Genomic DNA, 115,343 nt, shown 5'->3' with positions numbered 1-115,343 from the left:
CTGTTGGCATTGTCCGCTTATGGCGGGCTGTGCTGGCATAGTTGGCGACAGTACCGTAGGCATAACCCAGCGGTTAGTGTGGGTGCTGGCGAGCTGCTGGTCGCCTATGCCAGCCAGAGCGGCACCGCCCAGGCACTGGCTGAGCAGGTGTGCGGCGCATTGGCGCCGGGCGCCCGCGCCCAGCCGTTGAGTCAGCTTGCTGACGGCAGTCTGGCCGCGGCCAAGCGTGCGGTATTTGTGGTCAGCACTTACGGTGATGGCGAGGCGCCAGACAATGGTCAGCGTTTTGAACGGCGCTGGCTCAAAGGACAGCCCCCGCGGCTTGATCATCTGCAGATTGCGGTACTGGCGCTGGGGGATAGCAGTTACCCCGATTATTGCGCCTTTGGTCGTCGGCTGGAGTTGGGCTTGCAGGCGCTGGGCGCCGGCCTGTGGCAACCTCGCCTGGAACTGGATGCCGCGCTTACGGGCGGGCAGCAAGCGGTCGATTCGGCGGTCGTTCATAAATGGCTGCAAACGCTTGCCGGCGCAGGTGTCGCGATGCCGGTCCTGAGGGCCGTTGGCTCCTCCGCCCCAGAAACCCGCTGGACCTTGATTGCGCGGGAACATCTGAATTCGCAGAGCGAATCCCCGGGCCTCTTTCGACTGAGGTTTGCGCCTGATGAGTCTTCTGCGCTTGCGTGGCGGGCGGGCGATATTGCCGAGCTGTGGCCCCGCAACAGTGCGGCGCAATGTCGGCAGTTTCTGGACGCTCTGGCAGAGCGCGGTGTGCTTGACGATGAGGGTGCCCAATTGATCCCGGAATTACAGAGCCGACAGCTACCGGCAGTCGCGAGCCTCAACATTGATGTTGCTGAGTCCATTTGCCAGAACAGTGACTGTTATTCGCCTCAAGCGCCCTGCATTGAGGGTAAGCCGGTTTCGGACTGGGTTTTGTCACTACCGCGCCTTGGCAAGCGTGAGTACTCCATTGCTTCAATTCCGGAGACGGGCCATCTCGATATTGTGCTGCGTCAGCGGCAAGACAAAGATGGTCGGCTGGGGTTGGCATCGGGCTGGTTGTGCAACGCGCTCGTGCTGGGGGAGTCGGTTGAGCTGCGTGTGCGCAACAACCGCCAGTTTCATCTCGCACACGGAAAGTCGCCGCTGATTTTAATCGGTAGTGGCTCTGGCCTGGCAGGCCTCTGGAGTCATCTGCTGGACCGCCGCCGCCAGGGCCAGCGAGAGAATTGGCTGATATTCGGCGAGCGCCACCCGGAGCACGACGCGGTTTACCGCGACGACATTATGGAGCTGCAGCGAGCCGGATTTTTGCCGAAACTGGATCGGGTGTTTTCGCAGTGTCCTTCCCGGCCTGCCTACGTGCAAGCGGTGCTATCTGCCGAAGCCGAAACCCTAAAAAGCTGGGTGGCCGAGGGTGCCAGCATTCTGGTGTGCGGTAGTCGCCAGGGCATGGGGGCCGCGGTGGATGAAACCCTGCGAGCACTGCTCGGCAACGGGGTGGTGGATCTGCTCGGTATGCACGGCCGCTACTTACGAGATGTTTATTAGAGGCTGTTTTGTTCCATGCTGCTAACGAGGCTGATGGACTATTGCTTCTACTGTTGTCTCTCCACGGCAATGAGCTGGCTAGGTTTTGTGGTGCGCTCACTGGCGCAACCGCTGCAGCTATTGCAGCCACTTGAGCAGTCAGCCTGGCCACCGCTTTGCCTGTTCAGGCGAATCCCCACTGCAGCCATCCAGCCCCCACGGCGAATTAAGATGTCGGCCACTCGCTGAACCTGCGCGCCGCTCCAGTCGCCGAAAAAATGCCGGATAAAAATGGCGACGCTGGTGAGAATGACGGCTGCCAGAATCAGGTTGTGGCCGAGTGAAGTCATCGGATTTCTTCCTAGGGCCAAATCAATTGGCTGAGTTGAAATACCGCCAGGGCGCTGAAATAGGCTAGGCCAAACAGGTAGCCCGTTGCGATCCCCATCATCCGCCAGGAGTTGGTTTCTCTGCGAATGACCGCCAGGGTAGAAATGCACTGGGGCGCAAAAACGAACCAGGTGAGCAGCGATAGCGCGGTAGGCAGTGACCATTGTTGGGCGATCAGTTGGCCGAGCTGATGGCTGATCGCATCTTCGCTGCCCGACATGGCGTAGACCGTGCCGAGGGCCGACACGGCCACCTCCCGAGCGGCCATGCCGGGGATAAGCGCAATACAGATCTGCCAATTAAAGCCGATGGGCTCAAACACGGACGACAGCAAATGGCCAAGTCGCCCGGCAATGCTGTAGTCGATGGCTGCCCCGGTGTAGCCTTCAGGCGCGCCTGGGAAGGTGCAAAACAGCCACAGCAAAACGGTGAGCGAGAAAATAATGCCGCCCACCCGGCGCAGAAATATCTTTGCCCGCTGGAGCAAACCCATCGCCAGGTCTCGGGGGTGGGGCAAGCGGTAGGCGGGCAGTTCCATTAATAGCGCATGGTCTTGCTTGTCGCGCTGCAACCACTTCATAACGTAGGCCACCAGCATCGCGCTCAGAATACCGCTGAAATACAGGGCAAACAGCACTAGGCCCTGCAGGTTGAAACCGCCCAGCACCGTGGTCGCTGGAACAAAGGCAGCAATGAGCAGGGTGTAGACCGGGAGTCGTGCGGAACAGGTCATTAATGGCGCAACGAGAATCGTGGTGAGTCGATCCCGCGGGTCTTGAATACTGCGCGCCGCCATAATGCCCGGCACCGCGCAGGCGAAGCTGGACAGCAGGGGGATAAACGCACGACCGCTGAGCCCGGCCCGGAACATCAGCCGGTCAAGTAGGTAGGCGGCCCGGGGCAGGTAGCCGGACTGCTCGAGTAACAGAATAAAAAAGAACAAGATCAGAATTTGGGGCAGGAACACCAGCACGTTGCCAAGCCCGGCAAACACGCCGTCTTTCAACAAGCTGTGTAGCGCCGAGCCCTCGGGCAGCGGCGCAATGACGAGCTGTCCCAGGGCTTCTACGCCAGCGACGATGCCATCCATCAAGGGCGCTGCCCAGGCGAAAACCGCCTGAAACATGAAGAACAGCACCGCCGCCAGAGTGGCCATGCCCAGCACCGGGTGCAGTACCAGCGCGTCGAGTTTGTCATCAAAGCGGGTGCTCTGGCCGCGCAGGGTGACCGCGTGCGCAAGGATGTGGTCAATCTGCCGGTAGCGCGCCTCGATATTGCCCTCGCCTTTGTTCTCGGGCGTGCGCCATGTTTGCTGTTCAAATGCATCAAGCAGCGCATTGGCGCCGTCGCGCTTGATTGCAACGGTTTCGACCACGGGCACACCCAGTTGATCAGCCAGCGCCGCATAGTCGACTTCGATACCTTGCCGCCGGGCGGCATCCGCCATGTTCAGCGCGACGACCATGGGTCTATTCAGCGACATCAGTTCCAGCACAAAGCGCAGGTGCAAACGCAGGTTGCTGGCATCCACCACACATACCAGAACCTCGGGCGCGGCCTCGCCGGGGTGCTTGCCCTGCAGCACGTCCCGGGTGACCGCCTCATCGGGGCTGGTGGCATCCAGGCTGTAGGCGCCGGGCAAGTCGAGAATGCGATAGCGCTGGCCCGAGGGAGAAAGGCACACCCCCTCCTTGCGCTCCACCGTTACCCCGGCGTAGTTGGCGACTTTTTGTTTGCTGCCGGTGAGCAAATTGAATAGCGCCGTCTTGCCGCAGTTGGGATTTCCCACTAAAGCCAGTCTCGGTGGGGTGGCCTGGCTGCCGTTTCGCACTCGGTATTCCATCAGTATGCCGCCTGCAGTGTGACCCGAGCAGCCTCGTGTTTGCGCAGGGCAAAGCGGGTATTGCCCAGGTGCACCACCAGAGTGTGGCCGCCCCAGAAACTGCGGGTCACCACCCGCACTTGGGCGCCGGCAATAAAGCCCAGCTCCCGCATACGGTGGGCGATGGGGTCTTGAGCATGGGCGTCAACCACCGACAACACCGTGGCGTTGGTCCCTTTTTTTAGATCGGAGAGGGTCATGAGTTACGGGTATTAAAGAGATTGATTCGCATTATCCGTCTTGTCAGACCGGAATGCTATGGGAGAGGTTCAGTACAGGTTGCCGCTATTTCAGCTTCGGGCGAAAAGTAAATTAAGAGAGACCGTTGTTTTAATGTCGATATCATCGACATGTTGGCTGCACGTGTTTAGAAAACGGGGAATTTCGTACATGCGGTGGGGTGAAGCATTGATGGGGGGATCTGGTAGAGGTGCTCAATCGGGGCTTCCGATTGCCGGTGAGCCTGTCAACCAAACCCCGGTGTTGGGGGTGACGCGACCGCCCCCGCTATCAACAAAATAAAATGGAACAGACTGCCCCTTCATTCCCAGGTTTTGGTGAATCTCAAAGTGGAGGTGCGGTCCGCTGCTAAAGCCCGTGTTACCTGATCGCCCTATAACTTGCCCTCGCTTCACAGCCTGACCAGCGCCAACGGGGATGCTTTCCAGCTGCAGATGAGCGTAGATCGCGATTGTGCCGTCGCGGTGCAAAATCATGATCTGATTGGCCTTGTTGCGAAATTTATCCTGATAGCCCCCGATATCGAAGTCCTGGTTCACCGACATGACCATCCCGTCTCTGACCGCGAGAATGGGTGTGCCCACGGGCAGCGATATATCAACCGCATAGCGATTTTCTTCGCCCTTATGGCTCCGCTGTCCGTTGAAGCCTTGGGATACTCTGAATTTTCTGCCCTCGGGGAATGGCTGCCCGTAGGCGAATAGCACATCTGGCTCGGAGGTGGGGTCGCCAATGACTTTTCTGAGCAGCGTCTGGTAGTTCCAGCCATGTTCTCGCAGTGCCTTGATACCCAAAACGAAGGATTCTCCTCTGGGGGGTACCGTCATTCGCACAACGCGTCGAGGATAGATACTGACATTCTCCTGCTTGGTCACCGAGAACTCGATCTCGACGGGACCATAGTATTCATTTACCACGTAGAACCTTGGGTGCAGTTTGCTGCCTCGGTTGACCGCACGGATCAGCTTCTTTGGTTCACTAACAGTGAGTTGCTGTTGCTGTACGTTTTCTCGATTAACGGGTTTTTGGTCAGTGAAATGCCACTGGCCGTTCTCGTCTTGGTATTTGTAGAGCTGTTTGGCAGCCAGTTGACTGCTGGTGAGCACGATAAATAAAAAAATGGCGATCCTGGCCAAAATTAGGTGCTCCTCAAGGGGGGGTAATAATTAATGGCATGGCGAGCATTTATTGCGTATCGACGTCATTGGAGCTGAAACGGTTAGCCGTATTCCGCAAACAGATATCGGACTTGCTCTCGGAATTGGGTGCCGAATAGCTGATGGCTTTTGAAGTCGTGGCGCAGTCGCCCTGCAATAATGCAGGGTGAAATTTTGAGTGTATCTGCAAGGCCTTTTACCTCGTCGGCAGATGAGAATCCGTGAAGTGCAGTTTTGCTGATGGGAATCAGTGTGCTTTCTGCCAATTTGTCTGCTTCTACTTCTTGCTGATCGTCGCTGGTCGCGTCCAGATCGTCGATAAACCAGCCATTTTCGCCATCCAAATGCAAAGAGATATGAGCCAGCTCGTGGAGTAGGGTAAACCAGAAGTTATCCAGTCGGTCATAGCGAAGGGTCAGTGCGATAATGGGGTTTCCTTCGGGGCAGGTGCATACGGCGCCATCCATGTAGGTTTTCGGCAGGTGTGGCTCTACGATCAGGTAGATACCGTGTTGGGCCAGTCGCTCCCGGGCTAATGCGGGGCCATTTTCAGCGCTTGAAAGCTGGGCTATGTCTACCATCAGTTTTTCGGTGACGACGCCCTTTCTATACTCAGTCGGGAGTGTGATGGCTGAAGCCTTCTGCATTACACGAACTTGCCAGGCCCATAATGCGTAGGCATCGGTTACTTTTTTGCTGGCGCGAAGGCGCGCACTGCTGCGCAACAATGTTGGACGAAGAGACCTTCCACCGGGGATGGAGTCCAGGAAGCTAGACAGCCATTCTTCCGCATATTCCCTCAGCTCTTTGGGAGTGCCGCTGAAGTTCGGGAAATAACCGCGCTTGCGCATTTCGTTCAATGGAAAAGACCGCCAATCAATCTCCGCGCTAACAGCCGCTTTTTGCGCAGGCTCTCGAATCAACACCTCGGCGGGAATTTTTAATCCTTCATTTAATCGACGGATCATATTGAGACTGAGTTTTCGCGTTCCATTGAGGACTTCACTGACTTTTGACGCTGAGCCGATGTAGGGGATCAGGTCCTTTGCCTTTAATCCCAGCTGGTCCATGCGGAATTCAATGGCCGCAATGGGGTCGGGCAGGTCAATAGGGAAATGCTGTTCTTCATAGTGCTCGATAAGCACGGACAGCACTTCTAGCTCCTCGGCTTCAGCACTATTCTCCTGAGGGTCCGCTTCCATAAGATAGTCAAGGCGCGCCAAAGCTTGCTGGTGGGTAGCATCATCGCGGATCAATTTAATATGGTTCATGACAGTCCCTCCCTAGAATTGTCGTTTGTCGTACTCTGCATGGGTCATTACGTCTTCAATCACTACGATGCCGTTTTGGTAGCGCACTTTAACCACAAGCCGATAGTGGTTGCCTTTTATATTGAAGATCACTCTGTTGACCGATAGAAAATCAGCACTTCTGTACCGACTTTTAATATCGTGGGTGGTCTTCCAATCAGCCTTTTCGGCCTCTTGAAACCAAGACTCCAGGGCACCTTTTGCATTGGCATGTTTGTTATAGAATTTAACCAGCTTGTCTCGTCCTAAGACTCTCATGACTGTCCTTGGTTCCCAATTTGGGAATTATACTTATAATTCCCAAATTGGGAACTTTGTTGGGTGTGAAAATTTGCCTCTTTCCATTGTGGGCTGGTTAATTGTCCAGGTAGGCTTTGTCCAGCAGTGATTTCGCCTTTTCCCAATCAGAAAAATCGCGGATATTCACCTCCAGGTTGCCGGTGCCCCAATGGCCAATATGGGTGACATCGCGGCTGAAATCGTTTTCTTCCCCTAACTCTCCTGGCAGTTTCAGGTAAAGCTGCAGACGGGCATCCTTGCCGGGTTGCACCACAATTGACGCGAAGTTGCGGATACGCTTGAAGGCGGTGTAGAGCTTGAGTTCCTTGCGTTGCACCTCGTCACCCAATTGGTCGGCATAGGCACATACCGTTTCATAGAGTTCGACCAGCTCAGGCGAAGCGTCTGCCAATCTGTCCTGCTGGCTTTTATCTTTGCCGGCTGTTTTCGCCGCCTTGGTGGGTTGGCTGCTGGATTGACTTGTGGGTTTCGCTGGGATTGCGTTGGCTGTCTGGACATTCACCAGTTCCAGCAGCAATAGCTCATCGCCGAAGTAGCGGTAGCGCATCAGCTCGATATTGCGGTTAATCTGCTGCACGGCGTGTTCGTCATAGCGGTTAAAGTCGGCGGCGATGCAAATCAGCCGGGTACCGCTCCATTCAATATTGTCGGCATCCTCCTTGCCGATCTTCTCCATCACCAGCCAGCGAAACTCGGCCTGGTGGTCCAGCAGCCAATCCAGGTAGAACAGGCCCTGATTGATCACGTTTTCATTGCTGTGGCGTTTGTACTCGACAATGACCGGGCAGCCGTTTTCGTCCAGACCCAGGGAGTCGATACGGCCCTTGTGGGTTTTGCCGGTGGCATACTCCGAGGCCAGGTACCGCACCCCCAGCAGGGTGGCCATATTGGCTTCGACGTGATTTTGCAGGTGCTTTTCCAGTTGGGCGCTTTGGCCGCTTATCTCACTGGCGACATTGTCGTTTAGGCGGAACAGTTTGATATCACTCATATTTTTCCTTTAACGACTGGCTGGGCTTGTCATTTGTTTCGGTTTTTTGGGGTTGACCTTGAAAGTCTGTTTACCTATCATTCGCTGCAAATGGATTGGGGGTTCCCGGTCGGCGTCGCAGCCTCGGTGAGTATCATCGGGGCTTTTCGCTTTCTGGGCTGGGGAAAATCTTCAGCCCATAGCCCTCAAATTCTGTCCCGACACAAGCGCGTCCCCCAGCACAGTAGAATTTCCGCTTCAGCACCTCGAAGGCTCGGTTGTCCTGCTCCGGTTTTAAAACGCTCAGTCCGATTGGTCTTGCAACCAGGTCAGCCAGCTGTAGCCCAGATGACATGGCTTTTTTATCTGAAAAGCGGATATCGAAAGGGAGTTGGTGGGAAAGCCGGTTCGCGCCATCGCATATGCGGCGAAACTCCAACTCTAGCTCGTCATCTTCTTTCTTGCCGCGACACTCAACCACCACATGCGTCAGTTTTTCATGCTGTTCCTTTTCCTGGAGAAACTCAAAAAGGGTCTCCAGGCAAAAGCCCAGCGCAATATGGTAGGGGTTGGAGGTGGCATCGGCGTGGCCCTTTAGTTGACGCTTGTCGATAACGCAGCTGATTAGTATGAAATTGCTGAGTTCAATGATTTGGGTCAGCTCGTCCATGAACGCAAACTTTTCTTCCCGGCTGCGGAATATGTTGAATTCCCCCTTCTCTTTGCGAATCTCATTTTCGTGAAGTACGACCTGATCATGGCCAAAATGATTGAACTTGAATTTCTCCAAAGCTGAAACGACCTGTTCGCTGTAATGTCGCTTATGGAAAACGCACAGAGCCAAGACGAATAGTGGATAGTTGGCATCGATGGTTTGCATGCCGTGATCGCCGCTCTCATCAACATAGACGATGTATTTACTGTAGCGTGACGCTGTTTGCTGCTCCGCCTCTTCGGTCTTCCCGTCGATTACTGGGCTTGCATGCTCAATGATTCCGCTTGGCTCCAAATCAAAGAGAGGGAGCTGTTGCTCGTCTTCGTCAGTCATCGCGCTTTTTCTCGGGTTTTCTTGGCCGGTTTGGCGGCGGCGCGCTCGGCTTTGATGCGGGCCAGCAGGGCCCCGGCGGAGTTGTCGCCGCTGATCAGCTCGGGATTGTCCTTGCGCCATTGCTCGGTGAGTTCGCCCTTAAAGGCTTTGGCGAGGATGGCCTGGGTGAGTTGGTTGACCCGGGCCTGGGCGTTTTTGACTTGTTGTTCGATTTGGTCGGCGTGGGTGAAGAGGTGGTTTACGCGGTGGACTATTTCGGTTTGTTCTTCTGTCGAGGGAAGAGTGATTTCCATTTCTTTGAGGTCTTTCCCTGATATTCCCTTTTGTCCTGAAGTCGATTTTATTAAAGATAGAATGTATGTTCTTGCAAGGTGGCTAGCGGAAAATATTTCAAGATATCCAGGTAGTATTTTTTTGGGATCGGTGCGAACCCTTATCAGCTTGTCTGGGTAGAGCAGTGTCTCATGCAGTAATGTATTGATTCGTCCGCAGACGCCAACAAAATCAGCACTCCCGTTATACCTCGTAAACAACAAATCATCAGTAATAAGTGAATAACGTTTTCTGTTGTCTTCATTCACCTCCAAATGTCGTATGTCGTCCTGATCAACGATAAATGACCTTACTGAACTAATCCTAAGAATTGGGTATCCAGATCGCTTTTCATTGGGCTTAGGAGATAACCCGTTTCTCATTTCCGTGATCAGGTTGCCCAATTTCTCGACATCAAATTCGGGTGGGTTATTGCTTTGTACTCGCCACTCCTCCGTCAACTTCCCGCTCACCGCCGCAGCAAGGACGGATTGGCGGAAGCGTTTTAGAATGGCGGGGATGGCGTCGAGGCGGGCTTTCAGTGTGTCGACCTGAGCCAGCAGTTCGTCGAGTTTGTCGGCGATGATTTTCTGTTCGGCTAGAGGGGGGAGGGGGACATTAAATCCTTTTAGATCCTCTTTGTTGAAACCGTTTTGCGCTGATCTCGAGAGTAGCGCTAGCTCGTTCTGAAATATATGTGATTCGAGATAACGTCTTGTGTAACTCCGATACATTTTTTCTGGAGCTATAACTTTGGCGAGTGCTACGTTGTATGCGCCTGTCATTCCAGTGCAAATTCGGCCCAAGGAAGCACCGTATCGACCTATAAGCAAATCAGTCTTTTCGCATGTTTTGAGCTTTTTTGATAGGGGCACGTAGGTCGGAACTGGCTTTCGACCAAAATCCCTGATTTGTAAAAGTTGGATGTACCCGTCTTCAGGCTCATAAATGAACTCAGATTTTGGTGGTTGTGTCCCGCCCTGGATGTCATAAATTTCTGTGAAGGCTGAAATTGTCCAATTAACTGGCAGTTCTGGATTCCCGCTTTCGCGGGAATGACGATTGGGAATAGCTGCAGTTGCGGCATAGCTTGCATTTACCTCAGCAACGTTATCTTGGGAATTGGCGTTACTCATTAAACCGACTCACTCCCCACACCCAATACCGCTTCCAGTAATTTCTTCTGACTATCGGCTTCATCATTTGCCCCCAAGGCCCGCATCAAGCCATCAATTTCCCGCAGGGCTTCGGTGAGTTCTGACATGGCCTCGGCGGCGAGAATTTCCGGTTCCGGCAGGTTGGCGGCATCGACGCTGTCGGCGTCTTTTAGCCAGCTGATGTCGAGGGAGTCGCCTTTGGTGTCGCGTATCCAGTCGCGGGTGAAGACCCGCCAGCGGCTGTTTTCCAGTTCTTGGTTTGAGCTTGCGGCTGCTTCAGTGGTGGTGTCCTTGGCGTTGAAGTTCCAGTCGCCCTCCACTCGGCCGAAAATTGCTCCTGCATTTTCGGCACTTCCGCCATCCCTGGCGGTCGCCCTCTTGTTCTGTCCGGTGTAGCAGTCTTCGAAGGGGGCGAGGTGTTGCTCACCAAAAGGCGTGCGTTTACCGAAGCTGGGCATATTGGTGCGCAGGTCGTAGACCCAGACCTGTTCGGTGCAGTTTTCTTCCTGAAGCTTGTCCTTGGGGTGGCCCTTGGTGAAAAACAGCACATTGGTCTTCACACCTTGAGCGTAGAAGATGCCGGTGGGCAGGCGCAGGATGGTGTGGAGATTGCACTTGTGCATTAAGTCCCGGCGTACCTCGGTGCCCACACCGGCTTCAAACAGCACGTTATCGGGCAGCACCACGGCGGCGCGGCCACCGGATTTGAGGTTGCGGTAGATATGCTGCAAAAAGGCTAATTGTTTGTTGCTGGTTTTATAGGTGAGGTCGTCCCGGGTGATGCTGGCTTCACCGCCTTTGCTGGTGCCAAAGGGCGGGTTGGCCAGAATCACATCGGCTTTGCTTAAACCCTGGCCTACCATGCCCAGGGCGTTACCCAAGTGGACCACCCCTTCGTCGCCGCCTTCCATGCCGTGGAGCAGGCAGTTCATTAGCGCCAGGCGGCGGGTGCCGGGGACCAGCTCTACGCCGATAAAGGCCTTGTTGCGCTGAAAGCTTTGGGCCTTGGCATCCAGATCAAACAGCTCGTCGGTGTGCCGCTTGATATAGTCGTCAGCGGCGATCAAAAAGCCGGCCGTACCCGCTGCCGGGTCCTGAATCACTTCACCGGGCTGGGGGGCAATGCAGCGGACCATGGAGTTGATCAGCGCCCGGGGGGTGAAGTATTGCCCGGCGCCGGATTTGGTCTCACTGGCGTTTTTCTCCAGCAGGCCCTCGTACAAATCCCCCAGGCCGTCTTTTTGGGCGCTGTACCAGTCGATCTGGTCCAGGGCTCGCACCAGTTGTTCCAGGTGACGGGGTTCCCGCAGCCGGGTTTGGGCGTCGGCGTACACGGCGGAAATCAGTTTGTCGTTGTGCAGGGGCTGGCCGTTGGCATCTTTACCAGAGGACAGCGCCAGCAGAATGCGCTTGTAGTCGTCTAGCAGGGTAAGGCCGGATTTGCTGTTGAGGTCGGTCCAGCGGCAGCCCTCGGGCAGGGGGTGCTTTTTGAGAATGCCAGACTCGGTGTTCTCATGGACCATTTTCATAAACAGCAGCATCACCAGCTCGGTGACGTAGTCGCTGTAGTTAATGCCGTCGTCCCGGAGTACGTCGCAGAGGTTCCAGAGTTTTTGGACGATGTCGTTGTGGGTCATGGTTTGGGGTAGTCCTGTATGGCGTTGCTATCGTGGCTGTAGAGCGTCACTAATTTTGAGTGGATAAAGAGCTTTTCCTTGCCGACTTGGCGCTCTTCCAATACGCCGATATCGCAGAGCTGCTTGAGGTAACTGGAGGCGGTTTGGCGCTTGGCTATATTGGCATCGACCAGGTTGTTTATGCGGCAATAGGGTTGTTGAAAAATCAGCTGGACTAATTCGAAGCTGTAAATCTTTGGTAGCTGGGTTTGTACATGGTAGCTGGTTAGCTCAATAAGCTGCCGGGTTGCCGCGATTTTGGCGCTGGTCCATTTTGCGGTCTCTCGCACGGCGGCGAGCATGTAAAGAATCCAGTTCTGCCAGTCTTGTTCCCGGGTGACGCCCAGGAGTAGCCGGTAGTAGTCCGCCTTGTTCTGCACAATGTAGCGGCTCAAATACAGGATGGGTAAGCTGAGGAGGCCCTGCTGAATGAGATAAAGAATATTGAGCACTCGCCCGGTGCGACCGTTTCCATCGGTGAAGGGGTGGATTGCTTCAAATTGGTAATGGGCTATGGCCATCTTTATCAGCGGGTCGAGGCCATCGTCGGCATGGAGGAATTGCTCCCAGTTGCTCAGCAGGGTCTGCAGTTGAGCTTCTCCCTCGGGGGGCGTGTAAATGATTTCGCCGCTTGCCGGGTTCATCAATTTGGTGCCCGGTACACGGCGTACCTGCATGTTCACCGACTTGATTGTGCTGCAAATTTCGATGGCAGTATTGGTGGTTAGCGGTCGCTCACTTAACTTTCTAAAGCCGGTAGACAGTGCCCGGCGATAGCGCAGGGCTTCGCGAGTAGCAGGGTCGGCGCTGTCATCTTCGTTGGCGTACTGGAATAGCTTGTCGGTGGTGGTGACGATGTTCTCTATCTCGGAGGAGTCTTTTGCTTCTAGCAGTGGCAGCAGATTGATTAACAGGCCTTGATTGGGTAATAGCTCCCCAGCCTGTTTTAGCTCTGCCAGCGCGGCGCGAGCGGGTATACAGGCCTTGAGTACGGCAACGCTTTCTGTGTGTTCCACCGAGGGGGGGAGGGGTGGCAGGGCATTGTATGGGTGATCGGCGCGCCATGTCATGTTTATATTTCCTGATTTTTTCAACACATTGTCAGCTTATGTCGATGCCATCGACATGACAAGTGAACATGCTTAAAAAAGCCAAAAATTTATACATGAGGATGAGGTCGTGTATAAAAAATTGCGATTTCTATGCATGTGGGCATTCAAGACGCCTCCCACAGGCTGTCGTTGATCGCCTCAAGCACATTGTCCAGCTGATCCCCCAGGATTTTATCCAGCTGCCTGGCGCCACCGGTAAAGGCGGGTAGTTGGTTGATGGTGTCCTGGTCGATAACCACTTCATGGGTAAGTTGCTTGCCAAGGCGCTCAAGCCATTTGCGCTGGACGGGGCTCCAGTTGTGGCTGCTGAGAATGTTCTGTAGGGCGGTGTGTACCCGCTGCTCAAACGGAATCATCGCCTCGCCCAGGGCGGCCCGGCGGATATGGCCGAGAATGCTGGCGGCAATATCCTGGTTGGTTTGCTGGCGCCAGGCGCTGCGCAGGCTGGCCTCGGTGTAGCCGTTGTTATCCAGTAATAGGCGGATTTCTTTGAGCTGTTCCCGTGTCAGGTCTCTTGGCCGGGTGACCACGGCGCTGAGGGCGGCGGACTGGTTTAACTCCCGACGGATAAAGTCATTGAAGCTGTCCAGATAGTCTTCTGGGCGTTTGTGCTTGCCGTAGTTTTGCTCCCGCACCATAAACTCGTCTTCATGCTCGGAGATTACCGGCATGCGCTCGCTGCCCAGCAGTTGTTTGACCTGGGCGAGCTGATTCAGAAAGCCACTGTGTTGGTTGAGAAAATTGGCGGCCTGGCGCGGGCCAAGGGTGTGAAGGTGCTGGTGCAGTTTTGCGGGCTCGACGCCCCAGCTATATTGCAGCTCTTCAAGTTTGGCTTTGACCTTGGGGTTGCTGTCGGCTTTGCTACTGGCCTTGCGAAGCACCTGCATCACCCTTTGCCCCAATTGGCTCAGCGCCACATCGGCCTGGCTTTGCTCCGGGGTATCGCCGGGGGCGTTCAATCCGGCTTCTAGTTTGGTGGGGTCGGTGAGTTCCTCGCAGAGCTGCTCCAGGCTGATGTTGGGGTTTTTCACCAGGGGCTTCATGGTGGAAACGGCTTCTAGCGCGGCGTAGATATCCACTGGGTCGTAAATGCGGAAAACGGTCTTGCCGATTTCATCGCAGCGGCGGGTGGCACGGCCAATCATCTGCTCATAAAGAATCCGTGAGCGTACCCGGCGCAAGAACACCAAGTGAGCGATTTTGGGTACGTCGATGCCGGTGGTAAGCAGGTCCACGGTAATGGCGATATTGGGGTAGCGTTCATTCTTGTAGCGGGCAATCAGCTGGCTGACCTTGTCGCTCTGGCCGGTGATCTTGGCCACCGCCGATTGTTTGTATTCACCGTTGTACACATCGACAAAGGCTTCATCCAGCAAGCGCTTGACCATATCGGCGTGGAGGTCGGTGGCGCAGAAGATCATGCTCTTCTCGTCGCCAAAGGGGTCCAGCTCCTGGGCCAGCTGTTGGCAGATGACCCGATTGAAATTCTCGTTGATCACCCGCTTGTTGAAGGCTTCCACTTCAAAGCCCAGGTCGTCTTCCAGTTCTGATGATTCCACCTCGCCGGTGGCGGTGTTGATGGCCTGCACCAGCTCGCCTTTTACAAAGGTGATGCCATTTTGGGTGAGCAGGGTTTCGTAGCGAATGGGTGGTTCGTGGTCGATCAGCCAGTCATCCGCCACGGCTTCCCGGTAGGAGTAGGTGTATACCGGTTTGCCGAAAATATCGCTGGTGTGCTTGGCGGGGGTGGCGGTGAGGCCGACCTTGACCGCGTCGAAGTAGTCCAGCACCCGGCGATAGCTGGACAGGTACTGGCTGGCATCCCGCACCGCCAGCTCGCCGTCGGTCATGTCTTGGTCGAGGGTGTAACCCCGGTGGGCCTCGTCCACAATAATGCAGTCGAATTGGTCTACGGGTGGCGGGGTATCGGCGTGGAATATCCGCTTGACCATAGACTGGACGGTGGCGACCTGCACCCGGGTTTCGGCCTCGGGGGCCATGTCGCCCAGCTCGTTGACGTTGTAGATTTTGGAGAGGGGCTGGTTCTGCTCCAGTTGGGCCTCATTAAAGGCATCTTGCGCCTGGGTGCCCAGGGCGCTGCGGTCCACCAGAAACAGAATGCGTTTGAAACGCTCGGCTTTAAGGAAGCGGTACATCAGGCCGATGATAGTGCGGGTTTTGCCGGTGCCGGTGGCCATGGCCAACAGGCATTCCCGCTGGTTGTTGGCGATGGCCGCTTCCACGGCCTTGATGGCTTTTTCCTGGTAGTCCCGCAGGCCGAGGTAGTCGAAGCCCTCGGTGCTGAGTTTTTGCTCCGCCTGCTGTCGGTCGCGGGTCAGTTTGTCGAGCAGGCCGTCGGGGCTGTGGAAGCCTTGCAGGGCGCCGCTGACGTTGCTCGACGCCCGCACATCCCGAAACCAGGTGCCGGATTGTTCCTCAAGTTGTTTGATGTAGTCCCGGCCATTGCAGGCATAGACGAAGGGGATTTGGTAGTGGCCGTCGGCATCGTCGGGCCAGGCAATGGTTAGTCCCTGATACTGCCAAGCGGGCGTGTATTCGGCGGCGGGCTTGAAGCCTTTGGCGTAGCGCTCAGCTTGAGGGATCATTCCCGCTACGTTCTTGTTTTCCCGCTTGGCTTCTACCACGGCGATCGGAACGAGCCCGGCAAATAATACGTAATCGGCGGGGCCGGTAGCGGTGGGCCATTCGGCAATTGCCTTGTTTTTGCCTTTTTCGGGGCGAGTGCCGGATTTGTAGGTGAGGGCCTGAGTGTCGGCCTCCCAGCCTGCATCCTGCAGCATCTGATCAATAAATACGCGGGTCAGTTCTTCGTCCAGCACGAGTGTAGCGCTGGCCTGCTGGGTCTGAGTGGCGACGGCGCTGCGCTGCAGGTCTGGTGGTGAGTTGCCCGCCGTGATCTGGGCTTTCAGGGCGGCAATCTGGGCCTCGAATTGTTGCTTCTGTTGGGCCAGCGCACGCTCGGCATCCTTTGCCTGCTGCTCAAACTTCCGGGCTTCCTGATCCATCAGTTCGGCCAGTTGCTGGTATTCCTCTCGCTCCTGGGCAAGCAGACTATCGCGTTGTTGGGCGAGCCCTTCCTGCTCGCTGTGGCTTTGAAGCTCGGCGTTGAGCTGGTCAATCTGAGTTTGCAGGTCCCGCAGCTTCTGGCTTGGATCGGTCGGCGGAGCAAAGGGACCAGGCTTGAACGCACTGCCCTGTTTACCAAATGAGCGATGAAACCAGACCGCCAGCGCGCGGGCCGCTTTGAGGCCGAGCATGGCCTCCCGGTGTTGGGTTTGGAATTCGTGGGTGGCTTTGTTGCCCTCAATGCGCAGGGTGTGGAGCAGGTTGCGGATTTCGGCGTCCAGGCCAATCTCGCGGCTGAGGCGGCCCAGCAAGTCGGCCTGGCTGGTGGTGTTGTCAAACTCGATTCCGGCCCGCATGGCCAAATCCTGAGCCAGTGCCTCGCCAAATTGGCGCAGTTTAATCAGGGTGGTGTTGGGGTCAGAGTAGAACGCGTTCTCGGCCGAGGTGGTGAGTTGCAGCAGAATGCTTTGGTGTTCTTCTAGAAACCAGAAGTTGGACTTGTTGTTATCTTGGGCGTCGAGTGGCATCTGTCCCTCGGATTTAGCGTTATTTCGCTAGCGGTTCCTTTGCTCTTGGGACTATAGGGGAAAGGGATATCGGGTACAATCGAGTGCTTCAATGATGCAGTAGTGTTGGCACTGGCGCCAGCAAGTGAGATTGATGATGAACAGCGATTTCTTCGACAGAAAATTTAACGACAATGAGGCCGATGTTCTCGACGAGCTGGATCTGTCTACTGCTGTTCATCCCAACCGACGTTCAACTGAGGTGGTTCTCGCGCTACCCGCTGCCATGGTTGAGCGCCTCGATATCGAGGCCGAGCGGCTAGGTGTGACGCGAGAGAATCTTATCAAGCAATGGCTTGCGGAGAGGCTCGGGAGTACCTCGGGTCATAGCCGAGGCTACTAAACCGGTATGTGGGGATTGCTCGCCCTGGGGGATTTCACTCGGCACCTCCATGTGCCTCGCCCTTCGGGCGCCCTGGAGGGCGTGCAAAACGGCTGTCCTGCCGTTTTGTGAATCCGGCGTGTTTGCCTCAAAACCTGTCAATCGACCAATAAAAAACCCCAACCCTGTCGGGTTGAGGTTTTGTATTGGTGGAGCCGGCGGGATTGACTCGGGCTGCGCCCTCACCCTCTGGGTCGCCCTGCGGGCGCTGTCTCTGTTCGCTGCGCTCACTTCGGCTGAACCCGGGCGCGGGCTCTGCACCCAATCAACGCCAAAAATAAAAAAAGGCCACCACAGGGGTGACCTTTCTTTATTTGGTGGAGCCGGCGGGATTTGAACCCGCGTCCGCCAGTCCGCCACTCGGGGCTCTACATGCTTAGTTTCCGTTTATTGATTTAGCCGCAATCAGCCCAACGGTCAGGACGATATTGGCGATTCTGATTAGGAGTTTCGCGGATCTGTCTCAGACAAACTTCACCGCTAGCTTGTTCTATCTGACGGTCACTTCGCGTTTACAAGCATCCGCTAATGACCGCTAACGGGGGTTTAGGCCGCTAGAGCGTAGTTGTCGTCGTTGGCAACTATATCGTTTACAGCTTTGGATTAACGTGATTGGCTGCCATCACGGCATGCACCACAGAGCTTTGTTACCGGCGTCGAATCCAAATCGGCCCCAAAACAGCACTGTTTCGCTGGGGCTATTGTAGCGCGATGGCGGTGGTGCTGACTAGCCGCTCGCGCGGGTGGTGACGGCGTGGTCGTCGCTGACACGAATGGTCAACTTGATGTCGGTGCCTTTTTTCAGCAGCTCGACCTCTTCGTCGAGATCGGCGGCAACCAGGGGGTTGTCCTCCATCCAGCCCGCAGGGAGCGTAAGGGAGAGCTCGGTGCCGCTCTCGCAAGTGAGGGTGATGTCTTCACGCAGGGGGGCGGTTTGGCGCCGGCGGTAAAAAATGCAGGCGAGGCGCAACACACAGGCCAACAGCCAGTCGGGATTGACGCCATAGACCAGGGTGGAGGGGGGCTTCGGCTTGCGGCGGTGGTTCAATACCAGAAAGCTTAAGCGCGCCTGTTCCTGTCGTGAAAAGCCGGGCAGGTCGGCGTAGCTGAGGATGTAGCCGCCGTGTTTGTGGTAGCCGCCGTGGGCAATGGCCAAGCCGAGTTCGTGGAGCTGGGCGCTCCAGCGGAGCAGGTCGAGTGCTTCTTCTTCGGGGGTTTGGCAGTGAGGCTGGATGGTGGGGAACCAGCGCTCGCACAGGGCCGCGACCCGATCCCCTTGTTTGCCATCGATATGAAACTGGGCGATGAGTTTCTGGATGGTGTGGTCCCGGGTGTCGTTGCGGTGGTGCAGGCGCCCGGCCAGGTCATACACAATGCCTTCGCGTACGGCGAAGGTGGACACGTGCATGGCTTGAATGTCGAGTTCCTGGAACAGGGCATACAGCACCGAGAAACCGCCGGGAAAGACCTCATCCCGGTCATCGCTCAAGCCTACGATGTCGAGCTTGTTGACGTGGTCGACCTTGAGCATCTGTTCTTTGAGTGCATCCAGCCCTGCCTTGGTAATGTAGCCGGCGTCACTGAGCTTTTGCTCATCCATGATTTTGGCGATGGCGCGAATGGTGCCCGACGAGCCGACGGCTTCCTGCCATTGATCTTTGAATTGCTCGACATAGGGTGATATCAGGCGGCGACCCGCATTGACCGCCCGGCGAAAGCCCTTTTCGCTGATTTCCCCGCCGGGGAAGTAGCGCATGCTGAAGCTGACGCAGCCCATGGGCAAGCTTTCCAGCAAGCGGGGAACGTGGTTGCCGACCACAATTTCGGTTGAGCCGCCGCCGATGTCGGCAACCAGGCGACTGCGCTCGCCGGGGGCAAAATCCTTGGCAACGCCGAGGTAAACCAGGCGAGCCTCTTCAGTGCCCGAGATGATATTGATTGGCACACCCAGTATGGCCTCGGCCTGAGCCATAAAGTCGGCGGCATTGTTGGCGGCGCGCAGGGTGTTGGTGCCCACTACCCGGATGCGCTGTTTGGGAACGCCGCTGAGGCGGTTGGCCATTTTGGCCAGGCTATCCAGCGCCCGGCGCTGGGATTCTTCGCTGAGGTTGCCGTTATCGTCGAGGCCCCCGGCCAGTCTCACCATGTCCTTGTGACGATCAATCACTTTGAGATTGTCATCTTCAACGCTGGCGATCAGCAGGTGAAAGCTATTGGAGCCCAGGTCCAGGGCTGCGTACAACTCGCTGTTTTGGGCCATTTGTCGCGGCAATTCCCGTGTGGTTTTCTGTGGAGCGGTTCAGTGTAATGGCAGTGCTGCGCAAATGCGACTGCTGTAATATGTCATTAAAATGACATGGACTGCGGCTAGGCTATGCCGTTGTTTTTACAGAGCTAGGGGCTACTAATGACGGACGTCTCGACCGAGCAAACCTGGATTGCCAAGGAGCTGAGTTGGCTATCTTTTAACGAGCGGGTATTGCAGGAGGCGGCCGATCCTAAGGTGCCGGTGATTCAGCGAATTCGTTACCTGGGTATCTTCTCCAATAACCTGGACGAGTTTTTCCGCGTGCGGGTGGCCGATGTGCGCCGCCTGGCCGCCTTCTCTACCCCCTCCAAGCAGGAAGAGTACAAGCTGTTGCTGGAGGAAATTCGCCAGAACGTGCTCAAGCTGCAGCGCCGTTTTGACGGCACCTACAGTGCGCTGATGAAGGAATTGCAGCGCCGCAAAATTTATCTCGTTAACGAGAAGCAGCTCGATGATGCCCAGCGCGATTACGTAAAGCGCTATTTTTTCAGTTCTATTCAGCAGGAGCTGGAGCCGATCCTGCTGGACGATGTGCACCCCATTCCTGAAATGAGTGATGCGTCCATCTATCTGGCCATTCGCCTTGGATTTGAAGGGCAAACCCGCTTTGCCCTGCTCGAAGTGCCCACCGCTAGGCTAGATCGTTTTATCCGTATTCCCAGCCGCAAGGGTAAAAGAGGTAAGGTGCTGATCACTCTGGAGAACATCATTCGGGTGTGTTTGCAGGAAGTGTTTCGCGGCATCTTTCCGCTGGACAGCGCCGAAGCCTACACCATAAAGCTGACCCGGGACGCCGAGCTGGAATTGAGCGAAGAGCTGACCCAGACCTTTGTGGAAAAGATGGCCCAGAGTCTGAAGCGCCGAAAAAAGGGCGATCCGGTGCGCTTTGTTTACGACAGCGCCATGCCCAACGATTTGCTGGAATACCTGATCAAGCGGCTGGGCCTTGGTCGTCTCGACTCGATGATTCCCGGCGGTCGCTACCACAACTCCAAAGACTTTATGCGCTTTCCTAACCTGGGGCCGGCGTACCTGGAGCTCAAGCCGCTGCCCAATATTCCGCACCCCGATATTGCCAAGGCGGCGAATATTCTCAGCTGTATTCGGGAGCAGGATGTGCTGCTCTACTACCCCTATCACAGCTTTGATTACCTGACGGATTTTGTGAAAACAGCGGCAATCGACCCGGCGGTGAAGGACATCAAGGTGAGCTTGTACCGGGTTGCCTCTAACTCCCATGTGGTGGATGCATTGCTCAATGCGGTTGCCAATCACAAAGAAGTGACGGTGGTGGTGGAGCTGCAGGCCCGCTTTGACGAAGAGGCCAACATCGCGCTTTCCCAGCGTTTGACCGATGGTGGCGTTAACGTGATTCTTGGTGTGCCCGGCCTTAAGGTGCACGGCAAGTTGATTTGTATCACCCGCCAGGAAGGCACGGTTCAGCGGTACTACTCCCACGTGGGAACCGGCAACTTCAATGAAAAGACGGCGTCGCTCTACACCGATTTCAGCTTGCTGACCTACGATCAGGAGATTGGTGATGAGGTTGCCAAGGTCTTTGACTTTATTGAGTACACCTATAAGCGCCACCAATTTAAAAACCTGTGGGTGTCGCCGCTGAACACCCGGGAGAATCTGTTAGCCCTGGTGGATGGCGAGATCGCCAATGCCAACGAAGGCAAGCAGTGCGGTATTACCCTGAAGTGCAATAACCTGGTGGACAAAGAGTTAATTGATCGCCTTTATGCCGCTAGCGCTGCCGGTGTGCCCATCCGGATTATTGTGCGTGGCATGTGTTCGCTGGCTCCCGGTGTGCCCGGGCTGAGCGACAATATTGAGGCGATCAGTATTGTTGATCGCTACCTTGAACACCCGCGGGTATATGTTTTCCGTAATGGTGGCGAGCCGCGGTACTTTATTTCGTCGGCGGATTTGATGACGCGCAATATCGACTTCCGGGTGGAGGTCAGTTGCCCGGTCAACAGTAAGCCGCTGCAGAAGATGATTCAGAATATTCTGGATATTCAGTGGGCTGATAACGTCAAGGCGCGGATTGTGGATGCCACCATGAGCAATCACTTCCGTCCGCGGGCCAAGGGGGTGGCGATGATTCGGTCCCAGGAGCAGATTCACACGTACCTGTCGACAGGCAAATTGCCGCGTCTGCCCAAGCTGGATTACCGCTCTCGCAATGAGGCGCCGGTGAAGCGCCGCAAAAAAGCCAAGGGCGCTTAACCCGAGGCAAGTGCGCCGGGCGGGCTAGTGGTCCATGCGGCAAATAAGGTTACGCTCAGCCACAGCACAAGGGATTTTGGCAAGGCGCAGTCCGCAGGGAATGGCCCGGCCCTTTGCAAGGGCTGCAACGCAGTCCGAAATCCCTTGTGCTGCGGCCCTTCGGGAGTGTCTGTGCGGCCGCGACCCCGTGTTGTGTTCCTTGCTAAGGACCGGGCCATTAGCGGCGAAACCCGCCTTGGTTCGCACCCGCACAGACGCTCTGAGTGTGACCTTATTTGCCGCATGGACCACTAACTGTGGATGATCAGCAACTCGCCGCTGCCGGATTTGGGGTGATCGGTTGACCAGTCCAGCAACTCGGCGTTGAAGTTTTTCTGGCAGCGTTTGGCCAGTTTATGAAAGGGCGAGCGGCCCGGGTCGGCAATAATAATGGTGCCGACTTTCTGGTCTACTGCGCTTTCGATGACGCTGTACAGCGGTTTTACCAGCTTGTCCCAGAAGCAGATATCCCCGCCCAGCATCAACTTTTGCCCTTTGAGATCCTTCTTGGTGAGCTCTTGGTAAAGCGCGACCTTGGTGTTAATGCTGACCTCGTTCAGGGTGGCGTGGGCGTCCAGGTAGGGGAAGACATGCTTGTCGGCATCGACGGCGGTGACCCTGGCGCCAAACTTCTGGGCACAGAAAATACTCAAAATGCCCCAGCCACAGCCGATCTCGGTGATCTTACTGCCTTTCTTGGGCGGGTTTTTGAGCAGGTAATCCATAATCAGAAAGGACGATTCCCACACCTGGTAGCCGTGAATTTCTGGCTCCGGGAGCAGGCGCTTCATCCGGCGGATGAGTTTGTGGTTTTTCTTGAGGACCAGCAGGTCGTGGACGATGCGAATATCTTTTAGTGCCGGATGTGCGTCCATGGCGGAGACGGGGTTCCTTGCTCGGGTCGGGGGTTATCGGAAGTGTTTGGGGCGAAGCACTTCCACGAGTTTGGCGCAGTCGCCGCGCAGTTGATCCCAGTATTCTACATTGACCTGCAGTTCCAGAAAGGTGCAGGTGCCAACGTGGCCAACTTTGCCATCGCAGAGCTGGTCGGCGGCCTCAGCCAGGGCGGGGTTGTGACCAATGATTAATGCGTTTGGTTTGTCCTGGGGGAGGTCACGCAGCCAACGCAGCAGGTCGCCAGCGTCAAAGGTGTACAGGTCGTCGGCGAAGGCGACACTCGCCTGATCGAATACGTTTGATTCGGCCTGGAAGCGCGACAGGGTTTCTCTCGCTCGCACCGCCGGACTGCAATAGACCGTCGCAAATTGCCGTTGCTGTCGCTGCAGCTCAGCGGCGATCAATTGGGCATCGCGCTTGCCACGCTTCGCAAGGGGGCGCTCCTTGTCGCTGAGCGTTTCATCTTTCCAGTCGGATTTGGCGTGGCGAAGCAGGTACAGGGTTTTCATGGCGGTCGATATTGTTATTGGTTGTGTTGGCGCAAGATGCGCTGCTTCTGTCGGTCCCAGTCCCGGGATTTTTCGGTGTCCCGCTTGTCGTGATCTTTCTTGCCCTTGGCCAGCGAAATCTCGGCCTTGATCAGGTGCTTTTTCCAGTACAGCGCCGTGCACACGCAGGTGTAGCCTTTTTGCTGGGTGGCTTCTGTGAGGTTGTCCAGCTCCTTGCGATGGAGCAAGAGTTTACGTGTGCGGGTGGGGTCGGTCACAAAGTGAGTCGACGCGGTGGGCAGCGGTGTGATGGTGGCGCCAATCAGGAAGGCCTCGCCGTCCTTGAGGATCACGTAGGTATCGGTGATCTGCACTTTGCCCTCGCGCAGGCTTTTCACTTCCCAGCCGTTGAGGGACAGGCCGGCTTCAAAGCGATCGCTGATAATGTAGTCGTGCCGCGCCCGCTTGTTCAGGGCAATGGTGCTGCTGGGCGCTTTGGGTTTCTTTTTTGTCATGGCGGCGATTATACGGGGGCCGAGGGATTAACACTATTTTCATAAAGGGGTGGGTGCAAAAAAACTGGCTTGTGGGCGGGTTGAGGTGCGGTGACTGGCAAATACCCCTCAGCTCAGGTAAAAAGACGGCTGCTTAGAGGTAAGGGTTTCTAGCCGATGGCGTTGAAAAAGCGCAAGGTGCAAGGCATATGGGCCAGCCGCTGGACATTTCTCGCGGCGGCAACCGCTTTGGTGCTGGGCCTGGGCGATTTTTGGCGCACCCCCTTTGAGGCCAGTAATCGCGGCGGCGGCGCGTATCTGCTGGTGTACTGCAGCTTTTTGCTGTTGGTGATGCTGCCGGTGGCGGTGGCGGAGGTGCGCATTGCCGTGCGCGGGCGGGCTAACCCCGTTCACTCGGTGGATCAGCTGACCCACTTTGCCAAAGTCAGCCGCCACTGGGTGATAGTGCCGCAAATGGCGGCGGCGGTCGCGCTGCTGCTGGCGGCCAATTACTGCGTGGTCGCCGGTTGGCTGCTTGCCTATATTCCCAAGCTGCCCGCAGAACATATGGACGCGGCCAGCCTAGAGACAGTGGCCGACGCCTTTGACTTACTGCTGGCTTCGCCAGAAGAAATGCGCTTTTGGCAGCGCCTGTTCCTGGCGGTGGCGGTGGGCTTCTCTGCAATCAGTGTGATCAAAGGCATGGCGGTGGCGCTGCGGGTGCTGTTGCCGATCATGGTCATCGCGCTGTTGTTCGTGGTGTATTACAGCTATGAGCTGGGTGATTTTGGCGGTGGTCTGCGGTCGCTGTTTTACTTCCGCTGGGCGGAGCTGGGGTGGCAGGGCGTGTTTTCCGCCCTCCGCCAGGCCTTCTATACCCTGAGTATTGCCACCGGTGCGCTGATGGCCTACGGCGCGTACTTCCCCTCGGGGCGTTCTATCTCCCGCCAGCTGTTTTCATTGGCGGTGCTGGATACCGGCTTGATGTTGCTCGGTGGCTTGGCGCTGTTGGCTCTGGTCTTGGATCAGCACATGGTGGTGGGGCCGGGTCCGTCGGTGTTGTTTGTCGCGCTGCCTTACACCTTTGCCAATCTGGCTTTTGGTGATGTGTTTGGGGTCATGATGTATATGTTGCTGGCAATGCTGGCATTGACGACGGTGGTGGCGCTGCTGGAGCCGGTGATCGCCTACCTGGTGGAGCGGTGGCGCTTGACCCGCTGGGCTGCCGCCCTCTGTGCCGGTAGTGTGGTGCTGGTGCTGGGCGATTTGTCGATCTCGTCACTGGCGCCCGACAGTCAGCTGCGCTGGGCAGGGCGGAGTTTGATGGAGTACATCGACATTTTATCTGCCCACGTACTGCTGCCGTTGGTCGCCTTTTGTTTTGTGATGTTTGCCGCCTGGCGGGTGCCGCGACAGGTGTATGGCGTGCGCGACCGGTGGATCGACAACAGCTTTTTTTGGCTATGGCGCGCGCTGTTAAGGTATATTGCCCCGCCAGCGCTGTTGGCCGTGTTGGTCATGGGTTTGTACCAGCGCTTGCTGTGAGGAAAGAGTGATGACGGAAATTCGCCGCAGCGCGCTGCTGCCGTATTCCGCAGAGAAAATTTACGCGCTGATTAACGATGTTCAGTCCTATCCCCAATATATGGATGGCTGCGTCGCTGCTGAAGTCCTGGGCCATGATGACTCGCAGATGGAGGCGCGTCTGGACCTGGCCAAAGCCGGAATGAAGTTGAGCTTTACCACCCGCAATACCCTTGAGCCCTTTCGCCGGGTTGGCATGCAGCTGGTCGACGGCCCCTTTGAAAGTCTGGAGGGTGAGTGGTTGCTGCTGCCTCTGGCTGAGAGCGCCTGCAAGGTGTCGCTGCATTTGCGCTTCTCGTTGGCGGGCAAGCTGGTTGGCGCGGCGACCCGGCAACTGTTTAACTCAGTGGCCAACAACTTGGTGGATGCGGTAGTTAAGCGCGCCGGAGAGGTTTATGGAAAGTAAAACGATGCATGTCGAGATTGCCTACGCGCTGCCACGACAGCAGCGTATTGTGGCGCTGGAGCTCTCTGAGCCTTGCAGCGTACGCGAGGCTGCCCGCCGCTCTGGTTTGCAGCAGCAGTTTCCTGAGCTGGATATGGAGTCGGTTGATCTGGGGATATTTGGCAAGGTGGTCAGCAAGCCCGATGAGCAGTTGGTGGCGGATGGTGACCGAGTGGAGATTTATCGCCCGCTGATTGCAGATCCTAAAGAGGTGCGCAAACAGCGGGCCGCCAAGGTGAAGGCGGAGAAAGCGAAGCGTTAGGCTTACGCTTCGCTTACTTTTCCAGCTCTTTGCTTTCTTTTGCCGCTTTCTCGGCTTCTTTGATCAACTCTTCTGGCGCGGTGCCCGGCGCTTGCTCTAGCTCCGGCTTCACGTCAGTTTCGTAACGCGACACTCGATCATTTTCAAAGAAGACGGTCAGCTGGTGGCGCTCAACATCCCCTTTACGCTGGTCCATGGTGTATAGGTAATCCCAACGGTCTGGCGTGAAGGTGTCGCGAATCAACGGTGACCCCAGAATGAATTCGACCTGGCTGCGGCTCATGCCCACGTCGAGCTGAGAGACCATCTCGCCGGTGATGATGTTGCCCTGGTCGATGGCTAGCTTGTAAGCGCCGGGAAACTCAAAGGAACTGCAAGCAGCCAGCGTTAAAAAAAGGCCTGTTAGGGTGAGTCGTCGTAGCATTCTTCAGGGTTCCAATCACGTGCTGAGGCGTGGATAATAGCGCAATCCCAATCTCAACGCGAAGGCTAGCAAAATGTCACTGGAAAATCAGGAACTGCGGAAGGCGGGCTTGAAGGTTACCCTGCCTCGAGTCAAGATTTTGCAGCTTTTGGAGCAGGCTGAGACAGACAACCAGCATTTTAGTGCCGAGGATGTGTACCGCGCGCTGATGGAGTCTGGTGAAGACGTCGGTTTGGCAACGGTCTACCGGGTGCTCACCCAGTTTGAAGCGGCGGGATTGGTGGTGCGCCATAATTTTGAAGCCGGGCATTCGGTGTTTGAATTGGCCAAAGGCGAGCATCACGACCACATTGTGTGCATGGAAACCGGCGAAGTCGTTGAGTTTTACGACGAGGTGATTGAGCGCCGTCAGAAGGAGCTGGTCAAAGAACACGGCTTTGAGCTGGTGGACCACAGCCTGGTGTTGTACGTTCGCCCCAAGGGCTAGGTAACTTCTTTCTTTTCCCTTTTCCCCCATTTTTGCGATGCCGAGGTGCAGACCTTGAGTCGCCTCTGCCTGCTTTGAAGGCGATGGTCTTCGGTCAGTTTGTCAGTTCGCCGAGTGCCGCCCCTTTCTCTCGCTGCTCGGCGATAGCCCATTCTATGTGCTCTGCTACCAGAGGCTCCGCATCGCTGCGGCGGTGTTCCAGTGCGGCCAAAATGTGCCGGTCGAAGGGGGCATTGCCCAGGCCAACCGCCAGATTTCGCAACCAGCGCGAGTAGCCAATACGCCGAATTGCCGAGCCCTCGGTGCGCGCTAAAAAGGTTTGTTCGTCCCACTGAAACAGGTCGAGGAGGCCGCTGTTGTCCAGTTGGTGGCGGGGGGCAAAATCCCCCTCGGCGGTGAGCCGGGCAAATTTATTCCAGGGGCAGACCAGTTGGCAGTCGTCGCAGCCAAATACCCGGTTGCCCATGGGCTTGCGTAACTCGGTGGGGATGGCGCCTTTTAGCTCAATGGTCAGGTAGGAAATGCAGCGGCGGGCGTCTACCTGGTAGGGCGCCACAATGGCGCCCGTAGGGCAGTCGTCCAGGCAGGCTCGGCAACTGCCGCAATGGCCGGTCTCCTGTGGCGGGTCGATCGGCAGGGGAATGTTGGTGTAGATTTCGCCGAGAAAAAACCAGGACCCGGCCTTGCTGTTGATCAGCATGCTGTTTTTGCCGATCCAGCCGAGGCCGGCCTGTTCGGCAAAGCCACGCTCGAGCACCGGGGCGCTGTCGACAAAGGCGCGATGCTGGCCGCCAGCGTGTTTCTGTAGCCGCTCGGCCAGCTGGGCCAGGCGTTTGCGAATCAGTTTGTGGTAGTCGCGGCCCAGCGCATAGCGGGAAATATAGGCCTTGTTCGGGTCTCGCAGAATGTCCAGGGTGGCCGTGTCGGGCAGATATTCCATTCGTGCGCTGAGCACCCGCAGGGTGCCGGACAACAAACTGTCGGGGTCGGCCCGGAGCGCCTCCCGGTCTGCCATGTAGTGCATCTCGCCGTGAAAGTCCCGGTTTAACCAGTTGCGCAGGTGCTGGGCGTGGTGGTTGGGGTCAGCAGGCGATATGCCCAGGTCGGCAAACCCCAGCTCCCTTGCCCAGGCTTTTACCTCGGCGGCCAGCGCGGTCAGGTCGGAGTCTTGTCCCGTTTGTTGGCTCATTGGCTTACGTCTGGGCGATGGCGGGTTATCATGGCCCGATATTTTACATGCAGGTGCGCTATGTCGCAGAACATTCTTGCCTTGGCCGATTTGCCCCGGGAGCTCTACCGCGCCGAGCAGGTGCGGCAGCTGGATCGCCTGGCCATCGATGCGGGTACGCCCGGCTTTGAGCTGATGAGCCGGGCGGGACTGGCGGCTTTCCAGTATCTGCAAAAACGCTGGCCGGAGCGGTCGCCGCTGGAGGTGTTTTGTGGTGGCGGCAATAACGGTGGCGACGGTTATGTGATTGCCGCGCTGGCGGCACAAAGCGGGGTGCCGGTGCGGCTGTGGGCGATGTCGGCGAATCTGCAGGGGGATGCGCTGTTGGCCAGGCAGATGGCTGAGCAGGCTGGGCTGGTGGCACAGCCCTGGCAGGGCGAGACGATTGCTGGCGATGCCCTGGTGGTGGACGCCTTGCTGGGCACTGGCCTGGCTGGTGACGTTCGCCCGGCCTATCGCCAGGTGATAGAGGCAATCAATGAAAGTGGCGCTGTGGTGTTAGCGGTCGATATTCCCTCTGGCCTGTGCAGCGACAGCGGTCGGGTACTAGGGGCGGCCGTTGCGGCAGATGCCACCATCAGTTTTATCGGTTTAAAGCAGGGCTTGTTCACGGGCGAGGCAGCGGATTACGTGGGGGAGCTTGTGTTCAATTCCCTTGCCGTTGCCCGGGATATTTACACTCAGGTGCCGGTCGACACGTTTCTGAGCCGGCCTGCGGACAGCGGTGGTCTGCTGCCACGTCGGCGCCGAGTGAGCCATAAAGGCAGCTTCGGCCATGTGTTGGTGGTGGGCGGTGATGAGGGCATGGCCGGCGCGGCCTTGCTGGCTGCCAGTGCCGCTGCCCGCAGTGGCGCCGGTCTTGTCAGTTGCGCCACCCGCGGGGCCCACCTTGCTGCGTTTACCGCAGCGCGCCCGGAAATTATGGCAAAGGCGGTAGATGACGCCGACCAGTTAAAGCCGTTGCTTGCCTGCTGCTCGGTGGTGGTGGCGGGCCCCGGCCTGGGCAGTGGCGCCTGGGGGCGAGCCCTGCTGGCAGAGGTACTCGGTGCCGGCAAACCGATGGTGCTGGATGCCGACGCCCTCAATATTCTGGCTGAAGGGGAACTGGCGCTTGCCGAATCGGGTCTGCCTTGTGTGATAACGCCCCATCCTGCTGAGGCGGCGCGCCTGCTGGGTGGTACCACAGCCGATGTTCAGCAGGACCGCTTTGCTGCGGCGCAAGCTTTGGCCCAGCGCTTTCATTGCGGCGCGTTGTTGAAAGGCGCGGGCACGTTAATAGCCGATGGGCAGCAGTGCTTTGTGAACTGCAGCGGCAACCCGGGCATGGCCAGTGGCGGCATGGGCGATGTGCTTTCGGGTATGATTGGCGCGCTGCTGGCGCAAGGTTTGAGTGCCACCGATGCGGCTCGCCTGGGAGCAAGCTTACATGGTCAGGCCGCCGACCTGGTGGCCGCCCGGATGGGTGAGCGGGGCATGCTGGCGTTGGATGTGGTTGAGGCAATTCCGAGGGTGATCAATGGATATTCGCTGGACGCTGGCTGATGAGGCGGCGACCGTCCGGGCAGGCGGGGAGCTGGCCCGTCAGTGCCGCAAGGGGTGCGTTATCTTTCTTGACGGACAGCTGGGTGCAGGAAAAACCACCTTTTGCCGGGGCTTTTTACACGCGCTGGGTCATCAAGGCGCGGTTAAGAGTCCCACCTATACCCTGGTAGAGCCCTATTCCCTGCAGGGTGTTGAGGCATACCACTTTGATCTCTACCGCTTGGGTGATCCCGAGGAGCTGGAGTACATGGGTATTCGGGATTATTTCGATGGCGACAGCATTTGTCTGGTCGAGTGGCCCGAGCGCGGCAAAGGGGTTTTGCCTCAGGCCGATTTAACCGTTAGCATTGTCCAGCAAGGTAGAGGTCGTCTGCTGACTTTGCAGGGGCAAAGTGATCGTGGACGACAAATTCTTGCGCAGCTGAGCCAATATGCACCCGAGTAAGATTGTTCTTTCTTGCTGTCTCCTTTTTTTCACTGTCGTGGCGCAGGCTGCAGAAGTCCGCGACATTCGCTTCTGGCGAGCCCCCGACCACAGCCGGGTGGTGTTCGACTTAAGTGGCCCCGTGCAACATGAAGTGATTTCCCTCGATGGTCCTTACCGCCTGGTGGTCGATATTGATCAGGGCGCCATGGGCTCGGTGGACCTGGCAGCTCTCAACTTCGAAGGCAGTCCCATCCAGCGTTTGCGCCATGCGGCCAAAGATGACGGTCGCCTCCGCGTGGTCTTTGATCTGAGCGCCGATGTGCAGGCGCGCAGTTTTTTCCTGCCAGCCAACGCGGGGCTGGATGATCGACTGGTGATTGATTTTCTCGACCGCGAGCCAAGTGCTGCCGAGCAGGCACCGGTTGAGCGGGTAGTCAAAAGCGTTGAATCGGCAGGTCAGCGAGATGTGGTAATTGCCATTGATGCGGGCCACGGCGGCGAGGACCCGGGTGCGATTGGGCCGGGCCGTCTGCGGGAAAAAGATGTGGTGCTGCAGATTGCCAACAAACTCAAGGCTAAATTTGAAGCCAAAAAAGGCTACAAAGTAGAAATGATCCGCAAGGGCGATTACTACGTGGGTCTGGCCAAACGGCGCGATTTGGCGCGCAAGGCGCAAGCTGATTTCTTCGTTTCAATTCACGCCGATGCCTTTACCAGCCCCAAGGCAAACGGAAGTTCGGTTTATGCCTTGTCCAAGAGCGGTGCCACCAGCGCCACGGCCCGCATTCTGGCCAAGCGGGAAAACGAGTCGGATCTGGTGGGCGGGGTGAGCCTGTCTGACAAGGACCATATCCTTGCCGGGGTGCTGACTGATCTATCCATGACCGCAACCCTGGATGCGAGTTTGAGCGTGGGCGCCCAGATGCTAAGTCAGATGGAGCGGATTTCCCGTCTGCACAGTCGCCGGGTGGAGCAGGCGGGTTTCGCGGTGCTGAAATCGCCGGATATCCCCTCGCTACTGGTTGAGACAGGTTTTATTTCTAACCCGGGTGAGGCCAGTAAACTGAGAACATCGAGCTATCAGTACCAGATGGCCCAGGCCATCTTTGTTGGCATCGACAATTATTTTCGCGACAGCCCGCCGCCCGACACTTATTTTGCGGCGGTGAAACGGGGTGAAGTTGCTGCGCCACCGGCGGGGTCAGCTGGCCCGGAAGAGTACATCATCGCCAGTGGTGATACCCTGTCAGGCATCGCCCAGCGCTACAATGTGTCGGTGTCCGAGCTGCAACGGCACAATCAAATGTCCGACACCCGCATTCGGGTGGGACAAAAAATCCAGATACCTGCTTCTTAAGGCCCGCTTTCTCTCATGCCAAAAATCCGCCTGCTTGACCCGAGGCTGGCCAACCAAATTGCCGCTGGCGAAGTTGTTGAGCGGCCCGCGTCTGTTGTTAAAGAATTGCTGGAAAACGCACTGGATGCCGGCGCCAAGCGCGTCGATATCGAGGTGGAAGACGGTGGTGTCAAACTCATCCGCACCCGGGACGATGGTGAGGGCATTGCCCAGGCTGATTTGCCCTTGGCCCTGAGTCGCCACGCGACCAGCAAGATTGCCGCTCTGGAAGACCTGGAGGCGGTCGCCAGTCTGGGCTTTCGCGGCGAGGCGTTGGCCAGTATCAGTTCTGTGTCGCGCTTGAGCCTGAGCACCGCCCAGGAGGGGGATACCTCCGGCTGGTGTGCGCGCAGTGAAGGCCGCGATATGGCGGCGGTGTTAGAGCCGGTCGCTCACCCGCGAGGCACCACGGTGGAAGTGCGGGATCTGTTCTTTAATACCCCCGCCCGGCGCAAGTTTCTGCGCACCGAGAAAACCGAATTTGGCCACCTGGAAGAGGTGGTCAAGCGCCAGGCCCTGGGCCGCTTTGATGTGGGGTTTAGTTTGCGCCATAACGGCCGGGCGGTGCACAACCTGAAGCCCGCCCACAGCCAACTGGAACAGGAGCGGCGCCTGGCCGCAGTGTGCGGTCCGGCGTTTATGGAAAACGCGCTGTTCATAGACCGCAGCGCAATTGGGCTGCGGTTGTGGGGCTGGGTGGCCCTGCCCAGTTTTTCTCGCAGTCAGGCAGACCTGCAACATTTCTACGTGAATGGCCGCTACATTCGCGACCGGCTGGTGGGTCACGCGGTGCGCCAGGCCTATCGCGACGTGTTGTTTCATGGTCGTCACCCCGCCTTTGTGCTGTATCTGGAGCTGGCGCCGGCGTCGGTGGATGTCAATGTCCATCCCACCAAGCATGAAGTGCGCTTTCGGGACGGCCGCAGTGTGCACGACTTTATCTTTCGCACTCTGCATCAGGTGTTGGCCGATGTGCGGCCGGAAGAAGCCGCCCAGGCCGCCAACCTGGGTCTGCAGGCGGAAGCGCCGGTGCAATGGCCAGCCGATCAAACCGCAATGAGCCTGGTGGATTCGAGCGCCGGTAATCCGACAGTGCCCTCGGTGGAGCGGTTTGGCGGGAACGGCGCGCCGTTTGATCGGCCGGTGACCAGTGGTTTGCCGGCGGGGCAGGTAAACGAGCAAATCGCCGCCTACAGCCGCCTGCAGTCGGTGACCGCAGGGGAGGCTGAATCGCCGTCGGCTTCTGCTGAGGGGGTGCCACCTCTGGGCTACGCGCTGGCACAGCTAAAGGGGGTTTATATTCTGGCGGAGAATGCCCAGGGTCTGGTGCTGGTTGATATGCACGCTGCCCACGAGCGCATTACCTATGAGCGAATGAAGCGCGCCAAGGAGGGGGAGGGAATTCGCAGCCAGCCGCTGCTGGTGCCAATGAGTATTGCGGTGAGTCGCCGAGAGGCGGATTGCGCGGAGCAGCACGGTGAGCTGTTTGCGGAGTTTGGCCTGCTGTTGCAGCGGGCATCGGAAGAGGCCCTGATCGTTCGCGAGGTGCCGGTTATTCTCGCGGGTAGCGAGGTGGAGCAGCTGGTGCGGGATGTGTTGTCGGATTTGTTGGAGTTTGGCACCACCGATCGCATTCGCGCCCATGCCAATGAGATTTTGTCGACCATGGCCTGCCATGGTTCGGTGCGGGCAAACCGGCGCCTTTCCATTCCGGAGATGAATGCCCTGCTGCGGGACATGGAAGCCACCGAGCGCAGCGGCCAGTGCAATCACGGTCGACCAACCTGGGTGCAGGTGGGTATGGCTGAGCTGGATAAGTGGTTTCTGCGTGGCCGATAGTCCGGCGCTGCCCCCCGCTATTTTTTTGATGGGCCCGACTGCCTCGGGTAAGACCGACCTGGCCATTGCGCTCACTGAGGTGCTTCCCTGTGAGCTTATCAGCGTTGATTCGGCACTGGTGTATCGTGGGCTCGATATTGGCAGTGCCAAGCCCGACACTAAGACCCTTGCCGCCCACCCCCATGCATTGGTGGACATTTGCGATCCCGGCGAAGCCTATTCGGCGGCCAGTTTTCGGCGCGATGCCTTGATCGAGATGGAGCGCATTGCCGCGGCGGGGAACATTCCGCTGTTGGTTGGCGGCACCATGCTCTACTTCAAGGCGCTGATGGACGGCTTGGCGGATATGCCCTCTGCTGACCCGCAGGTGCGGGAAGCGATTGAGGCTTTGGCGGCAAGGGAGGGGTGGCCCGCGGTACATGCCGAGCTGGCCCTGGTTGACCCGGAGAGCGCCGGGCAAATTCACCCTAACCACTCCCAGCGCCTGAGCCGGGCGCTGGAGGTTTTTAAGGTCAGCGGCAAAACCATGAGCCAGCTGCGAGCCGAGCAGGGGCAAGCGGAGCTCCCCTACACCGTGCATCAGTTTGCCATAGCACCGGCCCAGCGCAGTGTGCTGCACAGTCGCATCGCGCTGCGACTGCGGCAGATGTTCGACAATGGCTTTGTCGATGAGGTGCGGGGGTTGATGGCCCGGGGCGACCTTCATGCCGATCTGCCCGCGATTAGAGCCGTGGGCTATCGCCAGGTCTGGCAGCATTTGCACGGTGAGTTTGACCTGGAGACGGCCTATGAGCGGGCCTTGATTGCCAGCCGTCAGTTGGCCAAACGACAGCTGACCTGGCTGCGGGGCTGGGAGGGTTTGCACTGGATCGACAGCGAGTTGCCCAGAAACACTCAGTTGACAAATGTGATTAAACAAATGTCGCTGCCGTAATTTCAGAACTTACTGTATACTTTTGAATCCCAGGTTTACGAGGTTTGCGGTGCTGCCCGAGGGCAGTGGTGTCAAACCGGAATAAGCGCCGATTTGATTGCACATTCTAGAAGCGCTGTTCTACGTTGATTGTACTTTTTTCAAAGCCCGATTTGGGCACAAGGAGGCTCCACCATGTCAAAAGGGCACAGCTTACAAGACCCTTATCTGAATATTCTTCGCAAGGAGCGTATTCCGGTTTCTATTTATCTGGTTAACGGCATCAAGCTGCAGGGACAGATTGAGTCCTTCGATCAGTTCGTTGTTCTGCTCAAAAATACTGTGAGCCAGATGGTGTACAAGCACGCCATTTCTACTGTCGTTCCCTCTCGCGTTGTTCGTCTGCCCATGGCCCATCCGCCGGAAGACGATGAGCAAGACGACGAATAATATCAACGGTAGTTGTTCTTTTTGAGGTTCGTCCTTGCTATTTGAAAGACCCGATTCTGGTGAGCGCGCCGTGCTCGTCCACCTGGATCTCAACAGTGAAGACGAGCGCGAAGATGCCAATGAGTTTGTGCAACTGGTCACCTCCGCCGGGGGTGATCCAGTGGCATTCATTTCTGGCAAGCGCCAGCACCCCGATGCCCGCCTGTTTGTCGGCTCCGGTAAGTTAGAAGAAATTCGCGCTGCCCTGGACGCCAACGATGGCCAGTTGGTGCTGTTTAACCACGCCCTTTCTCCCAGTCAGGAACGCAACATTGAGCGCGAGCTCAAGTGTCGCGTGCTTGACCGCACCGGTCTGATCCTCGATATTTTTGCCCAGCGCGCCCGCACCCACGAAGGCAAGCTGCAGGTGGAACTGGCTCAGCTTGAGCATATGTCGACCCGCTTGATTCGCGGCTGGACCCACCTTGAGCGGCAAAAGGGTGGGATCGGCTTGCGCGGTCCTGGTGAGACCCAGCTGGAAACAGACCGTCGATTGCTGCGTGCGCGCATCAAGAGCATTCAGGCGCGTTTGGGTAAGGTGCGCAAGCAGCGAAATCAGGCGCGGCGAGCCCGCCGTCGGGCAGATGTGCCGGCGGTGTCCCTGGTGGGCTACACCAATGCGGGCAAATCCACCCTCTTCAATGTGCTGACGGCGGCGGAGGTTTACGCGGCAGATCAGCTGTTCGCTACCCTCGACCCCACCGTACGGCGCATTCCGGTGCCCGATGTGGGGCCGGTGGTGTTGGCAGATACGGTGGGGTTTATTCGCCACCTGCCCCACAAGCTGGTGGAGGCCTTTCGCGCGACCCTGGAAGAAGCGGCCCAATCGGACCTGCTGGTTCATGTGGTTGACGCGGCGGATCCCGAGCGCCAGGAAAACATCCGCCAGGTACTTTCGGTACTGGGTGAAATTGGCGCTGATCAGATTCCCCTCCTTGAGGTGTATAACAAAACTGACCTGTTAGGTGTCGAGCCTCGTATCGAGCGAGATGACAGCGGCCGCCCTGTGCGGGTGTGGTTGTCGGCCAGGCGGAGCGAGGGCTTGGCGCTGCTGGTGCAAGCGCTGACAGAACTGCTGGGGCAGGAAGTCGTCGAGACAGATGTCAGTCTCAGTCCCGAGCAGGGCCGGTTGCGGGCGAAACTCTACAGTCTGAATGCCGTGCAATCTGAGTTGGCTGAAATGGACGGTCGGGTGAAACTTCATGTGCGTCTGCCTGCGGTTGACTGGCGCCGTTTTCTCGCGGCTGAGCATGTGCGCGAGCAGGATATTGTCGGTGGCGGTCGCGCTTAGCACCACTGGTTAAATCTGCTAGACTCCCCGGCCAATGATGCCGTTGATTAACGACTTTTCCCGCCGCAATCGCGGATGATGGTCGCCGAAGTGCGAAGCAAATTTTTCTTAACAGGAGAATAATATGGCCTGGAATGAGCCGGGTGGTGGTAACGATAAGGATCCCTGGGGGGGTAAAGACCAGGGGCCTCCGGATCTGGATGAGGCTCTGAAGAAGTTGCAGGAGCGCCTGAATAAACTGTTCGGCACTGGCAAAAAGGGCGGCGGCAGTGGCAAGGGCGGCAGCGATTTCCAATTGGGTGGCAGCGCGCTTGTTGTCATCGCCGTGATCGCGGTATTTGTCTGGGGCCTGTTTGGCTTCTACCAGGTCGATCAACAAGAGCGGGCCGTCGTGCTGCGCCTTGGGGTTTACCACAGCACCGTGCTGCCGGGTTTGCGCTGGAATCCGCCACTGATCGATGAAGTGACCAAAATTAACGTGACCAAGGTTCGCGCTGCCAGCAGCCGTGGCCAAATGCTGACTGAAGACGAAAACATCGTCGATATCGCACTTTCAGTGCAGTACACCGTTAATGATCCCGCCAACTTTCTGCTGAAAGTGAAGAGCCCCGAGCTGAGTCTGGAGCACGCTCTGGAAAGTGCGCTGCGCCATGTTGTCGGTAGCTCAAAGATGGATCAGGTGATCACTGAGGGCCGTGAAGAGATCGCGGTGGCGACCCAGCAGCGTCTGCAAACCTATCTGGATGCATATCAAAGCGGTATTCAGGTGGCAAAAGTGAACATTGAAGATGCTCAGCCGCCCTCTCAGGTGCAGGATGCCTTTGACGATGTAACCCGGGCGAAGGAAGATCGGGAGCGTTTGAAGAACGAGGCCGAAGCCTACGCCAACGGCATTATCCCCGAGGCCCGCGGTGCCGCTCAACGCCAGCTGGAAGAAGCACAGGCATATAAAGAGCAGGTGATCGCTGAGGCCGAAGGTGAGGCCCAGCGGTTCACCCAATTGCTGGCCGAGTATCAGCGCGCCCCCAATGTGACCCGGGAGCGTCTGTACATTGACGCCATGCAGGACTTCTACGGTAAGTCTTCCAAAGTCATGGTTGATGTCGACGGTGGCAGCAACATGATGTACTTGCCGCTGGATAAATTGATGGAAAAAAGCAGTGCTGCACGGGCAGAGCGCAGCCAGGAAGTGGATATTCGCGAGCTGACTGACAAGGTAATTGAACAATTGCGCCGAGATAGTCAGGGCAGTCGTCGGGAGGGCCGTTGATCATGGATAGCCGTAATTTTACTGTCATTCTTGCCCTGCTCGCAGTGGTGGTCATCAGCTTTAATTCGCTGTTTATCGTCAAGCAGACCGAGCGGGCGGTCATGCTCAAGTTTGGTGAGGTCGTTAATCCGGATGTGCCGCCGGGGCTGCACGTGAAGGTGCCGTTCATGAATACCGTGCGCAAATTTGAGCGCCGTATTTTGACCCTGGATGCGCCCACCCAGCGCTTTCTGACCGTCGAGAAAAAACCACTGGACGTGGATTTTTATGCCAAGTGGAAAGTGTCTGACACGCAGAAGTTCTACACCGCCACCAACGGTGAAGAGATTCGCGCTGACGCGTTGCTGGCCCAGCGGATCAATACCGGGTTGCGGAACAAATTCGGTGAGCGCACCTTCCACGAGGTGGTGTCCGGCGAGCGGGATCTGCTGATGACCGACCTGACCCGTGATCTCAATACCATCACTGTCAATGAGTTTGGTATCGAGCTGGTGGATGTGCGGGTCAAGCGGATTGACTTACCCTCTCAGGTAAGCCAATCGGTGTTTGACCGGATGAAATCCGAGCGGGAGCGGGAAGCGCGGGAGCATCGCTCCACCGGCCGCGAGCTGGCGGAAAAAATCCGTGCAACTGCAGATCGTCAACGCACCATTATTGCGGCCAACGCATATCGCGATGCCCAAATCATTCGCGGTGAGGGTGACGCCATGTCAGCCCGCACCTACGCGGCGGCCTACAACGCCAACCCGGAGTTCTACGCCTTTGTGCGCAGCCTGCGGGCCTACAAGGATTCCTTTGGAGGCGACGGCGACATGCTGGTGCTGGACTCCGACAGCGACTTCTTCCGCTACTTGAAAGAGGGCGCCGGCAAGCGTTAATCACGCCGGGCCGCCTTTGCATTCCTCGCATCGCGGGGAGTGTGGTATCATTCGCATCCCCGGGCCGGCCGAGACGGAAACGTCATCGGCCGGCGCGGTTTTTTTATGTATAGGCAGGCAAGACGCATGTGGCAGGAACTGGCCGTGGCCTTCAGCCTGGTGCTGATTATTGAGGGAATCATGCCCTTTATCAGCCCTGAGCGCTGGCGGGTTTGGGTATATCGGCTGGCCGACCTCGAGAGTCGCCAAGTGCGCTGGGTGGGACTATTGAGCATGTTGTCCGGACTTGCCCTGCTGAGCTGGCTGCGCTAGCGCCATTCCTGCTTGATTGCTGATTTGAATTAACAGGCCCAGATCGCTATGACATCGGTAGATCGCTGGTTACTTCCTGACGGAGTAGAAGAACTGCTGCCCGCCCAAGCGGCCCAGGTAGAGGCCCTGCGTCGTCAGCTTTTGGATCTCTACCGCAGCTGGGGCTATGAGTTAGTGATCCCGCCGCTGTTGGAGTACACCGAATCGTTGCTGGTGGGCTTGGGCAGTGACATCGATTTGTTGACCTTCCGGGTTACCGACCAGCTGACCGGTCGCATGATGGGCCTGCGCGCCGACATCACACCCCAGGCCGCGCGTATTGACGCCCACAGCCTGAACCGGGAAGGGCCGGTGCGGCTGTGTTATGCCGGCAGTGTGTTGCATACCAAACCCAAGAAGCCGCTGGCGTCGCGTTCGCCGATTCAGTTGGGTGCCGAGTTGTACGGCGACAACAGCCCGGCCAGTGATCTGGAAATTATCTGCCTGATGTTGGAAACCCTGCGCACGGCGGGGCTCGATGGCATCACTCTGGATACGGGTCATGTGGGTATCTATCGCGCGGTGGTCGAGGCAGCCGGGCTGGATGAGCGCCAGGAGCAACGTTACTTCGGCATTCTCCAGCGCAAGGCGGTGACGGAACTGAAGGATTTTGTCGCTAGCCTAGCCATTTCCGAGTCGGCTGCCAAACATTTGCTGGAGCTCAACAGCCTTCACGGCGGCATTGATGTGCTGACGAAGGGGCGCCAGCTATTCGCCGATATTCCCGCTGCCATCGAGGCCATTGATGCCCTCGAACAGTTGTCTGCTGGGTTGGCGGCGCGCTTTCCGTCCCTGCAGTTTTACTTTGATCTGGCCGAGCTGCGCGGGTATCACTACCACACCGGGCTGGTGTTCTCGGCGCTGGTGCGCGAGCACGGTCAGGCCCTGGCCTCGGGTGGGCGCTATGATCACATCGGCGAAGTATTTGGTCGGGCCAGGCCGGCAACGGGTTTCAGCATTGATCTCAAGGCGCTGCTGGGCTTGTTGCCACCGGCTGCGCCTCAGGCGGCAATTTACGCGGCCTATGACGAGTCGGTTGCCCGCTGGGCCTATGTCCAACAGCTCCGGGAGCAGGGTGAAACCGTTATTTGCGGTTTGCCGGGCGAGGCCGCTCCCGACAATTGCGACCGCGAAATCGTGAACAAGGATGGCAGTTGGTGCGTGGCGCCGCTGCCGGCAAACTGATTTTCAACTTTTTATCCAGAGAAGCGGATATATGAACAAAAATGTGGTGGTGCTGGGCACCCAGTGGGGCGATGAAGGCAAGGGCAAGATCGTCGATTTGCTGACCGATCAGGCCGAGGCGGTCGCTCGTTTTCAGGGTGGTCACAACGCGGGCCATACTCTGGTCATCGGCGGCGAAAAAACCGTTCTGCACCTGATTCCATCGGGGATTTTGCGTGACGGCGTCACCTGTTTGATTGGCAACGGTGTGGTGCTGGCACCCGATGCCCTGCTTAAGGAAATGGCGGAGCTGGAAGAAAAAGGGGTCCCGGTGCGCGAGCGCCTGCGCCTTAGCCCGGCGTGTCCGCTGATTTTGCCCTACCACGTTGCCTTGGACCTGGCCCGCGAGGCTGCCCGGGGTGATGCCAAAATCGGCACCACCGGTCGCGGTATCGGCCCCGCCTATGAAGACAAGGTGGCTCGCCGCGGACTGCGCCTGGGCGATCTGTTCAACCCCGAGCGCTTTGCGGTGAAGCTGAAAGAGGTGATGGAGTATCACAACTTTACCCTGACTCAGTATTACAAAGCCGATCCAGTGGACTACCAAAAAACCCTGGACGACGCTCTGCGCATGGCCCAGGAATTGCGCCCGTTGGTCACTGACGTGACCAGCGCACTGCACGAGTATCGTGAAAAGGGCGCCAAGATCCTGTTTGAAGGCGCTCAGGGCTCGCTGCTGGATATTGATCACGGCACCTATCCCTTTGTGACGTCTTCCAACACCACCGCGGGCGGCACTGCCACCGGCAGCGGTTTTGGCCCCCTGTACTTGGATTATGTGTTGGGCATTACCAAGGCCTACACCACCCGGGTGGGCAGTGGTCCCTTCCCGACCGAGTTGTTCGATGATATCGGTGCGCATCTGGCAAAGATGGGCCATGAGTTTGGCGCGACCACGGGCCGTGCTCGGCGCTGTGGCTGGTTTGACGGCGTCGCCCTACGCCAGGCTGTGCGGATCAACAGTGTGACCGGCTTGTGCCTGACCAAGCTGGATGTGCTCGATGGTCTGGAAACGGTGAACATGTGCGTGGATTACCGGGATGCCAACGGTCAGTCCATCGCCGCGCCCTTCGATTGTGAAGACTACGGCGACATCACTCCAATCTATGAGGCGATGCCGGGCTGGAGCGAATCCACCGTGGGCGCCAAGTCCCTTGATGAGCTGCCGGCCAATGCCCGAGCGTATATCAAGCGGATTGAAGAAATCGTCGGTGTGCCCATCGATATTATTTCCACTGGCCCGGACCGGGTGGAAACCATCGTGCTTCGCCATCCCTTTGGTTGAGCGCTAGAACGAAAACAAAAACGCCAGCGTTTTCGCTGGCGTTTTTGTTTGTGCGCTAGCTGATATTATCCGAGCCCACCCAGGCAGAGATATTTGATCTCCAGATAATCGTCCAGGCCGTAGCGCGAGCCCTCGCGTCCAAAGCCGGACTGCTTGACGCCACCAAAGGGCGCCATGGCGTTGGAGATCAAGCCTTCATTTATGCCGACAATGCCGTAGTCCAGCGTCTCACCCACCCGCCAGCAGCGCGAAATGCTTTGGCTATAAAAGTAGGCTGCCAATCCGGCATCGGTATTGTTGGCCTGGGCAATCGCTTCCGCTTCTTCATTAAATGACTGCAACGCGATCACTGGCCCGAAAATCTCTTCCCGGCAGATCGCCATGTCGGGCTGCGCCTTTGTCAGCAGGGTGGGCGGGAAAAAATTATCACCGATGCTGCCGTCGAGTTTTGCCTGATATAGCAGGCTTGCGCCGGCATCGACGGCCTGGTCTACAAGGCGGGCCACTTTTTCTTTTGCGGAGGCGTGGATTAGGGGGCCGATGGTGACACCCTCCTCAAAGGCTGACCCCACTTTCAGCTTTTGCATTGCGGCGATCAGCTTTTGGGTAAATGGCTCCAGCACTGTGTGCTCAACCAGCACCCGGTTGGTACAAACACAGGTTTGCCCGGCATTGCGAAACTTGGAGGCCATCAGACCCGCGACAGCCGAGTCCAGGTCGGCATCGGCAAATACAATGAAGGGCGCATTGCCCCCCAATTCCATGGATGTGCGTTTGACCGTGTCAGCGCATTGACTGAGCAGCAATTTGCCGACCTTGGTGGAGCCTGTGAAGCTGAGCTTGGCCACATCTTTGCTCGTAGTCATGGCGCCGCCAATTGCCGCCGCATCACTGCCGCAAACCACATTAAAAACCCCTGCCGGGATCCCAGCCTGCTCGGCGAGCACCGCTAGCGCGAGGGCTGACAGCGGGGTTTCTGCCGCAGGCTTGGCAACAAAGGTGCAGCCCGCGGCGAGAGCGGGGGCGGCTTTTCGGGCCAGCATTGCGTTAGGGAAATTCCAGGGTGTGATCGATGCCACCACGCCAACGGGCTGCTTGATGACCATCAAGCGCTTGTCGTTACTGGGTGGCGCAATGATATCCCCTTCAATGCGGCGGGCCTCCTCGGCAAACCATTGAACATAACTGGCGCCGTAGGCGATTTCGCCTTTGGCCTCGACCAGCGGCTTGCCCTGCTCGCTGCTGAGGATGGTCGCCAGATCATCCTGGTTTTCCATCATCAGCTGGTACCAGCGCATCAGCACTGCGCTGCGCTGGTTCACGGTTAACGCTTTCCAGCCGGTCAGCGCTTGCTTTGCGGCGGCGATGGCGCGGCGGGTTTCATTTGCGCCACCATCGCTGACATCGGCTAACAGTGTGTTGTCGGCAGGGTTGTTAACTGGAAATTGCTGAGGGGTCTCGTGCCAACCGCCATTGATGTAGCAGCGAGTCTGTAAAAGTGCTGGATTCTGCAGATGCATAAGAACGCTCAATTACCCGAAGAATTTGAATCGATAAGGTCAGCAATGCGATTGCTGAGCAGCGCGGCTTAACGCAAACAGCGAGGAAAGCGGCTGTAACAAAAGTGAAAGATTTGTTTCACAGTTGTGTCACTAACCCTGCCTAGTATACGCGGCATATACACAAACCTAGCAAGACAACTTACAGGGTTGGGAGATACTTCAATGAAAAAGGTTTTTGCATTATCAGCGATGAGCTCAGCATTATTGCTGGCTGCCTGTGGCGGTGGCGGTGACGTCAACATCAATGCGCAGAACAACTCTTCAAACAATGGCGGCGGCAACGGTGGCGGTTCCGGTACCACTAACAACTGTGCCAGCTACAGCGAAAATGGCATTACCCGCCAGGGTTCAGTTGACGGTGTGAACTGCGTATACGGCACCGACTTTGTCAGCCTGACAAACCCCATCGAAACCCCTGCCAACTCGCCTGTGGTATTCACCAAATTGGCCAACAGCGGTGTACACATCTTCCGTGACAGCCTGGTAGTTGGTCGCAACTACAACTCCGATGCCGGCTTGTCTGGTGCGGGTATCAGCGAAGGCGGCGACGGCGCTGTAATCCAGATTGAAGCTGGTGCGACGCTGGCGTTCCAGTCCTCTGACGACTACATGGTAATCAACCGTGGTTCTCAAATCTTCGCAAATGGCGAGATGAACGACCCCATTACCATCACATCGGTAAGCGATGCCATCGAGAACGCCGTTGGTCCAGAAGACGTGCAGCAGTGGGGCGGTCTGATCATCAATGGTTTCGGTGTAACCAACAAGTGTGCGTACACTGGTTCTGTTGCCGGTAACGACCTGGCGACAACTGACTGTCACGTTGCCGCAGAGGGTAAAGCTGGCGCTGGCCAGACCCATTACGGCGGTGATAACAACGCTGACAGCTCTGGTGAGCTCGAATACTTCATCGTTAAGCACACTGGTGCCCAGGTTGAAGAAGACAACGAACTGAACGGTATTTCTTTCAACGCGGTAGGTTCAGGCACCAAAGTTGATTACCTGCAAGCCTATGCGACCTACGATGATGGTATCGAAATGTTCGGTGGCGCGGTCAACATCAGCCACTACATCGCGCTGTATGTTAACGATGACTCGATCGATATCGACGAAGGTTACCAAGGCACTATCGACTACGCGCTGGTTATTCAGTCTGCCACCGATGGCAACCGCTGTGTGGAATCTGACGGTGTAGGCAGCTACGACGGGCGTACCGATGTTGCTGACCTGATCGCTCGCGGTCTGAACTCTCGCGCCACTATCAAGAACCTGACCTGCATCATCTCGCCAAATCAGGTAAGCGGTAAGCCAGATATTAACGATGCCGATGGTACGGGTACTCATGAAGAAGGTCAGGGTCTGCGTATCCGTGAGGCTCACTTCCCCCATATCTCCAACGCACTGGTTACCACTGCGTACAAAGGCGATGAAGCTCCCGGCAATGCTAACTGGTGTGTCCGCATCGACAACGAAGGTCAGCAAGCTGCTCTCGACGGTGATCTGGTGATTGAAGAGTCGATCTTTGCCTGTGCCGACCTGACCAATGGTGCGGATCTGGCTGAAAGCGGTACTACCACTGAGCAATTCCTGGTGAACTCTGGCAACCAAGCCTACATGTCTCAGGACACCGGCGAAGACCCCACGTCTGCCAGCAATGCCAACCTGGAAATTCTGGATGGTTTCTACTCGCTGCTGGTTGGTGACATGGTTGTTGGCGGTGCTGCTGCTACCGTTACCCCCACCGAAGGTCGTGCCTTTGTCGGTGCTGTGACTGCCGATGACGACTGGACTGCCGGTTGGGCTTATGGCCTGGATCCCGCCAATCGCGGTCAAGCCCTGTGGTTTGAGTGATCTATCACAACAGTTTTATGCCAATGCCGTAATCAAGAGGGCGCCCTACGGCGCCCTCTCTGTTGTAAACAGATCAAAGACTAATATGGGTCTACGCCGATGAAAAATCATGTGATGAAAAAAGCGTTGTTGCCGGCCTTTACGCTGACTGCGTTGAGTGCAGCGATTCAGGCGACAGCGCAGGAAGACGGTCCGAGCATGGAGCCGGTCGCTATCAAACCTGTCGAGGAAGTAGTAGTCGTTGGCCGGTTGAAGAGTGGTGCCGAAGATGTGGTGATGGAGCGCCTTGAACAGGAAGTAGCGGTCGACATTATTGGCTCGGATTTTATAGGGCGGGTAGGTGATTCAACGGTCGCCGCAGCCCTTCGCCGGGTACCCGGTGTCACTTTGGTTGACGACAAGTACGTCTTCGTTCGCGGTCTGGGTGAGCGTTATTCAAGCACGCTGCTCAATGGCGCCTATGTACCGTCGCCAGACTTGTCGCGCAGTGTTATTCCGCTGGATATTTTCCCGACCTCTATCGTGGAATCGCTGCAAGTTCAAAAAGTGCATTCCTCGGATATGCCTGCGGCCTTCGGTGGCGGTAGTGTCGATATCCGTACTAAAGGCATCCCCTCTGATTTTGTTTTTAACCTTGAGCTTGGCACCGGCATGAACACCGAGTCTGACGGTGACTTCCTGAGCTACAAGGGGGGCGGCTCCGATATTGAAGGTGAGGACGATGGTACCCGTGCACTGTCCTCTACGCTTCGTCAGGCACTGCGAACTTACGGTGGCAGTCTCAATCGCAGCGATATCCTGGCGGTAATGCGTCAGTCCAACCCCAATGCAACGCTGGCTGACGCCGAGGCGGTGAATCGCCAACTGGCAACTGAGCTATACCGCAATATCGATACCTATGAAGTGGATGGCGATCCAGACTTTTCCGGTGAGGTTGCACTCGGTAATCGCTATTACATTGGTGATGCAGAGGAAACCGAAATCGGCTTCCTGACGGGCTTCTCCTACGACCGCCAGTGGCGCAATAAATCCTCTACTGCCCGGGCGGTAAACGACGACGATATTTTCGAGTCGAAGAAAGAAACCACTCAGAATGTCTCCATGGCCTTCAACCTCGGCTTTGGCGTGCGGCTCAATGAAGATCACTCGGTTGAAACAACCAGTATTTTCTTGCGCAACACCGATGATAAAGTCTCGATCACGGATGCCTACGATAACGAGCGCCCCGTAAGTGGTGGTGTCGCCAACCGTTTGTACCGGATTCGCTATGAACAGCGCGAGCTGGAAGTACATCAGATCAAAGGGACTCACAAGCTCGGTGAAGCGACGTTAGAGCAGCTGAACCTCGATTGGCTGTCATTTGCTGAGGGCCTTGGCTTTGACTGGTACTACTCCGACAGCGAGTCAACCACAGAAATCCCCAACGAAGTTGCTGTTGGTGCGTCGACTAACTTTAATACCAATACAACCACTGTTAACCGCAACAGCTCTTCCGCTGACTATCGCTTTACCGATCTGGAAGATCAGGTAGAAAGCTATGGCTGGGAAGCGTCAATGCCCTTCGACTTTATGGACTGGTCGATCAAGTTGAGCGGTGGTTGGGACTATTGGCAAAAGGCGCGGACCTACCGTCAGACCCAGTTTAGCCTTGGCACCGTCGATCCCGATGCGCCCTTGGCTGGAAAGCTCGACGATGTCTACAGCGACGACAATATTCTCAATCCGGATTACGGCTACCAAGTTGGCGTTGCGGGCAGTAACTCTGAGAGTTACATCGCGGTGAATAAAGTAGACGCTTACTACGGTAAGTTTGATGTGACCTGGTTGGATACCTGGCGGGTGGTTGCCGGTTTGCGCTGGGAAGACTATCAGCAAGTTGGTCTCACCTGGGACCCGCTGGATTTCGACGGCATTCCTGTGGTCACTAGCGAGAGCGGTGGCCAGGAGGCGATTGCCCAGGAACTGGCGGACGCGGTGTTTACCGACGACGACATGTACACTTCGTTGGCAGTAACCTACATGCGTCCGGGCTTCTTCGCGGAAGACTTTCAGTTGCGCTTTGGTTTCAGTGAGACCACCGTGCGCCCGGACCTTCGGGAAATTGCCAATGCCAGCTATGTCGACCCAATCACCGGCGCCCTGGTTTTTGGTAATCCTGACGTAGTACCTGCTCAGTTTAAGAACTATGACATACGTGCCGAATGGTTCTTCAGCAATGGCGACAACCTGACGGTTTCGCTGTTCTACAAGGACATTACCGATCCGATTGAGCAGTTCCAGGCAGCGGCAGGTGATACCAACACGGCGGTGGAAATCATCAACGCCGAAAGCGCAGAAATTACCGGTATTGAAGTTGAATTTATGAAGACCCTCGGTGATTTCGCGCCTTCGCTGACACCGTTCTTTGTGCAAGGTAACTTTACGCTGCTCGATTCTGAGCTGGTTGCTGGTGAGAATGCAGATGCGCCAACTAACCCCGAGCGGGAGCTGGTAGGTGCTTCAGATTATGCAGCGAACTTTATTATCGGTTATGACTCTCCGAACGAAATGCACGCCGCCACCTTGTCTTATAACGTGTTTGGTGAGCGTTTGTACTTTGCGGGTCGTAACGGTGAGCCCGATGCCTACGAGCAGCCTTTCCACTCGCTGGACTTCACCTACTCATTCTTCCCCACCGATTCGGTGATCTTCAAAATAAAGCTGAAGAACATTCTGGATCAGGGCGTGGAGATCGAGCGTGACGGCAAAGTCACCTACGAGGAAGAAGTGGGTATGACCTTGAGTGCGAGCGTTCAGTACCAGTTCTAATAAGGCAGCAACTCTTTTTTTCAAGGCGCCATAAGGCGCCTTTTTTATTTGTCTTGCGTTGCCTCAAATCGATCTTTTAGCTGCCCAGTTTCAATTTAGCCGCGAGCCGCGCACTGCGCTGTGCGGCCTCCATGTCGCCAAGACGTTTATGGATAACCGCCTGAAACAGAAAGAACTGATATTGCTGATCGTTCAAGGCGATCGCCCGGTCGATTGCCCGCAGGGCGGCGTTGAAGTTGCCCTGCTCATACTCCTGTCGCGCCCGGCCATAGTGCCAGAAGGGATTTTGCCGCTTAAATGCCAGCGATTGCTGCTCGAGAGCTTCGGCTTTTTCCGCTTGCCCTGTCTCTCGGTAGAGTCGGCCTAAGTTGTTCACAGCGACCTGATCCTTCGGGTCGAGTGTTAATGCCTGACGGTAGGCCAGACCGGCTTTTTGCTGGTGCCCGTCGCGCCGGAAAACGGTGCCGAGATTCCCCCAGATATGACTGGCCTTCGGGTCGAGGTACAGCGCTCTGCGTAAGTAGCGATAGGCCTCGGCGGTATTGTCTTTGTTCAGCTGTTCAACCGCGCGATTATTGTAGTGCTGGGCAGCAGCGCGCTGATCGGTAATGCGTTCTTGAGGATAGCGGTAGTCATACACATCCACGCTTAGGTCCACCACCTGGATGTCGCCGTCGCCAAAATCCACCGCGGCATTGATATGCTGGTAGAAGGCCATGCTGTTGTCGTCGATCATATCCCAGCTGGGTGGAATGGTGACTTCGTTGTAGTAGGCGTCGAGGCCCGCTTCCCTGGCCATAGCAATAAACAGCGAGCTGAGCGATAGACAATTGCCTGTGCGCTGGTAAAAGGTATTCCGCGCGTTCAGGGTGATTCCGGGTTCATAGTTCAAACCCAGAATGCCGGGCTTGACGAGGGCGTCCAGCAAGTACTCCAGTCGCGCCCGGGGCGCTAACACCTGGGGGACATTCTCCTGAACAAAGAAGCGCATCTGGGCGTCCATCGCCAGTAGGTTTTCTTCGGGAAAAAGGGGGTCAATAGACGGAATCTGGTAAAGGCTTTCTGCATGAAGCAATGCTGCCAATTCGGTCTTTTTCGGTGCTGACACCGGTTGTGGTGTGGTACACCCGGCGACAATTATCGATGTAAGAAACGGTGCTGCGAAGCGCTTTAACCGCATGGGGCGCTCTCTTATCTGAAAGTTATTCGTACTATAGCGCCACCTGCCCCTCTGTAGAACAGATGGTGCCGGTAATTTAAAGGAATCACGCAGCGGCTCACTGATTTGCGGTTTATCGTCGTCGGCGATGCTGTTTTACTTCGTACATCGCCCGGTCTGCCCGCTCCAGCAGCGTGTTGGTATCGCTCTCATCATCGTCGGCAACCACAACGCCAATACTGGGCCCGGCGTAGTCAAAATGGATCTCACCGAGGTGAATTGCCCCCTGGGTCGCCGCTGTCAGGCGCTGCTTGAGTTCCTCGGCGTCGTCTGTCGCCGCGGCGACCACAAACTCGTCGCCGCCGTAGCGCGCCACCAGATCATTGCGGCGCACGGCCTGAAGCAGGCGTAGCGTCATATCAATGAGAAAGCGGTCGCCAGTATCGTGGCCATAGGTGTCATTGATCTGTTTGAAGCCATCCAGATCAATGAAGGCGACACAGACCTTTTTGCCGCTGGGCTGGGCTGCCCGCAACATTTTGCGCAGGCCATCGTGCAAGGCGCGGCGATTGGCAACACCCGTTAGCGGGTCGATGGAAGCGCTGTTTAACAAACTGGTGTTGCTCTCGATCAGCTTGGCAAACATGGCCTCCCGGTCGATTTGCTGGCCGATAATGCCCGCAAAAAGACTGACAACATTTATTGTTGCCTGAGAAACTTCTCGGCGCAGGCTACTGGCCGCGCAGAGCGTACCGACCAGGGTGCCGTCCTGGCTTTTAACTGGTTGACTCAGATAGGTTGTGATGCCGAGCAGGCGAGCGGCTTCCGAGTCGCCCCAGCGCTCGCTGACATTATTGGTAAAGGTGGTGCCTTCAGTGAGCGCGCGCCGACATAGGGTATCTCCCCAGGGCACGCTGAGGCCTTCAGGGATCACCAGGCGTTCTGAGCAATGGCTGTAAACAATGCTTTGAACCCCCTCAGCCTCGTCGATCGCGGTTAGGTAGGTCGACTCCAATCCGCTGACTCTTTCCAGCAGTTCCAGCATGGGGCGGGTAAGTGATTCAAGGTCGCGGGCATTGGCTACGTACTGTGCCAGATCTTCCAGATTAACGTCCAACGTTGAGGTCCGAAAATGGTGGTGGCTGAGGTGGTCAACGCTATCTCGACCTGCCGCTGGACTCAAGGGCGCGCTGTGGCAATTTGCAAGTTAAGTCGCGTCAAATCGGGTACTCAGCTCACACTGGCGATGTCGTTGGCCGGGTTTTCTCTGTCGACCTGACAAATATCAAAGTTGCTTCGGCTGCAATCTTGGGGTCTAAGCCGACTGGGATACACTGAATTTTCGGCTTTTCTGCTCTCTTTTTACTGAGTGGAAGCCCATTTCAGGCGGGACAGGACCCGCCTGGGCCAATGCATTTGTGAGGACAAATATGGTCAGGTATCCAACGGCAGCAAATCCAGTGCGCGCATCCCTGCCGGGGTGGCGAAAGTGGCAACATTGTCCGCGGCATTGCCTCGGGCTGGCGGTTGTGTCGATCGGCTGGCATCAACAGACCCTGGCGCAGAGTAATGCGCTGTGGCAGAACCACGGCAGCGCAGTGGCCGGTTGGCTTGTCAGTGGTTTGGCGATTGTTGTTTTGGCCACACTGGTGTGGCGCCTTCGCCGGGAGATTGTAAACCTTCATCAGTCCACTTCCGCCCTGGAGGCGCAGGTGCAGCGCAGCGACCGTGCCCTGGTCGCGAGCGGCGAGGTGTTGGCAGCCAGGACAGACAGTCTCGACCTGTTTGTGCGGCTGGCCAGTCACGACCTGCGCTCGCCGCTGGCCAATATCATTACGTTAATTGGTTTGCTCAAGCACCAAAGTGCAGGGCGCCAGATTGACGGTATGGAAAATAGTCTAACCCTGATGGAAAAGTCGGCATGGATGATGACTCACAAGGTGGATGCGGTGGTGTCCTTGGTCAGGGCTCAGACGGCGCCTTTGCATTGGCAGCCGCTGGACTTCGATCAGATTCTGCAGGGCCTGCGTGAAAAGTTCGCCCGGCGCCTGGAGCCGCATCGCGGGACGCTGAGCTGGTCGGCACTGCCGCCCGCCGAGGGGGACCCGGAGATGTTGACCTTGGCGCTGGAGCAGCTGCTCAATAACAGTCTGATCTACCGCCGAAACGTGCCGCCGGTGATAGAGTTATGCGGTTGGCGTGAAGGGGGGGAGGTAGTGATCATTCTCCGGGATAACGGTCAGGGCTTCGACCCGAAATACAACGAGGATATTTTTACCATGTTTACGCGGCGGTCAGCGGATTCCGAGGGTTCCGGGGTGGGTTTAAGTATCTGTCAGGCGGTGATCAGCCGTCATGGCGGAAGTATCTCGGCCCTCGGTCGGCCGGGAGAGGGGGCGGAGTTTACCCTGCGCTGGCCGTGTGTCGCGCCTGTTGCGCTACCGGTCTGAGGGCTGCAATGTCTGCAGCAATTCGACACACTTTATCGCCATCTCGTGTGCTGCTTTGTGCCATGCTGATGACGCCATTCGCACAGGCCCTTGATATCAGTGTGTTGGCTTCCCATCAGTTCAGCGACGATTTTGAGGTGACCTACCAAAATGCCGGGCAGCTCCCCGGGCAGTCTGGCTCCCGGGGAGCGCTATCGGTGCGCGATGGGGGCGCCCTGAGCGTGGCTGCCGATGTTGCTCTTATGGGGCAGGCAGATCGCCGCATTGGCGTTTTCCTCTCCCAGCAGCGCGGTCGCTTTGCTTCCTCGCCAGATTTGACTGAGCGTGATGTGCAAATCAATCACCTCCATTTTGTCGGCACCAGTGCGTATCCCCAGGGTAACTGGGAGCCCTTTGTGCTGGCGGGTCTCGGTGTCGCCCATTTCGCTCCCGATGATCCACAGCTAGATGCCGAAACCCGAGTGTCGGCCCAACTGGGTGCCGGGTTCAACTATCGCTTGTCTGAACACCTTTATTTGCGCGGCGACCTGCGTTGGATAGGTACGTTCTTTAACGGCGGCGGCAGTCTGTTTTGCAGCGGCGGCTGTCAAATTGAGGTCTCTGCCAACACCTATAATCAAGGCCATATTTCCCTGGGCGTACTCTGGCGAAAGTAAGGCGGCGCAGCGGTGTCGGACGAATTTGATCGGCACCGGCGAATGAATTCGATGGAAGGGAGAAATCGCGGCTGTTAAAAATCGCTCTGAACTAGATTGATAGTTACTTTGGAGCGTCCCCATGTCGACTGAAGAGAATAAGAAAAAAGTTAGCGCCTTTTTTGCCCACTTTAAACGTAAAGATGTGGCTGGGGCTATGGCCATGATGAGCGCCGATGGCACCTGGTGGATTGGCGGAAAGACCGAACTATTCCCTCTGGCGGGCTTGAAATCCAAGGAAGAAATGACCGCCATTTTGATGGAGATGGTACCGGGTACCGAGGATGGACTGGAGATTCGACCCCTGAGCATGATTGCCGAAGGCGACAGCGTGGCCTGTGAAGCTGAGTCCTATGGTGTGCTGGCCAACGGCCGGGTATACAACAATCAGTACCACTTCCTGGTGACCTTTCGAGACGGCGAAATCATCCAGGTCAAGGAATACCTCGACACCATGCACACCGCTGATGTGTTGAAGGGGTAGGCGATGACGATTTCAGCCGATCTGGCCCTCAATACTCCCCTCGTGCTGCCTTGCGGCGCTCGCCTTAACAATCGCCTGGCCAAGGCTGCGATGACCGAAGGCCTGGCCGACGAGATGAATCGGGCAACCCCGGCATTGGTAGCCCTTTATCGCCGCTGGGCGGCCAACGGCGCCGGCCTGATGCTGACTGGCAATGTGCAGGTTGATCGCCGACAGCTGGAGCGCCCCGGCAATATCGCCATCGACGGCAATGGCGGTTTTGAGCAGCTCAAGGAAATGGCGCGTCAGGGCACCCAGGGCGGTGCTCACTTCTGGATGCAGATCAATCACCCTGGTCGGCAAACGCCGGCCGGAATTCATCCCCGGCCTTTGTCCCCCTCTGCCATATCAGTGCCACTGGAAATGGCTGGCTGTGGTCAGGCAATGGAAATGACCCGAGCGGAAATCAAGGATGTGCGGCGGCGCTTTGTCTATGTAGCCTCTGTCGCCCGGGAAACGGGATTTACCGGCGTGCAAATTCATGCCGCCCACGGCTATTTGCTATCCAATTTTTTAAGTCCGTTGGCCAATCAGCGTCAGGACGAATACGGTGGCTCGCTGGAAAATCGTGCTCGTCTGCTGCTGCAGGTGGTCGCCGATATTCGTAAGGCCTTGGGGAGTGATTACCCGATCTCGGTCAAACTCAATTCAGCGGATTTTCAGCGCGGCGGTTTCACCGAGGACGAATCCATGCAAGTGGTGAGCTGGCTGTCCGCGGCGGGCATTGACCTGCTGGAAATTTCCGGTGGCAACTATGAGCAGATGTCGATGGTGGGGCTGGACAGTGGTGAGGGTGGCCCGATGCGCGCAGCCAGCACCCTCGCCAGAGAGGCCTATTTTCTGGCATTCGCCCGCAAAATTCGGCCGCTGGCAAAAATGCCCTTGATGATTACCGGCGGCCTGCGCAGCCGGGCGGCGATGAACCTGGCCCTGTCTGAGGGGGATTGTGATGTGATTGGTGTGGGCCGCCCCTTTTGCACGGCACCTGAGCAGGGCGCTGATTTGCTACGCAGAGAGAGCGATTGTGAATCGCTGCTGGCGATGGAGACCTCTCTGGCCATGGCGCGGGATGCGCTCGGCCCAGACGTGGACGACGCAACCTTCAAGACCGCTGAGTCCTTTGGTTTGCTGGGCTGGTATTGCTTGCAGATTGCGCGAATGGGGCGGGGCCAGGAGCCGGATTTAACCCAGTCGGTGTTTGATGCGTTGATGGAGTACAAGGCTGCAGAGACCGGGGCCCTGGAGCGCTGGCAGCGTCCGGTTTGATGCGAAATATCGTTGCAGTGATGATCATTCATCGCCACACTGGGCGGCATTACGCGGCACGCTCAGTCCGGCGGCCTTAGTGCCGGGTAGCGGTATATCGAGGCCACGATGCATCTCATCCGAATTGGCGCCTTTTCCGGCTTTGAACGCCTCACCCGAAGCCTGGGTCAAAATCCGGTCACCCTGATCAGGCAGGCTGGCCTGAGCGCTGCGGTCTTCCGTGACCCGAATTCCTACGTCGCCTACGCAAAAATGGCGGAGCTTCTGGAGCTTGCGGCAAGGGCCTGTGCGGAACCTTTCTTTGGATTTCGTCTTGCCCTAGGACACGGCATCGGCGTCTTTGACGAAATTGTGGTGCGCATGTGTCAGGAACCCTCGGTTAGTGATGCTATCGCGATGATGAATCGCCATTTGTATCTGCACGCCAGCGGAATTCAATTGAAGCAGCACCGCAAGGGTAAAGAGGTGTTGATCGAAATTTCCCTGGACGTCGAATCACCGCTTGGGATCAATCAGCTTGTTCAATTCAGTGTGGGTCGCTTGTTCAGCCTGATGGAAACGCTGACCAATTCTGACCCATATGTTTTCCCCATCAATCTGCGTCAGGCGGCACCTGACGCGGATGTCTTTCCGCCCCACTTAAACAAAGTGGCCTTCGCCAGCAGTTTCGACGGCATGCGCGTTCCGTTGCAAGACATGGAGCGCAAACCGACGCCTGACCAGCGTTTATTGCAGCGGCAGTTTTCAGTACAACTGCAGCATCTGGAGGAGCAGTATCCCGAGAGCTTCGAAGCTCAAGTGAGGGCCGCAATCAGCAAATTGTTGCCCTCGGGTGACTGTAACCTGAATCAAGTCGCTGCCAATCTGGGGCTGCATCCCAGGCGGCTCCAGCGAATGCTGAAAAAACAAGATGCCAGTTACGGCGAGCTGGTAAGAGAAGTGCGCCAAACCATTGCCGAGCGTCACCTGCGCACTGGTGTGGTCCCCATTACCGAGCTTGCCCTCAGCCTGGGTTACGCTGAGCTTGCGGTGTTTAGCCGCGAGTTTAAATCCTGGACCGGAATGTCACCGAGTGCGTGGCGCGAACAATCTACCCTCAAAAAGAACAGTGGTTCACCCCGCTGACCCCAATTTTTTTGCAGCATTTAGGGCAATAAATGCCGCGGCATCAACGTTATTTTGGATGACTTTCATCATTCGAATGGCTTTGACTCGTACTCTATCGGCAACGCAAAAGCCTGCACATAGTCAGCAAGGGGAGATCGGGAAATCCGGTGTCCTCCAGCGATAATCACCACAAACTGACGGCCACTTTTTGGCGAATGATAAGTCATGGGATTTGCCATACCGCCAGCGTGCAGGCGATGTTTCCAGACAACTTCGCCCGTTTGAGCATTGAAGGCGCGAATGGCCTTTTCATGGGTGGCGCCAATAAACACCAAACCCGATTTGGTGATCAGCGATCCGCCAAAATTGGGTACGCCAATAGGCAATGGCAAGTTGTGTTGGGTAAAGAGGGGGCCGCTGTCGCGAGCGGTTCCCAGTGGTACTGACCACAGCAGCGACTTATTGTGTAAATCTACCGCACTCATCTGGCCAAAGGGCGGTTCATTGCAGGGAATTTGCAAGGGCGACACAAAGGTATCCCAGACAAAACTGTAGGGGGTTCCCAGCTGCGGCCCGCCACTCAAATGTTGGATGCCCGGCTGTGCTGATTCAGCCCCTCGCGGGATTAATCGAATCAGTGAGCCCACCCGCATGTTGTTGACGAAGGCAACCCGATGTGCCGCGTCCACTGACACACCGCCCCAATTGATTCCGCCACCAACACCGGGGTAAACCAGGGAAAATTTATCGCTGCCAATGGGAGTATAAGGACCCTCATAGCGCACCTCGCGAAAGCGGATGCGGCACCATAGCTGGTCGAGGGGGGATATTCCCCACATGTCCTTTTCTGTGAGGGTTTCTCTCGAGAAGGTTGGCATCTCGGTCGATTCCGGTTGCGTGGGCGACATCCAGTCGCCTTCGGTGGGGGTCACCGGCACAGTCTGCTCCTCCACTTCAGCGAGCAGGGTGCCGTCGCGTCGATCCAGCAGAAAGAGCTGGCCGGTTTTGGTGGGTTGAATCAGAGCGGGTACCTGCTCTCCGTCGATACTCAGGTCGACGAGCGAAGGTTGGCCGGCAACATCATAGTCCCACAGGTCGTGATGTACGGTTTGGTAGTGCCACACAGGGGCGCCGGTAAGCGCATTCAGGGCGACAACCGATGAGCTGTAGGTTTCCATCTCCGGCGTGCGGTGGCCTCCCCAATGGTCGGGTGTGGCGTTACCCAATGGCAGGTACACCATGCCCAGTGCATCGTCGCCGCTGGCCGGGCCCCAGCTGTTTGGGGTTCCCCGGGTAAAACTATCATCCCCCTGGGGCATGCCATGGTCGCCTGGTCTGCCCATATCCCATGCCCAGGCGAACTGGCCGGTTTTGGCATCAAATGCGCGGATTACCCCAGAAGGTTCACCGACACTAACATTATCGGCAATCCAGCCGCCGATAATGATATTGCCCCGAACAATAATGGGTGCAGAGCTGACGTAGGAAAAGCCTGGGGTCAGCTCACCCATGCCGCGACTCAAGTCCACTGTGCCCGCCTTGCCAAAGGACTGACAGGGCGCGCCGGTATCGGCGTTCAGAGCGATGAGTTCACTGGTAAATGTCGCGGCGATAATGCGCCGGGGACAGTCGCTGGCCTCGGTAAAGCTGGTGTAGGCGACCCCCCGGCAAGTGCGCACCATCGAGCCTCCCGTGGGATCGACCTGCGGATCATGGCGCCAGCGCTGCTCACCAGTTTCGGGGTCCAGGGCAATGATCACATTGGTCTGGGTACACAGGTAGAGCGTCTCGTTCACCATTAGCGGAGTGGCCTGCAGATGGCTGGGTTCGCCCTCTTGAACGACACCCGTGCGATAGGTCCACGCTGGCGCCAAGTCCGACACATTGTGCAAATTAATCTGCTCCAGGGCAGAAAAACGAGTGCCCCCAAGGGTGCCGCCATATTCGGGCCAGGTGCCATCTGTCGGAGTGAGAAATTCGCTGGCATAGGTGTGCTGGCCGGGGTAGGGCGAGGCCGGATTGTTGTCGCCAACCCCAGCCAGAGCCAACAGGGTAACCGCGGCCAGCGCGCTGGCCGCGCAGGCTAACCCTGGCCCTTTCGCGCGCTCTAGACCACATCTCAGGCCATACCCGGCCAGCCAAAAGCCCAAAATGCCAAGCAGCCAAAGGCGAGGCAATAGCGCCCAGACATCTAGCCCGGCTTCGAGCAGTGACCAGATGATCGTAGCAAGCAAAAGTGCAGTGTAGATCAGCAAGGCGCTTTGAACGTGCCGCCGCAGCAACGCCACCGTGGTGAAAAGGCTAATGCCTGCAAGAAGGTAATATGGGCTACCGCCGAGGGACATCAATTTGACACCACCGAGTGCGAAGCCCCCGCCAGTGAGCAATAACAAAAGCCCAAGGAGGATGGGGTAGCGGGCAGGCCAGGCGTGTTTCATAAGGACCGTTTCCGATGTTATTGCTCGCCGTTACCAACGCGGGCTAGCATTATTATTGTCTTTGGGGGCGGCGAACTGATAATGGTCGTCTGTGTAGTGTTTACGTCCTATTGCTCCACTGAGCGCAAAGCTGGCGTTACCCTGACAGGCTATAAGCCGCGTATCGGCCAGCGCGGCCTCGCGCAAATAGCAGAAGGATTGATATTCCGTGCTGTCGGCCATGCCAATAAAACTGCGGACACTGGGGTAGTCGACAATGATAATGTCGTCCCAGCTTTCGCCTTCTGGGGCACATACTGCAGCGGCGGCTGACACCAATCGCACCGAGGCCCCCATTGATTCCACCAGCGTGAGGGCTTTGGCGGCATAGCGCTGGTAGGCCTCCAGACCGGTACACGGGAGTTCCTCTCGGTTTTGAAAGTGAGCGATGTCCCGGTAGCGAAGAAAGTTGATCATCGTGACAGGGCTGTCCTGGTCCAAGGCAGCCAGTGTTTTGGTGTTGATCGTGAGGTGAGCCATTACCGTCCTCGTAAGACAAAAAAAGCGGCTCAGAGAGCCGCAAGTACCAGGGTGAATTAGAAGCGATAGGTGATATCGATACCGTAGGTGCGGGGCGCGCCCGGCACAAAGTAGTTGGCACCAAAGCCTTCGATGTTAATGGCATAGGCGTTGTAATACTTGTCGGTGAGGTTCTTACCCCACAGCGCTACGGAGATATCGCCGATGTTGTAGGTCGCCCGAGCATTGAGCAGAGTGTAGGCATCCTGGCCATCTTTCATTGGGCCTTGGGCCTGCATGTCATTGAAGAAGTCATACTCCTGGTGGGATTGATACTGCACTTCTGCAGACAGCACGAGCTCGCCGCCGCCGACATTAGGGAAGATATATTCGGGGGCAATCGAGGCGGTGACCTCCGGCGCAAAGGGGAAGCTGTTGCCACCTATATCGAAGCCTCGGGGATCAGCCGCATTCGGGTCGCCGGGCGCCAAGAATTGACCATCGTCATATTCGGTATGGAGATAACCCAGCCCGGCCACAACCCGCAGTGCGTTGGTCAATTGACCGATCACCTCTAACTCTGCACCGTAAAGCTCGCCGTCGAGGGAGCGAATAAACGCAGCGCCACCGGCAACTTCTTGCACTTGTTGGCCTTTGTAGTCGTTGTAGAAGGCCGCGCCGTTGAGTTGAACCCGGCCGCCGGCCAGCCGGGATTTGAAGCCCGCTTCCCAGGCGTTCACAAATTCAGGGCCGACATAATTGGGTGCCAGAATAATGGATTGGCCATTGAAGGACCCAGAACGGTAGCCCCGGCTGAAGCTGCCGTAGAGCATGATTTCGTCGGTGGCGTGGTATTCCAGCAACACTCGGCCGGTCGGCTCGGTGGTTTTTTCCTGGAATTCCTCCGATTGCGCACCGGCCAAAATAGGCAGGCCCATAGCGTCTCCGGTGGTGTAAGCATAAGCGGCGGGATTGCCGCTACTATCGAGCAGCAACGACGAGAAATCGTTGAACTCAACAACATCGCGAGTGAGGCGTGCGCCCACCGTGACCGCCCACTTTTCATTGATGTCGTAACGGCCCTCAGCGTAGGCGGCTACCGAGCTCTGAAACTGTTTGTAGTTAATGATGCTCGACACCGAGGTGGTTACCCCGGGGTTAAACTGATCGGGACCCGCGCTGTCATTCAGGAAGCCGAAGAAATGCAGGTCTTCGTAGTTGTCCACCTGTTGGCGGCCAAAATACACTCCGGCAATAAAGTCGATTTTGTCGCTGCTAAAGTTCAGGTTGAAATCCTGGTTAAAGCCGAAAAAGTCGGAGTTGTTGGCATTGTATTGGCCGATGGAGGTTGGCGTGCCGTCGAAATCAAAGCTGAATTCGAACTCGGCAGTGTCATAGCCGGTGATCGATGAAAACACCAAGTCATCATTAATGTCGTAGGTAATCTTCAGTTGGACACCTTTTGAGGCGCTAAAAAAATCACCCTGACGATTAACGGCTGACTCCCGTTCCCCCAGTTGACTGCCATCAAAGTTGCCGGTCAGATCGGTCTCGCCGGGCCCCAACAGGAAGGGGGTACCGCCGTGACCGATTGGCGTGTTGCGGGCAAAGTAAATCCGCCCCACAATATCCAGATCATCCGCTGGGCGATACCGCATAGACAGCCGCGCGGCGGTAGTATCTTCAGAGTTATAGTCTTCGTTCGTGTAGGCTGGCCCCCAACCCAGTTCTTCGGCGCGGTTTTCAATAAAGCCGTCCCGCTCCAGATCGAGCACCGCCAGCCGGGCGCCGAAATTGCCCTCGTCGTTGGTGCCTTCCACCGCGGCTTGAACCGTTCTGGCGTCGTAGTCACCCACACCTACGGTGATAAAGCCCTCACTGCCATCAAGTGAGGGCGACTGGGTGATGATATTAATCGCGCCACCGGTGGTGTTGCGGCCATACAGGGTCCCCTGTGGCCCCTTTAATACTTCCAGACGTTCAAGGTCATACAGTGCAGCACCGTGACTGGGACGGAAGCCCTGATAAACCTCATCGAAATAGATGCCGATCGGTGACTGGGCGTTGGGGTTGAATTCATTGGCAACGCCGATACCGCGAATGGTGAAGTTCGGCTGCGATTTGGAAAACGGCGAGTTCACCCTGACATTGGGCATGGAGCCGCCGATATCGCTGGCGTCGGTCATATTCCGTTGTTGCAGATCGTTTCCGGTAATAGCGGACACAGATACCGGCACATCCTGCAGATTTTGCTCGCGCCGGTTGGCGGTAACTACAACCTCTTCTATCGTTTTTGTAACTCCCTCAGCGGATTGGGCCCGGGCGGAGGGTGACTGCATCAGCAGAACCCCCACGCTGGCACACACGCAGATGGCGTTAGATAACCGATTGGCTTGCATCATTTTAATTCCCTCGTAGTTATTTTTTGCAGTAGAGAAATTTCGACACGTCACTGTTTATGAATGTCGCTATTTATGGTGTTGTGGTTGGCTATCTCAGGACGTCGCTCCTCAACGATTTTTGATGGTGGACGCGGGGCAAGCTAGTGCCCCAGGCCCTTGTCTTGACGCTCAATCTGCACCGGTACACCGGTCATCCAACTCATGTAACTCAGTGGCTCGTGGGTGTCGGCACCCGAGGGCATCAGATCGTTCACATTGGCACCGGGTTTGGTTGAGGCCACCTGCAACCGGGACGCCGTTTTGTGGCCGTAGCCGTGGGTCATGGCCACCGCTCCCGGCCGCAAATCGTTGTTGAGCAGCACCCGGGTTTCGATGCTGCCGTACTCGTTGTAAACGCGGATGGCGTCGCCTTCGTGCAAGCCCAGTCGCACCGCGTCGGCCTCACAAATATTCAGCGGGTTTTCAGCGAGGATGCCCCGGCGGAATTTCGGCATATTCGTGAGCCAGCTGTTATGCATATGAATCGTGCGCATGGAAACCAGCTTTAAGGCATCGGGCGATTCCGCTGCCAGTTCAGTAAAAATCTCGTCACAGCGTGCATACAATCCCGCCTCGGCAAAAATCGGCGGAGCGCAGTGGATTTTGCCGTCGGGGTGCAGCACACCGCGGGTAAAGAACTCTTCCTTGGGGGGCTGCTCAATCATGGCGGTGCGCTGGGGGAGCTCGCTCAGTTGATCAATGGATAGGCCCTTTGTCGCCAACAACTGGTTGAAAGTAGCGAAACCGTTTGCCTTGATTTCTGTTTCGAACAGTTCGCTGGGCCCCATTTCCAGGCCGAGCTTGCACAGAATCCACCAATCATCCCGACGCTCAAATTTGGGTGACACCATCGCTTCGGTATGTTGCACATAGGGTCGCAACTGCATGCCATTACAGAAGAAATTGATGTCCTCCCGCTCCAGCCAGTCGGTGGCGGGCAACACGTAGTCGCACATTTCCACGGTGTCGGTGGGGTTAATATCGGTGGCGACCATTACCTCGAGCTTTTCAAAGGCCTTGCGCAAGCGGGACTCAGCGGGCATCGAAAATAGCGGGTTGGTGCAAATCATGATCGCCGCACGAATATCGCCATTCTCGATCAATTCCGGCAGCACCGTAGCGGGCATGGGGTTGTAGCCATGACCATTTGCCAAAGGGCCAACCGAGGTCGGAATAGCAACGTCGTTAGCGCTGTTGCTGGGCATGTCCACCCGGCAGAAGCCTTCGGGCAGGTAAGTGCCCCCTTCCTTGCCCAAATTGCCGGTAAAGAAATTGATCATCTCTGCCAGCCAGTAGGCGAGTACGCCTTGTCGGCCCTGATTGACGCCGGTAGCGGTGTACACGGCGGCGGATTTCGCCGACAGGATTTCGCCAGCAACCTTTTTGATTGTAGTCGCCGGGATGCCGGTGATGTCGGCGACCTTTTCAGCAGGATACTTGGCAGCGAAGTCGAGGACTTCATCGGCGCCGGTACTATGGGCATCAATCAGATCCTGGCGGAGACCGCCGCGCTGACAAATCTCGTTCAGGATCGCAGCGAGAAAATACACATCGGTGCCGGGCTTGATCAGCAAAGTTTCACCGGTTTCCTCGGTGGAGGACTCAATTCGTCGCGGATTGACGAAGCGCACTTTACCGCCCCGAGCCTTGATGTCTTTCAGCGTTTTGCCATTGTCATTGGGCACAGAGACTAAGGTCCAGTGGGAGACTTTGGGATTGCCGCCCAAGCACAATAGGTAATCAGTGTGATAAAGATCCGGTGCCGGGTAGATGGTCGGCGCACCGTAAATTTCACCAGCGGCATAGGATTTATTGGAGTAATCCTGGCTGAGGGGATTGAACACCATCGGCGTGCCAATGTGCTTGATCAACTCGCCCACAAGAACAAAGGGTCGGGAATTAAAGCCAATGGGATTGCCAAAAAACACCGCAATTGAGGTTGGGCCGTATTTGTCCCGCACCGCGCGCAGTTTTTCTCCCGCCTCGGCAAAGGCCTGGTCCCAGCTGATTCGCTCAAACTGGCCCTCCACCTCGGTGCGGGGGTTGGTCCGCTTCTGAGGGAAGTTAAGGCGGTCGGGATCGCCGTGGACCTCCAGCCATGACAGGCCCTTATTGCATGGCGTGCCGCCACAGGGGTGATCCGGGTTGGGCTTTAATTTCACAACGTCGCCGTCATCGTTGAGCTCGGCCAACATCGGGCAATAGGGCTCACAGATGCGACAGAAGGTTTGCTTTTGGGTGGTCATTATTTTTCTCTCCGTAGTCGTCACTGTGCGTTTAAAGGGTGGCTTCAAGCAGGGCGTCACTGGTGGTCAGTTTGACCCTGGGGCGACCTGTTGCCCGACCCGCATTGCGTTCAAATCGATCAATCCGTGTCCAGTCGCTCTTGCTGACATAACGTATGCCACGCTTGTCAAGCAAGTGTGGGATGGCCTCTAGTGAGGCGTTCAAGACCGGGGTGGCGCCATCGGCAATGTCTTCAAGATAGCGGCCCACGGTCTCGGCCGCGCACTTCTTGTTACTGCCGATAACGCCTTGCGCGCCGCGCTTGATCCATCCGCAAACGTAGACACCGGGGATGGTCTCGCCATTGGCACATACCCTGCCTTGACGATTTTCAATCACTCCACGCTTGTTATCGAAGGGCAGGCCGGCAAAGGGGCGTCCACGATAGCCAATCGCCCGCATCACTAGCCCTGTCTCCAACAGGGTGTGCTGGTCGCTGGCCCGCGCGGACACCCGGCCACTGGCGTCAGTTTGTAACTGGTTAGCGGCCAGGCAAATCTGGGAAACCCGGCCATCGCCGATCAATTCAACCGGTGAGCTCAGGAACTTGAGCACAATTTTTTTCGCTGAGGGCGACCAGGCTTTGCTGGAAAAATCCTTGAGAGTGGTCAACTTACGCTGGGCAGCCCAGCTCAATTCAGCGTCAGCGCTTTGATCCGCACCCCAGTCCACCTCGACCAAAACGCCGGGGATATGGGCCAGTTCTTCCAGCTCAGGGTTGTTGAAGGCGCCCTGGGCGGCGGCGCGCCGACCGAGTATCACGACCTCGGTGATCTGGCTGCGGCTCAGCGCAGTCAGGGCATGATCGGCGATATCTGTCTTGGCAAGCTCGGCCACCGGGCTGGTGAGAATCCGCGCAACATCCAGTGCGACGTTGCCATTGCCGACGATCACCGCCCGGGGATGAGACAGGTCAAAGGTCAGGTGAGAAAAATCCGGATGCCCGCTGTACCAGGCGACAAACTCCCGGGCCGACCAGGAGCCCGGGAGGTCTTCGCCTGGAATACCCATGCGGTTATCGCCATCGGCGCCGCAGGCATAAAACACGCCGTCGTAGTTGGCTCGCAGCTCCTGATGAGTGATGTCGCTGCCGATCTCTACATTGCCGAAAAAGCGCAGTTCCGGCCGGTCAAAGGTGTAGGAAAACAGGCGGTCAATCACCAGTTTTTTCTCTGGATGATCGGGTGCAACTGCCCAGCGCACCAGGCCCCAGGGCGCTGGCAAGCGTTCAAAGATATCGATTTGATGGGGGACCTCCGGCCGATCCAGCAAGTGGCTGGCCAAATACATGGCCGCCGGGCCGCTACCGACAATGGCCACGCGGCGGGGAGCGTCAAACCGGCTCATGGCGCGCCTCCCGGAAATAATCCCGATTGATCTCCTCATAATGGCGCCATTTTTCCGGCAGGGTGCCCGCCTCAAAAATTGCCAGCACCGGGCAAACTTTGACGCAGGCGCCGCAATCAATGCAGACCTCCGGGTCGATATACAGCTGTTCTGCCTGATCAAAGCTGGTCTCATTGGGACCGGGGCTAATACAGTCGACCGGACAAATTTCGACGCAGGAGTAATCTGCAACACAGGGAGGGCCGATTACATAAGCCATATTATTTTTCCCTCTTTGGCAAAAGGCGGTGCTGGAGGAGGCTCAGATTCATGGCTGGCCCCAGACATCGGCAAAGGCCTGGGTGACCTTGGCCAGCAGATCGCTATCGCCTACGACGTTAACCGAGCCTTGTCTTTGCGACTCGGCGAAGCTCCGCTTGCCTAGAATGATTTCCGCCCAGACGGGTCGTGTTAGCGAGATATGCAAATCCGGCTCGGAAGGCGCCTCTTCCATAAATTCTCCTGCGCCATGACGCAGAGCAAACCCGAAATTCAGATTCAGGTCGGTGTAGCTAAATTTGATGACTGCATGGATGCCGACGATGGGCGCGGGATTAATTGCGTTTTCCAGCAGACGGATATGGGTGCCTGGCGGCGCACTGAGGATCATGTCCAGGCCGGGGGGGGGCATGCCGCCGCCTGCGGGTGGTTTGCGCTTGTCAATTTTGCCCTCCAGGGCGAGTGCCTCGGTGAGTAAAAAGTTACGCGTCTGAATCCCTGTGGGGGTGGCTTGGGCCATTTTGCGCAGCGCCGCCGCCTTTAATTGCTTAGCCTGCAATAGCGCCGGCTCCACCATCACCACCGAGCTCATCAATTTGGCGGCGAGATTGTATTTCTTCTCGTCAAAGGCCCGCTGGGCGGCAGCAATCATCGGGCCGCTACCACCGAAGCCGTCTACCAATGCGCGGTGATATTCCTCCGGCTCCGGGGGATGAATTTCTGCGGCATCATCTGCCCACCATCCGACCAGGCCGCGATAAATGCCCCGGACGATATACTCGGGATCGATATAAGCGGCAAACAGACAATCCTGATCCCGCAGACTGGGCGGCAACTGAATATCTCGCACCAGTTGGTCGGGGTTGCGACCGAGGTTAATCCCACGAATGGTTTGCTGCAGAAGATAAGCGTAGGCATCTCGGTGGTGAGTTGCCAGCGCCTGAATCGCTGCCTCGCCAATCACTGGAAAGCCGTGGCAGCCCACCATGTAGTGAGGCCGTAACTGGCGAATCCGGTCGATCCCCTGAATCAAATCCTCCGCTACCCGATAGCGCTCGCCGCGCAGGGTGTAAAGCGGAAACATCATCGGCATGATGGCCGCGTTATGCAGTACCAGTTCAAGTTCGGGGAAGTGGACTGTCAAGCTATCAGTGGCATCGGAACTGGTGTGATAGAACACCACTCGCTGGCCATCAATCGCCACCTCTTCCTCATCGGCAACCAGATGAGTTGGTGATACATGGCCCAGATTGCCGCCGTCGTTATCGGCGAAACGTGGGGTAGAAAAGCCGTACATCAGCGCCGCATCTTCACCATGCTGGGGCAAATACATCCCGGTTTGCATCTGGGCCCGGCGCATTACGGCAGAGCCTGCGCCAGCTTTGAACTCGAGCAGATTTTGCTCGAGTTGTGGGTGTGCATAGATCGCGATGTCTTCTTCCGGAAAGGCGTCAATAATGGGTTGCGCTGCCTGGGTGTAGTGATGGTGGGAATAAATGATCGCTACTACTGGCCGGTCACTGAATTGACGCTTTATTTTCAGAATTTCACGACCGGTACCAATATTGGTACCGGTATCAAACAGAATCAGGCCACGCTCGGATTCAACAAAGACATGATTGTTAAAACCCAGTCCGGTAATGGCGAACACACCTGGGCGAACCTCGGACCAGCCAACTTTTCCCCAGGAACCATCACGGATGAAACGGAGATAGTCGCTGTTGACCTTGGCGCCATTGTCGGCGGTTACCACTTTCTGGTCGAAATCGCCGCGATAAAAAAGCGGTGTCTGTCTTGTTAAATCCTGCGCAACATTCATTAATTAAATTCTCACTCAACCATGTTTGTCTTCGACGTTGACCTCGGGGAATTTGTCGAAATAGTCGCCATACCGGCTGCGGATATGTGCGCGTGTTACGCCGAAGTCCTGTTCCGGACGGTAACCCAGCTGGCCACCGTGGCGCCCCCTGGGATGGTCAGCAACATATGCGTTCATCGCCTGCTCGGCAGTGTCGCTCCACTCCAGATCGGCACTATTGTAAATGTCTCGCAGGGTCCCCATGTTATCGGCCATGTAGCGATGGAAATACACATGATGAACGCGCCGGGGATCGAGTTTGTCGATGTCCCTGACCAGTCCGGTCAGCATATTGTCGATCATGTCATAGGAATTCTGCAGCGCAGCCTTGGTGTCGGGGTGGAAATAACACTCGCGATGCAGGTAGGACATCATGGTTGCGTTAGATAAATTCGATGAAGCAGGGTCGCGGTGAGTCAAGATGAAACGGGTATCGTCAAAGACCTCATCAATTACCGGCAAAAATGGCAGATGATGGGGGCTTTTCAGTATCCAGCGCTGGTTGTTGCCGCGTAACCACTGCAATACCTGGATACCCTTTTTCAAGAAAGAGTATAGGCGTTTTGCATCCATTTCTTCCCAAAACCATTTGCGCCACTTTGGGGTGTCCACATGGTTCAGGTTTACCACGGGAATGCCGTCCATATGAAACAGAATGCATTCCTCTTGAGTGCCGTCATAGGGCACATCCATCATATTGCGAAAGTAGGGGCAGACCGAGTGCCAGTCTTCCAGGCCCTGGCGATAAAACTCATCCCGGGTGTCCAGTTCTTCCCCGGCAAATTGCTTCAACGAGGGCACCGGCTGCCAAGCCTCCCAAAACTTGAGCGAATTGAAGCGCTTGTCGGCCGACATGATATTGCTGAGGTTGGTGGTGCCAGAACGCGGCAGGCCGGCAATCAACACCGGTGAGGTGATTTCAATGTCATTGATTTCTGGGTGACGCAGTAACAATGCTTCAAGGCGGCTGCGCTGAACGATACTGCTCGCAAAGGAAGCGGCTAGCATATTGCGTCCCGCCGGGCTCATTTCGTGGGTTTCTCCAGCCTCCTGCATGAACCGGGAGAAGGAGTCGAAGATGTAGTCGTCCTCATAGAGGGGGACATCGAGTTGCGCCCGGGCAAAGTCGAGTACGCCCTCGATGCTGTAGTCGATGGTCAAAGCGGCCCGGTTGGCCATCACTTTAGCGCCAGCCTCTGAGAAGGTCGGGTTGGCCAGATCATCAATGTAGATAGTGGATGAAGACATTTTTATTACCTGCGTTATGGGTGTTATGTCGTAATTCGTTATGCATTTTTATGGAATTGCGCGGCGCCGCTAGACAGCTTGTTTACAAGGGTGAAGAGGTCATGCGCGCCTGAGTGGGGTTGATAATAGGGTCACGTCATAAAGTGGGCATGATTTTTTGCGACAGTTATTTGATGTATTGCGACACTGCTGATCGGGGAGGAATTGAGCGGGGAAAGTGGCGTTGGGGAGGGAGGTGGTCGATACGACACGTTAGTCTTCAAAGACAAATGCCTGAGGCCAATGATCACTATTGGATGGCGGACTCCTGATAGCTGCTGAGGCATGCGGTTGCGGACACCATCACCGCCATGCGCTTGATTTTACTGTCTGTGCTGGCCGTTCAAGTAAGCCCTTGGGGTGAGCCCAACCAGGCTTTTGAAGGTGCTAGAGAAATGTGAAGCACTGCTAAAGCCCAGGTCGTAGGCCACTTCGGTAACACTGCCATTGAGTAGCAGGCGCTCCTTGGCGGCCTCAATGCGCTTTTCAATAATGTAGCGGTGGGGCGGCAGGCCAAAGTGCTCGGTAAAGCGCTCGCAAAAAGCCGTGCGGCCCAGGCCGGCTTTATCGGCTAGCTCCTGAATGTGTAGGCGGTCACCGAGGCGCATGTCAATCTCTTCCGCGATGGCGGCAAAATCCAGTTCGTCACTGTCCAGCACGGTTCCCGGCGCCGCGAGACGCACACCTTCGGCGGCCCGGTCGCTGACGACCCGCAACAAATGCCAGGCCAGCGATTCCAGTACCTTGTCGGTGTAGCGTTGGAAATCCAGGGGGGGCAGTGAGCTGGCCGCCAGTAGATTGCGCACCGATGCCATCACATAGTCATCCCGCAGCGCAAACAGACACGCCTGCATTTTTAACAGCAGTTGGCCGCAGTCATCGCCAAAAATACGCTGGGCGCTCTCGGTGAGATGCAGGGTGGCGAAATTTACCGGCCCATCGATGAAATATTTTATCGATTGGTTCTGCGGCACCAGGGTGATATCGCCGGGCTTTGAGAAGCGGTGGCTAATGCCATTTTCAGTAAACACCCGAACCCGGCGGACGCCGCCGAGGTGCACGGCAATGGTCAGGGCACTGTGTTGTGGGATGCGCACCTGCTTCATCGGTCGCAGGTCCCAGCTGCACAGGCGAACACTGTCACTGTGACTGGTAGCGTGTTCTGCCAAGGGCGTGGAACGGCAGGCTTTTTGGTAAACCGCTATCGGGTTGCTCACGCTGATTCCGGGCGTATTCATCATTTCTTTCTCTCGCGGCGTTGTTATTTTTTGCGCTGAGGGAGCCGGCACCTGCCGGACGAATTCATAAATCACCCTCCGTATAAATTCGATATTGCCGAGGGTGACGCAATGCTAAAACTGCTATCTAAGCACTCATCCACCGCGGACACAACTGATACGCGTCCATCAAAGATGAGCTGGTGGCGAACAAAAATAACAATCGGGGAGGCCCAATGGCGCAGACTGAAACGACTGTAGATTTACCCAAATCCGTGCCGCATTTACTTGCCACGGCAACGGCTATGACGGGGCTGGACGATTTCGGTGATGAGTCCTTTTTGGAAGGCCTGGGTAATGTGGTTAAGGGTTTTAATGACGAGGCGCAGCTGTCACCTTTGGGTGAGCAACTGGCCTTTGGCGGTCTGCTCAATATCCTGGTGAATCGGCTGCGCTATGTTCGCGATATTGCCGCGCATCCAGAGATTCTTGACGAAGATATTCCCGGGCCAATAGTGGTGCTGGGTCTGCCGCGTACCGGCACGACCAAATTGCAGCGCATATTGTCAGCCGGCAATCAGACTCAGGCCATGTTGTATTGGCGGATGTTGAATCCGGCGCCTTTTCCCGAGGAACAGCTCGGCAGACCGGATGGACGCATTCACGTTGCCGAAGACGCCGTGGCGATGTTGGCCGAACACTTTCCGGGCTTTATGGCTCGTCACCCCACCGAAGCCCAGCAGCCCGACGAAGAAGTGCTGCTAATGCAGGGCAGCTTCCAGTGCGAGGTTACTTGGATGTTTGCCCGCATGCCGTCGTTCTACCAATACTGTATGGACGTCGATCCGGTTTACCGCTACCGCTATCTGCGCAGTCAGATGCAGTATCTGCAATGGCAGGACGGTGGTGCTCAGGGGCGGCCCTGGGTGCTTAAGTCGCCCTGCCATACCGGGGTGTTGGACTCGCTGTTGAAGGTCTTCCCCAATGCGGTGTTGGTGCATTGTCACCGGGAAGTGACCGAAGTTATCCCGTCCATGTCGGGTCTGATGGAGCATATGCGACTGATTCACAGCGATCATGTCGACCCTAAGGTGACTGGCCCCGAGTTGCTGGCGTATTTCGGTGAGGGAATGGATCGCTACCTCGCCTTTCGCAAGACTTTACCGGCAGATTACATTACCGACTTTTCCTTTAACGATGTGCTGCACCGGGCGCCAGAGGTTGTTGCCCAAATTTATCAGCGTACCGGTCTGCCCTTTACCGAGGATAGTCGCGCGGCGATTGCTGCCTTTGAAGCTGAGCGGCCCCGGCACCAGTTTGGCAGCTACACTTACTGTGCCGAAGACTATGGCGTGACAGACGCCGAGATCACCGCACGGTTCGCCGAGTACAGCCAGAAATTTGCGACTTATATCAACCGTTAAAACTGAATAATATCTGGAGAATATGATGAACGAACGTACCTCCCTTGAGCAGTATGACTTTTCGAGCCCAGCGATTTGGCAGCGGGTAGTCAAGGTTATGGAAGAGATGCAGGCACTGGTGTGGGACGACCCGCAGGTGCAGGACGATCTGACCCGGGCTGAGGGAGTGCGGCAACTTACCCGGCTGATTTCGGGCGGCCAACGCATCACCCTGGAAAATATGGACCCGGATTACCCCCAATTCCAGCAGCTGCTCAGTACCAAAATTCAGTTTGGCTTGCCCTCGGCAGATTGCCATTACACCTGGGCGCCGATGCACGGCGACAACGTTTATCGCATTGTGGGGGACCGCGGTACGGCCAACCTGATCGATCTGGAAATTCGTGAGGATCATCTCGGTCGTCTTGGCAACTGGAAATTATTTCATCGCCTGACCGATTTGGAGGTGGGGCCGGATAATCAGGTGGAAGTGATAGTCAGTAAGGAGCGCCCGGCAGACACCACCAACTGGCTGAAGCTGCCTGAGGGTAATTGCAATGTGGTATTCCGCCAATACTTTAACGACTGGGATACTGAGCAGCCTGCGCGCCTGACGATTATCACCGAGGGCAAGCCCTATCCGCCGCCGCCCCTCACCGAAGATCAGGTTCGCCGCAATCTGGAGTTATTCTGCGACCTGCTTCAGCAGATGCCGGCGGGCTTTCGCCAAACCGTTGAGGCCTACTATAAGGGTGAGCCCAATACCCTGTCCTTTGACGGCATTGACTATGGTTTTGCCTCCTTGAGTTATGGCAAGTGCGCCTACCAGTGCGGCCCCGACGAGGCCCTGGTGCTGGAACTGGAGTTACCCAAGACCCGCTTCTGGAATATTCAGCTCAGCAGTCACTTCTGGGAGGCCCGGGACTACCATCTTCGCCAAAATTCCCTTAACGGCCACCAGGCCGACATCGACAGTGATGGCGTTTTCCGGGCGATTATCAGCCACAAAGACCCCGGTGTTGCCAACTGGCTCGATGCCGGTGGTCATCCAAAGGGACTGGTTACCGTTCGCTATTACGAGGCAGACAAAATTCGCCCAAGCAAAATTACCCGATGCCCGGTCAGCGAAGTGGCTCAACACCTCCCCCCAGGGACCGCACAAATCTCGACCGAAGAGCGCCAGCGCCGTTTGCGTAAGCGGGCTTGGTCCTTCCCGCGTTTGGGTCGGGATTAATGGTTGAGGAGCATATTGAGATGTCTGATAGCAATCCGATCTTTTGCATGCAGGGAAAAATTGCGGTGATCACGGGTGCCGGCACTGGCATGGGTAAACGTTTTTCCTCCGTGCTGGCCAGGGCCGGTGCCCAGGTGGTTTGTGTGGCCCGCAATCTGGACCGGCTGGAAACCGTTGCTGCCGCGATTCGCGAGGAGGGCGGGCAGGCGATCGCCGTGGCAGCCGATCTCACTGATGCCGCAGCCATTGAGCACATTTTTGAGCAGGCCGAGGCCCATTTTGGTCAGGCCAATGTGCTGGTCAATTGTGCAGCCCAGGTGGATTTTGGCGGTCTGTTTCCCGAGCAGAGCGACGAAGGTTGGGATGCCATGGTCAGCACCAACCTGACGGGCGCGATGAAGTTGTGTCGCAGCTTTGCGCGCCGCCTTAAAGCCAGCAATCAGAGCGCCGCGATTGTGATGGTCACGTCGATTACCGGCGAGCGAGTGATGCCCGGTCTGATGGGCTACAGCAGTTTGAAAGCGGCGTCGAACCACATGACCAAGGCCATGGCCCGGGATTTGTTTGGCACGGGTATTCGCGTCAATGCCCTGTCGCCGGGGTACTTCGATACCGAGCTTTCCTCGGGTTTGTTTGATTCCGAAGAAGGGCGTGCACTTATTCAAATGCATCCTTTGCAGCGCCTGGGAAGGGTGGAGGAGCTTGATGGACCTTTGCTGCTCTTGGCCAGCGATGCATCTTGCCATATGAATGGAAGCGTGGTGACGGTTGATGCGGGTCACTCCATTGGTCTGGTATAACAGCGTGTCGAACGGGAAATAAACTTGGATAAAGCGATGACCGCAGTTAATACCGCTTCATCACCTCGCCTGGTGATTTACGGCACCGGCCAATATGGCTGTCATATTGTTCGCCTGGCTCATCAGCGGGGTTGGCAGATTGTGGCGGCCTTCAATCGGGCTGGGAGCAAGGTCGGTCAGGATATCGGCCGGCTCGCCGGACTGGATAAAGAGCTTGGCGTTGTTGTGCAAGACTGCGATACAGCAGACTTCCGCACCCTCGATGCCGATATTGGCATCGTTACCCTGAGCAACCTGCTCAGCGTCAATTACGAGGCCCACCAGCGTTTGTTGGAGGCGGGCTTGAATGTGCTTTGCCACGGCTCCGAATCTTACTTCCCTCAGGGCTGTAATCCTGACCGGGCCGCCGAGCTGGATACCTTGGCCAAGGCCAAGGGTGTGACCTTTACCGGTGGCGGCATCTGGGATATGTCGCGCATTTGGAGCGGCATTTTGCTGCTGGGCCCCTGCACCCAGATTCGCTCCCTCACCCATTCCAGCATCACTGATGTGTACGGTCAGGTCGGTAGCTTTGAACAGGCCGCCTTCGTGGGGATAGGTATCAGCCCCGAGGGGTTTTACGAGCGCGGGCTGCACAATGCGGCCTTTGGCGCGTCTTATAAAACCATTTGCGAGCAGGTGCTGACGGCGGTGGGGTTTGAGGTGGTGGCGAGTCGGGTTGAGATTGAGCCGGTGGTCTACTCGCGGCCCATTACTAATCCCTGGAGCGGCGAGGCGATACCTGCGGGGACCTCGGTGGGCACCCGAATTGCCGGGAAGGTGGATACCGCCCAAGGGGTGTCGGCGACCTTTAATATTGAGTTGCGCTTGTTCTTTGCCGAGGAAGAGGAACATGTGTTCTGGTCGGTTGACGGTACGCCGCGTAACGAACTGCGCAACAATCGCAAAGACAGTGACCTGACCACGGCGGGCTGTCTGTTTAACCGCATCACGGATGTGATCAATGCTCGCCCCGGTGTGGTCACCGTGTCCGAGCTCGGTCCGCTGCGTTGCGCGCTACCCATAACAGGAGTTGAATCTTGAGTTCGCACTATCCCATCCCGATGAGTCTGGACGAATTACTGGCCGAGGCGCGTCGCCTGACCGGCATTGATCGCGACGATAATGCGGTCAGGGAACCGCTGGAAATTCTACTTCGCGATCTTAATGGCCCGAGCTGCCTTCATCAGCATGGCGCGATCGCCAAACAGAATAAGTTACTGCGGTTGTTGTGCAATCGCCTGCGAATGCAGCGGGATTTTGCGGCCCACCCCGAGATTGCCGAGCAGGAAGTGTGTGCGCCGGTGTTTGTGCTGGGTATGGCCCGCAGCGGTACCACCAAAACCCAGCGGGTGCTGGCGGCCACCGGGGATTTCAACTACATGCCCTTTTGGCAGGTCCAGTACCCCGCGCTGTTCAGTGGCGACCCTAACGAATCAACGCAGCCACGTATTGACGCTGCCGATGCCTACTGTCGCTGGCTCGATGAGACCGTGCCCGAGAGCAAAACCGGCCACGACTTTGCCACCTTTGCCGCCGAGGAAGACTCCCTGCTAACCGAGCAGTGCTTTGTTGCGCCGTCCTTTTTCGCCTATTCCGAAGTGCCGGAATACATGACCTGGTTCGCTGGTCTGGGCAGTCAGGGCATGATCACCAACGTCGAGTTCCTTAAGGACGTTTTGAAATATCTGCAGTGGCAGGGTCTGGCCTCTGCCGACAAACCCTGGGTGTTAAAGGCGCCGACCTATTATGGTTTTGAGCCGGAGTTGCTGTCGGTGTTTCCCGATGCCAAATTGGTGATGACCCATCGCACGCCGCTGGCTACAGTGCCGTCCATATGTAAGCTGCTGAAATATTTTCATATGCCCTTTGGTGATGCCTTTGTGGATCCGGTGGGGCTGCAGAGCGCGCTAGCGGGACAGCTCAATCTGCATTTGGCCAACCGCCAGCGCATCACCGACCTGCCGATCCTGGATTATCCCTTTGAAGCGATGGTGAAAAACAGTACCGCCATTGCCGAGGCGATCTACCAGTTTTGTGGCATGCCATTCACCGAGGCCACACGAAGCCGAATTGCCGCCTGGGATGGGGAAAACCCGGCCCATGCCAAGGGTAAATTCGTCTATTCGCTGGAAGAGTTTGGCCTTAGCCAGGCGGGAATCGAAACCGAGATGGCCGGCTATGTGGCCTTTGTGGCGGAGCTGCGGGCGCGGTTTGGCGTTTAGCGGGGTTTGAGTAGAGAGGGAGACAGCCAAGCCCTCGGAGCTTGGCTGTTGATGCACAGGGTGATTAGAGCAAGGTTTGCTCTTCCTCGGCAGAGCCCTCATTGCCGGTGGTATCTTGTACGGGTTCCGGCGGCAGTTCGGTGAAGGTCACGGTCGCAGTCTGTCCCGCTTCTACCTGGGTGTAGACCACTTCAGTGAAGGTGATGTCGTCATCCGTGGCGGCGAAATCGTTGCTGGATTCGCAAGTAAAGGCCAGGCTGTACCCCGCTTCAATCTCCCGGACAAAGCCGATCTCAAAGGACATCGCGCCGTCGTTGTCCTGCACCACTTCTGCTGTCGTGACGGGGCGAGCACCCTCGGCGTCCATCACCTCATCGCTGCCACCTTCAATGCCGGGGTCGTAGACATCATCCGGTGCTTGCCCGGCAGTCGTAATATCGCCCTCGTACAAATAGACCGTATTGCCCTCAGAGGCGGCGCAACGGGTGCTGGCCAACACGGTGGCATCGACGGTGCCGACAATGGTGCCCACCTCAACATTGTTGATCAGACGCATGGCGGGGCGCAGCAAGTAGTAGCCATCGCCATTGGCCGGTTTGGTCAGACCTTTGCGCAATACAAAGTCGAGGGTGAAGTCGGCTTCACCTCCGGCGGGCACGATGAACCCCGAGTTGAGCTGCAAAAAGCGAGGGTTGCCATTGCTATTGCCGTTCTGCTGTCCGGGGATGAACAGATCCTCTTCGGGGCCGCCGGACGATGGCACCACATAGGAGTCGGGGAATCCCCCCTCCACATAGATGCGAATCCACTGGTACTCCCCGGCGGGAACCTCCCGGTCACTCACTACCTCCTGGGAGGCATTTCCGGTCAGGGCAAGAAGGTTTTCGATAATGACTGGCTCGTCAAAGATAAACTCTTCGGCGGGGCCTTCCTTGGGTTTGATATCAATGCGGCTGAAGGTCAGGTGGATGCTATCGACATCATCAACCGGGCCATCGGTTACCGCGAAGGAGGCGGTGCCGGTGTCGCTGGAACTGCCGCTGCCGCCGCCACTGCCACAGGCGGTGAGCAGGGCTAGGCCGAGGCCGCCGACGCTGAGAAGGGTCGCCTTGGTCAGCGTTTCTGCGGTTTGGCGAGAAGAGTGGAAGTGGCGTTTTTTACTCATTTTATTTTCCCCCGGGGAAGCATTTCAGTTGTAACGGCTGTCGAAAGGTGGCGCCGCAGGCGAAAGAAAAAGTGCCGCTGCGCGCGGAGCTGTTCGACCGCATTGGTTATACCGACTGCAAATCGGTTAAAGAGTTCATCGGTTGGCAGGTGTGCATGTCAGATCAAGGTCGTGTTAGCGTGCACCTGCTCGGGTGTTGGTCTGTAGTTCACCCGCACCGGTTCTGTAAACGAGATTCCCGCTGCTGAATTGCCGGGTTTTGTTGCGCTTGGCCTTGCTATGCCGGGTGTTGAAGCAGGGCAGTGGTACATGGGAAACAATGGAGGAAAATAAAATGATGATTAAAGCCAAGCGAACGCAATTGCTGACGATGATGACTTTGCTGTTCAGTTTGTCGGTTCCGGTTATGGCGGCTGAACGGGAGTGTACGCCCCTCGGTGACGGCCCGGAGATTCCCGATGGTGCCGCTGCGACGGAAGCGGAGCTGGTGACGTCTCAGAAGGCGGTTAAAGAGTATGTTGCCCAGGGGGAATTCTACATTCAGTGCCTGAAGGCAACGGAAGTAAAGTTGGGTGAAGACATCACCGAAGACCAGCAGCAGCGGATCTTGCTGGCCTATGACCAGACCGTTGAAAAAATGCACCAAACTTCGGAGGCCTTCAACGAAGCCGTGCGGGCGTTTAAAGCCAAATAGACAGAGGTCAAAAAGCTGGGGCGATGTGGCTGAGCAGTGCCGAATCGACCGGAAATTTGACGGTTGTTAAAACAATCGGTCTTTTCGCTTGTGATGCCGGTGCTCGCCTTGATTCGCGCCGTTAGCGAGTTGCGTCTGTGCGGTTTGCGGGCCACTATGGGGCTCTCCAAAGGGCGTGTTTGCTAGGCGGGGTGAATGCACTACCAGAATAAAATTTTGCTGCGCGTGCTGACTCTGTTTGCGGCGCTGATCGGCTTGTCTGCCCTTGCCTGCGGCGTACTGTTCCAAAGTCAATACGACCAGTCTTTGCGTTTTCAGCTGGAGCAGTTGGAGCGAGTGCGGGACGCCAATGTCGAAGCGTTGGAAGATGAAGTCAGTGCCATGGGGCGTCTGCTCCTGGCGATGAAGCTTGAGCTCATTGGTAGTGGGCATCTTGCTCCCGGCCAGCCTGTTAATCGGGAAGCGTTGGAAGCATTTTTTCGCCCCTATTTTGAGATGTCCCACCTTCTGTCCCAATTGCGCTGGCTAGACCCGCGCGGGCAGGAACAGGCCAGGTTAAACCGTGACCCCGGTGGCGTGTCTGCCAGCGAGAGACTACAAGACAAGTCCGAACGCTATTACTTCCGGGAGGCGCTGGATTCGCCCTCGGGGGATGTTCATGTATCGCAAATCGATTTGAACATTGAAAACGGCGCGATTGTGCAACCCTATGAGCCTACTGTGCGCCTGTCGATTGGGACTGGCGAGGCGGAGGGCCTGCGCCGTGGTGTGTTAGTAATGAACTTCAATCTGGCCGCCTTGTTTGAAGCAATTTATGCGTCGATCGGTGAAGGGCAGCTGCTACGCTTGTTTGATCGCCGTGGCGCCCTGCTAATTGACACCGGCGATGCCGGCGGTGCCTGGCAATCCTTGATCGAGATGACGCGGGGCACAAGCTCAGAACATGCAGTTGATCTTCAGGATCTTGAAGGGGGCTCGGTTGAGCCGCTCAGCGGTCTTATCGAGGAGGGGCCCCGTCAGTACTTGGTAGCCGTCGAATTCACCCAGGATTATCGGCAACAACTCCTTAAACAGGCGGCAAGGGCGCCGATTTGGCTTTTTGTGGGGCTGGCTGTGCTGTCTGCTGCAATTTGTGCCTATATTTTCCGCTACGAACGCCGTCTGGAATCCCTCAATGGCTTGTTGGCCAATCAGGTGGCGCAGCTTCGCCAAAGCAGCGATTACAAAAGCCGCTTTTTCAGCAATATGAGTCACGAGATTCGTACCCCCCTCACTGCAATCATCGGTTTGGTAGAACTCATGGATCGCAACCGTGATCCGGCCTTTATCGATCGCAATATGCCGGTGGTCATGGCGTCGGCAAACAGTCTGCTGTCGTTGATCAATGACATTCTCGATGTCAGCAGGGTAGAGGCTGGCGGCATGCACTTGGAAAATGTGCCGGTGTTGATCAATGAGCTGATTGATAAGTCGTTCCTGCTGTTTGCCGGCGATGCGGACAATCAGGCACTGCGGCTCGTGTCAGAGGTCGATGATGAACTTTTCGAGGTGCCGTTTTACGGCGACCCCCTTCGTTTGTCTCAGGTGCTGAACAACCTGATTGGTAACGCCATCAAGTTTACCAACGAGGGGGTTGTTCGGGTGGCGGTGTCCCTGGTGGATGCGTCAGAAACCGTCGGGTCGGTCGAAGTCGAAGTGGAAGATACCGGGATCGGCATGAGCGAGGAGGTGCAGGCGCGAATCGGCAAAGCCTTCGAGCAGGGCGAGAGTGTGATTGCGCGCCGCTATGGTGGCAGCGGATTGGGTCTGGTCATTACCCAGCAGCTGCTCGAGTTGATGGGCAGTACCCTGGAGTTTGAATCGACAGAGGGCCAGGGGTCGCGGTTCCATTTTCGTCTGAGTTTGGCCGTAGCCAGTCGGGGGCGACAGGTTTCCAAGGCCAGGTTGCACAGCCTGCCCGAGCGGGTGATGGTGGTCGACAAAAACCAAAAGATGCAGGAGCTGCTGCGGCATTGGTTTGAGGCGCGCGGCGTTATGATCGACTGTTTTGACTCTGTCAGGGAGGCCGTTGATGCCTATGCGGCAACAGTAGAGTCTTCTAATGCCTACCAGTACGTTCTTATGGATGTTGGTTCGGAGGGGTTGGCCTTTGCGCGCAAGCTGGACCTGATTGCGAACAATGCAGACCGGGAACCGCTGGGCAAGTTGTTGATTGTTAGCGATACACAGCTATCCAATCTGGGCGAACTGGGGGATATCGCCCAACTGACCACCCTTGCAAAGCCGATCAGTATGTCGGCTGTGATTGATGCGCTGGGCGCGCAGGTTGTTGAAAAGCGCCGCCTTCATGGTGCGGACGACAAACACCAGGCCTTGGAACTGTTGATGAAGCAACTGCGCACCCGTCTTCAGCGCACGGTCGCACCGCGGATTTTGGTGGTGGATGACAACAGCTACAACCAGGTCTTGTTGCATGAATTATTTGTCAGCTTTGGGCTTGATGTTGTGCTGGTAGACAGCGGAGCAGCAGCGGTAGAACAGGTTAATCGCAGTCGTTTTGATCTGGTTTTTATGGATATCCAGATGCCGGAGATGAACGGCTATGAGGCGACCAAGGCGATCCGTCGGCGCTTTGATGCTGACGAACTCCCGGTGGTGGCGATCTCTGCGGCCAGCTTTCAGGATGATATTGAACGGGCCAGAGACAGTGGTATGAACGACCACATTGCCAAGCCGATCAGTACAGTGACCCTATTGCAGACCATCCTTAAATACTGGCGTCCCAGGGCAGCGGAGCCTCGCGCCCCCGCTGAAGCCCCGGCGCAGCCGGGTGATGCCGGCAGTCACCCCGGTCCAGTGGAGCGACTCTTTCTCCTTGACGACTTTCAGCCGGAAGAAACGGTGTATCCAATGATTGGCGCGGCAGCTTACATTCGGGTGGCTGAAGCGTTTGTAAAAGGCGTGGAGAAGGATATGGTGGGATGGCGGCGCGGCCCGCTAGACGGCGCTGCAAAGCGTCGCCTGGTGCATAAGCTGGTGGGCGCGGCCGGGACTGTCGGCGCGGTAGCGCTGGCCCAATTGACGGCAGAAACTCGCCAGGCCTTACGACAAGATGAGGGGGCAAGCGTTGAGGCGTTGCTGGATAAAACAGAGGAAACGGTCGCGCAGCTTAAAAGTATCCTTGAGCTGTCATAGTGCTCAGGGGGCAAGCGGTGGCTGAAACGTCGGTTATGGGTGGTACTGATTTAGGGGCTGAGGGGCTAGCTCAGGCCCTTCAAGCTGATTTTGTGTTCCGGGATGAGGTGGGCGTTCACGCGCATTAGCACTCTGAACACGCTTGCAGGCTTGGTAATGTAGTCGACGGCACCGGCCTCAAAGGCTTGGGACTCAAATATGAGTCCTTCATAACCGGTGAGGAATATCACCGGAATATGTTTAAGCTTATCGCTTGCCTTAATGCGTTCGCAGACTTTAAAACCGGACAAATCGGGAAGCTCTACATCCAGTAGGATGAGATCGATGTCTTCTTCCTTGGCAAGCACGTCGATAGCCTCTGCACCACTCTCTGCAAAGATCAGGCTTGATGCATGCTCCAGAGTGACCTTCAGCGAGGTAATGGAGGCAGGTTCGTCATCAACGATGAGAATTTTTGCTAGTGTGTTGCTCGACATAGAGTGGTTCCAATCCTGCACCGGAGGTGAGGCCGTATCAGAAGCGCCTCGTCCATTAATCGATATCATGTTGTTGTCCCTTTCCAGTATAGTGAATAGGCGAATCATTTAGAAATGCCTTTTTCCGAAGTTGCTTGGTCGATCAGGTTGGCAATGTCGTAATTTGTCTGCCGGTCGCCATAACAAGTACAGCGTGCTGGGAGCTATCGCGGAGCACGGATTCAAGCGAGCCGTTCTGTTGTTCAACATAATAAAACATCGGTATTTCCCGCGCAGAATTTGCCTTACTTTACCGGCGCAAAATTGATATTTCTCAATGCGCTCCCCCAGTGACTCTGTATACTGGATTCCAACAACACGAATACGTACTTTTACTAACGTAATGGAGTTTGCTGTTGAGCGTTCGGTAACGGATGTATTTCCACCGGCTGTTTCGCGGTGCCGAGAACGGGTGGGAGTTGTTGTAATGAAAGCGGTACCTGTTGATTTTTAAAGAATTTAATTTTGCTCTCGGGAAAACCTTGAGCTGAAAAAGCACCCCAACCTGTCTCTACAGGTTTTCCCCCTCTTCAAATCCCCTCCTGAAGAGGGGGTTTTTTTATGTCTGCTATTTACTTCCTTTTTGAGCGCGCTACGCACTCGAATTTACCGAATTCATTTTATCCTCTCGGCAGAGGCACAAGCGCTGGATATGTAAATTAACAGCACATGCCCTGATGGGAATACCACTTCCTTATGCCTGCCATCCCCGCCGCTGCTCGGAATAAATTGAGCCACGGCTTGCTAGGGCTTGTTCACATTGCGGGCGGAACAGTATCTGTCGGGGCGGGACTTGAATTACGAAAGCCTGAGTGTACGACCGGTCAGAGGGGTTGCCGAAGTATCGTTATACCCGCGAACGCGCGGTATTCAGTATGTTGATAACGTATCTGAGTTTTCTGGATGCCCGCGTTCGCGAGCATGAGGATACAAAAGCTACTCTGGACAGTAGTGCGCCTTCGTTGGAACGACAGTCTGGGTGATAGTTGTCTGCAGTCAGTGTCTTTCAGCCTGTTGGCGGCCTACATGGTGGTGGCGGAGAGAGGGTGGGGTGCTTGCCCGGACGATAAATTCCGGGCGGTTATGGGGTCAGCCGACAGCGAGCGAACTTTTGAACGTTTTGTTGCGGCAGAGAATGGCAGCGAGCTTTGACCAGCGCCGATTCCAAGAGGCGATGTAAGTGCGATTCATCGGGTAGGCAATCATAAAGCCCTGGCAGTCAAAGTTGCCGAGTGCCTGAATTTTTTCCCAGACGCCGAAGTCTTCTACACCTTCGAAGATGACTTCGTAGCCCTCGCGCTCCCAGCGAAGAATTTTGGAAATCACTCGTTCACCATTCACGATTTCGTTCAGATCTTCGAGATAACTCTGGTGAATTTTGATTTTAGAGAAGGGTAATTTGTCCAGGCGCTTGTCGGTGGCAGCGTCATTGCCATAGTTGTTGAGTGAGAACTTCACTCCGTAGCTCCGTAAGTTGGCGATCCGGGCGATCAGGGAAGAACCAATAAATGGATCGGTTTTTTCGGAGATTTCAAGACAAATTTGATTGAGTGAGATTTCCAATGATTGGGAATGAGTAACTAGCCGCTCAACGAGATCGTCGGTGATGTCGTCAAGGCGAATGTTGAAGTGGATGGGGGCGACAATGTTTTTTCCTCGAAGATAACACAATGCCGCAAAAAGCTCGTCGACAATGCTGAAGATATAGTCGCGGGTGAGGCAGGGGTCGTCGATATCCATGATGATTTCTGTTGGCGAAACCAGCCCATAGCGAGGCGACTTCCATCGACTAAAGGCTTCAAAAGCAACGTATTTCCCAGTCGTTGAGCTGACAATGGGCTGATATGCCAAGTGAAGCCTGCTCTGCCTGAATGCGGCGACAACATCCCTTTCAATGGTGAAAGCGTGGGAGTGATTGAGCAGCGAAGTGTGTCTGTCGCACAGGTCGAATTTACTTTCCATGGCGGCCCTCTATGAAGCGTCTTGTTGTAAGTGTTTTGCCTTAAGGCTCGGTAATTAAATAATGTGTTTTTGAGAATCGCTAGATGATTTTTTGTATTTCAATTGAATATTGATAAATAGCAAAATTAAAATTTTGACGAGTTTTGTTATTTCTAATTTGTTGTTTTTGTTTCCTCTGGATGCGCCTAGTTTCATGGGGTGCAGGTTTCAGAATTGTTGCAACTATCTTGCTGATTCGCGCCTTATCTATCCCCTCTAAGTCTCGCAGAGTGATTTTTGCGTTATATCAATAGAAACTCATTCCGGTTTCGTCAGTGCTGGTATTTACGGATTGCGAATGTATAACTACGTCTGCAGGTCGAGCGCAGTCTTGCGTTTTTGCACCTGAAACTGCGGGTTGGGATAGCGATTGAGGAGTCGCTGCCCAGCTCAATTTGTCTCCGGCAACGGCCGGAAAAATGCATCAGGAGAATGTTATGCAAAAGCTTTTCAAGAAAGTTAAACCCGTTGTATTTGTTATTGCCGCAGCAGGCGTTTCGTCTGCCAACGCTCAGGGCTTGTTAAACCTAGGAGGAAGCTTGGGACTGTCTAGCGTCACCAATGTGACGGGTAATCTGCTCGGCAGCGGCCTCGGTCTGAGCAGCACTGCAGATATTGCCCTTGGCGCCAACGCCAGTGTGGGTGATCTCGGTGGTGTGACCTCCCTTGTTTCTGGTCTGGTTGGCACCGTGGGTTCTGCCGCTGATCTCAGCGCGGTAACCGGGTTGGCCGGTTCGCTCACAGGTCTGGCGGATATTTCCTCTGTGACCAATGTGGTAGCCGGTGTGACGGGTAGTGCGGCAGGTGTAGGTGCGCTGCCCGGTTTGCTCGATCTCGGCGCGGTAGGTGGTGCCACTGGAGAGGCTTCTGCTAATTCCGCTGCGGGTGGCGGTTTGCTCTCTGGTCTGACGTCGCTGGCCGATTTGTCTCTGGTGGGTGATGTTGCCGGCACGGTAACTGGTCTGGTGGGCGGCGCTGATGCCTCCCTGGTTGGATCGCTGGTCGCCGATGTGACCAGCACTGTGGGTATCGGTGATGTGTTGATGGGCAGCGTGGGTGGTAATGCCAGCCTGCTGGGCTCATTGAATACCGCCGCTGCCGATTCGGCTGAACCTGCCGAAGCGCCTGCTGAAGACACCGCGGATATGGCCTCGGCCGACGATGCTGCGATCTAAGAAAATGTAAGTGAGGTAAATGCGGTAACTGCAGTATCCGGCGGGGGTTTTCCCCGCCGGAATATAACGAAGGCCAGTTGATAATGGCCAATGCTACTCGGGGATTATTATGGCGATAGATATGTTGCCGGCGATGCAGCCGGTGGAAATGAATGACGCGACATTTACGTCGTTATCAAAAGACAATGCCTTTTATCAGGCTGAAGTTGCCGGCCTGAAAGTTGTCGTCCTCTCAGCGCCCTATGTGCAGCCGAAGGATTTAAAGGTCCTGGCTGATGCGGCCAAGAATCCCTCCCAGTTTATTTTAGGATTGAATCAAGTTTACTACCTGCGCGGGAATCTGCTGGTGCAGTTGGCCTACCGTCAGGTCGGTACAACCGTATATGTCTATGGCGTGCAGTCGATACTGGAACGCTTCGAAGCGCCCAATGGAATTGAGGGTTTTTTTGAATCCCTCGAAGGGGATCAGGATTTAACCGTTGCCGAGTATGAGCGTCGGCGGGTGCTTGCCAATATTCAATCCGGCCGTCAGGGGATTAATTATGGTGTGACCTATAAAGTGTCTGCCGATCTTCGTCGCACCTCCGTGAGCCTTGCGCCGCGGGAAACCGATCTGGATACCACGTCGTTCACTGTGGATGTGGGCAATCAGGGCAACCGGTTTATCGGTAGGAATTTTGCTCATGCGGGGTTGTCAACTGGCTTTGATAACGGTGTGGAGGTTCGCTTTGATTACCATAAGGCGTTGACCTCCATAGGCGATGCCAACGAGGACAATGAGTACGACGGCATTGTATTTGCGGCTGACGTGGCGACCCGCGCCGGCCTTTACGGTATTGATGTCACTAATGCGGAGTACCGTCGCCTGGTTACCGAGCGAAGCGGGGGCGGCTTGGGCTGCGGCTTTTTGGGATCTTGCAATCAAGAAGTGGTGTTGCTCGATCTGGATGCGGAAATGACTCGGGTTGGCATTAGCGGCCAGCAAATCCTGAAGGCAGTGCCGGGAAAGCGTCTGACAATAAGTCAGCGGCTCGATACCATCAGTGATGAAACTGAAGATTTCCGTCAGGGGGTGATTCTGGATGAATCCTACCGTGTGGCTGAGCTGGGCACGAAATATGTGACCGCCGGCTGGGGGCGTAATCGTAAGGATAGCTTTCAGCTTGGTTTGTCGGTTAAAAAGGGCTTCGGCGGGGATGGCGGAACCTTTGAGGCCATTGATGACGAGACCGTCGTTGGACCCGGTCGCCGTTCGGGCGATTTCATCATCGTTGCGCCGTCGATCGCGGCGGCATTTGACGTGAGCGAGCGCGGCCGTTTGAGTATGTCGCTTTCCAGTCAATTCGCTCTGGATGAGCAGGTGCCTCAGGCCCAGCAGTATGCGCTGGGTGGTATGTCCAGCTTGAGCGCCTACCTTCCTGGGGTGTTGGTGGGCGACAGCGGCTATTACGGGCGGCTGAGCCTGGGCCGAACGCCGGCGGAAAGTGGCTTTAGTATCAGCCCTTCCGTATTTGTGGAGATGGGGTCCGCACGATTTGAGAATGTCACTGGCGAATTGGACGAGGAGCGCCGAATCTCCAGCGCGGGTGTGGGTTTGCAGCTCAATGCGGGTAAATCCGTTGAGCTGAGCGTGGTGGCTGCCCGAGGGGTCAGCAGCAATCTGGACGACGACTATCTGGAAGAGTATGAGGTTGACGCCTTCGCCAAACTCAAAGTCAAGTTTTGAGAGTGGGGCGGCAATCGGGCAGCGGTGTTACCATGGGTCTCCTGATAGGCCCCGAATCCACCGAAGAGGATTCGGGGGTGCATCAGGAAAACGCTGTGACCACACAGGTGACTGTGGAGGAAGGTGCACAGCGACATGCACGAACCCGATCATACTGGGGGCTGTGGAGGGTGTCCAGTTCACCCGGGTTGCGGAATTCCGCTATGCCGGGTCGTTAATTTGATATTTGTCAAATTAACGTGGTCGTTCATTCTGCCGCCATTCCCAGTAGTGAACGGAGTGGCATAATTGATAAGCCCTAATGGGTAAGTTTTATGTGTGGCATTCTCGTCGTGGTTAGCCAGCGTGGGGGCTGGCAGAGTGGGAGTGTTTTGGGCGTGGTGGTTGCAAGGGCTTGCTCGCGGTGCCTTTGTCTGACTGCCTGACGTGAAGTGATTATATTGCAAGGTGGCCTGATGAGTCGTAAGTCGGAAACAGACGAAGATAATAACGTAAGCGTGGAAGGCGCAAAGGTGGAGGAGGTGGTGACCGAATCCGTCGAGCCGCTGGATGGCGCGCAAGACGTCGAGCCCGATGGTTATTTTAGCGACGATCAGGAAATGACGGAGATCATTCGGCGCCAGGAGGACAAGGACGGCTTGATTGTCGTCGGTGTTGGCGCCAGCGCGGGCGGTCTTGAGGCCCTGCAGTCCATGGTCTCCAAGATCCCGGAGTCATCGGGTCTGTGTTTTATTATTGCCCAGCATTTGTCGCCCTCTTATCGCAGCATGATGGTGGGGCTGCTGGAAAAAGATTCCACCATTCCCGTGGTGGCTGCCGCCGATGGTATTGTGCTGCAGGCAAACCGCATCTATATCTGCCCCCCCAATCACAATATTGAGTTGGCCTCCGGCGACGTTATCCGGCTGACCAGCTATCCCGATGTGCGCCATACGCCGAGGCCATCGGTGGATATGCTGTTTGAATCCATTGCCATGGTGAAAGGCGAGAACGCCGTGGGTGTTATCCTTTCGGGCACCGGTAGCGACGGCGCAAGAGGCATCCGCACCATCAAGGCTGAAGGCGGTATTGGCATTGTTCAGGACCCGAGCTCAGCGAAGTACGACGGGATGCCCAACGCGGCGTGCAACGCCACTCGCATTGACCTGATTGTGTCACCCGATCAGGTGGGGCCAGAAGTGCTCGAGCTGCTCGCCTTTCCCCGGGTGCGCTCGGAAGACCCCGACGCCATTATCTCTCGTGAGGTGTACGGCTCGATCCTGCGGCTATTGAAAGTCCACTGCGATGTAGATTTTCGCTTGTATAAGGAAAACACCATCCTCCGCCGCATCGAGCGGCGCATGGCGACGCTGAAGATCAAGAAAGCGGTGGATTACCTGACTCACCTGCAAAATCATAAGGAAGAGATCAACTTTCTGTTCAACGAAATGTTGATTGGTGTGACCTCCTTCTTTCGGGATTCCCGGGCTTTCGAGCTGTTGCGCTCTGAGCTGGAAACCTACATCAAAAACAAAGAGGGCAATACCCTGCGGATCTGGTCTGTGGGCTGCTCAACCGGTGAAGAAGCCTACTCCATTGCGATGATTGTTGCCGATATTCTGGGCGACAAGTTTGAAGAGTGGAAAATCCAGATATTTGCGACGGACATCGATAAGCGTTCGATCGCCTTCGCTCGAAACGGGGTTTATCCAGAAGTAGCCGCCCAAAATATGCCGCAGAAAATTCGCGAGAATTATCTGACGGTGAAGCAGGATCAATTTGAGGTAGTAAAAGGCATCAAATCACGGGTGATTTTCTCTCTCCACGATGTCAATAAGGATCCACCGTTTCTGCGTCTGGACTTTATCTGCTGTCGCAACCTGATGATTTATTTCACAGTTGAGTTGCAGCGTCAGCTGCTGCCGGTGTTCCATTACGCGCTCAAGCCAAAGGGGCTGTTGATGCTGGGGCAGTCCGAATCTATCGGTGTGTTCCAGGAGCAGTTTCGTCCCATTTCCAAAACTGGCAAGCTCTACGAGAGTGTCTACGTTGGAAAATCCATACCGCCAGAGCGGCATATTCGCAATGTTTTTCATGTTGAGGATATTGATCAGCGCAGCATCCTGCCCTCGGCTGTAGTGAAAAGCAGTTCACCCAGTCGCAGCACCGACGACCTGTTTCCGGAGGTGATTGCCAGTAAGCTCAAGGAGCTGCTGTACCCCAATTCAATCGTTATTAATGAAAATCAGGACATTGTTTACGTGCAGGGCGACAACCCCCTGTTGGTTCGTCCCGAGGGTAAACCCACCAATAACATCTTTAAAAACTTGAATGGCCGCTTGGCGGTGGATTTGCGCTCGGCGCTGCACGAGCTGGATAACGGCAAAGAAGTGGCCGATACCGGCTACTTGTCACTGGATGTGAGCGGCGAAGACCATTGGGTCAAGCTGGTGCTGGTCAAGGCCATTCTCGGCGGCCCTCTGGGGGCGTTGACAATCATCTATTGCAGCGTGGAGTCACCCAGAGCACTGCCCATCAGCGCCGGCGAGAAATCGGCCTCTTCGGAAGCAGCTTTGCTGGAACAGCAGCGCTTACTGGCCCGTACTAAGGAGCAATTGCAAAACGTCATCGAGCAGTTGGAAGCCTCCAACGAAGAAATGCAATCGATGAACGAGGAGTTGCAAAGCTCCAACGAAGAGCTGCAGAGCTCTAATGAGGAGCTCGAAACCACTAACGAAGAACTGCAGTCCACTAACGAAGAATTGCAGACAGCCTATTCGGAACTGCGGGTCGCCTACGAAGACAAGGAAGCCCAGCAAAAAGAGTTGCTGAAGCTGCGTTCTGAACTGGAGCAAGCCAACAGTCTGCTTGAAGAAGCAGAGCGTATCGGTCGGACGGGGTCCTGGTTGTGGGATATCGACAGCCGCAAAATCAATTGGAGCCGCGGCTGCTATCGGATTTTTGGTCTGGATGAAAAAGTGTTCCATCCGTCCTTTGAGGCCTTTATCGGGGTGGCGCATCCTGAAGACCGCAACCGGCTTGAGCAGCACCTGACGGATCTACTTCATAACCGCGCCCGTCAGCCCTTTATCTTCCGGGCGCAAGACAGCGATCGCAATACCATTGTGGTGTCTATGGAGGCCCTGGTCTCCTTCAACGATCTAAAACAGGCCACCAAGGTAATGGGCAGCATTACCGACGTGACCGAGCGTATTTCTTACGAGCGCGATACCGTTCAGCAGAAGGACAAGATTGGCTTTATTCTCAACAGTAACTTGAATGGAATCTACATTTACGACATTCAGACGGAAGGAGTGGACTACAGTAACAGCCGTTTCCTTGAATTGCTGGGTTATGACATCGAAGCCTCAAATGAAGAGGTAATCGGCGGCGAGTTTCTAGAGTTGTTCCACCCGGATGATCAGGAAAAGGTAATCGCGCTGTTCGAGCGAATTAAAACCAGTCGCCCTGGCGAGACTTTCAGCCTGGAATATAGTCTGAAAAAAGCGGATGGGGATTACCTGACGGTGTCTGCCAACCACACGGTGTTCCAGATTAACGACAGCAGCGGTGAGGCCGAGCGCATTCTTGTTAACTTTTTTCCCGGGGCTAAGTGATGCGGATGCCGGCGGATGGCAATATTTCGGAAGCAGTCACTAAGGCCTTGTCGGATATGGACGAGCTGTCCTCATCCCACAACCTGCTGTGTTCGAATCTTGCGGCGATGACGGATGAGTTTGCCGCATTTGTTTGCCCCACGCCGGTAATTTTAACCACTGAAAACCTCCGAATTCTGTACATGAACGCGGCGGCAGAGGTCATTTTTGGCAAGCGCAACGTGGGGGCTGTGCGCAGCCTGCGCTCTGAGAATCTGATCAGCTATGTGATCAGTAACACGGCTGCGTTCATCGAATGGGTGAACGAAGAGCCGGATACCGGCTTTGAGCTGGTACTGCTGGCCCGCAATTTCACGCGCTTTCTGGTGTTTGTAAAGAGCCGGTACGTGGATGACCGTAAACTTTATGCCTTCAGCTTTGTCCCCAGTTCCGTCTTTATGTCGGATTCGGTAACCAGTCAGGCGTGTCAGACGGTTTTTCAGTATGCGCGGGTGGCGATCTACATTACCGACGAAAGCCGCCATATTATCGCTACTAACCCTGCTTTTGATGAGCTGTTTGAAATGCCGGGAGCCCATCTTGTCGGCAAGCCAGATGAATTGCTCTATGAAGAGGCGGGTGGCAGTGCGGTGCTGGAAAAGGCCCTGTCGACGGTGGATGAGCGGCGCTTTTGGAAAGGCCGAATCAAGGCGGTCAAGGCCAACGGCACTGACTTTATGGCCAATCTGCATGTTCTGTCGACGCCGGGCGCCATCGGGGTTGGTGGTGCCGCTTATCTGTTTATGCTGGAGGATGTTCAGGAACAGGTCGATATCGAGAACTCTCTGCGCCAGGCCGCCGAGACCGACTCGTTAACCGGGCTCAGCAATCGCGCCGGTTTTGGCAAGTATTTTGAGCAGGTGTTTTCCGAAGCCATGAGAAAGGGGGAGAGCCTGACAATCCTCTTTTTTGATCTGGATGGCTTTAAAACCGTAAACGACCGGTACGGCCACCCAATGGGGGATAAGTTGCTCAGCCTGGTGGCGAAGCGCTTGCGGTCCAATTTGAAGCAATCGGATTTTATTGCCCGGATGGGCGGCGATGAATTTGTTATTGTGATGCAGTCTGATAGCGAAAAGGCGGCGGCCACCGCGGTAGCATCGAAAGTATTGGAGAAATTGGCTGCAGCGTATTTTATTGATGGTGTGGAAATTCGGTGCACCGCCAGCATTGGGATCGCCACTTACCCAAATGATGGTACCTCTGCGGATTTGATCCTTGAGGCGGCAGATTCGGCAATGTATCGATCGAAGGAGTGTCGGGGCAATACGTTTACGTTTTGCTCCGATTTCTAAGGAAGGGTGATTGCCTGTGAGTAGAATGAGGAGGATTGGCAGGCGGGGCGGAGTTGCTTTGCCGGTAGCGACATGATTGAACCTCAATGTTTCGTCTGACTTTGTGGCGATTCAGTGGCGGAAGGCGCGCAGCATGGCTGTGAGGCTCAATAGGTCCATCGGTGATGGCGGCCACTCTTTATTGCCTGCGAATTGTTTTTATCAATTCCCTGGCGGTAGGCATTAGCGGTACGGGGTTGGGTTCGCGTCATTGTGGCAATGACGCGACGTTGCCTTAAATGTTTTAGGTCTGAGAGAACGATGACGAGTATGAGTGGACGACTAAACATCGACACCTCGCGCCCCAAGGGTGGGCTTGCGGGTGCCGGCTCGTCGTCGGTCGGAAACTGCTCCTCCTGCGTGCATCGTTTCTCATGCCTTCCCAAGCCCTTGGTGGATGGCCCCTATCTGCCAATTTTTGAAAGTGCCATTATTGCTGAGCACAGCATTAAAGAGGGCGACGTACTCTTTAGTCACGGTACCCCCTTCCGTTCGGTGTATGTGGTGAAATCGGGGTCGTTAAAATCGACCTACGGCGAAAGTAGTGCCGTCTCTGGCTTTTTCTTTTCTGGCGCGGTGCTCGGGATTGATGGCTTTACCAGTGGGCATTACTCGGGCGATTTGATCGCACTGGAGAGCAGCCGGGTGTGCGAGGTGTATTTCGAAAAACTGCTTGAGCTGTCCGTTCGCTTTCCCGATTTACAACGACATGTTTTTCACCTGCTGAGCGAGCATGTTGCAGAAGTGTTGCGTATGAACAGTGTAATGCGCAGTGGTAGCGTTGAGCAGCGCACAGCTGCATTTTTGATAGGTATTTCAGATCTTTACAACAAGCAGCGGCTTTCTCGCTCGGATGTAGTCTTGCCTATGTCTCGGCCGGATATCAGCCAGTTTCTCGGTGTTTCGCCAGAGTCCCTCAGTCGGGCGCTGTCTGCCCTAGGTAAAAAACGCTTGATCAAAGTCTTCAATCGACGGGTTTCCTTCGTCGATATCGATGCTCTTCGGGATTTCTGTCAGCCCTGACACCGTGGTGGGCAGCGTTGTCCTAAGTCTCAAAACGTGTTTTTGCGTTTTGTCAATTTATCCATCATTACCGAAGATCCGCTGTGGAAATTACTTATTGGTCGCGCTTAACTAAGATGGCAAGTCCGGGCTGTTGGTCATGCAGTAACACATACTGCTGCAATAGTCACAAAAATGACATGTTATCTGGGGGCGGGAATGAGCAATCTGCAAGAAGTTGAATTGAACGATTTCCGCCCTCGCCTGGCTGAGTCAGAAGTCTACTTAAACTACTGTAATCACAAGATGAGTCAGCGTTTTGTGCCGATGGTCGGTTTGCAGGATGGCCGCATGGTTGCGGTGTATTGCGAGACGAAATGGCGCAATGAGTCCGATCGTCCTACTGATCCGTCGGCGCTATTGGAGTTGGTTTTCGGCACGCTGTTTTCGGTCGCGGATGACTTCCAAAAGGCTGCGGATGGCTGTCCCCTGATACTGTCGGTGCGCTTTAGTGAAGTCACTAGTCTGTTCGTCGACAAACTGTTCAGTGCGTCGATCAAGGCGGGAACGCCATTGTCAAAAATCGTGCTGGAGCTGTCGGAAATTCGGGAAAGCAATCTTACGCCAGACCTGATCAATAACCTGCGCATGTTACGCCGGGTCGGTGTGAACCTGGCGATGCGAAAAACTTCTCGCCTGGTGACCCCCGACAAAGTGATTACCCAGCTGCCGCTGAATATTGTCAGCTATACCAAGGCGGCTATTGATCCCGGCGGCGGCAGCCGAGAGGAAAAAATGGCCGCCCTCCAAGCGCACAAAAAGGCCGGGGTGTCGGTGGCGATGGATGGTGTGGATTTTGTCGGGGAATGGCAGGCCGCCCGGTCGCTTGGTGTGGATTTTTGTCAGGGCGAGTTTGTGTGCCCATCGGTGACCAAGAGTCAGTTGATGCGCTGGTTTGCCGGCTGGAAAAAGGTGTCGGTAATTTTGTGTGCATGAAGGGCGCACTCGTTCGCGGCCTGGCTACTGCCAGTTTTGGTCATTAAATAACAATATGCGACGGGTATGGTTTGGGCTGTCGCATGGAAAATGAATATTTGAGGTGAAGGTGAATACATTCATGAGCCGGATCAGTGCGGAGGAGGCGTGGTTGCCCAGCGCCTCAGACAAGCGCGGGGTGGTGCGCACCGTTACCGTCGAGGGCGGCGCTGATGGGGCCGCCTTGGCCACACAAATTCCCAACTGCCGACTGCGGCAGGGCCGTCGAGCGGCCAGCACCATTGATGCCCGAATCGAGTACCTGCGCGAGCAAATCAAGGCATTGCAGGACCTGAATCGCCGCTGATTGCCTGGTCCTGACTTACGCAGGGCGCCTATAGTCTGCCTTCCTCCCCGTCCTTTTTGCCGCTGACTTCGGTCGGAAGCGTGCAAATTTCATAAACCTGTCACACTCCTGTCATATTTTTGCCGCAGAATGCCCCCATCCGCAAATAGGCGGGAAAGCATTTACTGGCGATGGCCAGCGTACTGAGGTTTGGAATATGTCAAAAGTAATCAAGGCTGTATTGGCAAGTGCTCTTTTGTTGCCCCTGGCGGCCCTTGCCGAAGAGCCAGTCAAATTGATGGAAGAAGTCACTGTTGTTGGCGCTGTGCGCTCCAGTGCCGCGGTTCAGGTCGCTGATATTGATCTGCCTGGCGACGAAGCCCTGGCTGAGATGCCTGTAGTTACCGAATAAGCGGTAATTGAATAAGGGGCTGTCAAATAAGTCGGTGCTGAATAGATCGGTGCTGAATAGATAGCCCCCGAGGAATGCAGTGGTCACCCTTGTCGCGCTTTACCGGCTTACTCCTTTAGGCTCCAGTGGTTGGTCTGATCTGGCGCCTCTCAGTTCTCCTCTGCTTTTTTACGCACCTGCATCGCTGAAATAACCTTCAGCTGGTGCAGTTTTGCGTTCATTTCGATTAATGCAGATGCCTCACCCTGGCTCAGGTCCAGAGTGATGTATCCGGCATTGAAATCGCCAAGTGCGCTGTCGAAGCTCTGCCAGCGTGTTCCTGTCCAGGCCTGAACCCACATATGGGGTACGAAGACGAAGCGGCGTCCGAGAAAACGGTCGTTATTGTAGGCCAGTCCCAAGGCAACTCGGGTTGGAATGCCAGCAGCCCGTCCCAGGCTGGCCAGCACCAGCGCGTGCTCGGTGCAGTCACCTGTGCGATTGGTCCAGGCTTCGGCGGCATTGGCGTAGCCGGCGTAGTCGGCCACCTCGCTCATATGACGGGTAACCTGGCGGCTGAGGCGAGTCATAACGCTAGCAACGTCATATTCACGGCTGTCCCGGTAGGGGGCGGCGATTGCGGCGAGGGCCGGGTCCAATGGATTGAGCCAGTAACTTGCCTGGAGAAAACCGCCTAACGCCGAGGGTTCAGGGGGCGCTTCCTGACCACACGCTTCGCACACTTCAATCTGCCACCCGCCTGCAATCGGGGTCACTGTCTGCTCGCTCGTTGTTGGTGGGCGCAGGCTGTCAGGGGCGTGGATCTGATAACGGATGGTGCCTGCCAATGCGTTCTCGGTGATGCGATAGGGCGAGCGAATCAGATGGCGGTATACATGGGTTTGCGGTGTGAAGTCGGCCAGTGCGCACGCCTGATCGCAGCGCTCCATGGCGAAGGCTTTGCCGGCACTTTGGCTGTACTCATTCATTACAATAAATTCGGCATCGCTAAATAACGTGCTTGCGGGTGAATGCGCGTTATCTAATCGGCTGCGTTGCAGGCGCCAGCGAGGGTTGTCGGTACTCGCCGCGCCGGACGCGCCGAGTCGCTCCGCCAACAGCTGATACCGCTCAAAGCGCATTTCACTGAAACTCCAGTCACTGTAGCTCAGCTGCCGCTGGTCACCCTGCTGGGCCAGCAGGGCCAGTCGCCGGCCCTCGGGCAGCATAAAATCCGCCGGTAAGGTAAAGGTTTGTGGCCGGTCGCCTTTGCTCTGGCGAACGACGAGAACGCCGTCATTCACCTCGGCGCGCATTTCGGCATTGGCGCTGTCCGTCGCTAAGCGTTTGGTAATCGACACGGGGGCGCCTTGGCGAGTCTCTTCGTAGCGGAGGTGAGTCTCGCTGTCGCTGATGCCGGTGCCGGGCTGCTGCAGTTTCAGGCGCATCCAGGATTCGGTCACTACCCTGTTATTGTGCGCGGTACGCTGCCGCTGCATGTGCCCAATTTTACTGCCGTCAAAGCTGATCGTTTGCCAATGGCTGGTTGGCATGGGCTGGTAGGACGGCGCCGCGGCGCAGCCCCAGAGCAAGGAAAGCGCCAGGGTCGCGCCCCAGGCGCGGGGGTGCAAATGAAGTCTATTCATCACAGATGCCTTGCCGGTTTAGCCAGGTCTGACACATGGCGAACAGCCCTGTTGGGTCCTCCTGAATCGCCATGTGACCGACGTGAGGTATCGTGCCAGTCTCGACGTTGGCGGGCAGGTTCTTTGTCAGGTGTCGAAAGTGATCCAATGGGTGCATGTAAGATTGCTCTGCGCGCAGCAGTAAAGTCGGGACCTGAATTTTCTTCAATGCCGACCAGGGTGCAAAGGTGGAGCAGAAGTTCTGGGCCTCCCAGCGCGGGTCGTAACGCAACTGAAACTGATTCTGGTCATCCTGCTTCAGCGCGGAATGGGCGTATTCTCGCATAGCCTGTTCGGTGAAGGTTTTGTAAACCGATTTGCTTCGCATACTGGTGTGGAAGTGCTCCACCGAGTCCCATTGGTTGCGCCGATTTTTTGCGGACGTTACCAGTTTGTGGTTGCGCATCATGCGCCTCAATATGGCTGGCGGCAGCCGCCAAATGTGGCGGCCGGGTGGGCCGGCGGGGTCCACCAGGATCAGCGCGCGAAATAGATCGGGTCGTTTGCTGGCGGCAATGGCGGAAACCGTCCCCCCAATGGAATGCCCGATGGCCACGACTGGGGCGGTATCCTGTTTAGTGCGACGACGGTGGTTCAGTAGCGCGATCATATCGTCGGCGTGAGTGTTCCAATGAAGCTGTGGCGGCGGTGCACTCGCTGACCAGATGCCGCGATTCTCCAGGGCAACTATTCGGAAGTTGTTCTCAAATTGGTCTAAAAAATGCTGGTAAGCAGCAACTGAGAAACCGTTTGCGGCTGAAAAGTGCAGCGTAGGCCGTGGTGGAGAGGTGGCTGCGTTACTCTCGCTTTCGTAGTAGCTTGCCTTGCCGCGGCCAAAATCTTCATGTTGTTCGATCAGCATGGGCTAAACTTGCTGGCAGAAATAGTATGTCGCATTATACGTGCCTTGTGATTTTGTGTTTGCCGAAATTCTTGGCTTGAGCGTGGCCGGTATGGGAAAGCATTTCTTTTACGCTGTCCAGTCTGGTACGGGGTTTGCTCCGGTTTGCGGTAGATGGCTTGGGTCACTATGCCCCGTTTGGCCTGTTGCGCATTTCTTTTGGTGTGCGCGCTTGATGCAATTTTGATTTCTCTAATGAGCGCGTTTTGTGTTTTTGTGAGGCAAAAAGCACAAACGATTTTTCTCAAAATTGTGAACTGGGGCGTGTTTTAAGGTGATTACGTATAGTCGCAGTTGCGACAGAAAATCAAAAATCGAAAACGATAAAAAACAGTTTGCTTAAGTCGAGGTTAGAAAAATGATGTATCGCTTTGCTTTAGTTTTTACGCTCTTTGCAGCGTGCGTATCACAAGGTTTCGCAGGTGAACGGAATGCCTGGAAAGTCGAGCCTATCTCTCATTCTACCGGATTTACTGTGCCGGGCCTGGTGGGATCACAGCACAAGTTTGGCATGCTCAAGCACAGTAATATTTGTGGTAACGATGAGCTATACCTGATCTGGTCCAGTGATCGGGCTGATGTGTGGGGGCTGTCTGGCAAGCGAGTGAACATACTGGCGAGTTTTGATGGCACGTCGCTGGAAATGCCCCTGGAGGTGGTCTCCATCAAAGAGCTGGGTGGTAATCGGCATCAGGTCATGTTTGCCCATGTGTATGCCAATGAGGCAGTGATCGACCTGATTAGCAATTCACAGCAGCTGACAATTTCAATGCCACAGGAAGACCCTGCTGCAGCGAACGCCTTTGGCGTCTTTGAGGACAGCTTTGATATTGCTGGATTCTCCGAGGCGCGAGCCGCGGCAGCCCAGCGTTGCAATAGCTTGAGCGACCGAGTGGCTTCGGCTGCCTATTAAAGCAGTCTGCAATTTCAGGTGCCGTTCAGTTTCGCGTTGCTAGCGTAGGGCTGTTTTCAACTGGAGCGAAGCGATGAACAGCCAAGCTATGAACAGCACAGCCATAAACAGTAAAGATGGTGCGGCGGTAACCCAGAAACGCGGTAAGTGGTTTGCTGTTGCGTTGATGATAGCAGTGTGTGCTGTCTCTTTGGCGCCAAAGGCCGCCCATGCCGATGGCGCTGAGGCGGTGGTCGCTGTGTTGGTCGGTGCCGCGCTGCTTTATGCCGCTCAGGACGATGATAAGCATCACCGAAACCGGGTCAGCTACCACTTTCATGATAACGGTCACCGACGTTGTTATGAACGCCACGGCCACGGCTATGGCCATCGGGATTACAGCCGAACTTACTATGTCGATAAAAACAATGATCATCGCTTCGATCGTTATTACGGTGACCGCAGGAGCGGCTATGCCAATTCGTGGCACCGGTCGCCGAAATACGATCGCAAAGTTGGCAGGAACGACGGCAAGTATTACCACAAGGGCAACAAGCACTATGCCAAGGGTGATCGCTTCGACCGGGGGCGTGACGAGGGGCGTCGCTGGAACACTCAGGTGCCTGTTCACTGACGTGCATCGCTGGATGCCAAGGTTCTTTGCTAGAAAGGAAGCCGCTAAGGCTTCCTTTTTTTATTCTTGGGTAGCGGGTGGCGCCGCGAATCGACATCTTGGGATGAGTCAGTACAATGGGGCGCCCTTTGGTGAGGTGCCAGAAAAATGTCCCAGCAAGAACTGATCGATCGTCTTCATCGTGGTCCCGTTGCATTTGCAACCGTGATGGCCTTTATCGACAGCCACTACCGATTTGAACCCACAGCCTTTCACAATGGCGAGCAAGTTAACGAGGCGGGGAGCAATAATGGGTCGTGCAAGATATTTGCCTTTGCCCAGCTGGCCGGTCTCACGGAGGCCGCGACATTGAATGCCTTTGGTGATTACTACGTGAAGGATGTGCTGGGCAACCCGGACGGGAGCGATCACGGCAATATCCGCAATTTTATGCGCTTCGGCTGGGCTGGTATTGCTTTCGATGGAGCGCCACTGCAGCCCCAATAAGCGCTATCCGGGCTCGTCGCGGCTCGGCAGGGTGTATTAGCCGGCCAGTACGACCGCCTGTAGGTCGTCGTCGATCATATCCGCCAGGGTGTAACCCGACAGGGCGTCCATAAAGGCCTGCATTGCCGAGCCCAAAACGCTTTTGAGGCGACAGCTGCGGATGACTTTGCAGGGCTGTTCGCTGCAATTGATGGGCCTGAGTGTGGTCTCGAACTCGGTTACTACGTCCAGTAACTGAATTTGCTCAGGGGGACGGCCAAGCCGGATGCCACCGCCCTTGCCGCGAACGGCCTCAATGTAGCCCAGGCGCACCAGTCTCATCACCACTTTGGATACGTGGTTGGTGGAAATGTCATAAAAATCACAGACTTGCTGAATGCTTGAGAGCTGCTCGCCGGGTTTGCTGGCCAGAAACAGCAGGGTCCGAAACGCAAAGTCAGTCTGCTTCGTGAGTTTCATTTCAGTCGTCCTTGTCCCTGCAAAGATGCCGGTAGTATACCTTTTAATGTTCGGTAGCATAGCCATGTGCTGTTGTCGCCGACCAGGGTGGCGGCTGTTGGCGCAGTGGTGCCGGGGGCGATATCGCCGGTGTCCTTGAACCTGTGGCTAAAATGGCGATAATGAGCGGCCAAAAAAAACGCAGGTCGTCACGGTTAGCGGCCGCTCGCTTTGTGTCTATCAGCCGCGATTGCGGTCCTCAAGAGTCCTATGAATCAGATTCAAGCCTCGCTTGCGGAAAGCCCCTCACGCTTGTTTTCCAGTGCGCTGGAGGTCGGGCTTATTGAGGTGAATCGCGCTGAAGGGGGCATAGCCGAGGCGCTGGGACGGTTGATCGACCTGTCTGACTCCATTGCCTTGGCCGAGGCGTTGCGAGCATTGGCTCGGCGTTCTCCGAAAATGGAAGCGCAACCCGTCGGTGACACAGATGCGGTCGCGCACTTTATGAATGTCAGGGGTGAAATTTTGGCCGCCGTCGCCAGTAGCTTTGCGGCGGATGATACTGCGCCATTCTTGTTACCTCGTGCCGATCGGGACACCTTGCATGACCCGCAGACGGGGTACTCCCCCTTTCAGCGGTTTTATCAGCTGCATCAAAGTGAGATGGAGCGGCAAATAGCCGGCTTGCGTCACTTTCTGCGTCAGACGCTGGCAGCCCGCTCACCGCGACTGGCGCAGCTGGCGAGCTTGGACAAGGTCGTTGCCGAACCCTTGGCGGAGCACACCCGCCGTCTGCTTGCCGGGTTGCCGCGAGGTTTGGGCAAGCGCTTTGCCGCGTTGCGCGATGATTACCTCCAGTCCTGCCCTGAGGCAGAGGTGGGCGATGTTGATCGTTGGTTGGAGCCAGGTGGTTGGCTGCAGCGTTTTATCACCGAGATGCAGAATTTGTTGCTGGCAGAATTAGACTTCCGCCTGCTTCCGGCATTGGGCTTGTTGGAGGCGATGGAAGAAGAGGAATCCCCGAAACGATGACAAGAATGATCTCAGTGGCCGCCTTCGCCCTCGGCGTTGTGGTGGTGGTTTGGATGGCCAGTAGTTTTGTGGCGGGCAGCGCCCTGGCGCTAGCAGTCACCCTGTTGATCGCCGTAGGTTACTGCGTTGGCTTTGTCGAGCTTTGGCGGTACCAGCAAGCCAGTCAGAGCCTGTTGCGGGCGTTGGCCTCGCTGCCAGGCGTCGTCGAGGACCTGACGGGGTGGCTCGCGCAGCTACACCCAAGTTTGCGCGTTGCGGTGCGTCAACGCATTCGCGGTGAGCATTTGGGTTTGCCCGCTCCGGTGATGACGCCTTACCTGGTCGGCCTGTTGGTCATGTTGGGCTTGCTCGGTACGTTTATCGGTATGGTCGCCACCTTGCAGGGGGCGGTTACTGCGCTCGAGGGGAGTAGCGAGCTGAGCGCTGTTCGGGCCGGTTTGGCGGCGCCGATTCAGGGCTTGGGGATGGCATTTGCAACCTCGGTAGCTGGTGTGACAGCGTCGGCCATGCTGGGTTTAATTTCTACCCTGAGTCGTCGGGAGCGTCTGCAGGCATCCCGGCAGCTGGATGCAGAAATGTCTGGTGCTTTCAGCGGGTTGTCACTGGGACAACAGCGCTTGCAAACCTACCAAGCGCTTCAGCAGCAGGCTGAAGTCTTGCCCGGAGTTGCCGAACGCCTCGATCAGTTGAGTCAGCGCCTGGCCGCCAGCGCCGAACAAAATGCTGAGGCATTGCTCGCCGGTCAGCGGGAGTGGCAGGCTGGGATTGAACAGCGCTTTCGCGACCTGGCCGCGTCGGTTGATCACTCGTTGAATGCGTCGTTGGGGGCCGGTATGCAGCGGGCAGGCGAGATGCTGCAGCCAATGTTAAACGACTACCTACACGGGCAGGCCCGTGAGGTCGCGCAGCTGCGTCAGGACCTCAGCGAGCAACTGACCGAGCAACTTTCCTCTCTTACGGGGCAACTCAAAAACTCCCTGGCTGGCCTCGGCGAGGCCTGGCAGCAGGGTGTGGCGGAAAGTCGTGAGAGCAATGCTGAGTTGTCGGCAAAGTGGCAGCAGGGATTTGCCGATCTTGAACGGCAGGCGGCGCTACGTCAGCAGGAGGCTGCCACCGAATTCACCCACCTTGGTGAGCAGTGGTTGGCGAACCAACAGGCGCTGGCGGCGCGCCAGCAACAAAGCTTGCAGGAGGCCGCTGCAACTCAGCGGGAGCGGGAGCAGCAAAACAGTGCTGCCGTGAACCAACACATTGCCGAGTTGATCGCCAGGAGCGACGCGCTACTGGAGGCGCGGGAGTCAGGGGAGGCGCACTGGCAGGCTGCTCAGGAAACGCGTTTCACTACCCTGCTCGATGCTGTCGATGCGCGCCTTAACCACCTTGCGGAGTTGGAGCAAGATCGCGGTGATCGGGCGGTGGCGCAACTCGAGCAGTTACAGACAGTTGCCGCCGAGCGCTTGGCGGCGCTCGGGGTCAGTCTGGAGCAGCCAATGCGTGAGCTGATCGCCACAGCCTCGGAGACACCCAAGGCCGCAGCGGAGGTAATCGCGAAATTGCGCGGTGAAATTTCCAACAGCATCGAAAGAGACAATGCCTTGCTCGAGGAGCGCCAGCAGCTATTGGCCCAATTGAATAGTCTCACCGAGACACTGGAAGCCAATAGTCGGCGCCAGGCCGAGGCCATTAACACCCTGCTTGAAGAGGGGCGCCAGCATATGGCAACAACGGTGGATGTGCTGTCTTTGTCGGTTTCTAACGGTGCTGAAAAGTTGCAGGCAGAAGTAGAGCATTTTAGTGCCGGAGCTGATGAGCTGGCCAGTTTGGGTGTGGCCTTTACCGCCGCAGTGACCGAGTTTGGTCAGACCAATCAAGCCTTGGGCCAACGCTTGACCGATATTGAGCGGGCGCTGGCTGAAAGTGGCGAGCGCAACCGGGAGCAGATGGAGTACTACCTGCTGCAGGCCCGAGAAATTATTGACCACAATCTGCTGGTCCACCAGGAGTTGCTGCAGCAGATTCAAGGCCTCAGCCAGGGGGAGCGGGGCTGAGATGGCCGAGCTGGACGAGGGAGTCACCCCGGAGCCGCCTATATGGGCGATATTTGGAGATCTGATGACCGGGCTGGTAGGCGTTTTTGTGCTGCTGCTAGTGTGGGCCTTAGGGTTTCAGCTGGAGCTGTCTCAGACCCTGGAAAAAGAGGTGGCCAAGCGGCAGGCGGAGCAGGCGCGGCGCGTCGAGCTGGAACAAGCCTTGGCAGACCCGCTGGACCAAGGCCGGGTGACGCTTCGTGACGGCCGAATCGGCATCAGTGGCAGCGTTTTGTTTACTTTGAATTCCGCCGAGCTGCAGCCCGACGGCCGGGCTTTGCTAGCCAGTCTGATCAAGCCCCTGAACCAGTATTTGAGTGAGCACGACGAGTTGTTGATGGTCAGCGGGTTCACTGACGATCTGCCAATTCAGCAAGGCAACTTAAACTTTAAGGACAACTGGGAGCTGTCGGCCCAGCGTGCGCTGACGGTTACCCGAGCCTTGATCGAGGCGGGAATGGCCCCACAACGGGTCTTCGCCGCTGCCTTTGGTGCCCAGCAGCCAGTGGTTGCCAATACCGATGGCGCCAGCCGGGCGCAGAACCGCCGGGTGGAGATGGCGCCCGTGCCCAGAGCGGATTCCGCTAGCCGTGAGTAAGCTGGATTCGCTGGCAAGGGAGCTGGATGCACTTGCGGACAGCGGTGCAGCCGCGATGGATATTCTGGCATACGCCCAGGCCCAGGATCTGGTACGTCGGGCCAGGGCTCGGCGAGACGGCGTTGCCGAACGGTTGCTGCCAAGGTTGTCGGACCTGATCGACCAACTCAAAACCTGCTGCCACCGCGAGCTTGTCGAGCGCGCTGGCGGCGGCGAGGAAGCCTCCCCTTGGCAGGGCGTACTCGAACAGCTCAACGCCAGTGACGGTCCCCTTGAAGGGGATGCTCCCGCTTGTTCATTTGAGGGGCAGCTGCGCCGGCAAGAGAGTGAAATTTTTGGTGGTGCTGAGGTGCTGTCGGCTACTGCGCCGCCGGAGGGCGACAACGGGTTGCGGGCGGCTCACCAGCTCAGGCGATATCAGCGACAGCGCCAAAGACAGGACCGTATTGCCCATTCGCTGCGCCAGCGGCCGGAGAATCCGGGACCGCTCAATCCGCAAATGCTGGCTGTGAAGGCCCTGACGCTAATGGGGTCTCTTTCAACCAGTTACACCAATCGTTTTGTCAGCTATATCGAAACCCTCGCCAACCTGGAGGGGGGAGCGGAACCGGCCCGGCGTGGAAAATCTTCAAGCAAAGCGGCTGCCGGGTCGCGCGCCCGCAAACGTAAGTCGTAACAAGGTCAATCACCACGCTGTGATCAGCGCCCATGCGTAGCGGCTTATCTACGGTTTTTCACCTGCTAAACAGTTTCTGCTCGGCCAGCGATGCCTGTGCTGAGGTGGGAAGGTCGACGATGCGTTGATCCTTGTCGATATCATGTCTCAACATACCGGCTCGCCACGTGGTTGTTCTGCCGTAGGGTGCGCAAGGCGATACCGTGTGAACGAGTTCGGATGCTGCGGAAGACAGAGAGGGCGGCGAATGCCGCCCTCTTAAGCAGTGGTATTACAAGGGCTTGTTATCGCCTTTGGTTTTCAACGGCTGGTTAGTGGAACCGCGGTTGAGTTGCTTAATGGCGTTATTCAATTGTGCGGTGTTGTAACCCTTAAGCGTGCCGCTGGCACCATTGACGTTGCCCACATTGTTGGCTTGGGCGGCGTCCGACAAGGTTTCAACGTTGTTGTCGTTGCCGGCGTTGTTGCCGTTGCCGATATCATTTACTGAGTCAGAAAGCGCGTCCACGGTGTTGCCTGTTCCGGCGTTGTTACCGTTGCCAATGCCGCCAATATCATTGTCGTTGCTCGTGTCGTTCCCATTGGCCACATCGGAGATGCTGGTCGTGAGGCTGCCTACGTCCGTACCTTTCAGGGTGGCTTTGACATCGAGTGTGGTGGCTGCATCAGAGATAGTGTCACCGCTTAGCGTGTCTACGGTGCCATTGAGTGTATCGCTGACATTGCTGAAGCTGCCGCCATCGCCGACCTGACAGGTTGGACAGGCGTAAGCTGTGCTTGCTGTAAAGGCGGCGGAGCTGGTGAGGATGACCGCGCTAAAAAGGGTTTTCTTGGTGATGTTCATAGTAAACCTCCATAGTGTTTCGTTTGTTGGGAAGCCCGGGGGTGGCGGGTTTATTACTGCAGAGTCTTGTCTGCATGGACCGCGCTATGGCCTCCTGCGCTTTTTTGGAGTCAAAGGTGGGTGGTGCGTTCCGGTTTTGTGAAAAAATAACTTAAAATTATATCTTGTCTAACGATTAAAAAATGTCGATAAAAACTGTGTCGCTTTTTCGCGTCATGTGTCGCTTATGGCCAACAGTTTTCCTGTTTTTGGTTGGGGTTTCTGTCTCTTGGATGGTGTTCGTTGGGGAACACTGGGCGCTGCGTGATTGTCGGAGAAGGGTAACAGTGCGGTATAAATGGGGCTGTAACCACAGGAGAAAAATCGTGCAGATTGAAACCGTTGCCGATGTTGTTGGCTGGAGTGCGAAGTATCATCAATCGTTTGGCTCAACCTTGCCGGCAAGCCTGGCCAGATCTGGAAATGACCGGCTCAAACTGCTGGGCGACTATATCTCCCACAGGGAGCAGGAACTGGCAACCAAGATTGCGGCGCTGTCCCGCACCGAGAGTGAGCAGTCGCTGGGAACGTGGGTGACGGAATTTTTGAATCGTCAGCCACTGCCGACCGTGCAAGAGGAGGATGCCCAGTGGGCTTTGCTCAGTGAGGATCAGTTGTTGGCGGTGGTGGTGGATTTGCATGAACAGCTAACCGACCTCTACCGTCATTTGCATAGCCGTTGCGCGGCGACCCCCGCAGCGGTGACCTTTGAGCAATTGCTGGAAATGGAGCAGCATGAACTGGCCGGCCTGGCCCAGGGTGCCAACCGCTTGTGGGACATGTAATGGCGGGCTGCGTCAGAGTTTGCGGCTGTTGACGGCGTAATGCTGGGGTGCTGCCAGGTCGGTTGGTATACTCGGCGGATGGGTCGAATCGTCTGTAAAAATTGTGAGCGGCCGCGCTCAACCTGCCTGTGTCCTTTTCTGCGGACGCTGCCTTGTCCTTTAGAGTTAGTGATTTTGCAGGACCCAAGCGAAGCCCGTCATGCGATGTCCACCGGGCCCTTGTTGGCCAGATCAATCGAGGGTGCCAGGCTACTGGTGGGCGAAGTCTTTGACCCCGTTGCCCTATTCGGCGAGCAATGGCAGGCACAGAGTGTGTTGGTGTACCCGGCTGAAACGCCGACCCCGGGCGGAGACGCGAGGTTGGAGGTCAAGCGGGTGATTCTGTTGGATGGCACCTGGCGCAAGGTCCGGCGGCTTCGCTACTGCAACCCCTGGCTTGATCAGTTAGCCAAGCTGTCGCTGCGACCGCAAGAGAGGAGCGCCTACCGAATTCGCAAGTCGCCGCGAGCTGATGGTCTGTCGACGATAGAGGCGGGCGCCTTGGCGCTGAACCAGTTGGTCTCCGGGACGGATTATCGGGATATCCTTGAGGTGTTCACCGCAATGGTGGAGATGCAGATTAATGCAATGGGGCCAGCGGCCGCAAAAAATCACCCACCGTAATGGGCTACCCATTAACAGCCGCTTTGTTGATCTGGATCAGGATGTGGTCGCGGTCTTTACCTGACAATCTCTCCATCGAATTGAACAGCTTGGAGGGTTTGGAAATGTCACATGATCTCAGCGATGTCGTTGCGATGCGGCGCTTGCGCTTGGCCATTTCGGGCATGGTGGTTGGCGCCCTTTGCCTGGTCGGCGTAGTGAATATTGTTCTCGGCATCTAAGCCCTGATGCTGCCCGCCCAGGGCAGAGCCTCTCCGTGCGGGCAACATTGAATTCGGGCTGGGTTGTTCTTGAGCAGCGAGTCAGACCGCCTCAGTCCAAATGAGATTGCCTGTTTTGGCCCCCAGCCCGGGGCCTTTTTTGTTTTCAGTTGCTGATGTCGGACACTGGGTGTGCAAGCCTGAGCAGCTTATCTGGCAAGCGTTGGCTTTCCGCCGAGAAGCTCGGCCAGTGTTTCGGCAATCATCACCACCGGGGCGTGGGTGTTGCCGCTGGTAATTGTCGGCATGACTGAGGCATCGGCAATGTAGAGGTTGTCTAGCCCCCTGACTTTCAGCTTTGCATCGGTGACGGCGTCCGGATCATCGTCTCTGCCCATTTTGCAGGTGCCAACGGGGTGGAAAATGGTGGTGGCAATGTCGCCGGCAGCCTTGGCGAGTTCGTTGGGTCGAGTCAGTGCGGCGCCGGGCTTGATCTCCCTTGGGCCAAACCCCGTCACCGCTGATTGGCTGGCGATCTCCCGGGTGATTTCGATGGACCTTGCGGCGATATCTCGGTCATCCTCTGTGGTCAGGTAGCGTGGGTCGATACGTGGAGCTTGTTGAGGGTCCGCCGAGCCAATATCGACCCTGCCCCGGGAGCTGGGGCGAAGATTGCAGACACTGGCGGTGATGCCGGGGAAGGGGTGCAGCTCCAGGCCAAGTTTCTCGGCGCTCATCGGCTGAACGTGATATTCGAGGTTGGCGCGCTGCTGATCCTTATCAGATTTGAAAAAGGCGCCGAGTTGACTGGGCGCCATCGATAGCGGCCCTGAGCGGTTAAGGGCGTATTCGGCGGCCATGCGGGCCTTGCCAAGCCAGCTGCGATTCAGGCAGTTAAGCGTCTTTGTGTTGGCGACACGGAATTGAACTCGAATCTGCAGGTGGTCCTGGAGGTTGCTACCAACGCCGGGTAAAGCGTGGCGGCAGGTGACGCCGGCGGCTTGCAGTTGGGCTTCGCCGCCAATCCCGCTGCGCTGCAATATGCAGGGGGAAGACACCGCGCCGGCGGCCAGAATTACCCGCTCTCGCGCCTGGAAGGTCAGCGCTTTTGCAGCGCTAAAAGCGCGAACGCCGGTGACGCGATGGCCGTGCCAGTCGAGTTGGTCGACCTGTGTGTGGGTGGCGATTGTCAGATTTTCTCGATTTAACACCGGTTCGAGAAAGGCGCGCTTTGCCGAGCAGCGGCGGCCGCGAATCTGGTTGACGTGAAAGTGGCCAACGCCTTCATTGTCTCCGGTGTTAAAGTCTTCGGTGCTGGGAATGCCGTATTCGTTGCAGGCGAGCTCCCAGGCCTCAAGTACCGGCCAGCGCAATCGCTGCCGCTCCACCCGGAGCTCGCCGCGATCGCCATGAAAGGCGTTGGCCCCGCCATAGAAATTTTCTGAACGTTTGAAACGTGGTAGCACCTCATCCCAGGTCCAGCCGGGCAGGTTCCAGTTGTTGTAGTCCTCTGCTTGGCCGCGCATGTAAATCATACCGTTGATGGCGCTGCAGCCGCCCAGCACCTTTCCTCTAGGGTAGGGTAGGCTGCGACCGTTTAGGCCCGGCTGAGGTGTGAGCTGGTAGCACCAGTCACTGCGAGGGTTGCCCATCGCAAACAGGTAGCCCACCGGAATATGAAACCAATGCCAGTGGTCGTTGCCGCCGGCCTCCAGCAGGAGGACTTTATGATTGGGGTCGGCAGATAGTCTGTTTGCCAGAACGCAACCGGCGCTGCCTGCACCGATAATGATGGTATCGAAAACCTGTTCCACAGCGTTTGATACTCTCTGGTTTGTTTCGGGTGTTAGGGCCTGTTCACACTAATTGGATTACGCCTGTTGTGGCTAAAAATTCGCCAATCTAGGAATGAGGAGAGAGGTTTGGTTATTCCAAATGAACGACGAATGACGACGAGTGGTGGATTTTTAGCCACAACCCGAAGGGCTGGGGCCATTTTTGCCCCCAGCGTCGTTCTCGGTCGCTTATTTGGAATAACCAAACTGCGCTCCCTCCGCCTAGCTGGCCGCAAAAATGACCGCCAGCAGGTGCAATTCAATTAGTGTGAACAGGCCCTAGGTAAGCCCGTGGAGGCGTCGGGCTTAATGCAAGTGACGACAAATTCCTTGCGCGATGCGCCGGGCAAAATTATAGTCTAGGCGTAATTTCCGTTAAGTCGTATCGAATCAATGTTGATTTCTTTTGCCATGGTATTCGCCGTCGTCAAGCGCTGCATTTTGCGCTGGGCTGGGATTGCTGTGGCAAGGAAAAGACGAATCTGATCGTTACTCGAATTTTCAAAAGGCCGCAGACTCACTTCTGCGGCCTTTTTCGTTAAGGCTCCCGGAGGTTGGCTCGGCAAGCATGTGGGCAGTGAGTGACTGCCAAGAAGGTGAGCAAGATGCTTGTACGGTTGACCTATGTACTGGTCATTATTATTTGGGCCACCACGCCGCTGGCGATCAAGCTGGGGGGTGACAGTCTTGAACCCCTGGCGAGTCTGAGTCTGCGAATTGCGCTGGCGTTTGGGGTAGGGTGCGTGTTGAGCACCCTGGCAGGTTGGCAGGGCCTGATGGTGCGGCGGCACTGGCAATTGTATTTGGCGGCATCACTCAGTCTGTTTCCCAATATGGCGCTGGTGTACTGGGCCGCGACGTACCTGCCTTCGGGTTTGATCTCGTTGTTGTTTGCCTTGGCACCTTTTTTTACGCTGCTGCTTGCGGGCCCAATCCTGGGGGAAAGTACACTTTCCCCGCGTAAGGTTGCGGCGCTGGTGTTGGCTTTATCGGGATTGGGGGTGTTGCTGGTGGGTGATGAGGGCCTGCCGCCGGGAAGCGGTCGTGGCATTTTGCTGATGCTGGGGGCAAATGGGGTGTTTTCGTTCAGTGCACTTTGGGTCAAACGCCTTAACGCCCGGTTTGCTGTGCCGCCGGTAGAGCAGGCCCTTGGTGCAATGGCCTTTGCGCTACCCGGTATGGGGTTGTGTTGGTGGCTGACCTCTGTCGGGACTCCCCTATCCGTCAGTGCGATATCGTTAGCCTCTCTCCTTTATCTGGCGATTTTCGGTTCTTTAGTGGGTTTTGTTGCATATTATTCCATTCTGAGACAACTCAGTGTAGAGAGCGTATCGCTCATTCCCCTGATTACACCGGTCATGGCGATCGCTCTGGGGGCGATGATCATGGGGGAGTCGATATCGGTGCGGATGCTGCTCGGCGCCAGTATGATTCTGATCGCGCTCGCCTTACACCAAGGGGTGCTTGGTCGCCTTCATGGCGTAAAGCCGGGCCCGCAGTAGCGGCGTGTTGGCGTGGCTATGTTACAATTTTGGATTCTCGCAGCGGTGTGTTGCACGCCTAATATAGATATAGGAACTAACCCCAAGGTATGGGGGTGTAGGAGAGTCGCTTGCCCAGGGCAAAAGCAAATGTGGTGAAAAAGGCCGCCCCGCGCCGCCGAGCTGGTCGGATGTCCCCCGAGGTTCGGCGTAAGCAGTTGATCGATTGTGGTGTTAAGGCCTTTGCGCGGCGGGGTATTCTTAATGCGACACATGCGGATGTATCCGAGATTGCTGAAGTGTCCATCCCCACCGTGTTTCATTATTTCCCGACCATTGAGAACTTGCGCGCCGAGGTGATCAAGGCCGTGCGGGAGTTCTTGATTGACGGCTTTGTGTACAGTCGGGTTAAGCAGCAGGTGTCCGCATCGGAGCGGATTGAGGATATGCTGGAATCCTTCTGTCGGGCGGTGGATGATGACCCCGATTTCACGCTGATTTGGCTGGAGTGGAGTGGCGCTGCCAGGGGGGAATTATGGGATCTTTACAAAGAGTTTTATCGGGACACGGTCAAGGCCATTGCGCAACTGATTGTTGAGGGGCGGGAGGACAACACGATCTCTGAGCTGGTTGATCCCACCGATGGCGCCCGGGTGGTGCTGGGGATGGCTCACACCATCGTGCATATGCGCTTGAGTGGCAGTCAGACAAAGGTGACTCGGCAGACTATTCACTCTCTGGTAAGTCTGTACTTGGCACCTCAGCATTAGTCGTCGCTGCCCCTCCTGAATCCTTCCGTTCTTTATTCCGACAAGCGGCCTCTGTCGAGGTCGGTAGCGGTGTTGTGAGTAGGTGACAATCATTAAATGAGTCCGCTGGTTTAGTGGCGAAGGCGGGTTACTAAAATTTAATTGATAAAACGATCAATACAGAGTATTGTCCCTATTGTTAATAATCAAGTAAGTCCATCTTGAGGCTTTCAAGGGAGGAGCAATGCCATGAACCCAATGCCGCACTTAAGTAATGATGAGTATTTTAAATATTGGCGAGCCTGCTGCGCCATGGGTCCGCTATTTTTGGCCTGTTTTTTGTTCTTTTGGGGTTATTTGGGCTCGAATGTCCCGCCGATCCCTGCTGACTGGACTGCCGATGAAGCGGCGGCTCACTTTCGCGAGAACTATAACTCGACCCGTGCCGCAATGGCGGGAGCTATGCTGTTTGGGGTGCTTTACCTTCCTTGGACCTTGTCTATCACCAAGGTGATGGAGTGGATCAATCCTAACACCAACGACATGATGTCGAAGTTGCAAATGTGGGGTGGTGGTTTGACCGTTGTGCCCTTGGTGACGTCGTCGGTGTTCTGGCTTACCGCTGCATACCGTCCCGAGGCTCTGCCGCCGTGGATGCTGCAGATGCTTTACGATCAGGGTTGGCTGTTGATTGATATGTTCTACGCCATTACCACCATTCCCATGGTCGCCATTGGTGTGGCCGGCTTGACCGATCAGCGGGCGCAGCGTCTGTTTCCGCGGTGGGCCTGCTGGTTCTCGATCTGGGCAGGGGTGAGCTTCCTGTTCGAGCTGCTGATGCCTTTCTTCAAGACGGGTCTGTTTGCCCGCCAAGGCTGGCTCAACTTCTGGGTTGAGTTCCTGGTCTGGTTCTTCTACATCCTGATCATTAGCTATTACGTGTGGAAGGCGATTCCGCGTCTGCGCCAAGAGCGTGCCGAGATGCTGGGCCTGAAAAGCGAAGCCGTGGCTGGTTCTGAGAAAGCCAGCACGGGTTTTGCGGCGGCCAAGTAAATGAGCCGGTTGGACTGTGAGCGCGCATCCGGAGAGCGAAGCTCTCCGGGGCGCGAAATCATCGCGGGAGTGCATTTCTTTATTCTGGCGGATATCTTTGTTTTTGCAGCCCTTTTTGCGGGTTTCATGATAGAGCGGTCGCAGAATGTGGTGCTGTTCAACGAGTCGGCAAATGCCCTGAATCCCTGGGCGGGGATCATTAATACCCTCATTTTGGTGACCAGTGGCATGTTCGTTGTGTTTGCCGTTAATGCCGCAAAGGAAGGGAGTGTGCCCCGGTTTCGGCGGTGGGTACTGTTGTCATTTATCGTCGGCCTAGGATTTGCGGTCAGCAAGCTGTGGGAGTATGGCGATAAGCTGTCCCACGGCATCACCATGATGACCAACGACTTTTACATGTTCTACTACGCCTTGACTGGCGCCCATTTCCTGCACTTCGTCGGTGGAATGGCGGCGCTTGCCTTTGTCTGGGTGAAGGCGGGAATGGTGGGTCGGGAGCCGGAGATGCGGACAGTTGAGTCGGTGGCCCTCTATTGGCACATGGTTGACCTGCTGTGGATATTCATCTTCCCGTTATTGTATTTGCTGGGGGTATAGCATGGCGTCCTCGCACATTTCATCGCGTTACGCTGTCGGGGTTTGGGTCTTTTTGGTGGTTGCCAGTATTTTGACCGCATGGTTGGGCGATCATCATGGTTTTTTCGGTACCTGGACTGTTGCAGTAGTGATGCTGGTGGCGGTCGCCAAGGCCCGGGCGATTGTACTTTACTATATGGACATTAAATTTGAGCCCTGGGTGTTACGCGCCCCCTTTGAGGTGTGGCTGCTGCTGTGTGGCTGTATCATCCTCGGATTCTGGACTGCGGCACCTGGCGCAGGGTAGTTGTCAGGTTTGTTGGGTCGCATAGCCCTTGCGGAGGTGCAGCTATAATAAAAAGTCAGCTGCGGATAAGTTTCGGCGTTAGGTTGAGTGCTGTGTCACATTTTCTTTTTATGATAATTTGATATAATGCTCTTATTGACTCAAAGGTCAATTTTACATACAGTCCGCAGAGTGTTGTTGGGAGAAAACTATAATGAAACAAACTTTTAAAAACGTGGTGGCGGCAACGGCTCTTACTGTTGCTGGAATGGGTGTAGCGAATGCGCAGGTGCCTGCCTTGCCAGTCGGCGCCTTGGGCGACCTGGCAGGTGTGCTCGACCTGGGTAGCTTTGATCTGTTGGCCGTTGGCGATCTGGCTAGCTTGGCAGATTTGGGCGCTTTGGGTGACCTGGGCGGCTTTGCTGACTTGGGTGGTGGCGATTTGCTGGCGCTGGTTCCTTTGGATGGTCTTGGCGGTCTCTCAGGTGTGCTTGATCTGGGTGGCGGTCTGAGCTTGGATGGTGGTCTTGGCGGCGGTGGTGATTTGTTGGCGCTGATTCCTTTGGATGGATTGGGCGGCCTCGGTGGGGGAGCGGGTGGCCTGGAAGGGATACCTGTACTCGGGCCTGTTCTCGATCTGGTACTGAATGGCGATTTCGTTGAAAAACTGTTGCCCTCGCCAAAGATTGACCAGTTGGCAGGTGGCGGTGCTTCGCTGCTGCTTGAATTGGTACCCGGGGTTATTGCTAACCCTCAATCTGTGCTAGGTACTGTGAATGAGCTTGGGCTTAATGCAGGTGTCGCTGCGGCACCGGTTTTGACTGTGTTGATGGAAAATCCGGCTGGATTGCTAGACTACTTCCAAGGTGGTGGAACAATTTTGTTCGAAGCTATCAATGGAACGGGTGGAAACTCGATTGTTCCTGGGATACCACTGCTTTCTATGCCTTTGAATCTGTAAGCAGCATCGTGTGAGAGTGGCTTGGCAATAGCTGAGTCACTCCTAATAAACCTATAAAAATGATCTGGGGTGTGTCTAAGGTGTTTGCATTTTTGTGTGCAGGGTGATGTCTGGTGCTCTGCACTTAGTTGGCTTGTCTCCCCGGGTTGGTGTCTTGTCCTGTGCGCTTTTGCGCTCGGTTCAACGGATCTTTATTTAGAAGTAATTAAGTGCTGTTCTTTGGCTGTAGAGTTGTCGCAAGAGATTGATCGCATGCGAAAAATTCTATTGACAACGGCTCAGTTTTGAAGGAATATGTAATTGAGTATGCAGTCAATAAGAATACAAATATAGCTGCTCCAGGCTGAATAGCCGGTTAAGGAGTTGGCTCGGGGTGGTCCGATAATAAGTGGCCGACTGAATTTCTAAATGAAGTAACTACCGAGACTCAGTGGGTCCGTCATCTCCCCCAGCCCTAATTTTGAAAATCGCGTTAGGTGGATGATATGAAAACAGAAAAAGTATCGATGGGTGGTTGCCACCGTGGGAGCGGAAAGTCGCGTCCTGCGATCAGTCGTATATGCGCTGGCGTCATCGCGGCCTCTCTGGTAGGCCCGGCGTATTCAGCTAGCCTGGAAGAGGTTGTGGTAACGGCGCGGAAGACGGCGGCGAATACGCAAGACGTGTCGACGAGCATTTCTGCGCACTCAGGTGAAGCTTTGACGGCGCAGGGCATCGTCGACGTTAAGGATCTGCAGAATGTAACACCGGGCCTGATCGTGAATGAGATGGCCAGTTACAGCATGATCTTCCTTCGAGGCATTGGTTCTGACTCCTTTCAGGGGCCGATTGACTCGAGCGTGGCAACCTATCTGGATGGCTTGTACATCACGTATACCTCGAGCCAGGCCCAGTCCCTTGGTGTCGTTGAATCTGTCAACGTTATGAAGGGCCCCCAGGGTACCCTCTACGGTCGTAACGCGGTGGGTGGTGCGATTGTAGTTGAAACTAAAAAGCCATCGTTCCAGGAGCCTGAAGTGATTGCCTCTATTGAAGGCGGTAATTACAACATGCTGAAAGGCAAAGCCCACTTGGCAGGCCCGGTTAGCGATACGCTGGCACTGGGTATTTCTGGCCTGTATATGAACCGGGAAACCTATCTGACCTATACGCCTGATCCGTCCCAAAAACATAAAGACTACGATGATCGTGGTTACAAATTCGCAGCCCGCTGGTCTCCGCTCGATTGGCTGGAAGTGAACGGTAGTCACTACCAGATTCGCCACACCTCTGCTGACGCAGTTCCTCTCTCTAACTCTGATGCGACGCCTGCGTTTGAGAGTGTTCTTACTGAAAACGATGAACCCTGGGAAACCGGTGTGGGTACCGAGGTGTTCACCGAGATGGAATCCACCTCCAGCCAGATCTCCTTCGATATTCTGTCGGAGTGGGTGAATACCAAGATTCTGTTTGGTCACACCGAGTTCTTCAGTAACATTTTCTGGGATTTCGACCTATCCGAAGAGAAAGTGTTGATCATTGAGGCGGTCCCCAATACGGCGGAAACTGACTCTTTGGAAATTATCTTTAACTCCTCCGAGCGCGGACCAGATTGGTTATCGTGGATCGCGGGTATTTATCTAGAGGATACCTTCAAAGATCAGCGTACCCCGCTCTATGTCGATGCCATTGCGATCGCTAGAGACATTACTGGTATCGATCTCACGGCGTTTAACGATTTGTTGGACACGTTGGGGCTTGGTGTAATTGGTATTCAGGATACCGAAACCGTCAATGCTGTCCTTTATGGTGGCGTGCAAACCGATGCGGCGGCGATCTTTGCTGAGGCCACCTTTGACGTAACTGATGATATTTCTATCCGGGCGGGTGGTCGTTACTCTGACGAGACACGTGAAATCACTGAAGCTTGGGTGGATGCGCGTGTGCAAGGGTTGCCGCTAATTGGGTCTACAGATTTTATTCGCGCACTGGATTATCCTGCTCAAGAAAAAAGTTGGACTGATTTCAATCCTAGTTTTGGGGTGGATTGGCGCTACAATGATTCCTCCATGCTGTACTACAGCTACACCACCGGCTTTAAGTCCGGTAACTGGAACGGCTTGAATATTAACTCCGCACCAGCGTCAATTGAGCCGGAAGAGGCTGAGTCCCACGAAATTGGTTTGAAAGCCGATTGGATGGATGGTGATCTGCGTACTAACCTGGCCTTGTTCACCACGACTGTGGAGAACGGTCACTCTCAGATCCTGTCGCTGGCCAGTGGTGGTGTGACCCGCTTGGAGAACGCCTCCGAGTACACTGTTGAGGGTGCAGAGGCTGAGATCACCTATACCGGTCTGATCGAAGGTCTGAGAATCTCTTTCGCGGGTACGTGGCTGAAAGGTGAGTACGAAGAGTTTGAGTGTACTGGTTTCAACCCGGATACCGGTCTGCAAGAAAAAGCGGATTGCTCTGGCAACGACACCATTCGTACTCCTGACTTCTCCGGTACCCTTGATATTGCCTATCGTTTCAACGTCTCTCGTTTCGAAGCTGAGGTGGGTGTTGGTGCTTACTACAACTCTGGCTTCTGGTTTAATCCCCGGAACAACGTAGAGGAAGAGGAGTACACCAAGACCAATGCGCGTGCGAGCATCACTGACCCCGAAACCAACCTGCGCTTGTATGCCTTTGGCTCTAACTTGAATAATGCTGTGAGCCACATGCAGAAATTCCGTCAGGACTTCGGTGTGGGTGAGTCCTACGCAAGACCTCGTATGTACGGCATCGGACTTGAGTACAAGTACTGATCGGTAAATGCGCTTGGCTTCATCTTTGCAAGATGAAGCCATTGGTTTAAGAAGCCGCCTCCTCGCGAGGCGGCTTTTTTTTGTCGAGCATATGATGCTTACGACTCGCTGTACCCCTCTCCCGGTTGGCGGTTGATGTAATTTCCTCTTAGCGATTCGTATTCCGACGCCCGTTGCTGAAAATTGAGCCGATATTACGGATAAATCAGCCTCTGTCGGCGCGGATGGTGGTATCTTTTTGTGCTGAATCGCTAGCGCCGAGTGCGAGTGAAGATACTGACGAGAAGGAGAGCGACGTTTGGTTCAGCAGAATGGTTATTTTCCAGGGGCATTGGGACGCAAAATATATTGGCAGGCTTGGCAGTGTCCACGACCAAGGGCCGTAGTTCTGATAAGTCATGGTTTGGGAGAGCACGGTAGCCGGTATAGGCCCTTGGCCGAACGTTTGGTTACGGCTGGCTATCAGGTATACGCGATCGACCATCGGGGGCATGGGCACTCTTATGGCGATAGAGGGGCGATTGAGCGCTTCAACTATTTGGTTGAGGATGTGACGGCGCTCGCGGCGCAGATTCGCGCCGCCCATCCAGAATTGCCGCTCGTACTTTTTGGTCACAGCATGGGTGGGGCGGTTGCCGTTGCTACTGTGCTCGCGAAAGATGAAGCGTTTGCCGGGTTGGTGCTTTCCGGTGCGGCACTGGATGCTGACGTGGTGCCCCAGGCGGTGCAGCGACTGGGTGGGTTAGTGTCGTCGGTGATGCCGAAGCTGCCAACCTTCCGCATGGCACCAAAGCTGGTTAGTCGCTATGCCGAGACGATCACGGATTTTCGACTTGACCCCCTGAACTTGAGTGGCAAGGTTCCTCTCAGAACGATTTCGGAAATTGTCAGTGCCTGTAAATCGCTGAAGGCGCGATTTTACGAGATCTCACTCCCGCTACTGGTGCTGCATGGCGGGGCAGATAAGTTGGTGCCAGCCGCATCCAGTGAGCGCTTTTTTAATGCTGTTGGCTCTGACGATAAACAACTACAGGTTTTCCCCGGTCTGTACCACGAAATACTGAATGAGTCGCCGAGTGAGCGCGGGTCGGTGATCGAATCAGTTATGAATTGGGTTCAAGCCCGCTACTAAGCGGGCGAGGCGTGTTGCGGAGGAAGCAAAGAGGTTGGCCTCGGCTTAGGTCTGGCTCTGATGAAATTGTCTCTCGGGCGATAAGAAAAAAAGGGGGCGCAAATAGCGCCCCCAAGCTCTGGAGAAAGGATAGTTGCAAAAGCCGCCATCCTTTCAGGGTGGTACTGTGAAATACTGTATTTGTTGCGTGCTTATGTCCATTTCTGGTCGCGCAGTACCGGTGAGCTCGGCGCGGCCGGAGCAATGGCGAAGCTACTAGCTGCCTTCTTTTTTTCTCTTTATTGTGTTTTTGGTCAATTATAAGAACTCTACTATGAGTCTCTCTAGATTGCTAGTGAAATTGTGGGGCGGAGGTGAGAATCTGTCAAGCTATATTGAAAAAGCAATCAATATAGGAGGTGTTCTGGATTCGTCTGTGAAAGGGCTGGTGTGCTGGGTATGGAATTAAACAACGATATGGGTCAGGTGCGGAGCAGTGTGTAGAGAATAATTTAATTTGTTGATTTTGTTTATAAAAAAATAATGACGCCGAGTTTTTTGGCAATGCTGCTGCGTTTCTACCTCGGCGTGGGAGCGGCGTTAAAATTATTGTCCTGAAACACAATTTCGACCAATTTGTGACCTATGGTTGTTGACAAGAATTTCAATATAGTTATCATCGTCATTGAGCCCAATTCAACTTGTGGTTGCTGGGCTCGAA

96 protein-coding genes and 1 other RNA gene (1 of these 97 cut by a window edge) are annotated in these 115,343 nt (G+C 56.0%); 58 read left to right on the top strand and 39 right to left on the bottom strand.

The window, feature by feature from the left end; genetic code table 11:
• Nucleotides 1-1,551, top strand: the 3' portion of a protein-coding gene (locus NCG89_RS07135; RefSeq protein ID WP_251089072.1) for a flavodoxin domain-containing protein. Its footprint begins 30 nt before the window's first position; the window shows 1,551 of its 1,581 coding nt (coding positions 31-1,581); its start codon lies beyond the left edge, outside the window; its stop codon occupies nucleotides 1,549-1,551.
• A gap of 47 nt (nucleotides 1,552-1,598) precedes the next feature.
• Here NCG89_RS07135 and NCG89_RS07130 read toward each other — a convergent pair whose 3' ends face one another.
• The 12 genes from NCG89_RS07130 to hsdR all read right to left on the bottom strand — a co-directional run bounded on the left by NCG89_RS07130 (nucleotide 1,599) and on the right by hsdR (nucleotide 16,698).
• Nucleotides 1,599-1,880 (bottom strand): DUF6587 family protein, encoded by a 282-nt coding sequence (locus NCG89_RS07130; RefSeq protein ID WP_251089071.1) that lies wholly within the window; start codon nucleotides 1,878-1,880, stop codon nucleotides 1,599-1,601.
• A gap of 11 nt (nucleotides 1,881-1,891) precedes the next feature.
• Complete coding sequence (gene feoB, locus NCG89_RS07125) at nucleotides 1,892-3,763, bottom strand: ferrous iron transporter B (RefSeq protein ID WP_251089070.1); 1,872 nt, start codon at nucleotides 3,761-3,763, stop codon at nucleotides 1,892-1,894.
• Nucleotides 3,763-4,002, bottom strand: a complete 240-nt coding sequence (locus NCG89_RS07120) for a FeoA family protein (RefSeq protein WP_251089069.1) — start codon at nucleotides 4,000-4,002, stop codon at nucleotides 3,763-3,765. The genes feoB and NCG89_RS07120 overlap by 1 nt, the downstream gene beginning before the upstream one ends.
• Before the next feature lie 234 nt (nucleotides 4,003-4,236).
• Nucleotides 4,237-5,178, bottom strand: coding sequence for a peptidoglycan DD-metalloendopeptidase family protein (locus NCG89_RS07115; protein WP_251089068.1), 942 nt, complete (start codon nucleotides 5,176-5,178; stop codon nucleotides 4,237-4,239).
• An 83-nt stretch (nucleotides 5,179-5,261) separates the two neighbouring features.
• Entirely contained in the window at nucleotides 5,262-6,470 is a 1,209-nt protein-coding gene (locus NCG89_RS07110; RefSeq protein WP_251089067.1) for an ImmA/IrrE family metallo-endopeptidase, read from the bottom strand.
• 12 nt (nucleotides 6,471-6,482) lie between these two features.
• Nucleotides 6,483-6,767 carry a type II toxin-antitoxin system HigB family toxin gene (locus tag NCG89_RS07105; RefSeq protein WP_251089066.1) on the bottom strand — a complete coding sequence of 95 codons (285 nt, stop codon included), beginning with the start codon at nucleotides 6,765-6,767 and terminating at the stop codon, nucleotides 6,483-6,485.
• Nucleotides 6,768-6,864: 97 nt separating this feature from the next.
• Nucleotides 6,865-7,800, bottom strand: a complete 936-nt coding sequence (locus NCG89_RS07100) for a DUF5655 domain-containing protein (RefSeq protein ID WP_251089065.1) — start codon at nucleotides 7,798-7,800, stop codon at nucleotides 6,865-6,867.
• A gap of 133 nt (nucleotides 7,801-7,933) precedes the next feature.
• Nucleotides 7,934-8,827 (bottom strand): DUF3800 domain-containing protein, encoded by an 894-nt coding sequence (locus NCG89_RS07095; protein WP_251089064.1) that lies wholly within the window; start codon nucleotides 8,825-8,827, stop codon nucleotides 7,934-7,936.
• The gene (locus NCG89_RS07090; RefSeq protein WP_251089063.1) at nucleotides 8,824-10,275 is read right to left on the bottom strand and encodes a restriction endonuclease subunit S; all 1,452 of its coding nucleotides are present in this window, start codon (nucleotides 10,273-10,275) and stop codon (nucleotides 8,824-8,826) included. The genes NCG89_RS07095 and NCG89_RS07090 overlap by 4 nt, the downstream gene beginning before the upstream one ends.
• Complete coding sequence (locus NCG89_RS07085) at nucleotides 10,275-11,933, bottom strand: class I SAM-dependent DNA methyltransferase (protein ID WP_251089062.1); 1,659 nt, start codon at nucleotides 11,931-11,933, stop codon at nucleotides 10,275-10,277. The genes NCG89_RS07090 and NCG89_RS07085 overlap by 1 nt, the downstream gene beginning before the upstream one ends.
• Nucleotides 11,930-13,042 (bottom strand): protein adenylyltransferase Fic, encoded by a 1,113-nt coding sequence (gene fic / locus NCG89_RS07080; RefSeq protein ID WP_251089061.1) that lies wholly within the window; start codon nucleotides 13,040-13,042, stop codon nucleotides 11,930-11,932. Before fic ends, NCG89_RS07085 begins: the two co-directional genes overlap by 4 nt.
• 146 nt (nucleotides 13,043-13,188) lie before the next feature.
• Nucleotides 13,189-16,698, bottom strand: a complete 3,510-nt coding sequence (hsdR, locus tag NCG89_RS07075) for a type I restriction-modification system endonuclease (protein ID WP_251089060.1) — start codon at nucleotides 16,696-16,698, stop codon at nucleotides 13,189-13,191.
• Nucleotides 16,699-16,831: 133 nt separating this feature from the next.
• Here hsdR and brnA point away from each other — a divergent pair, with 133 nt between their 5' ends.
• The gene (gene brnA, locus NCG89_RS07070; protein ID WP_349631935.1) at nucleotides 16,832-17,080 is read left to right on the top strand and encodes a type II toxin-antitoxin system BrnA family antitoxin; all 249 of its coding nucleotides are present in this window, start codon (nucleotides 16,832-16,834) and stop codon (nucleotides 17,078-17,080) included.
• Between the two features lie 354 nt (nucleotides 17,081-17,434).
• On the opposite strand, the gene ssrA is transcribed toward brnA, so the two are convergent.
• Both ssrA and NCG89_RS07060 read right to left on the bottom strand, forming a co-directional pair.
• Nucleotides 17,435-17,794, bottom strand: a transfer-messenger RNA (tmRNA) gene (gene ssrA / locus NCG89_RS07065).
• A 52-nt stretch (nucleotides 17,795-17,846) separates the two neighbouring features.
• Nucleotides 17,847-19,379, bottom strand: a complete 1,533-nt coding sequence (locus NCG89_RS07060; RefSeq protein WP_251089058.1) for a Ppx/GppA phosphatase family protein — start codon at nucleotides 19,377-19,379, stop codon at nucleotides 17,847-17,849.
• 147 nt (nucleotides 19,380-19,526) lie between these two features.
• On the opposite strand from NCG89_RS07060, the gene ppk1 reads away from it, so the two are divergent.
• A complete protein-coding gene (gene ppk1, locus NCG89_RS07055; RefSeq protein ID WP_251089057.1) occupies nucleotides 19,527-21,662 on the top strand; it encodes a polyphosphate kinase 1 in 2,136 nt (711 codons plus the stop codon).
• A 290-nt stretch (nucleotides 21,663-21,952) separates the two neighbouring features.
• Here the strand turns inward: ppk1 and NCG89_RS07050 are convergent, their stop codons facing one another.
• From NCG89_RS07050 to smpB, 3 genes are read right to left on the bottom strand one after another with little or no spacing between them, the layout of a single operon-like run.
• Nucleotides 21,953-22,576, bottom strand: a complete 624-nt coding sequence (locus NCG89_RS07050) for a class I SAM-dependent methyltransferase (RefSeq protein ID WP_251089056.1) — start codon at nucleotides 22,574-22,576, stop codon at nucleotides 21,953-21,955.
• 33 nt (nucleotides 22,577-22,609) lie between these two features.
• On the bottom strand, nucleotides 22,610-23,107 hold the full coding sequence (locus NCG89_RS07045; protein ID WP_251089055.1) for a SixA phosphatase family protein: 498 nt from the start codon (nucleotides 23,105-23,107) through the stop codon (nucleotides 22,610-22,612).
• A gap of 14 nt (nucleotides 23,108-23,121) precedes the next feature.
• Nucleotides 23,122-23,601, bottom strand: a complete 480-nt coding sequence (gene smpB, locus NCG89_RS07040; protein WP_251089054.1) for an SsrA-binding protein SmpB — start codon at nucleotides 23,599-23,601, stop codon at nucleotides 23,122-23,124.
• A 156-nt stretch (nucleotides 23,602-23,757) separates the two neighbouring features.
• On the opposite strand from smpB, the gene NCG89_RS07035 reads away from it, so the two are divergent.
• The 3 genes from NCG89_RS07035 to NCG89_RS07025 are packed head-to-tail and all read left to right on the top strand — an operon-like array spanning nucleotide 23,758 to nucleotide 25,871.
• Nucleotides 23,758-25,125: a sodium-dependent transporter gene (locus NCG89_RS07035; protein ID WP_251089053.1), complete on the top strand. Its 1,368-nt coding sequence runs from the start codon at nucleotides 23,758-23,760 to the stop codon at nucleotides 25,123-25,125.
• Between the two features lie 10 nt (nucleotides 25,126-25,135).
• Nucleotides 25,136-25,570: a type II toxin-antitoxin system RatA family toxin gene (locus tag NCG89_RS07030; RefSeq protein WP_251089052.1), complete on the top strand. Its 435-nt coding sequence runs from the start codon at nucleotides 25,136-25,138 to the stop codon at nucleotides 25,568-25,570.
• On the top strand, nucleotides 25,560-25,871 hold the full coding sequence (locus NCG89_RS07025; RefSeq protein WP_251089051.1) for an RnfH family protein: 312 nt from the start codon (nucleotides 25,560-25,562) through the stop codon (nucleotides 25,869-25,871). The genes NCG89_RS07030 and NCG89_RS07025 overlap by 11 nt, the downstream gene beginning before the upstream one ends.
• 13 nt (nucleotides 25,872-25,884) lie before the next feature.
• Here NCG89_RS07025 and NCG89_RS07020 read toward each other — a convergent pair whose 3' ends face one another.
• Nucleotides 25,885-26,295, bottom strand: a complete 411-nt coding sequence (locus NCG89_RS07020; RefSeq protein ID WP_251089050.1) for an outer membrane protein assembly factor BamE — start codon at nucleotides 26,293-26,295, stop codon at nucleotides 25,885-25,887.
• A 73-nt stretch (nucleotides 26,296-26,368) separates the two neighbouring features.
• Between NCG89_RS07020 and fur the strand changes: the two genes are divergently transcribed.
• A complete protein-coding gene (gene fur, locus NCG89_RS07015; protein ID WP_251089049.1) occupies nucleotides 26,369-26,782 on the top strand; it encodes a ferric iron uptake transcriptional regulator in 414 nt (137 codons plus the stop codon).
• A gap of 94 nt (nucleotides 26,783-26,876) precedes the next feature.
• Here fur and queG read toward each other — a convergent pair whose 3' ends face one another.
• The gene (gene queG, locus NCG89_RS07010) at nucleotides 26,877-27,971 is read right to left on the bottom strand and encodes a tRNA epoxyqueuosine(34) reductase QueG (RefSeq protein WP_251089048.1); all 1,095 of its coding nucleotides are present in this window, start codon (nucleotides 27,969-27,971) and stop codon (nucleotides 26,877-26,879) included.
• Nucleotides 27,972-28,031: 60 nt separating this feature from the next.
• Here queG and NCG89_RS07005 point away from each other — a divergent pair, with 60 nt between their 5' ends.
• The 12 genes from NCG89_RS07005 (at nucleotide 28,032) to NCG89_RS06950 (ending at nucleotide 40,915) form a co-directional block, all read left to right on the top strand.
• The gene (locus tag NCG89_RS07005; RefSeq protein WP_251089047.1) at nucleotides 28,032-29,552 is read left to right on the top strand and encodes an NAD(P)H-hydrate dehydratase; all 1,521 of its coding nucleotides are present in this window, start codon (nucleotides 28,032-28,034) and stop codon (nucleotides 29,550-29,552) included.
• A complete protein-coding gene (gene tsaE / locus NCG89_RS07000; protein ID WP_251089046.1) occupies nucleotides 29,527-29,997 on the top strand; it encodes a tRNA (adenosine(37)-N6)-threonylcarbamoyltransferase complex ATPase subunit type 1 TsaE in 471 nt (156 codons plus the stop codon). The genes NCG89_RS07005 and tsaE overlap by 26 nt, the downstream gene beginning before the upstream one ends.
• 121 nt (nucleotides 29,998-30,118) lie before the next feature.
• Entirely contained in the window at nucleotides 30,119-31,336 is a 1,218-nt protein-coding gene (locus tag NCG89_RS06995; protein ID WP_251089045.1) for an N-acetylmuramoyl-L-alanine amidase, read from the top strand.
• A 15-nt stretch (nucleotides 31,337-31,351) separates the two neighbouring features.
• The gene (gene mutL, locus NCG89_RS06990) at nucleotides 31,352-33,214 is read left to right on the top strand and encodes a DNA mismatch repair endonuclease MutL (RefSeq protein WP_251089044.1); all 1,863 of its coding nucleotides are present in this window, start codon (nucleotides 31,352-31,354) and stop codon (nucleotides 33,212-33,214) included.
• Nucleotides 33,215-33,242: 28 nt separating this feature from the next.
• Nucleotides 33,243-34,148: a tRNA (adenosine(37)-N6)-dimethylallyltransferase MiaA gene (gene miaA, locus NCG89_RS06985; protein ID WP_251089356.1), complete on the top strand. Its 906-nt coding sequence runs from the start codon at nucleotides 33,243-33,245 to the stop codon at nucleotides 34,146-34,148.
• Between the two features lie 174 nt (nucleotides 34,149-34,322).
• Complete coding sequence (gene hfq / locus NCG89_RS06980; RefSeq protein ID WP_251089043.1) at nucleotides 34,323-34,577, top strand: RNA chaperone Hfq; 255 nt, start codon at nucleotides 34,323-34,325, stop codon at nucleotides 34,575-34,577.
• 34 nt (nucleotides 34,578-34,611) lie between these two features.
• Nucleotides 34,612-35,907: a ribosome rescue GTPase HflX gene (gene hflX / locus NCG89_RS06975; protein WP_251089042.1), complete on the top strand. Its 1,296-nt coding sequence runs from the start codon at nucleotides 34,612-34,614 to the stop codon at nucleotides 35,905-35,907.
• Between the two features lie 124 nt (nucleotides 35,908-36,031).
• Nucleotides 36,032-37,177, top strand: a complete 1,146-nt coding sequence (gene hflK / locus NCG89_RS06970) for an FtsH protease activity modulator HflK (RefSeq protein ID WP_251089041.1) — start codon at nucleotides 36,032-36,034, stop codon at nucleotides 37,175-37,177.
• A 2-nt stretch (nucleotides 37,178-37,179) separates the two neighbouring features.
• Nucleotides 37,180-38,055, top strand: coding sequence for a protease modulator HflC (gene hflC, locus NCG89_RS06965; protein WP_251089040.1), 876 nt, complete (start codon nucleotides 37,180-37,182; stop codon nucleotides 38,053-38,055).
• 126 nt (nucleotides 38,056-38,181) lie between these two features.
• The gene (locus tag NCG89_RS06960) at nucleotides 38,182-38,367 is read left to right on the top strand and encodes a DUF2065 domain-containing protein (RefSeq protein ID WP_251089039.1); all 186 of its coding nucleotides are present in this window, start codon (nucleotides 38,182-38,184) and stop codon (nucleotides 38,365-38,367) included.
• Nucleotides 38,368-38,415: 48 nt separating this feature from the next.
• The gene (locus NCG89_RS06955) at nucleotides 38,416-39,591 is read left to right on the top strand and encodes an ATP phosphoribosyltransferase regulatory subunit (protein WP_251089038.1); all 1,176 of its coding nucleotides are present in this window, start codon (nucleotides 38,416-38,418) and stop codon (nucleotides 39,589-39,591) included.
• Nucleotides 39,592-39,622: 31 nt separating this feature from the next.
• Nucleotides 39,623-40,915, top strand: coding sequence for an adenylosuccinate synthase (locus tag NCG89_RS06950; protein WP_251089037.1), 1,293 nt, complete (start codon nucleotides 39,623-39,625; stop codon nucleotides 40,913-40,915).
• 65 nt (nucleotides 40,916-40,980) lie between these two features.
• Here the strand turns inward: NCG89_RS06950 and NCG89_RS06945 are convergent, their stop codons facing one another.
• The gene (locus NCG89_RS06945) at nucleotides 40,981-42,435 is read right to left on the bottom strand and encodes an NAD-dependent succinate-semialdehyde dehydrogenase (RefSeq protein ID WP_251089036.1); all 1,455 of its coding nucleotides are present in this window, start codon (nucleotides 42,433-42,435) and stop codon (nucleotides 40,981-40,983) included.
• 204 nt (nucleotides 42,436-42,639) lie between these two features.
• Between NCG89_RS06945 and NCG89_RS06940 the strand changes: the two genes are divergently transcribed.
• Together NCG89_RS06940 and NCG89_RS06935 are read left to right on the top strand one after the other, a co-directional pair.
• A complete protein-coding gene (locus NCG89_RS06940; protein ID WP_251089035.1) occupies nucleotides 42,640-44,328 on the top strand; it encodes a beta-helix domain-containing protein in 1,689 nt (562 codons plus the stop codon).
• Between the two features lie 114 nt (nucleotides 44,329-44,442).
• The gene (locus NCG89_RS06935; RefSeq protein WP_251089034.1) at nucleotides 44,443-47,136 is read left to right on the top strand and encodes a TonB-dependent receptor domain-containing protein; all 2,694 of its coding nucleotides are present in this window, start codon (nucleotides 44,443-44,445) and stop codon (nucleotides 47,134-47,136) included.
• A gap of 76 nt (nucleotides 47,137-47,212) precedes the next feature.
• On the opposite strand, the gene NCG89_RS06930 is transcribed toward NCG89_RS06935, so the two are convergent.
• Both NCG89_RS06930 and NCG89_RS06925 read right to left on the bottom strand, forming a co-directional pair.
• The gene (locus tag NCG89_RS06930; RefSeq protein ID WP_251089033.1) at nucleotides 47,213-48,220 is read right to left on the bottom strand and encodes a tetratricopeptide repeat protein; all 1,008 of its coding nucleotides are present in this window, start codon (nucleotides 48,218-48,220) and stop codon (nucleotides 47,213-47,215) included.
• Between the two features lie 208 nt (nucleotides 48,221-48,428).
• The gene (locus NCG89_RS06925; protein ID WP_251089032.1) at nucleotides 48,429-49,478 is read right to left on the bottom strand and encodes a GGDEF domain-containing protein; all 1,050 of its coding nucleotides are present in this window, start codon (nucleotides 49,476-49,478) and stop codon (nucleotides 48,429-48,431) included.
• A gap of 346 nt (nucleotides 49,479-49,824) precedes the next feature.
• Between NCG89_RS06925 and NCG89_RS06920 the strand changes: the two genes are divergently transcribed.
• From NCG89_RS06920 to NCG89_RS06900, 5 genes are all read left to right on the top strand, one after another.
• Complete coding sequence (locus tag NCG89_RS06920; RefSeq protein ID WP_251089031.1) at nucleotides 49,825-50,745, top strand: sensor histidine kinase; 921 nt, start codon at nucleotides 49,825-49,827, stop codon at nucleotides 50,743-50,745.
• Between the two features lie 68 nt (nucleotides 50,746-50,813).
• Entirely contained in the window at nucleotides 50,814-51,401 is a 588-nt protein-coding gene (locus NCG89_RS06915) for an outer membrane beta-barrel protein (RefSeq protein ID WP_251089030.1), read from the top strand.
• A 121-nt stretch (nucleotides 51,402-51,522) separates the two neighbouring features.
• Nucleotides 51,523-51,924: a nuclear transport factor 2 family protein gene (locus NCG89_RS06910; RefSeq protein WP_251089029.1), complete on the top strand. Its 402-nt coding sequence runs from the start codon at nucleotides 51,523-51,525 to the stop codon at nucleotides 51,922-51,924.
• Between the two features lie 3 nt (nucleotides 51,925-51,927).
• Entirely contained in the window at nucleotides 51,928-53,229 is a 1,302-nt protein-coding gene (locus tag NCG89_RS06905) for an NADH:flavin oxidoreductase/NADH oxidase family protein (RefSeq protein WP_251089028.1), read from the top strand.
• Nucleotides 53,230-53,337: 108 nt separating this feature from the next.
• Nucleotides 53,338-54,354, top strand: coding sequence for a helix-turn-helix transcriptional regulator (locus NCG89_RS06900; protein WP_251089027.1), 1,017 nt, complete (start codon nucleotides 53,338-53,340; stop codon nucleotides 54,352-54,354).
• Between the two features lie 68 nt (nucleotides 54,355-54,422).
• On the opposite strand, the gene NCG89_RS06895 is transcribed toward NCG89_RS06900, so the two are convergent.
• The 9 genes from NCG89_RS06895 to NCG89_RS06855 all read right to left on the bottom strand — a co-directional run bounded on the left by NCG89_RS06895 (nucleotide 54,423) and on the right by NCG89_RS06855 (nucleotide 67,990).
• Nucleotides 54,423-56,774 carry a membrane-bound PQQ-dependent dehydrogenase, glucose/quinate/shikimate family gene (locus tag NCG89_RS06895; RefSeq protein WP_251089026.1) on the bottom strand — a complete coding sequence of 784 codons (2,352 nt, stop codon included), beginning with the start codon at nucleotides 56,772-56,774 and terminating at the stop codon, nucleotides 54,423-54,425.
• Between the two features lie 30 nt (nucleotides 56,775-56,804).
• Nucleotides 56,805-57,293: a DUF1330 domain-containing protein gene (locus tag NCG89_RS06890; protein ID WP_251089025.1), complete on the bottom strand. Its 489-nt coding sequence runs from the start codon at nucleotides 57,291-57,293 to the stop codon at nucleotides 56,805-56,807.
• Nucleotides 57,294-57,349: 56 nt separating this feature from the next.
• On the bottom strand, nucleotides 57,350-59,674 hold the full coding sequence (locus tag NCG89_RS06885) for a TonB-dependent receptor (protein WP_251089024.1): 2,325 nt from the start codon (nucleotides 59,672-59,674) through the stop codon (nucleotides 57,350-57,352).
• Between the two features lie 140 nt (nucleotides 59,675-59,814).
• A complete protein-coding gene (locus NCG89_RS06880; protein ID WP_251089023.1) occupies nucleotides 59,815-61,959 on the bottom strand; it encodes a molybdopterin-containing oxidoreductase family protein in 2,145 nt (714 codons plus the stop codon).
• 31 nt (nucleotides 61,960-61,990) lie between these two features.
• Nucleotides 61,991-63,346: a ferredoxin--NADP reductase domain-containing protein gene (locus tag NCG89_RS06875; protein WP_251089022.1), complete on the bottom strand. Its 1,356-nt coding sequence runs from the start codon at nucleotides 63,344-63,346 to the stop codon at nucleotides 61,991-61,993.
• A complete protein-coding gene (locus NCG89_RS06870) occupies nucleotides 63,333-63,605 on the bottom strand; it encodes a ferredoxin family protein (RefSeq protein WP_251089021.1) in 273 nt (90 codons plus the stop codon). Before NCG89_RS06870 ends, NCG89_RS06875 begins: the two co-directional genes overlap by 14 nt.
• A gap of 48 nt (nucleotides 63,606-63,653) precedes the next feature.
• The gene (locus NCG89_RS06865) at nucleotides 63,654-65,423 is read right to left on the bottom strand and encodes an alkyl sulfatase dimerization domain-containing protein (RefSeq protein ID WP_251089020.1); all 1,770 of its coding nucleotides are present in this window, start codon (nucleotides 65,421-65,423) and stop codon (nucleotides 63,654-63,656) included.
• Between the two features lie 15 nt (nucleotides 65,424-65,438).
• The gene (locus NCG89_RS06860) at nucleotides 65,439-66,710 is read right to left on the bottom strand and encodes a sulfotransferase family protein (protein ID WP_251089019.1); all 1,272 of its coding nucleotides are present in this window, start codon (nucleotides 66,708-66,710) and stop codon (nucleotides 65,439-65,441) included.
• 362 nt (nucleotides 66,711-67,072) lie between these two features.
• Nucleotides 67,073-67,990, bottom strand: a complete 918-nt coding sequence (locus NCG89_RS06855) for a helix-turn-helix domain-containing protein (protein ID WP_251089018.1) — start codon at nucleotides 67,988-67,990, stop codon at nucleotides 67,073-67,075.
• A gap of 212 nt (nucleotides 67,991-68,202) precedes the next feature.
• Between NCG89_RS06855 and NCG89_RS06850 the strand changes: the two genes are divergently transcribed.
• The 5 genes from NCG89_RS06850 to NCG89_RS06830 are packed head-to-tail and all read left to right on the top strand — an operon-like array spanning nucleotide 68,203 to nucleotide 73,667.
• Nucleotides 68,203-69,390 (top strand): sulfotransferase family protein, encoded by a 1,188-nt coding sequence (locus NCG89_RS06850; protein WP_251089017.1) that lies wholly within the window; start codon nucleotides 68,203-68,205, stop codon nucleotides 69,388-69,390.
• Between the two features lie 25 nt (nucleotides 69,391-69,415).
• Complete coding sequence (locus NCG89_RS06845; RefSeq protein WP_251089016.1) at nucleotides 69,416-70,603, top strand: DUF1214 domain-containing protein; 1,188 nt, start codon at nucleotides 69,416-69,418, stop codon at nucleotides 70,601-70,603.
• A gap of 20 nt (nucleotides 70,604-70,623) precedes the next feature.
• Nucleotides 70,624-71,403 (top strand): SDR family NAD(P)-dependent oxidoreductase, encoded by a 780-nt coding sequence (locus NCG89_RS06840; protein ID WP_251089015.1) that lies wholly within the window; start codon nucleotides 70,624-70,626, stop codon nucleotides 71,401-71,403.
• A gap of 36 nt (nucleotides 71,404-71,439) precedes the next feature.
• Entirely contained in the window at nucleotides 71,440-72,486 is a 1,047-nt protein-coding gene (locus NCG89_RS06835; protein ID WP_251089014.1) for an NAD(P)H-dependent amine dehydrogenase family protein, read from the top strand.
• Nucleotides 72,483-73,667, top strand: a complete 1,185-nt coding sequence (locus NCG89_RS06830) for a sulfotransferase family protein (protein ID WP_251089013.1) — start codon at nucleotides 72,483-72,485, stop codon at nucleotides 73,665-73,667. The genes NCG89_RS06835 and NCG89_RS06830 overlap by 4 nt, the downstream gene beginning before the upstream one ends.
• 64 nt (nucleotides 73,668-73,731) lie before the next feature.
• On the opposite strand, the gene NCG89_RS06825 is transcribed toward NCG89_RS06830, so the two are convergent.
• Nucleotides 73,732-74,832 carry a DUF4382 domain-containing protein gene (locus NCG89_RS06825; protein WP_251089012.1) on the bottom strand — a complete coding sequence of 367 codons (1,101 nt, stop codon included), beginning with the start codon at nucleotides 74,830-74,832 and terminating at the stop codon, nucleotides 73,732-73,734.
• 334 nt (nucleotides 74,833-75,166) lie between these two features.
• Between NCG89_RS06825 and NCG89_RS06820 the strand changes: the two genes are divergently transcribed.
• Nucleotides 75,167-75,526: a hypothetical protein gene (locus NCG89_RS06820; protein WP_251089011.1), complete on the top strand. Its 360-nt coding sequence runs from the start codon at nucleotides 75,167-75,169 to the stop codon at nucleotides 75,524-75,526.
• A 195-nt stretch (nucleotides 75,527-75,721) separates the two neighbouring features.
• The gene (locus NCG89_RS06815; protein ID WP_251089010.1) at nucleotides 75,722-78,721 is read left to right on the top strand and encodes a hybrid sensor histidine kinase/response regulator; all 3,000 of its coding nucleotides are present in this window, start codon (nucleotides 75,722-75,724) and stop codon (nucleotides 78,719-78,721) included.
• 65 nt (nucleotides 78,722-78,786) lie between these two features.
• Here NCG89_RS06815 and NCG89_RS06810 read toward each other — a convergent pair whose 3' ends face one another.
• Both NCG89_RS06810 and NCG89_RS06805 read right to left on the bottom strand, forming a co-directional pair.
• A complete protein-coding gene (locus NCG89_RS06810; protein ID WP_251089009.1) occupies nucleotides 78,787-79,266 on the bottom strand; it encodes a response regulator in 480 nt (159 codons plus the stop codon).
• Between the two features lie 1,059 nt (nucleotides 79,267-80,325).
• Nucleotides 80,326-81,198 (bottom strand): EAL domain-containing protein, encoded by an 873-nt coding sequence (locus NCG89_RS06805; protein ID WP_251089008.1) that lies wholly within the window; start codon nucleotides 81,196-81,198, stop codon nucleotides 80,326-80,328.
• A 578-nt stretch (nucleotides 81,199-81,776) separates the two neighbouring features.
• On the opposite strand from NCG89_RS06805, the gene NCG89_RS06800 reads away from it, so the two are divergent.
• The 8 genes from NCG89_RS06800 to NCG89_RS06765 all read left to right on the top strand — a co-directional run bounded on the left by NCG89_RS06800 (nucleotide 81,777) and on the right by NCG89_RS06765 (nucleotide 91,842).
• On the top strand, nucleotides 81,777-82,412 hold the full coding sequence (locus NCG89_RS06800; RefSeq protein ID WP_251089007.1) for a hypothetical protein: 636 nt from the start codon (nucleotides 81,777-81,779) through the stop codon (nucleotides 82,410-82,412).
• A 109-nt stretch (nucleotides 82,413-82,521) separates the two neighbouring features.
• Nucleotides 82,522-84,138, top strand: a complete 1,617-nt coding sequence (locus tag NCG89_RS06795; protein WP_251089006.1) for a ShlB/FhaC/HecB family hemolysin secretion/activation protein — start codon at nucleotides 82,522-82,524, stop codon at nucleotides 84,136-84,138.
• 455 nt (nucleotides 84,139-84,593) lie between these two features.
• The gene (locus tag NCG89_RS06790; RefSeq protein ID WP_251089005.1) at nucleotides 84,594-87,734 is read left to right on the top strand and encodes a CheR family methyltransferase; all 3,141 of its coding nucleotides are present in this window, start codon (nucleotides 84,594-84,596) and stop codon (nucleotides 87,732-87,734) included.
• The gene (locus NCG89_RS06785; RefSeq protein WP_251089004.1) at nucleotides 87,734-89,068 is read left to right on the top strand and encodes a sensor domain-containing diguanylate cyclase; all 1,335 of its coding nucleotides are present in this window, start codon (nucleotides 87,734-87,736) and stop codon (nucleotides 89,066-89,068) included. Before NCG89_RS06790 ends, NCG89_RS06785 begins: the two co-directional genes overlap by 1 nt.
• A 309-nt stretch (nucleotides 89,069-89,377) precedes the next feature.
• The gene (locus tag NCG89_RS06780; RefSeq protein ID WP_251089003.1) at nucleotides 89,378-90,130 is read left to right on the top strand and encodes a Crp/Fnr family transcriptional regulator; all 753 of its coding nucleotides are present in this window, start codon (nucleotides 89,378-89,380) and stop codon (nucleotides 90,128-90,130) included.
• A gap of 198 nt (nucleotides 90,131-90,328) precedes the next feature.
• Nucleotides 90,329-91,105: an EAL domain-containing protein gene (locus NCG89_RS06775; protein WP_251089002.1), complete on the top strand. Its 777-nt coding sequence runs from the start codon at nucleotides 90,329-90,331 to the stop codon at nucleotides 91,103-91,105.
• Between the two features lie 121 nt (nucleotides 91,106-91,226).
• A complete protein-coding gene (locus tag NCG89_RS06770) occupies nucleotides 91,227-91,451 on the top strand; it encodes a hypothetical protein (protein WP_251089001.1) in 225 nt (74 codons plus the stop codon).
• A gap of 196 nt (nucleotides 91,452-91,647) precedes the next feature.
• Nucleotides 91,648-91,842 (top strand): hypothetical protein, encoded by a 195-nt coding sequence (locus NCG89_RS06765; protein WP_251089000.1) that lies wholly within the window; start codon nucleotides 91,648-91,650, stop codon nucleotides 91,840-91,842.
• Nucleotides 91,843-91,991: 149 nt separating this feature from the next.
• On the opposite strand, the gene NCG89_RS06760 is transcribed toward NCG89_RS06765, so the two are convergent.
• A complete protein-coding gene (locus tag NCG89_RS06760; protein ID WP_251088999.1) occupies nucleotides 91,992-93,467 on the bottom strand; it encodes a transglutaminase-like domain-containing protein in 1,476 nt (491 codons plus the stop codon).
• Nucleotides 93,460-94,368 (bottom strand): alpha/beta fold hydrolase, encoded by a 909-nt coding sequence (locus tag NCG89_RS06755; RefSeq protein WP_251088998.1) that lies wholly within the window; start codon nucleotides 94,366-94,368, stop codon nucleotides 93,460-93,462. Before NCG89_RS06755 ends, NCG89_RS06760 begins: the two co-directional genes overlap by 8 nt.
• A 550-nt stretch (nucleotides 94,369-94,918) precedes the next feature.
• Here NCG89_RS06755 and NCG89_RS06750 point away from each other — a divergent pair.
• The 3 genes from NCG89_RS06750 to NCG89_RS06740 all read left to right on the top strand — a co-directional run bounded on the left by NCG89_RS06750 (nucleotide 94,919) and on the right by NCG89_RS06740 (nucleotide 96,419).
• Nucleotides 94,919-95,320, top strand: a complete 402-nt coding sequence (locus NCG89_RS06750) for a hypothetical protein (RefSeq protein WP_251088997.1) — start codon at nucleotides 94,919-94,921, stop codon at nucleotides 95,318-95,320.
• A 73-nt stretch (nucleotides 95,321-95,393) separates the two neighbouring features.
• Nucleotides 95,394-95,933, top strand: coding sequence for a hypothetical protein (locus NCG89_RS06745; protein ID WP_251088996.1), 540 nt, complete (start codon nucleotides 95,394-95,396; stop codon nucleotides 95,931-95,933).
• 147 nt (nucleotides 95,934-96,080) lie between these two features.
• A complete protein-coding gene (locus NCG89_RS06740; protein WP_251088995.1) occupies nucleotides 96,081-96,419 on the top strand; it encodes a HopJ type III effector protein in 339 nt (112 codons plus the stop codon).
• Between the two features lie 36 nt (nucleotides 96,420-96,455).
• Here the strand turns inward: NCG89_RS06740 and NCG89_RS06735 are convergent, their stop codons facing one another.
• Complete coding sequence (locus tag NCG89_RS06735) at nucleotides 96,456-96,878, bottom strand: Rrf2 family transcriptional regulator (protein WP_251088994.1); 423 nt, start codon at nucleotides 96,876-96,878, stop codon at nucleotides 96,456-96,458.
• Between the two features lie 249 nt (nucleotides 96,879-97,127).
• On the opposite strand from NCG89_RS06735, the gene NCG89_RS06730 reads away from it, so the two are divergent.
• From NCG89_RS06730 to NCG89_RS06715, 4 genes are all read left to right on the top strand, one after another.
• Nucleotides 97,128-97,889 carry a DUF3348 family protein gene (locus NCG89_RS06730; protein WP_251088993.1) on the top strand — a complete coding sequence of 254 codons (762 nt, stop codon included), beginning with the start codon at nucleotides 97,128-97,130 and terminating at the stop codon, nucleotides 97,887-97,889.
• Nucleotides 97,886-99,937: a hypothetical protein gene (locus NCG89_RS06725; RefSeq protein ID WP_251088992.1), complete on the top strand. Its 2,052-nt coding sequence runs from the start codon at nucleotides 97,886-97,888 to the stop codon at nucleotides 99,935-99,937. The genes NCG89_RS06730 and NCG89_RS06725 overlap by 4 nt, the downstream gene beginning before the upstream one ends.
• A 64-nt stretch (nucleotides 99,938-100,001) precedes the next feature.
• A complete protein-coding gene (locus NCG89_RS06720; protein ID WP_251088991.1) occupies nucleotides 100,002-100,574 on the top strand; it encodes an OmpA family protein in 573 nt (190 codons plus the stop codon).
• The gene (locus tag NCG89_RS06715) at nucleotides 100,567-101,250 is read left to right on the top strand and encodes a DUF2894 domain-containing protein (protein WP_251088990.1); all 684 of its coding nucleotides are present in this window, start codon (nucleotides 100,567-100,569) and stop codon (nucleotides 101,248-101,250) included. Before NCG89_RS06720 ends, NCG89_RS06715 begins: the two co-directional genes overlap by 8 nt.
• Nucleotides 101,251-101,521: 271 nt before the next feature.
• Here the strand turns inward: NCG89_RS06715 and NCG89_RS06710 are convergent, their stop codons facing one another.
• Nucleotides 101,522-102,094: a hypothetical protein gene (locus tag NCG89_RS06710; protein ID WP_251088989.1), complete on the bottom strand. Its 573-nt coding sequence runs from the start codon at nucleotides 102,092-102,094 to the stop codon at nucleotides 101,522-101,524.
• 365 nt (nucleotides 102,095-102,459) lie between these two features.
• Between NCG89_RS06710 and NCG89_RS06705 the strand changes: the two genes are divergently transcribed.
• Nucleotides 102,460-102,918, top strand: a complete 459-nt coding sequence (locus tag NCG89_RS06705; protein WP_251088988.1) for a hypothetical protein — start codon at nucleotides 102,460-102,462, stop codon at nucleotides 102,916-102,918.
• A 39-nt stretch (nucleotides 102,919-102,957) separates the two neighbouring features.
• Complete coding sequence (locus NCG89_RS06700) at nucleotides 102,958-103,581, top strand: tRNA-uridine aminocarboxypropyltransferase (protein ID WP_349631928.1); 624 nt, start codon at nucleotides 102,958-102,960, stop codon at nucleotides 103,579-103,581.
• Between the two features lie 409 nt (nucleotides 103,582-103,990).
• On the opposite strand, the gene NCG89_RS06695 is transcribed toward NCG89_RS06700, so the two are convergent.
• Nucleotides 103,991-105,595, bottom strand: a complete 1,605-nt coding sequence (locus tag NCG89_RS06695) for a GMC family oxidoreductase (protein WP_251088986.1) — start codon at nucleotides 105,593-105,595, stop codon at nucleotides 103,991-103,993.
• A 626-nt stretch (nucleotides 105,596-106,221) separates the two neighbouring features.
• Here NCG89_RS06695 and NCG89_RS06690 point away from each other — a divergent pair.
• The 8 genes from NCG89_RS06690 (at nucleotide 106,222) to NCG89_RS06655 (ending at nucleotide 114,643) form a co-directional block, all read left to right on the top strand.
• Complete coding sequence (locus tag NCG89_RS06690) at nucleotides 106,222-107,118, top strand: DMT family transporter (protein ID WP_251088985.1); 897 nt, start codon at nucleotides 106,222-106,224, stop codon at nucleotides 107,116-107,118.
• 110 nt (nucleotides 107,119-107,228) lie between these two features.
• Nucleotides 107,229-107,867: a TetR/AcrR family transcriptional regulator gene (locus NCG89_RS06685; RefSeq protein WP_251088984.1), complete on the top strand. Its 639-nt coding sequence runs from the start codon at nucleotides 107,229-107,231 to the stop codon at nucleotides 107,865-107,867.
• 228 nt (nucleotides 107,868-108,095) lie between these two features.
• On the top strand, nucleotides 108,096-108,899 hold the full coding sequence (locus tag NCG89_RS06680) for a hypothetical protein (RefSeq protein ID WP_251088983.1): 804 nt from the start codon (nucleotides 108,096-108,098) through the stop codon (nucleotides 108,897-108,899).
• A complete protein-coding gene (locus NCG89_RS06675; RefSeq protein WP_251088982.1) occupies nucleotides 108,900-109,496 on the top strand; it encodes a cytochrome c oxidase subunit 3 in 597 nt (198 codons plus the stop codon). It begins immediately after the preceding gene.
• Nucleotide 109,497: 1 nt separating this feature from the next.
• Complete coding sequence (locus tag NCG89_RS06670) at nucleotides 109,498-109,782, top strand: cytochrome C oxidase subunit IV family protein (protein ID WP_251088981.1); 285 nt, start codon at nucleotides 109,498-109,500, stop codon at nucleotides 109,780-109,782.
• Between the two features lie 193 nt (nucleotides 109,783-109,975).
• Complete coding sequence (locus NCG89_RS06665; RefSeq protein WP_251088980.1) at nucleotides 109,976-110,722, top strand: hypothetical protein; 747 nt, start codon at nucleotides 109,976-109,978, stop codon at nucleotides 110,720-110,722.
• 485 nt (nucleotides 110,723-111,207) lie between these two features.
• On the top strand, nucleotides 111,208-113,511 hold the full coding sequence (locus NCG89_RS06660) for a TonB-dependent receptor (RefSeq protein WP_251088979.1): 2,304 nt from the start codon (nucleotides 111,208-111,210) through the stop codon (nucleotides 113,509-113,511).
• Nucleotides 113,512-113,809: 298 nt separating this feature from the next.
• Nucleotides 113,810-114,643, top strand: a complete 834-nt coding sequence (locus NCG89_RS06655) for an alpha/beta hydrolase (RefSeq protein WP_349631927.1) — start codon at nucleotides 113,810-113,812, stop codon at nucleotides 114,641-114,643.
• Nucleotides 114,644-115,343 lie beyond the last annotated feature (700 nt).

Origin of the sequence: Spongiibacter taiwanensis (assembly GCF_023702635.1) — a bacterium.
GTDB classification, from domain to species: Bacteria; Pseudomonadota; Gammaproteobacteria; order Pseudomonadales; family Spongiibacteraceae; genus Spongiibacter; species Spongiibacter taiwanensis.
This window is presented reverse-complemented; position numbering and strand designations above follow the sequence as displayed.

Coding starts and splice junctions, on each gene's coding strand:
- NCG89_RS07130 (WP_251089071.1), bottom strand. CDS start 1,880: ATGACTTCACTCGGCCACAACCTGATTCTGGCAGCCGTCATTCTCACC.
- feoB (WP_251089070.1), bottom strand. CDS start 3,763: ATGGAATACCGAGTGCGAAACGGCAGCCAGGCCACCCCACCGAGACTG.
- NCG89_RS07120 (WP_251089069.1), bottom strand. CDS start 4,002: ATGACCCTCTCCGATCTAAAAAAAGGGACCAACGCCACGGTGTTGTCG.
- NCG89_RS07110 (WP_251089067.1), bottom strand. CDS start 6,470: ATGAACCATATTAAATTGATCCGCGATGATGCTACCCACCAGCAAGCT.
- NCG89_RS07105 (WP_251089066.1), bottom strand. CDS start 6,767: ATGAGAGTCTTAGGACGAGACAAGCTGGTTAAATTCTATAACAAACAT.
- NCG89_RS07100 (WP_251089065.1), bottom strand. CDS start 7,800: ATGAGTGATATCAAACTGTTCCGCCTAAACGACAATGTCGCCAGTGAG.
- NCG89_RS07095 (WP_251089064.1), bottom strand. CDS start 8,827: ATGACTGACGAAGACGAGCAACAGCTCCCTCTCTTTGATTTGGAGCCA.
- NCG89_RS07090 (WP_251089063.1), bottom strand. CDS start 10,275: ATGAGTAACGCCAATTCCCAAGATAACGTTGCTGAGGTAAATGCAAGC.
- NCG89_RS07085 (WP_251089062.1), bottom strand. CDS start 11,933: ATGACCCACAACGACATCGTCCAAAAACTCTGGAACCTCTGCGACGTA.
- fic (WP_251089061.1), bottom strand. CDS start 13,042: ATGACATGGCGCGCCGATCACCCATACAATGCCCTGCCACCCCTCCCC.
- hsdR (WP_251089060.1), bottom strand. CDS start 16,698: ATGCCACTCGACGCCCAAGATAACAACAAGTCCAACTTCTGGTTTCTA.
- brnA (WP_349631935.1), top strand. CDS start 16,832: ATGATGAACAGCGATTTCTTCGACAGAAAATTTAACGACAATGAGGCC.
- NCG89_RS07060 (WP_251089058.1), bottom strand. CDS start 19,379: ATGGCCCAAAACAGCGAGTTGTACGCAGCCCTGGACCTGGGCTCCAAT.
- ppk1 (WP_251089057.1), top strand. CDS start 19,527: ATGACGGACGTCTCGACCGAGCAAACCTGGATTGCCAAGGAGCTGAGT.
- NCG89_RS07050 (WP_251089056.1), bottom strand. CDS start 22,576: ATGGACGCACATCCGGCACTAAAAGATATTCGCATCGTCCACGACCTG.
- NCG89_RS07045 (WP_251089055.1), bottom strand. CDS start 23,107: ATGAAAACCCTGTACCTGCTTCGCCACGCCAAATCCGACTGGAAAGAT.
- smpB (WP_251089054.1), bottom strand. CDS start 23,601: ATGACAAAAAAGAAACCCAAAGCGCCCAGCAGCACCATTGCCCTGAAC.
- NCG89_RS07035 (WP_251089053.1), top strand. CDS start 23,758: ATGGCGTTGAAAAAGCGCAAGGTGCAAGGCATATGGGCCAGCCGCTGG.
- NCG89_RS07030 (WP_251089052.1), top strand. CDS start 25,136: ATGACGGAAATTCGCCGCAGCGCGCTGCTGCCGTATTCCGCAGAGAAA.
- NCG89_RS07025 (WP_251089051.1), top strand. CDS start 25,560: ATGGAAAGTAAAACGATGCATGTCGAGATTGCCTACGCGCTGCCACGA.
- NCG89_RS07020 (WP_251089050.1), bottom strand. CDS start 26,295: ATGCTACGACGACTCACCCTAACAGGCCTTTTTTTAACGCTGGCTGCT.
- fur (WP_251089049.1), top strand. CDS start 26,369: ATGTCACTGGAAAATCAGGAACTGCGGAAGGCGGGCTTGAAGGTTACC.
- queG (WP_251089048.1), bottom strand. CDS start 27,971: ATGAGCCAACAAACGGGACAAGACTCCGACCTGACCGCGCTGGCCGCC.
- NCG89_RS07005 (WP_251089047.1), top strand. CDS start 28,032: ATGTCGCAGAACATTCTTGCCTTGGCCGATTTGCCCCGGGAGCTCTAC.
- tsaE (WP_251089046.1), top strand. CDS start 29,527: ATGGATATTCGCTGGACGCTGGCTGATGAGGCGGCGACCGTCCGGGCA.
- mutL (WP_251089044.1), top strand. CDS start 31,352: ATGCCAAAAATCCGCCTGCTTGACCCGAGGCTGGCCAACCAAATTGCC.
- miaA (WP_251089356.1), top strand. CDS start 33,243: ATGGGCCCGACTGCCTCGGGTAAGACCGACCTGGCCATTGCGCTCACT.
- hfq (WP_251089043.1), top strand. CDS start 34,323: ATGTCAAAAGGGCACAGCTTACAAGACCCTTATCTGAATATTCTTCGC.
- hflK (WP_251089041.1), top strand. CDS start 36,032: ATGGCCTGGAATGAGCCGGGTGGTGGTAACGATAAGGATCCCTGGGGG.
- hflC (WP_251089040.1), top strand. CDS start 37,180: ATGGATAGCCGTAATTTTACTGTCATTCTTGCCCTGCTCGCAGTGGTG.
- NCG89_RS06960 (WP_251089039.1), top strand. CDS start 38,182: ATGTGGCAGGAACTGGCCGTGGCCTTCAGCCTGGTGCTGATTATTGAG.
- NCG89_RS06955 (WP_251089038.1), top strand. CDS start 38,416: ATGACATCGGTAGATCGCTGGTTACTTCCTGACGGAGTAGAAGAACTG.
- NCG89_RS06950 (WP_251089037.1), top strand. CDS start 39,623: ATGAACAAAAATGTGGTGGTGCTGGGCACCCAGTGGGGCGATGAAGGC.
- NCG89_RS06945 (WP_251089036.1), bottom strand. CDS start 42,435: ATGCATCTGCAGAATCCAGCACTTTTACAGACTCGCTGCTACATCAAT.
- NCG89_RS06940 (WP_251089035.1), top strand. CDS start 42,640: ATGAAAAAGGTTTTTGCATTATCAGCGATGAGCTCAGCATTATTGCTG.
- NCG89_RS06935 (WP_251089034.1), top strand. CDS start 44,443: ATGAAAAAAGCGTTGTTGCCGGCCTTTACGCTGACTGCGTTGAGTGCA.
- NCG89_RS06915 (WP_251089030.1), top strand. CDS start 50,814: ATGACGCCATTCGCACAGGCCCTTGATATCAGTGTGTTGGCTTCCCAT.
- NCG89_RS06910 (WP_251089029.1), top strand. CDS start 51,523: ATGTCGACTGAAGAGAATAAGAAAAAAGTTAGCGCCTTTTTTGCCCAC.
- NCG89_RS06905 (WP_251089028.1), top strand. CDS start 51,928: ATGACGATTTCAGCCGATCTGGCCCTCAATACTCCCCTCGTGCTGCCT.
- NCG89_RS06900 (WP_251089027.1), top strand. CDS start 53,338: ATGCATCTCATCCGAATTGGCGCCTTTTCCGGCTTTGAACGCCTCACC.
- NCG89_RS06895 (WP_251089026.1), bottom strand. CDS start 56,774: ATGAAACACGCCTGGCCTGCCCGCTACCCCATCCTCCTTGGGCTTTTG.
- NCG89_RS06890 (WP_251089025.1), bottom strand. CDS start 57,293: ATGGCTCACCTCACGATCAACACCAAAACACTGGCTGCCTTGGACCAG.
- NCG89_RS06885 (WP_251089024.1), bottom strand. CDS start 59,674: ATGATGCAAGCCAATCGGTTATCTAACGCCATCTGCGTGTGTGCCAGC.
- NCG89_RS06880 (WP_251089023.1), bottom strand. CDS start 61,959: ATGACCACCCAAAAGCAAACCTTCTGTCGCATCTGTGAGCCCTATTGC.
- NCG89_RS06875 (WP_251089022.1), bottom strand. CDS start 63,346: ATGAGCCGGTTTGACGCTCCCCGCCGCGTGGCCATTGTCGGTAGCGGC.
- NCG89_RS06870 (WP_251089021.1), bottom strand. CDS start 63,605: ATGGCTTATGTAATCGGCCCTCCCTGTGTTGCAGATTACTCCTGCGTC.
- NCG89_RS06865 (WP_251089020.1), bottom strand. CDS start 65,423: ATGAATGTTGCGCAGGATTTAACAAGACAGACACCGCTTTTTTATCGC.
- NCG89_RS06860 (WP_251089019.1), bottom strand. CDS start 66,710: ATGTCTTCATCCACTATCTACATTGATGATCTGGCCAACCCGACCTTC.
- NCG89_RS06855 (WP_251089018.1), bottom strand. CDS start 67,990: ATGATGAATACGCCCGGAATCAGCGTGAGCAACCCGATAGCGGTTTAC.
- NCG89_RS06850 (WP_251089017.1), top strand. CDS start 68,203: ATGGCGCAGACTGAAACGACTGTAGATTTACCCAAATCCGTGCCGCAT.
- NCG89_RS06845 (WP_251089016.1), top strand. CDS start 69,416: ATGAACGAACGTACCTCCCTTGAGCAGTATGACTTTTCGAGCCCAGCG.
- NCG89_RS06840 (WP_251089015.1), top strand. CDS start 70,624: ATGTCTGATAGCAATCCGATCTTTTGCATGCAGGGAAAAATTGCGGTG.
- NCG89_RS06835 (WP_251089014.1), top strand. CDS start 71,440: ATGACCGCAGTTAATACCGCTTCATCACCTCGCCTGGTGATTTACGGC.
- NCG89_RS06825 (WP_251089012.1), bottom strand. CDS start 74,832: ATGAGTAAAAAACGCCACTTCCACTCTTCTCGCCAAACCGCAGAAACG.
- NCG89_RS06820 (WP_251089011.1), top strand. CDS start 75,167: ATGATGATTAAAGCCAAGCGAACGCAATTGCTGACGATGATGACTTTG.
- NCG89_RS06815 (WP_251089010.1), top strand. CDS start 75,722: ATGCACTACCAGAATAAAATTTTGCTGCGCGTGCTGACTCTGTTTGCG.
- NCG89_RS06810 (WP_251089009.1), bottom strand. CDS start 79,266: ATGATATCGATTAATGGACGAGGCGCTTCTGATACGGCCTCACCTCCG.
- NCG89_RS06805 (WP_251089008.1), bottom strand. CDS start 81,198: ATGGAAAGTAAATTCGACCTGTGCGACAGACACACTTCGCTGCTCAAT.
- NCG89_RS06795 (WP_251089006.1), top strand. CDS start 82,522: ATGGCGATAGATATGTTGCCGGCGATGCAGCCGGTGGAAATGAATGAC.
- NCG89_RS06790 (WP_251089005.1), top strand. CDS start 84,594: ATGAGTCGTAAGTCGGAAACAGACGAAGATAATAACGTAAGCGTGGAA.
- NCG89_RS06785 (WP_251089004.1), top strand. CDS start 87,734: ATGCGGATGCCGGCGGATGGCAATATTTCGGAAGCAGTCACTAAGGCC.
- NCG89_RS06780 (WP_251089003.1), top strand. CDS start 89,378: ATGAGTGGACGACTAAACATCGACACCTCGCGCCCCAAGGGTGGGCTT.
- NCG89_RS06775 (WP_251089002.1), top strand. CDS start 90,329: ATGAGCAATCTGCAAGAAGTTGAATTGAACGATTTCCGCCCTCGCCTG.
- NCG89_RS06770 (WP_251089001.1), top strand. CDS start 91,227: ATGAGCCGGATCAGTGCGGAGGAGGCGTGGTTGCCCAGCGCCTCAGAC.
- NCG89_RS06765 (WP_251089000.1), top strand. CDS start 91,648: ATGTCAAAAGTAATCAAGGCTGTATTGGCAAGTGCTCTTTTGTTGCCC.
- NCG89_RS06760 (WP_251088999.1), bottom strand. CDS start 93,467: ATGAATAGACTTCATTTGCACCCCCGCGCCTGGGGCGCGACCCTGGCG.
- NCG89_RS06755 (WP_251088998.1), bottom strand. CDS start 94,368: ATGCTGATCGAACAACATGAAGATTTTGGCCGCGGCAAGGCAAGCTAC.
- NCG89_RS06750 (WP_251088997.1), top strand. CDS start 94,919: ATGCTCAAGCACAGTAATATTTGTGGTAACGATGAGCTATACCTGATC.
- NCG89_RS06745 (WP_251088996.1), top strand. CDS start 95,394: ATGAACAGCCAAGCTATGAACAGCACAGCCATAAACAGTAAAGATGGT.
- NCG89_RS06740 (WP_251088995.1), top strand. CDS start 96,081: ATGTCCCAGCAAGAACTGATCGATCGTCTTCATCGTGGTCCCGTTGCA.
- NCG89_RS06735 (WP_251088994.1), bottom strand. CDS start 96,878: ATGAAACTCACGAAGCAGACTGACTTTGCGTTTCGGACCCTGCTGTTT.
- NCG89_RS06730 (WP_251088993.1), top strand. CDS start 97,128: ATGAATCAGATTCAAGCCTCGCTTGCGGAAAGCCCCTCACGCTTGTTT.
- NCG89_RS06725 (WP_251088992.1), top strand. CDS start 97,886: ATGACAAGAATGATCTCAGTGGCCGCCTTCGCCCTCGGCGTTGTGGTG.
- NCG89_RS06720 (WP_251088991.1), top strand. CDS start 100,002: ATGACCGGGCTGGTAGGCGTTTTTGTGCTGCTGCTAGTGTGGGCCTTA.
- NCG89_RS06710 (WP_251088989.1), bottom strand. CDS start 102,094: ATGAACATCACCAAGAAAACCCTTTTTAGCGCGGTCATCCTCACCAGC.
- NCG89_RS06700 (WP_349631928.1), top strand. CDS start 102,958: ATGCTGGGGTGCTGCCAGGTCGGTTGGTATACTCGGCGGATGGGTCGA.
- NCG89_RS06690 (WP_251088985.1), top strand. CDS start 106,222: ATGCTTGTACGGTTGACCTATGTACTGGTCATTATTATTTGGGCCACC.
- NCG89_RS06680 (WP_251088983.1), top strand. CDS start 108,096: ATGAACCCAATGCCGCACTTAAGTAATGATGAGTATTTTAAATATTGG.
- NCG89_RS06675 (WP_251088982.1), top strand. CDS start 108,900: ATGAGCCGGTTGGACTGTGAGCGCGCATCCGGAGAGCGAAGCTCTCCG.
- NCG89_RS06670 (WP_251088981.1), top strand. CDS start 109,498: ATGGCGTCCTCGCACATTTCATCGCGTTACGCTGTCGGGGTTTGGGTC.
- NCG89_RS06665 (WP_251088980.1), top strand. CDS start 109,976: ATGAAACAAACTTTTAAAAACGTGGTGGCGGCAACGGCTCTTACTGTT.
- NCG89_RS06660 (WP_251088979.1), top strand. CDS start 111,208: ATGAAAACAGAAAAAGTATCGATGGGTGGTTGCCACCGTGGGAGCGGA.